The sequence below is a fragment of the Streptomyces sp. NPDC096046 genome, assembly GCF_040303285.1.
GTDB lineage: Bacteria > Actinomycetota > Actinomycetes > Streptomycetales > Streptomycetaceae > Streptomyces.
The window spans coordinates 54750-159548 of record NZ_JBEOSZ010000013.1 but is presented as its reverse complement, the minus strand read 5'-3'; the positions used below and the strand labels follow the sequence as shown (position 1 = coordinate 159548).

Here is a 104799-nt window from a genome sequence, read left to right as displayed (position 1 = left end):
CGCCCGGTTACATTCCGAACCCGGAAGCTAAGCCTTACAGCGCCGATGGTACTGCAGGGGGGACCCTGTGGGAGAGTAGGACGCCGCCGAACAATTCTTGTGAAAACCCCCGCATCTTCGGATGCGGGGGTTTTCTGCGTTGAGGGCCCCTTTCAGGACGGCTGCACCAGCTTGGTGTCGTACGCCAAAATCACTGCCTGAATGCGATCGCGCGAACCCGTCTTCGCAAGGATGCGGCCCACGTGCGTCTTCACCGTCGACTCCGCCAGGTGCAGGCGTGTGGCAATCTCCGTGTTCGTCCAGCCCTGGCCGATGACCGTGAGGATTTCGCGCTCCCGGTCGGTGAGGGAGGCCAGGCGGGAATCGTTGCCTGTGACGTCCTTCGCGCCGGGGCCGGCCGGGAGATGGTGGACGTAGGCGTCCAGGAGGCGGCGGGTCAGGCTGGGGGCGACCACCGCGTCGCCCGAGGCGACCGCGCGAATGCCGGCGAGGAGTTCCTCGGGCTGCGCATCCTTCACGAGGAAGCCGGAGGCACCCGCGCGCAGGCCGGCGTAGGCGTACTCGTCCAGATCGAAGGTGGTGACGATCAGGATGCGGGTGCGATCCCCGGCGGCGGTGATGCGGCGGGTCGCCTCGATGCCGTCGAGGCCGGGCATGCGGATGTCCATGAGGACGACGTCGGGATGGAGCTCGGCCGCCATGCGGACCGCTTCGCTGCCGTTCGCCGCCTCACCCACGACCGTCATGTCGTCCTGGCTTTCCAGCAGCATGCGGGAGCCGAAGCGCTGAAGCGGCTGGTCGTCGACGATGAGGACGGTGGTCACTGCGGGGATTCCTCCGGGAGGTGTAGGCGGACGCGCCACCCCCGCTCCGGGTGGGGGCGAGGGCCGGCCTCAAGTGTGCCGCCGTACAGGGCGGTTCGCTCGCGCATTCCGGGTAGTCCGCGGCCGTCCCGGGAAGTGCCGGTGGTGTGGCTGCCGTGGCCTGTGTCGGTGATCGTGACGGTGACGGCGGCCTTCTCCTCGTACGACAGGGCTATGTCCGCGGTGGTGCCGGAGCCCGTGTGTTTCAAGGTGTTGGTGAGGGCTTCCTGGACGACCCGATAGACGGTGAGCTGGCGCCCCGGGGGGAGGGTGGGGTTGCCGTGGGTGGTGACGCTGACGGGGAGGCCTGCGGCGCGTACGCCGTCGAGGAGCCGGTCGAGATCGGTGAGACCCGGCTGGGGAGTCAGATCCGCCTGCTGTTTCTCTTCCTCGCGCAGGACGTCGAGGAGGCGGCGGAGTTCGGTGAGGGCCTGGCGGCTGGTGGTGGCGATGGCGTCGAGGGCCTGGGCGGCCCGTTCGGGCGATTTGGCGGCCGCGTACCGGCCGCCGTCGGCCAGGCCCGTGATGACGGAGAGGTTGTGGCCGATGATGTCGTGCATCTCGCGGGCGATGCGGGCCCGTTCGGCGGCGGTGGCGAGCTGGGCCTGCTGGTCGCGTTCGGTCTCCAGACGGCGGGCTCGGTCCTCCAGGGCCGCGGTGTAGTTGCGGCGGGTGCGGACCGTGACGCCGATGAGGGCGGCCACCGCGGTGGACATCAGATGCGAGCCGATCTGCTGGTCCCAGCTGCCCTCCCCGTGGCGGAGGACCGAGACGAGGACGGGGATGATCACCGCGGCCGTCGCCCACCACAGGCCGCGCAGGGGGCGGCGCAGGGCGAGATGGTAGACGAGGACCAGTTGGAGCAGGGCCGCCTGGAGGGCGGCGCCGGTCCAGGCGTCGACGAGGGCGAAGGGGACCATGACGGCCAGAGCCGCGGCGGGCCGGGTACGGCGCCACAGCAGCGGGACCGAGAGGCCGAGGCTCAGGGTGAGGAGCAGCCAGCCGGGCACGTCGAGCTGGTGGGCGTTGTGGCGCCAGCCGCCGCCGACGTAGTCGATCAAGGCGGCGGTCACCCAGAAGCCGGTGAAGTGGAGGTCCCACAGCAACGGGCGGCGTCGGTCGAAGGCGCGCACCTTGTGGACGAGGCGCTGGGCGTACTCGGTGAGGGGCTCCGGCGCCCGGTCTTCCGTCACGGGGTCCATCGTGAGGGATCCGGTGCCGGGCGTCATACGTCTCGGCGGCGCAGGACCAGCGCGGCCGACGCGAGGACCGTCGCCGTCCACAGGACCATGGCCGCCAGGGCGGCGCCCGGGGAGGCCGCTCCGGGCAGGGGGGCGGCCGTGGTGAGGGCTTCCAGGGCCTTGCCGGGGAAGTGGCGGACGGCGTCGTCGACGACGGCGTACGGGAGCATGGCCACGATCTCCGGGAGGATCATGACGAGGCCGATGAAGGCGCCGATGGCCATGGGGACCGAGCGGAGCAGGGCGCCGATGCCCAGGGCCAGGACGGCGAGGAGGGTGAGACCGGCCGCGTTGCCGGCGAGGGCGCGCAGGACGCCCGGGTCGCCGAGGGAGGCCGCCTGGTCGGTGCCGGAGAGGAAGGACTGGGCCAGGGGGAAGGTGAGGAGGTTCGTCGCCAGGGTGAGGGGGAGGGCGATCGCGGCCAGGACGGCGGCCTTGGACCAGAGGACGGGCAGGCGGCGTGGAACGGCTGTCATGGTGGCGCGGATCTGGCCCGTGGAGTACTCGCCGGCCGTGGCCAGGATGCCCAGCACCCCCAGGTTGATCTGGGCGAACTGGGTGCCGAGGAGGACGAAGACGACCGTGTCCATGCCTCCTTCGCCCGTGCCGTCGTAGGCGGCGCCGAGGCCCGTGCCCATGGCGGCGGTCAGGGCGCTCGTCACGGCGAGGGTGATCCATGTGGAGCGCAGGGTCCAGAACTTGTGCCACTCGGAGCGCAGGACGCGGGCCGGGGTCACGCGGTGGGGATGGGCCGCCGTGGTCATGCCGCTGCTCCTTGCGGGGTCGCCGGGTACTCCACCGCGTCCCGGGTGAGGTCCATGAAGGCCTCCTCCAAGGACGCGGTGGCGGGGGTCAGTTCGTAGAGGCGGATGCCGTGGGCGGCTGCCGTGGTGCCGATGTGCCGGGCGTCCGTGCCGCGGATGTGGAGGGTGCCGGGGGCGTCTGCGGTGATCTCCACGCCGGGGGCGGTGAGGAGGTCCACGAGGGCGGTGGCCTCCGGGGTGACGACCTTGGTGGTGCCGGCGCCGCAGTGGCGTACGAAGTCGGTGACGGTGGTGTCGGCGAGGAGGCGGCCGCGGCCCATGATGACGAGGTGTTCTGCGGTGAGGGCCATCTCGCTCATCAGATGGGAGGAGACGAAGACGGTGCGGCCCTCCGCGGCGAGGGACTTGAGCAGGTTGCGGATCCAGCGGACGCCTTCCGGGTCGAGGCCGTTGACGGGCTCGTCGAGGAGGAGTGTGGCCGGGTCGCCGAGGAGGGCGGCGGCGATGCCGAGCCGCTGTCCCATGCCCAGGGAGAAACCCTTGACGCGGCGGTGGGCCACGTCGGTCAGGCCCGTGAGGCCGAGGACCTGCTCGACCCGGGAGCGGGGGATGCCGTGGGTGTGGGCGAGGGCGCGCAGGTGGTGGTGGGCGGTGCGGCCGGGGTGGACCGAGCGGGCCTCCAGCAGGGCGCCGACCTCGGTGAGGGGTGCGGGGTGGTCGGCGTAGGAGCGGCCGCCCACGGTGGCGTGGCCGCGGGTGGGGGCGTCGAGGCCGAGGAGCATGCGCATGGTCGTGGACTTGCCGGCGCCGTTCGGGCCGAGGAAGCCCGTGACGGTGCCGGGGCGGACGGTGAAGGACAGGTCGGTGACGACCGTCCGGTCGCCGTAGCGTTTGGTCAGTTCGTGTGCCGTCAGCATGCTTCGATGCTCGTGGGCACGAGGGCCGCGGGCGTCGGACCGGCGGGGGTAATCGGGGTGAGGGGCGTCGTACCCGGGTACTACCGTGTCCGCATGAGCTATGTGATCCGGTCGGTCCGTGCCGGCGAGTGGCCCGCGGCGAAGGAGCTGCGGCTCGCGGCGCTGCGGGATCCGGTGGCACACCTGGCGTTCCTGGAGACGTACGAGGAGGCCGCGGCCCGGCCGGACTCGTTCTGGCGGGAGCGGACGGCCGGGGCCGCCGAGGGAGCGGACAAGGCGCAGCAGATCATCGCCGAGGGGCCGGACGGGCGGTGGGTGGGGACCCTGACCGTGCTCGTGGAGGAACCGGGGACGACCGACTGGGCCGGGTTTCCGGTGGAGCGGAAGCAGGGGCATGTGGTCGCTGTGTTCGTGCGGCCCGAGGAGCGCGGGAGCGGGCTGACCGAGGTGCTGTTCGACGCGGCGCTGGAGTGGGCGTGGGGGCGCGGCCTTGAGCGGGTGCGGCTCATCGTGCACGAGGAGAACGGGCGGGCGCAGCGGTTCTACCGGCGGGTGGGGTTCCTGCCGAGCGGGGTGACGGTGCCGCTGGGGGACGCCGGGGAACGGGAGTTGGAGTTCGTCCTCGAGCGCGGCGCTGTGGGAACGCCCTTCTCAGACCGGTAGTTCGTCGTGCGGCCAGCGGGCGCGGCCCTGTTCGCGGGACCGGAGCAGGGCCAGGGTCGGCATGCCCCGGTCCGCTCCGGTGGCCAGCAGCTCCGGGAGCTGGGGCAGCGGGGCCACGGCCGCGACGTCGTCCAGGACGAGCGTCATTGGTGGGTCGAGGCGACCGGCCGATGACCGTTCGGCCATGTGCCGGCCGCGCTCGACCACGCTCGAGACGAGGGCCGTCAGGAGGGGCATGGCGCCAGGGTTCGTCCTGGGGTCCTCGATGGATTCCCCCACCACATAAAGCGTGCCCCCTTCGTGGACGAAGGAATCCAAGGCGAGGGCATCAGTTCGGTTGGGAGTGCAGGCTTCGCGGATGTTGACCGTGGAGAGGGCCGTGAGGGCGCGGGTGGTCAACTGCTGGGCCATATCGCGTCGTTCGGGGTGTGCCGTGAGGGCGCCTTCGAGTTCACCGGCGGAACCGGCGGCGGCCTTGGGGCTGGTGCGCAGGATGCGTACGGCGTCCTGGATCTGGGTGCCCTGGGACCAGCGGTGGACGTGGCGGATGGTGCGGCCGTCGATCGCGGCGGCGTGCAGGTAGCTCCGCAGCAAAGTGGCGGCCGTGTCGCTGACCGCCTGGTCGAGTTTGGCGGTGGGGCGGACGGGGGTGAGGAGGGCGGTGGCCCTTCGCGTCGCCGTGTCCCGGTCCTCGCAGCCGGCGGTGGGGGACCAGTGGAGGCGGGACGGGGTGTCGCAGAGGTGGGTGGGGTCGTAGAGGTGGGTGGGGCCGAGCTTGGCTCTGGCGTCCTTGGTGTCCTGCCAGACGGTGGGGTTCGAGGTGACGACGAGAGCGGGGCCCTCGGCGTCGCGTACCGCCTGGGTCGCGGTCGCCTGGCGGGTCTCCCTCGGGGCCACGAGGATTCTTTCCCGTTCGCCCACCTGCTCCTGCGCGAAGAGGGACGCCGGGGTGGTGGGGATGGCCGTCGCGGGTGGGGTTGTCTGCGGGGCGGGCGTGGCCGCCGGGTGCGGGGCGCCGCCGGGCGCGGGTGTGGGTTCCAGGACGTCGGTGGGCTCGAGGGCCGCACGGCGGGGGGTGGGAACCTCGTGCGGTGTGGTCGTCGTCGGGGCGTCGTGCCGCGCCGGTGGCGGGGCGTCGTGCTGGGCCGGTCCCTGTACGTCCTGCTGCGCGGGTCCCGGGGCGTCGTGCTGTGCCGGCGGTCCCGCTGCGGACGCCGCCTTCTCCGCCCGGCGCCACGCCCGGACCGCTCGCCACCGGGCCAGCGTGCCCATCACGAACACCGTGAGGACGACCAGGATCAGCAGCTGGCCGATGAACAGGCCCCAGAACAGGCCGTAGCCGGAGAGTTCGCCGGGGGGTGTGCCGGGCCAGGCGCCCGGGATGTCGTGGGGCTCGGCGATGAGGCCGCGCATCGCCGGCGGGGTGCGGGTGAAGGTGACGCCGGACGGCCAGGAGCCGTGGGCGAACAGGGCGGCGAGACCCGTGGCCGTCCACACCAGCACGGTCATGCCGAGGAGGAACGCGAGTACGCCGACCAGCAGGCCGTCGGGGATGCCCCCCTGGGTGCCGCGCCGGGTGTGGCGGTCGTCCGGTCTCACGCGTCCTCCCCTTGCGCCTACGCCACCGTCGATTCGGAGTCGCCCAGGTGGTGTTCCACGAAGGCCGCGGCCCGTTCCTCCGCCTCGATCTCGGCGGCGCGCAGGGCGTCGTCCGCGAGGTCGGCGGAGGACTGGGTCATCGCGCGGTCGGTGAACACCAGGGGGCGTTCGGTCTCCGTGACCAGGTGTTTGACGACCTGGACATTGCCGTTGACGTCCCAGACGGCGATGCCGGGGGTGAGCGTCGGGATGATCTCCACCGCCCACCTGGGCAGCCCCAGCACCCGTCCCGTCGCCCTCGCCTCGTCGGCCTTCTGGGCGTAGATCGTCCTCGTCGACGCCATCTTCAGGATCGCCGCCGCCTCCTTGGCCGCCGCGCCGTCGACGACGTCCGAGAGGTGGTGGACGACCGCTACGAAGGACAGGCCCAGGCGGCGGCCGAACTTCAGCAGGCGCTGGAAGAGCTGGGCGACGAAGGGGCTGTTGATGATGTGCCAGGCCTCCTCGACGAGGAAGATGCGCTTCTTCCGGTCGGGGCGGATCCAGGTGTGCTCCAGCCACACGCCGACGATGGCCATGAGGATGGGCATGGCGATGGAGTTGCGGTCGATGTGGGACAGGTCGAAGACGATGAGCGGGGCGTCCAGGTCGATGCCGACCGTGGTGGGGCCGTCGAACATGCCGCGCAGGTCACCGTCGACCAGGCGGTCCAGGACCAGGGCGACGTCCAGGCCCCAGGCCCGTACGTCGTCTATGGCGACGTTCATCGCCTCGGCCGACTCGGGCTCGGGGTGGCGCAGTTGCTCGACGATGTCGGTCAGGACCGGCTGGCGGTCGACGATCGTCTCGCTGACGTAGGCGTGCGCGACCTTGAGGGCGAAGCCGGAGCGCTCGTCCAGGCCGTGGCCCATCGCGACCTCGATGATCGTCCGGAGCAGGGCCAGCTGGCCCGTGGTGGTGATCGCGGGGTCGAGCGGGTTGAGGCGGATGCCCATGTCCAGGGCCGCCATCGGGTCCAGCCGGATGGGGGTTATGCCCAGCTCCTGCGCGACGAGGTTCCACTCGCCGACGCCGTCCTCGCCCTGGGCGTCCAGGACGACGACCTGGCGGTCGCGGAAGCGGAGCTGGCGCAGGACGTACGTCTTCTCCAGCGCCGACTTGCCGTTGCCGGACTCCCCGAGGACCAGCCAGTGGGGGGCGGGCAGTTGCTGGCCGTAGAGCTGGAAGGGGTCGTAGATGTAGCCCTTTCCGGAGTACACCTCGCGGCCGATGATGACGCCGGAGTCGCCGAGGCCCGGGGCGGCGGTCGGGAGGTAGACCGCCTGGGCCTGGCCCGTGGACGTGCGCACCGGGAGCCTGGTCGTCTCCACCTTCCCGAACAGGAAGGAGGTGAAGGCGTCGGTGAGGACGGACAGCGGATCCCGCATCAGGTCCTACCTCCGAATGCCGGTGGCGAAGGGAAGGGTGTTCACGAAGGCGCGGTGGTGCTCGCGGTCGCACCACTCCAGCTTCAGGTACGACTTTCCCGCCGAGGCCCTTATCGTCCGCTTGTCGCGGGCGAGGGCGTCGGGGGAGCGCGAGGAGACGGTGATGTAGCCGACGAGGTTCACCCCGGCGGCGCCGCTGGCGAGGTCCTCGCCGCGCTGGTCGAGCCGGGAGTTCGCGGCCACGTCGCGCGGGTCGACGGTGCGGTTCATCTTGGCGGCGCGGGAGGCCTCGGCCTCGTCGTTGGTCTTCTCCGTCAGCATGCGCTCGATGGCGACCTCGGTGGGTTCGAGGTCCATCGTGACGGCGACCGTGCGGATGACGTCCGGGGTGTGCACGAGGAGCGGGGCGAGGAAGTTGACGCCGACGGGGGTCATCGGCCACTCCTTCACCCAGGCGGTGGCGTGGCACCAGGGGGCGCGGGTGGAGGACTCGCGGGTCTTGGCCTGGAGGTAGGTGGGCTCCATGGCGTCCAGCTCGGCCGGCCAGGCGTTGCGTTTCGTCATCGCCTGGATGTGGTCGATGGGGTGGTCCGGGTCGTACATGGAGTGGATCAGCGAGGACAGCCGTCCTTGGCCCAGGGGCTGCCGGACGCGGATGTCGGCCTCCTGCAGGCGCGAGCAGATGTCGGTGAGCTCGCGGGCCATGACGACGGCGAGTCCGGCGTCCCGGTCGACCTTGCCGCCGTGGGCGCGGGCGGCGCGGGCCATGGCGTTGGCCTCGGCGGCGAGATCGCGGGTGTAGTGCATGCAGGCGACGAGGTAGGCGCGGTGCTGCTCGCTGCTGGTGGACACCATCGACTGGAGCTGGTCGTAGGACTCCTGGAGCCACGGCAGGGCCTTGTCGTCGCCGCGGACGGCGACGTCCTTGGCGTGGGCGTCCGGGTCGGCCGGGAGGGTGCGGGCCAGCATCTGGATGCGGGTGACGAAGCCGTCGCCGTTGGCCACGTGCTTGAGCAGGGTGCCGAAGCGGTCGACGAGGGCCTCTTGGTCCTCGCTGTCGCGCAGGCCGACGCCCGGGCCCTCGATCTCGATGGCGGCGGTGACGGTCTTGCGGTCGGCGTGCAGGAGCACGGCGATCTCGTCGGGGCCGAAGGGGGCGGCCAGCCAGGTGATGCGGCCGATGCCGGGGGGCGGGCCGACCTCCACCTCGCGGCCGTCCAGCCGGGTGCCGGCCTCGATGACGGCGGAGCGGTAGGTGGTGCCCCGCTTGAGGGTCCGCTTGTAGCTGCGGTTGATCTCGAACCACTTGTAGAAGGTGCGGTGCTTGTAGGGCACGTACACCGCGGCCAGGGCCAGCATCGGGAACCCTGCGAGCAGCACGATGCGCAGGGACAGCACCGGGACGAGGAGCCCGCACATCATGCCGAGGAACGCGCCCACGACGATCAGGGCGATCTCGCCGGTCTCGCGGTTGCGGCCGATGATCGCGTTCGGCCGGGCGCGGCCGATCAGATACGTCCGGCGGGGCGTGACCGGATGGGACACGTGGGACTCGGTCGTCAACGCCCTTCACCTCCCGTGCGGTTGGTACTGCTGTTGCGGGTGTTGCTGGCGTGGGGAGTGTTGACGGGGCTGCTCGAACGGGGGGCGGGGGCGGCGGAGGGGACAGATCCGCCGCCGTTCGAGGTGCGCGCACTGTGCGCGGCGACTCCGCCGGAGGCGGGGTTGCTGGGGCGGGGGGCGGAGGACTGGCTGCCTCCGCCGTTGTGGTCGGCGCGGGAGCTGTGGGTCTTGATGCCCTGCGCGACCAGGGACGCCGGGGAGCTGATGACGGCCGCGGCCTTGCCCTCGGCGCCCCGCATGATGCGGTTGTTGCGGGAGCCGGCGATCTCGTCGCCGAAGCCGGGTACGAAGCGGTAGATCATCGCGCTGGCGAAGATGGCGAGCAGGATGATGGCGAGGCCGGAGACGACGGCGGAGAAGGCGTCGGGGCCGTCGTCGGCGGAGAGCGCGCCGGCGAGGCCGAGGACGATGACGATGACCGGCTTGATGAGGATGACCGCGATCATGATGCCGGCCCAGCGGCGGACGTGGCCCCACAGGTTCTTGTCGACGAGGCCGGCGTAGACGACGGTGCCGAGGAGGGCGCCGACGTAGAGCAGGGCGGCCCTGATGACGAGCTCCAGCCAGAGGACGCCGGCGGCGAGGATGCTGACCAGGGAGACGACGATCAGCATGATCGGGCCGCCGCCGATGTCCTCGCCCTTCTTGAGGGCCTCGGAGAAGGTGCCGAAGAACGCGTCGGTCTGGTCGCCGGTGGCTTTGGCGAGGACCTCGGTGATGCCGTCGGTCGCGGAGACGACGGTGTAGAGGATCAGGGGGGTGAAGGCGGAGGCCAGCACCGTGAGCCACAGGAAGCCGATGGCTTCGGACAGGGCGGTGGCGAGGGGGACGCCGCGCACCGCCCGCTTGGCGACGGCCAGGAGCCAGAGCAGGAGCGTGAGGATCGTCGACGCGGCGAAGACGACGGCGTACTGCTGGAGGAACTTGGGGTTCGTGAAGTCGACGTTGGCGGTCTCCTTCACGGCGTCGCTGAGCTTGTCGACGGTCCAGGACGCGGCGTCGGCACAGCCCTTGGCGAGGGAGGAGAGGGGGTCGAGGGTGGAGGCGGGGTCGAACCGTGAGGTCCCGCTGCCGCTACCGCTGCCGGTGTCGCCCTCGCAGATTTCTCTGGCCTCGCCCCTGAGGAGGTCGCAAGCGTTGTTGCTGGGTGAGGGGCTGGGGGTGGGCGCGGCGAATGCACGGGTGGCCAGCAGCACCGCGGCCGTCTGCACCGCTGCGACCGCGGCGCCGAGTTTGAGTACGTGATGCCTACCGGGCATAGGTGAACCCTCCGTACCCCTCGACGGCCTTGCTCATGTCCTCAGCGGTGGAGGCCCTTTGGTCGCGCCCGACCGGGACCGGGCCGTCCTTCTGGGTGAAGCCGGTGACCTTCCAGTCACCGTCGACCCACTTCAGCTGGTAGGTCGTGGTGTACCAACTCTCCGTCACGGGGTTCTTGGAGTCCTCACCCGACAGGCCGAAGAGGGATGTGTACCAGAGCGCGACCGAGGCTGTGCTGTTGTTGTAGGAGGTGACCTTGGTACCGACCGGGACGACGCGCGAGACGAAGGTCTGGCCGTCGGGCGCGGTCCCGTCCTTGGTGAGGCCGAGCTTCTCGAGGAAGCTCTCCTGTGAGTAGACCCGGTCGAACTCGGGGAGTTGGGCGGCGGCGACATCGGGTGCGTACACGGTGTTGACGATCGCGTGCCGCTTTTCGAGTTGGTACATGTCGGCCGACCCGAGGGCGACGCCGTAGTTGGTGGCTGCGGACTGGGCGCCCTGCTCTGTATGGGCGTAGCCCGTGGCGATGTCGCCGGTCTTGGACGTGACCGGCTGCTGTCCCGTGGGCGCTGTCGCCGAGCTCTCCGCCTTGTCACTGCCGGAGCCACCGGCCTCGCTGTCGCCACCCCCCCGGTTCGCGAAGGCGATCGCCGCGATCAGGAGGACCACCACGCCCACCACCGTGACCAGGCTGCGGGACGAGCCGCGGCGGCGGGGGTCGCCGAAGGCGTCGCCGGAGTCGGGCAGGCGGGTGCGGGTCTGGCCCGTGCCGGCGTAGCCGCCGGAGGACCCGTGGTCGTCACCGAGACTCATGCCGCGTACGCCCCCTCGACGTCGTGCGGAAACGCTTCGTACCGGTCGTACTTCTCATACTCCTCGTACGACGGTAGCCGCGCTGGTTCCCGCGCGGGCGCGGTGTGGTGACTCGACATCAGGGAGACGCAACCTCAGCCGGTGGGCACGACGGGCGGGTGGGATGGAGAGGGAACCGGGTGTGCCCGGCGGGCGGACGGTGCCCGGGCTATACGGCCATGCCGTACACGATGGTGAACAGTGTCCCGAGTGAGCCGATGATGAAGACGCCCGTCAGGCCCGCGATGATGAGGCCCTTGCCCTGTTCCGCGCTGAAGGTGTCCCGCAGGGCGGTGGCTCCGATGCGCTGTTTGGCGGCGCCCCAGATGGCGATGCCGAGGCAGAGCAGGATGGCCACCGCCATCACGACCTCGATCATCACCTTCGCCTCGTTGCCCAGGTTGCCGAAGGGGCCCCAGTCCGGAGCGATCCCGCCGATGATGGTGTTGATGTCTCCCTTGTCGGCCGCAAAGAGCACGTAAGTCACCGCCCCTGTTGGATAGTCCGCATCCTCTGCGGGCATGCAGAGGTCAGGCCTCATTCTCGCCGACAATGATGCTGTCGGATGTCGACTTGGCGTCATTGTTTGGCGGAATTCGTACGAACACCTTGCCACCGTTCCGTGCCGGGCCCTAGTGGGGGCGACGGGCGGTGTGCGAAGGATCGTATGGTCACTCTGTGTATCACGGCAGGTCACACCGGGCAATGAGGCCTGAGCGGAATCTGGTGTGCGGTTCCGTCGTTGTGCCCTCTTGCGGCCTTTTTCACCTTTGACGGCTGTTTCTGACGGCTGGTCGGGTGAGTGGTCGCGCCGGTGTTCCCCGGGTGAAGGCTACCTGGCAAGGGGAACGGGGCGCGGCGGGGTCGCCGTTGCCCGTTCGTTCCGCGGCGGCCCCGAGCCCCGACGGCTCCGGGTGGCGTCCCGAGGTGACGTTCCGTCACGGGCGGGGAGGTCAGCCGGTGAAGGCGCCAGGCCCTTTCTGGGCGGCCGCACCGGTCGGGCCGTCGTAGCCCGTCCGGGCGGTGCGGAGGCAGCCGGTGGCGCGGCTGCCGTTGCCGACGCTGGTGACGTCGCTCAGGGCGGTGGTGTTCGCGTAGGGGAACTTCGCCGGGTAGGAGCCGGTGGGGTACCCGCCACAGCCGCCGCTCCGGTGAAGCGCGTCCTGTCCATCGCCGTGGTCCTCGTCGCTCTCCTCACCGCGTCCACGGCGACCGCCGACGACGGGGCCGGGCCCTTCGGCGTGACCGTCACCGCGCGGGGCGCCCGGATCGGGGTCCTCGTCCCGCCGCACGGGCGGCCCGGCCGGCCGGCGGGCACTTCCGCACCGCGTCCGTGGTCGACGCACCGCACCGGAACCTGATCGTCACCGCCGCGCACTGCCTGGGCGGCGACGCGGGCTGGTCTTCGTGCCGGGCTACCGCGACGGGCGCGCGCCCTACGGGAACTGGACGGTGGTGCGGCGCTTCCTGCCGCGCGGGTGGGTCGAGGGACGGCACGAGGACAGCGACGTAGCGGTCGCCGCGCGAGGCGGTGCGGGGGTCGAGGACGTGGTCGGCGGCGGCGGGTTCGTGACGGGTACGGCCGCGGGGGCCACCGCGGTGACCGTCACCGGGTGCCCCGACACCCGCGAGACGCCCGTCCGCTGCACCGCCGAGCCGGCGGCCCACGGCCGCCGCGCCCAGCAGCGCATCGTGTGCCCCGGCTTCGGTGGGGACCAGCGGCAGCCCTTGGGTGAACGGCGACGGTCAGGTCGTCGGGGTCCTCCGCGGTCACGACCAGGGAGGCACGACCTCCGGTGTCTCCTGCACCGTGGTCCTCGGCGCGGCGGCGGAGCGGCTGTACCGGGAAGCGGCCGGAGAACCACCGTGACGCGCCGCGATCCCGTGCGCCTCCCGCCATCCGCCGTGCCCTCGCCGTGCTGCCCGTGCCGTGCCCCGTTCCTCCGTCCGCCCCCGACTCTCCTCCCCGTGATCATTCCCCGGCGTGGCGCCCGCCTCTACACTGACCCACGGACTCCTGGGCGGCGAGGGGCGGTTGACGGTGCGTAAGGCGTGGATCGTGGCGAGTGTTGCGATCAGCTCCGCCGTGGCCTTCGTGATGCTGCTCGTCGTCGGGGTCTACCTCGTCGCCGGGAACCTGGCCAGCGGCGTGGCCGGTGGGACGAAAGCGTTGGCCAAGGGGTCGGTGCCCGCCGCGTACGCGGCCACCGTGCAGAAGTGGGGCAACCTCTGCCCCGCCATCAGCCCGGCCCTGCTCGCCGCCCAGCTCTACCAGGAGAGCGGCTTCAATCCGAGGGCCCAGAGCCACGCCGCCGCGCAGGGCATAGCGCAGTTCATCCCCGGCACCTGGGCCAGTCACGGCATCGACGGTGACGGCGACGGCGACCGCGACGTGTGGGACCCGGCGGACGCGATTCCCTCCGCCGCCTCCTACGACTGCGAACTCGCCTCCTACGTGAAGAAGGTTGGCGGGAATCCGACCGAGAACATGCTGGCCGCCTACAACGCGGGGGCCTACGCGGTGATCAAGTACGGCGGTGTGCCGCCGTACAGCGAGACCCGGAACTACGTGAAGCGGATCACGGCCCTGTCGGAGAGCTTCGCCGCGCCCGCGGGGCGGGTCGACCCCTCCGAGCAGGCCGCCGGCGCGATCGAGTACGCGCAGAAGAAGCTCGGCACCCTCTACCTCTGGGGCGGCACCGGTACCGCTGAGCAGGGCGGACGCTTCGACTGCTCGGGACTGACCCAGGCCGCCTACGCGCGCGTGGGCATCAAGCTGCCGCGCGTCGCCAACGACCAGTACAACGCCGGTCCGCACCCCTCGCGGGACGAACTGCTCCCCGGCGACCTCGTGTTCTTCTCGGACGACCTCACCAATTCCCGCGCCATCCGGCATGTCGGCATTTACGTCGGAGGTGGGTACATGATCGACGCGCCCCGGACCGGCGCCGTCATCCGATTCGACCCGATCGACACGCCTGACTACTTCGGAGCCACCCGTGTCACCGAAGATGGCGCGAAAGCACTGCCCACCACGGTGTGAACCGTGTGTTAACCAACCCCCTGAGCTGCGAAGACGTGTCTCTCTTCGATAACGTCTGCGTGATCATTCGGTGGAGTGTGGAACGTATCGGCGGGGACCATGCGTTCCTGTTGACGTAGCCGAGCAGACGTTCATCGGCACGTGTCCCGCACACGTGCGGCGGAAGCGGATCTACAACCACGGGGGTGGCGGGAGCGGCGCACGCACAGTGCGCCGGGAGAGACGACGAAGGGGCCGCAGCACCATGGCTGGACTCGCCGATTCCGGGTCGAACCCCGACGTCGACCTGCTGTACGACATCAATGGCCTGGCCAAGGACGCGCCGCCGTGGTTCGACCGCGTCATGGAGTTCGTCGGTGAGTACGGGCTGCTGCTCGCCATCGTCCTGCTCGTGCTGGGGTGCTGGTGGACCGTCAGGCGGCGCGGGGACGAGGACGCCGCGTCCACCGTCGCGGCGCTGGTCTGGGCGCCGCTGGCGGCGGGCATCGCCGTACTGGTGAACGTGCCGATACGGGGATTCGTGGAGCGGCCCCGCCCGTTCCTCGACCACCAGGGCCTCGAGGTGCTCGTCAAGGGCAAGACCGACTACTCGTTCGTCAGCGACCACGCGACGATCGTCATGGCGCTGGCGGTCGGCCTGTTCGTCGCCAACCGCAGGTTCGGGCTGGCCGGGCTGGTGCTCGCGCTGTTCGGCGGGTTCATCCGCGTCTACATGGGCGTGCACTATCCGACGGACGTCGTCGGCGGGTTCGCGCTGGGGACGGCTGTGGCGCTGCTGCTGTCGCCGCTTGCCATGGCCCTGCTGACGCCCGTGGTGCGGGCCGTCGAGCGGTCGCCCCGGGCGGGGTGGCTGGTGCGCGCCAGAGGGCGGGCCGGCGGAGAGGACACCGTGATTCCCGAGGCTCACAGTGAGCGAGCCTCGGAGAGGGACCTCGCCGCCTGACGCGGAGGCGCGAGCGGCTCACAGCGCCTGGGGAAAGGTGAAGAAGCGGTCGGGGTCGTACCGGTTCTTCAGTGTGGTCAGGCGGGTCGCCGCGTCTCCGTAGTACGCCTTGCGCCAGTCCCTCAGGGTCGGGTCGGTGTAGTTCTGGTAGGCCGCGCCCGAGGCGTGGGGCCGCATGGCCTGGTGGGCGGAGGCCAGCCAGGCGCGGGCCGTCGCACCGCCCGTCCCGGCTCGCCAGGCGGCGATGTACTGGGCCAGCATCCGCGAACGCCGGTGGACGAAGGCCGTGGACGTGGGGGAGACGCGGTTGACCGCTCCGCCGAGGGCGGTCAGCGCGATGCTGCCCGTGCCGCCGCGCACCGAGCCGATCTGCGACAGCAGGGCGCGGATGCCGGCCGTGGACAGCGAGCGGTCGAAGAAGTCCGAGGCGGCGGCGTACGTCTCGCGGCCGAGCGCGCCCTTCGGGGAGCGGCCCGGGGTGGAGCCGGGCAGATGGCACTGCGCGTCCGTCGGGAACGAGGAGCAGCCCGCGTACACCTCCATCGACTCCTCGTACGAGCGGCGCTTCAGGGAGACGCTGCGGGCCGGGGCGCCGACGCGGTCGGCCAGGCGGTCGACGGCGTTCTTCAGCTCGCCGTGGGTGCCGAGGGAGAAGGCCGCGACCGAGACGGTCGGGGTGCCGCCCGCGGCATTGGCGAGGTGGAGCGACGACCAGATCTCGTCGGGCTGTGACGGCCCCCACTCCTGCCAGGCCTTCACCACCGCCGCCGCCTTCGGCCAGGGCCAGGACAGGTACGCCGAGACGCCCTGCGGCGCCGGATGCGTTCGGAAGCGCAGCTCCGTGACGACACCGAAGTTGCCGTTGCCGGCGCCGCGCAGGGCCCAGAAGAGGTCCTTGTTCTCGCGGGAGTCGGCGGTGAGCCGTGTGCCGTCGGCGGTGATCAGGGTGGCCTGGGTGAGGCTGTCGCAGGTCAGGCCGTAGGCGCGGGAGACCACGCCGTGGCCGCCGCCGAGGGTGAGGCCGGAGACGCCGACGGTGGGGCAGGAGCCGGCGGGGATCGTGACGCCCTTCGCGGCGAGGGCCCGGTAGACGTCGATGAGTTTGGCGCCGGCGCCGACCACGGCGGTGGTGCCGGAGGCCCGGACGCGGTTGAGCTTCGAGACGTCGATGATCAGACGGCCGTCGCCGGAGGACCATCCGGCGTAGGAGTGGCCGCCGTTGCGGATCGCCACCCGCAGGGCGTGGGCGCGGGCGTAGGCCAGGGCCGTGCGGATGTCGTCCGGATGGGACACGTACGCGACCGCGGCGGGCTTCAGGCTGTCGAAGCGGGTGTTGTAGAGCTGCCTGGCCGCGGGCCAGTCGGCGTCGCCGGGGCGGATCAGGGGGCCGTCGAGGTCCCGCGCCAGGGCGGCCCAGTTCGCGGCGGTGGACCGTGAGGTGGTGGCGGTGCGCACGGCGTCGGTGGCGGTGGCCGTGGCCCCGGAGCGGGTGCCCGACGGGGTGCAGGCGGTGGTGAAGGGGGTCGCGGCCATGGCGATGGCCGCCGTGCCGGCGGTGAGGATCGTGCGCCGTTCCATGAGGCCTCCCGGTGGTTCCGTCCTGGGAGACGGGGTGATGGGGGGTGCGGGTTCCATGGTCCGGGCGCCTGCCCGCGGCGGCGTCCACCGCGGGCGTCAACCCGTCGCGTGCTTCTCCGCGTCCGTGCGCGCCTGGCTTCTCGCTCTTCTCGCCGGGCCGCGCCACCCGCAGATGCAGTGAGCCACGCAGAAATGACCCTTCTCCATGGTCGTCGTGCGGTGTTCGGGGAGGTTGGGGGGAGGTTCCAGCCCGTCCTGCTGCGCCACGACGGCAACGTTACCCATCACAGGTGAACGGTGGGTGCGGCGGTCGGGGCGGACTGGCGTGACGGGGGCACACACCCGTCGTTAACCGGAACAACGAGGGGGCCCGTGACGGACGTACCGGCTGGGGGTAGGCAGGCGATGACTGGGCGGCAGCGGGAACGGCGGCACAGGCGGACGGGTGCGGCGTTCGTCGCGGCCGGGGTCCTGGCCGGGGCGGGGCTGGGCACCGCGGGGTGCGCGGGCGGCGACGCGGTCGCCGGGGACTCCCGGGGCGGGGACGCGGTCGTCGCGCTGCGGCAGGCCGCCGACCGGCTCACCGACGCGGGGAGCTCCAAGGCCCGTACGTCGATGGAGATGGCCGCCGGCGGGACGCGGGTCACCATCCGGGGCGCGGGGGTGTACGACTACCGCGAGCGGAGGGGGCGGCTCAAGGTGCTGCTGCCGCAGGATCCCGCGGGGGCCGCCGAGCGCCGGCCGATCACCGAGCTGCTCGCACCGGGCGCGCTGTTCATGAAGAACCGGGGCGCCGGAGTGCCCGCGGACAAATGGGTGCGGGTGGACACGCGGACCCTGTCCGACGGCAACCTCGTCACCGGCGGGGCCACCGATCCGTTCACGGCGGCCGAGGTGCTGCTCGGGACGCGGACGGCGACGTATGTGGGCCGGACGGAGGTCGCGGGGACCGGGGTGCGGCACTACCGGGGGACGGCGGACCTCTCCGACGCGGCCCGGCGTGCGTCCAAGGGGAACAAGGGGTCCCTGAAAGCGGCGGCCAAGGGGTTCGCCACCGCGGACGTGCCCTTCGACGCCTACCTCGACGACGAGGGGCGCATCCGCAAGGTCAGGCACCGGTTCAGCTTCCTCAACGGGCAGCAGAAGAGCCCCGTGGCCGTCGCCTCCACCACCCTGCTCTACGATTTCGGGGCCTCGGTGCGCGTACGGTTGCCGCACGCGGACGACATCTACGCGGGCGAGATCGCCGAGGAGTGACCGGCGTGAACTAGCCCGTCCGTGCCATGCGCGGTGTGTAGGCCGCTCCCTACTCTAGGAAGCCGGTGACGGCAGAGACGAGGTGACGCACGTGGCTCCGGTCGGCGGTACGGCAGTTCAGGACCACGTGGCCCTCGCCGAGATCGAGCTGTGCGGGGAGCTGATCATCGCGGCCTCGGCGGCCCAGGAGCGGCTCAGCCTGGAGAGCATCGACGAGGTGCTGAAGGTGGCCGAGGAGCGGGAGTCCGCACGGCGCTGAATCCGGGCGTCTCGCGAGCCCGGGCCCGGGTCAGGTCCGCAGCATGCGGGCGATCGCCTGGGTCGCCTCCTTCACCTTGGCGTCGATCTCGTCACCGCCCTTGAGGGCGGCGTCGGCGACGCAGTGCCGCAGATGCTCCTCCAGCAGTTGCAGGGCGAAGGACTGCAGGGCCTTGGTGGAGGCGGAGACCTGCGTGAGTATGTCGATGCAGTAGACGTCCTCGTCGACCATGCGCTGCAGGCCGCGGATCTGGCCCTCGATACGGCGCAGGCGCTTGAGGTGCTCGTCCTTCTGCTGGTGGTACCCGTGCACACCGTGGTCGTGATCGGGCGTCGCGTCCGCACCGGCGGTGCCGGGGGTGACTCGAGCGACATCTGTGGTGTCGGTCACGTCCGTCATCGCTTCCTCCTGGTGGGCAGGGAGCCGACATATACCCCTGGTAGGTATATGGTACCGAACTTTGCTGGGTATACGGCCCTGGAACCGCCCCCGTGCTCACCACGGTGCCCCATGGGCGACACTGGTGGGCGGCCGATAGCCGTGGCCGGATGTTGCGCCTAGCATCTGCCTGACCGAAACCGAAGCACCCCGAGGACCCCACGTGCGCTTTCGTCTGACCCCCAGGGAGACGAGCTTCTACGACATGTTCGCCGCCTCCGCGGACAACATCGTCACGGGCTCGAAGCTCCTCATGGAACTGCTCGGGGCGGACACACCCGCCCGGGCCGAGATCGCAGAGCGTATGCGGGCAGCGGAACACGCAGGTGACGATGCCACGCACGCGATCTTCCACCAGCTGAACTCCTCGTTCATCACGCCGTTCGACCGCGAGGACATCTACACCCTCGCCTCGTCCCTCGACGACATCATGGACTTCATGGAGGAGGCCGTCGACCTGGTCGTCCTCTACAACGTCGAGGAACTGCCCAAGGGCGTCGAGCAGCAGATCGAGGTCCTGGCGCGCGCCGCCGAGCTGACCGCCGAAGCGATGCCGCACCTGCGCACCATGGAGAACCTCACCGAGTACTGGATCGAGGTCAACCGGCTGGAGAACCAGGCCGACCAGATCCACCGCAAGCTCCTGGCGCACCTCTTCAACGGCAAGTACGACGCGATGGACGTCCTCAAGCTGAAGCAGATCGTGGACGTGCTGGAGGAAGCGGCGGACGCCTTCGAGCACGTGGCGAACACGGTGGAGACCATCGCCGTCAAGGAGTCCTGAACCTTTCATGGACAACCTTGCTCTGGTCGTGACCATCGGGGTCGCGCTCTTCTTCACGTACACCAACGGCTTCCACGACTCGGCGAACGCGATCGCCACGTCCGTCTCGACCCGTGCGCTGACGCCGAGGGCCGCGCTGGCCATGGCCGCGGTGATGAACCTCGCCGGTGCGTTCATGGGCTCCGGTGTCGCCAAGACGGTCAGTGAGGGCCTGATCCAGACACCGACGGGGTCGAAGGGGATGGGGATCCTCTTCGCCGCGCTGGTGGGCGCGATCGTCTGGAACCTCATCACCTGGTACTTCGGGCTGCCCTCGTCCTCCTCGCACGCGCTGTTCGGCGGGATGGTCGGTGCCGCGCTGGCCGGCGGGACGACGGTCTACTGGCAGGGGGTGCTGGAGAAGGTCGTCCTCCCCATGTTCATCTCCCCGGTGGTCGGTCTGCTGGCCGGCTATCTGGTGATGACCGCCATCATGTGGCTCTTCCGGAACGCCAACCCGCACAAGACCAAGAGGGGTTTCCGGATAGCGCAGACCGTCTCGGCGGCCGGCATGGCGCTCGGGCACGGTCTGCAGGACGCGCAGAAGACCATGGGCATCGTGGTGATGGCGCTCGTCATCGCCGATGTCGAGGACTACGGCGATCCGATTCCCGTGTGGGTCAAGGTCGCCTGTGCGGTGATGCTGTCGCTGGGAACGTACGCCGGTGGATGGCGGATCATGCGGACCCTGGGGCGGAAGATCATCGAGCTGGACCCGCCGCAGGGCTTCGCGGCGGAGGCGACGGGCGCGACGATCATGTTCACCTCGGCGTTCCTGTTCAGGGCGCCGATCTCCACGACCCATGTGATCACCTCCGCGATCATGGGCGTCGGGGCCACGAAGCGGGTGAACGCCGTGCGCTGGGGCGTCGCCAAGAACATCATCCTGGGGTGGTTCATCACGATGCCGGCGGCCGCACTGGTGGCCGCGGCGTCCTACGGGATCGTGCAGCTGGTCTTCCTGTAACCGGCCGGTACCGCCGCGGACGCGAAAAGGCCCGCCCCCGGGAGCCGGGGGCGGGCCCTTTTCGGCCTCGCGGTGGCACCGCCATGCAGCACCGCGAGGAGACTCGGCGGGCCGGATCAGCCGAAGCGGCCGGAGATGTAGTCCTCCGTCGCCTGGATCGACGGGTTGGAGAAGATGCGCTCCGTGTCGTCGATCTCGATGAGCTTGCCGGGCTGGCCGACCGCCGACAGGTTGAAGAACGCGGTGCGGTCGGAGACGCGCGCCGCCTGCTGCATGTTGTGCGTCACGATGACGATCGTGAAGCGCTCCTTCAGCTCGCCGATCAGGTCCTCGATCGCCAGGGTGGAGATCGGGTCCAGGGCCGAGCAGGGCTCGTCCATGAGCAGGACGTTCGGCTCCACCGCGATCGCCCGCGCGATGCACAGGCGCTGCTGCTGGCCGCCCGACAGGCCCGAGCCGGGCTTGTTCAGGCGGTCCTTGACCTCGTTCCAGAGGTTCGCGCCCTTGAGGGACCGCTCGACGATGTCCGACAGCTCGTTCTTCTTGTAGTTGCCGTTCAGCCGCAGGCCCGCCGCCACGTTGTCGAAGATCGACATCGTGGGGAACGGGTTCGGCCGCTGGAACACCATGCCGACCTCACGGCGCACGGACACCGGGTCGATGCCCGATCCGTAGAGGTCCTCGTCGTCGAGGAGCACCTTGCCCTCGACCCGGCCGCCCGAGGTGACCTCGTGCATCCGGTTCAGCGTGCGCAGGAACGTCGACTTGCCGCAGCCGGACGGGCCGATGAACGCCGTCACCGAGCGCGGCTCGACGGTCATCGAGATGTCCTCGATCGCCTTGTGGGAGCCGTAGTAGGCGGTCAGTCCGCTTACGTCGATTCGCTTGGCCATGACTACTTCACTTCCAGACTCAGTCAGTCGCTGTATGGCCGCTTCAGCGACCGGTCTTCGGGGCCTTCCAGCGGGCGATGCCGCGGGCCGCCAGGTTCAGGACCATGATGAACGCGATGAGCGTCAGCGCCGCCGCCCAGGCCCGGTCGTAGGCCGCGCCGGAGCCACCGCTGTTGGCGTACTGCAGGTAGATGTACATCGGCAGCGAGGCCTGCGGGTCCTTGAAGGGGTTGGCGTTGATGAAGTTCGTACCCCAGACCAGCAGCAGCACGGGAGCGGTCTCCCCGGTGATGCGCGCGATCGCGAGCATCACGCCGGTGGTGATGCCGCCCAGGGACGTCGGAATGACGACCTTCAGGATGGTGCGCCACTTCGGCACGCCCAGCGCCAGCGACGCCTCGCGCAGCTCGTTGGGGACGAGCTTGAGCATCTCCTCCGTGGAGCGGACGACCACCGGGATCATCAGGATGCACAGGGCCAGCGAACCGGCGAAGCCGGTGGGACCGAGGTCGAGCATCAGGACGATGCTGAGGATGAACAGACCCGCGACGATCGACGGGATGCCCGTCATGACGTCGACGAAGAAGGTGACGGCCTGCGCGAGCCTGCCGCGCCCGTACTCGACGAGGTAGACCGCGGTCAGCACGCCCACCGGCACGGAGATCAGGGTGGCGATGCCCACCTGCTCCAGCGTGCCGAGGATGGCGTGGTAGATACCGCCGCCGGGCTCGCTGTCGGCGACCACACCCATGGAGTGGGTGAGGAAGTACAGGTCGAAGACCTTGACACCGCGCTTCACGGTCTCCCAGATCAGGGAGATCAGCGGGATGACGGCGAGGAGGAACGCGACCCACACCAAGCTGGTCGCCGTCCGGTCCTTGGCCTGCCGCTTGCCCTCGACGCGCGCGGAGATGGCGTACGACCCGAGGACGAACAGGCCTGCGGCGATCAAAGCCCACTGGATGTCGCTGTGCAGCCCGGCCGCTGCGCTGACGCCGAGACCGAGGGCGATCGAGCCGGCGGCCACCGCCCAGGCGAACCACTTGGGCAGGGTCGCGCCGCGCAGGGCGCTCGGCTGCTTGCCGGAGAGGGTTGCGTTGCTCATGCGTTGGCCCCCGAGTACTCCTTGCGGCGGGCGATGATCAGGCGGGCCGCGCCGTTGACCAGCAGGGTGATGACGAAGAGCACGAGACCGGACGCGATCAGCGCGTCCCGGCCCAGCTCGGTGGCCTCGTTGAACTTGCTGGCGATGTTCTGGGCGAAGGTGCCACCGCCCGGGTTGAGCAGGCTGGTGGTGATGTCGAAGGTCGGCGAGAGCACCATGGCGACGGCCATGGTCTCGCCGAGCGCGCGGCCGAGGCCGAGCATCGAGGCGGAGATGACGCCGGAGCGGCCGAAGGGCAGGACGGACATGCGGATGACCTCCCAGCGCGTCGCGCCGAGGGCGAGGGCCGCCTCTTCGATCATCTGCGGGGCCTGGCGGAAGACCTCGCGGCTCACGTTGGTGATGATCGGGAGGATCATGATCGCGAGCACGATGCCGACGGTGAACAGCGAGCGGGCGGCGCCGCCGTTCCACTGGAAGAGGCCGGTCCAGCCGAGGTAGTCGTCCAGCCAGCCGTAGAGCCCGTCCAGGTGCGGCACGAGCACGAGGGCGCCCCACAGCCCGTAGACGATGGACGGCACCGCGGCGAGCAGGTCGATCACGTACGCGATGGGGCCGCCGAGCTTGCGCGGGGCGTAGTGCGTGATGAACAGGGCGATGCCGACCGCGATCGGCACGGCGATGACCATGGCGATGATCGACGAGACGATGGTGCCGAAGGCCAGGACCGCGATGCCGAAGACCGGCGGCGTGCCGCTGGGGCTCCACTCGAAGGTGGTGAAGAAGTTGGCCTCGTCCTTGCTGATCGCGAGGGCGGCGCGATAGGTCAGGAAGGCCGCGATGGCGGCCATGATCACCAGCACGAGGATGCCGGACCCGCGGGAGAGGCCGAGGAAGATCCGGTCTCCGGGACGGGTGGCGCCGCGCGCGGCGCGCTTCTGCTCGGCCTCGGACGGCTTGGGTGGTGCGCTGGGATTCTGTGTCGTTATGTCCATCGGGTTCTCCGGTCTGCGGAGCCGTCCCGTGTGCGGGAGGGCTCCTGGCGGCGGTGCACCGGACGATGCGGCCCGGTCCCGGTCGGGACCGGGCCGCACACTCAGGTCAGCTCAGGCCGTTGACGGTCTCGCGGACCTTGGTGATGACCTCTTCGGGCATCGGGGCGTAGGCGGCGTCCTTCAGCAGGCCCTGGCCGTCCTCGGAGGCCATGTAGCCGAGGAAGGACTTGACCGCGGGGAGCGTGTCGGCCTTGTTGCCCTTGTCGCAGACGATCTCGTAGGTCACCAGCGTGATCGGGTAGGCGCCCTCGGCCTTGGTCGCGTAGTCGAGCTCGAGGGAGAGGTCCTTGCCGGTGCCGACCTGCTTGGCCGCGGCGATGGCCTGGGTGGCGTTGTCCAGGGTGGCCTCGACCGGCTTGGAGGCGCCCGTGTCGATGCTGACCGTCTTCATGCCGTCCTTGGCGTAGGAGAGCTCGAAGTACGAGATCGCGCCCGAGGTCTGCTTCACCTGCTGGGCCAGGCCGGAGGAGCCCTGCGCGGACTGGCCGCCCTTGGCCTCCCAGGCCTTGCCCGGCTCGTACTTCCAGTCCTTCGGCGCGGCGGCCTTCAGGTACTTGGTGAAGTTGTCCGTCGTACCGGACTCGTCCGAGCGGTGGAAGGCCTGGATCTTGAGGTCCGGCAGCGTGGCGTCGGGGTTGAGCTTCTCGATCGACGGGTCGTTCCACTTGGTGATCTTGCTGTCGAAGATCTTGGCGAGGGTGGGCGCGTCCAGGACGAGGTTGTCGACGCCCTCCACGTTGTAACCGACGGCGACCGGGCCGCCGACCATCGGGATGTCGATGGCCTGGCCGCCGGTGCAGACCTTCTTGGACTGCTCGACCTCTTCGGGCTTCAGCGCGGAGTCCGAGCCGGCGAACGCGGTCTGGCCCTGCAGGAACGCGGTGATGCCCGCGCCCGAGCCGGTCGGGTTGTAGTTGACCTGCACGCTCTTGCAGGCCGCGGTGTACTGCTTGACCCACGCGTCGATCGCGTTCTTCTGCGCGGAGGAGCCCGACGCCTGCAGCTGGCCCTTGGCGTCGTCGCACTTGATGTTGCTCTGGGCGGCGGCGTTGGAGGAGCCTTCGCCCGGGTTGCCGGTGTCGTCGGAGCCGCACGCCGTGAGGGCCAGGGCGCCGGAGACGGCGAGAGCACCGAGAGCGAGGGCCCGCCGGTTCATGCGCTGAAGCTTCACTTGAGTTCCTTCCAGGAGCCGCCGTCCTGAATCGGCGGCGTGCGAAGTCTGAGTGACGCTGACGCGGTCGCACTCAGCAGGCGCGGCTCGCGTCGGTAAGGCCGAAATTAGGCAGATCAGGTGAAGGCGCCGATGGCCGCACATGAACGAGGGGTGAACCCCTGCCTAAGGCCTGGTGAGGTCACGGAATGCTTACGGGGAGAGCGCGACGGCATCGCGCTTTCGCGGACGAAACGGGACCGTCCGGTCAGCCGGCGGTCCGGGGCGGACGCAGAACGGCCAGCAGTTCGTCGACCAGGGGCCGGTCGTCCGGCCGGGTGAGACGGGCACGCGCGGTGGCGGGCGCCAGCCACAGGACCCGGTCCACCTCGTCCGTCGGGGAGAACGCACAGGACAGAGCCTCGGCCGCCCAGTAGCGGACGTGCTTGGGACGGCCGTCGGCCAGATAGCGCTGGTCGGACAGCTCGGCGCCCGGCTCGGCCCGGCAGCCCGTCTCCTCCGCCACCTCGCGCAGGGCACCCGCGAGTGCCTCCTCGCCGGGCTTCAGCTTGCCCTTCGGCCAGGACCAGTCGTCGTATTTCGGCCGGTGGACCAGGCACAGCCGCAACTCGCCGGTGGCGGTGCGGCGCCACAGGACGCAGCCGGCCGCCCGGACGGTGGTGCCGGGGACATCCGGGCTCATCCGGGGCTCACCACCTCTGTCTGCCAGCACTGCTGGAACGCGAAGCGCGCCGCCTCCACCTCGTGCCGCTGGTCGGCGTGGAGCACGCCCAGGGCGTACGCCGTGGCGGGAGCGATCCGGGGGGTGCGGGCCGCCTGGGCCGCCGCCGCACCCGCCTCCGAGGCGTCACGGTGCCGGTTCAGAGCCTGTCCGGCGGAGAGCAGGCGCAGGTCGACCACCGCGTTGCCCTGGGGGCCGCTGACGGCCTCGCGGGCGTAGCGGTGCAGGCGCAGCAGCAGACGGACCTGGTGCCACGGCGCGTCCTGCGGATGCGGGACCGTGTCCGGGGACAGGCCGTGGACGAGGGCCGCGGCGTTGTACGGGTTCCCGGCGGTGACGAGGGGGAGGGCGGCCACGGCGTCGGCGAGGCGGTCCTGGGCGGCGGTGGCGAGGGGGCGCAGGTCGGTGCCGCCGGCGGTCCTGGTGAGGGGGACCTCGCTGGCCAGGACGGCGACCTTGTCCGCGACGGCGTGGAAGCGGCTGCTGCCCAGGGCTTGCAGGGCCGTGGAATGGGCCCGGGTGCGGGCGAGGGTCAGCTGCCGGTCGAGCAGGGCGCCCGCCTTGGCGGCGCCCACGGTGAGATCGCCGCGTTCCTGGGCGGGGGCACCGGCCTCGGCGGGTGCCGTCGCGCCCGCCCGCGCACCCGTCTGCGCCGGACGGGCCGTGGAACCCGACAGGCGGTGCAGCGCCGTCAGCAGGCGCTCCAGCCGGGCCGTGTACGCGTGCTCCATGGCCAGCGTCCCCGACACCCAGGCGAGTTCGGGGCGCATCGCCTCGCACCAGTCGGTGTCGAGGAGGGACTGGAAGGTGTGCAGGCCGGCGCTGACGCGGCGGGCCGAGCGGCGCAGGGCGCGGGCCGCCTCGGCGGACCCCTCCGAGCCGTTCGCCCCCGCCCCCGTCTCCCGGTGCAGGCGCAGCGCTCGGAGGAACTCCGTGGCCTGGGCCCGCAGATAGCCCGCGAGGGTGTCTCCGGTGGGGGCGGGCCCGGCCAGGGGGCTCGTCGGGTCAAGGTGTCGCTGTGCCACGCCGGCGCCTCCGGGCGTCTATGAGCATCTCCTGGACGTTGCGCAGGGGCTGTCCGTCCGCGTCGGTCGCATGCCGGGTCCAGTCGCCGTCCGGGCCGAGGTGCCAGGAGGCGGTGGAGTCGGACATGCCGGTCTCCAGCAGCCGGTTCAGGGCTGCCCGGTGGGCCGGGTCGGTGACCCGGACCAGGGCCTCTATCCGGCGGTCGAGGTTGCGGTGCATCATGTCGGCGCTGCCGAACCACACCTCGGGCTCGCCGCCGTTGCCGAAGGCGAACACCCGGGAGTGCTCCAGGAAGCGGCCGAGGATCGAGCGGACCCGGATGTTCTCCGACAGGCCCGCCACGCCCGGGCGCACCGCGCAGATGCCGCGCACCCAGATGTCCACCGGCACGCCCGCCTGGGCGGCGCGGTAGCAGGCGTCGATGACGGCCTCGTCGACCATCGAGTTGACCTTGATGCGGACGTACGCGGGGCGCCCCGCACGGTGGTGCTGGACTTCCTTGGTGATCCGCGAGACCAGGCCGTCGCGCAGCGACTTGGGCGCCACGAGCAGCCGGCGGTAGGTCTCCCGGCGCGAGTAGCCGGACAGGCGGTTGAAGAGGTCCGAGAGGTCCGCGCCGACCTGGGGGTCGGCCGTGAGCAGCCCGAGGTCCTCGTAGAGGCGGGCCGTCTTCGGGTGGTAGTTGCCGGTGCCGACGTGGCTGTAGCGGCGCAGCGTCTCGCCCTCCTGGCGGACCACCAGCGACAGCTTGCAGTGGGTCTTCAGGCCGACCAGGCCGTAGACCACGTGGCAGCCGGCCTCCTCCAGCTTGCGCGCCCACTTGATGTTGGCGTGCTCGTCGAAGCGGGCCTTGATCTCGACCAGCACCAGGACCTGCTTGCCGGTCTCGGCGGCCTCGATGAGCGCGTCGACTATCGGGGAGTCGCCGGAGGTGCGGTACAGGGTCTGCTTGATCGCGAGGACGTCCGGGTCGCCGGCCGCCTGCTCCAGGAAGGCCTGGACGGAGGTGGAGAAGGAGTCGTACGGGTGGTGCAGCAGCACGTCCCGCTCGCGCAGCGCGGCGAAGATGTCCGGCGGGGACGCCGACTCGACCTCGGCGAGATCGCGGTGGGTGCCGGCGACGAACTTGCGGTACTTCAGCTCGGGCCGGTCCAGTGAGGCGATGCGGAACAGGCCGGTGAGGTCCAGCGGGCCGGGCAGCGGGTAGACCTCGGCCTCGCCGATCTTCAGCTCGCGCACCAGCAGGTCCAGGACCTCGCGGTCGATGGACTCCTCGACCTCCAGGCGCACCGGCGGCCCGAAGCGGCGCCGCATGAGCTCCTTCTCCAGGGCCTGGAGGAGGTTCTCGGCGTCGTCCTCCTCGACCTCCAGGTCCTCGTTGCGGGTGAGGCGGAAGGCGTGGTGCTCCAGGACCTCCATGCCCGGGAACAGCTCCTCCAGGTGGGCGGCGATGACGTCCTCGATGGGGACGTAGCGGCCCGGGGAGCTCTCCAGGAAGCGGGACAGCAGCGGCGGCACCTTCACGCGGGCGAAGTGCTTGTGGCCCGTGACCGGGTTCCGTACGACGACGGCCAGGTTGAGGGACAGGCCGGAGATGTACGGGAAGGGGTGCGCCGGGTCGACCGCCAGCGGGGTCAGCACGGGGAAGATCTGGTGCCGGAACAGGGTGAACAGGCGGGCCTGCTCCTTCTCCTGCAGTTCGTTCCAGCGGACCAGGTGGATGCCCTCCTCGGCGAGCGCGGGGGCGACGTCCTCGTGGTAGCAGGCGGCGTGCCGGGCCATGAGCTCGCGCGAGCGGGCCCAGATCATCTCCAGCACCTCGCGCGGCTGGAGGCCGGAGGCGGAGCGGGTGGCCACGCCGGTGGCGATACGGCGCTTCAGTCCGGCCACCCGGACCATGAAGAACTCGTCCAGGTTGCTGGCGAAGATCGCGAGGAAGTTGGCCCGCTCCAGCAGGGGCGTGTTCGGGTCCTCGGCGAGTTCGAGGACCCGCTCGTTGAACGCGAGCCAGCTGCGCTCCCGGTCCAGGAACCGCCCCTGCGGCAGCTGGGGCCCGTCGTACGGCGATTCCTCGTACGCGTCGAGGTCGGCGTCGATGTCCGGTTCCAGATCGGAGACCGCCGCCGACACCGTGTGGGGGCGGTGGGCTGCTATGGAGCCCACGGAGGGCTGCGCGTGCTGGACCTGTGCCTGGGTCTTCGGCTGGCTCATGGACCCATTCTTCCGCGCCGCGAGCATCACGGGCGCGTCGGACAGCGCGGGCGGGAGCGGGGGTGTCACATGAGTGCTCCCGTTTCCCTCGGGACCCTCGCGGGGCGGGGGAGGCTCGGGCACGGCGGGATTCATTGGCCGAGCTTCGCAAGCTCGTCTGAATCGACGGTTACGGGGACATGACGTGCGGGATAGCGGGGGGCGGCTCGCGGGGGTCCGCGGGGCCGGGTGAGGGGGCCGGGCGGCTGTCCACAGGCTGTGGACGGCATTCGGGGGCGCCGCACGTCCGGGAGTGTCCCGGAGGGGCGGGCCGCGCGTCCATCACTCCGTGGAGCGCGGGCCCTGCCCGCCGCCGGCACGGCCCTCGCCGCTACAGGACGAGGGCCGCACGGTGGGTCCGCGGCACCGCCCGCAGCGGGCCGCCCCGGTGGAGGGCGGGGCGGGCCGCTGCGGTCATACGGCGGTTCCCGTGCGGCGGCGCAGCACGGCGAAGGCGATTCCGGTGGCCAGGGCGGCGACGGCGAGGAGGATGCCGGTCTCCACCAGCTGGAGGGGCCAGAAGTGGGAGGCCGGGTGGTGGTCGGCGTAGTAGTGGGTGATGCCGTGCTCGGCGTCGCAAGCGGGTTCGCCCGTGCACGCCGGGTACGTGACGCGGGCACCGGTGGCGGTCAGGGCACCGTCCTCGACGATCATGCCGCCGGAGCCGGGAGTCGTGTCCGGGGCCGTCACGACGGTCTCCACCGGCCACAGGTGTGGGCGCAGGTCGTCGAGGAGGCTGCTGAGCGAGAAGACGGCCAGGACCGCTACGCCGAGGGCGGGCAGCGTCCGGCGCACCAGCAGGCCCACCAGGACGCCGACGGCCAGCGCGGCGAGGGCCTGGGCGGCGGCGATGGTGCCGTTGACCTCGAAGACGCCGTCGTCGTGCCACGCGCGCCAGCCCATGGCGCCGATCAGGGAACGGTTCGACGACCACAGCACGCGGTGCAGCAGCGTCAGCGTGAACGTGCCCGCCAGCAGCAGCAGGGCCGGGACAGCGAGCTTGGCGGCCAGCCAGCGGGCCGGGGAGACCGACTGGGTCCAGGCCAGTCGGGCGGTGCCGCTCTCCAGCTCGCGGCCGATGAGCGCCCCGCCCGCCCACGCGCCGGTGAGCAGGGGGAGGAGCCCGAGGAGGCCGGTGCCGACTGCCACGGCCGTCTGGTAGCGGACGTTCGCGGGCCCCGGGGAGTCGCAGCCCAGGTTCGGGCGGGGCCCGCCGCAGCCCAGGTCGGTGTACTCGGCCCAGGCGGCGTCCGCTCCCGGCCCGATGGCCCACAGCAGTGCCCCGCCGGCCACCGCCACCAGCCCGAGCCAGAAGTACAGCGCCGTGCGGTGCAGCCGAAGCATGGCCAGGAGCAGGCCGCGCGACTGCGGGGAGCGCCGGGCGGTGGTCGCGGGTGCCCGCTCGGTCATGGCGGTCATACGGCGGCCTCCCGCGCGTCGAGTTGGAGCGGTGGGGTGTCGGGTGAGCGCAGGTGGGCCAGAACGACCTCCTCCAAGGAGGGGCGGTCGCCCCGTAGCCCGTCGCCGAGGGGGCCGGCGGGCCGGACCAGGGCGGTCAGCTGGCGGCCGGTGGTGCGGGACTCGACCACGGTGTGCGGGGCCAGGGCGTCGCCCGTCCGGCCCGTGACCAGGGTGTGCGCGGAGAGCAGGTCGTCCAGCGGCCCGGCGAGCCGGACGCGGCCCGAGCCGAGCAGCAGCAGGTGGTCGCAGGAGCCCTCCAGCTCCGCGACGACGTGCGAGGACATGACAATCGTGGTGCCACGGTCGGCGGCGTCGGCCATGAGCGTGGCGGTGAGCTGGTGCCGGGCGAGGGGGTCGAGGTCGGCCATCGGCTCGTCCAGGAGCAGCAGTTCGGGGCGTTTGCCGAGGGCGAGGGCGAGCGCGACGCGGGTGCGCTGGCCTCCGGAGAGCGCACGGATCTTCGTGTCCGGGTCGAGGCCGCCCTCCGCGACGATCCGCTCGGCGGTCCGGGCGTCCCAGCGGCGGGGGTTGAGGTCCCGGCCGAGCCGCAGGGTGCCGGCGATGGTGAGATGGGGGTACAGGGGCTTGTCCTGCGCGACGTAGGCGAGGCGCTCGCGGGCCGCCGCCGGGCTCTGGCCGAGGACGGTGATGGTGCCCTCGGTGGGGCGGATCAGGCCGGCCGCCAGGGCGAGCAGGGTGGACTTGCCGGCGCCGTTCGGGCCGGTGACGGCGCAGACGCCGCCCGCGGGAAGCTGGAAGGCGCAGCCTTCCAGCGCGGCCCCGCGGCGTCGCCCGAACCTCCTGCCCAGCGCCGCCGCCTCGATGGCGGTGTCGGTCATACGTCCCCCTTGAAGTCTGCGAACTGCGCGTCGAGTACGGAAGTGAAGAGGGCGGCCACGTCCTCGCGCTCCAGGCCGGCCTCGCGCGCCCGGGCCGCCCAGGCGTCCAGCTCCCCGCGGAGCGGGGAGTCGGCGGGGGCGGTGCTCAGGGACTTGCGGACGAAGGTGCCCAGTCCGCGGCGGGCCTCCACCAGGCCCTCGCGCTCCAGCTCCCGGTAGGCCTTGAGGACCGTGTTCGGATTGATGGCGGTGGCCTCCACGACCTCGCGGGCCGTGGGGAGCTTGTCACCAGGCTCCAGCAGGCCCAGGCGCAGGGCCTGTTTGGTCTGCTGGACGATCTGGACGTAGGTGGCCACGCCGCTGCGCCGGTCGATGCGGTACTCGACCACCGGAACCACCCTTTCACTAATTGAGTAGTGAAAGGGTGGTGGAAGGAGGGCCGGAAAGTCAAGCGTGCTTTCGTGAACCGTTCGACCCGGGCCGTCCGATGAGGAGACGTGAGCGATACGAGAAGCGACGGGGAGCTGCTGCGGGCCATGGCCGCGGAGGCGACCGGCGTGCCTTCGAGGAGCAGTACCGGCGTTACGCGCCGTGGCTCCGGGCCCGGCCGCGGGGGCGGTGCGCCGACCTCGGCGTCGTCGACGGCGTCGTGTCGCGGGCGGGCTGTTGACCACGGCCGTTCTGGCCATGCTGTTCTGACCCGGCCGCTGGGCGCTGTTCGCGCCGGTGCGGGACGTGCGGTGGGCGGCCGCGCACGGCCGGTGGGCGGTCGGGCCGGCGGCGGCGGTGCCGCTGGGCGCGCTCCGCGCGCTGGAGCCCCTGGGGTGCCGGGTCCTGGGCCGGCTGGTCCTCCGGTAGGAGAGATCGCACGCCGGGTGGTTGTGCACACGGGGGAGAGAGCGCAGGGAGGTCGGGTTCTTCCCACCCTTCCGACAACCACCCGTTGTGCCGCTAGGCTGCCCTTGTGGATCTGAAAGCCGTACGCGCCTTCGTCGCCATCGCCGACTCCGGGCAGTTCCAGAAGGCCGCCGTGGACCTGGCCCTCACCCAGCAGGCCGTGTCCAAGCGGATCGCCGCGCTGGAGAAGGACCTCGGGGTGCGGCTGCTGGTCCGTACGCCGCGAGGGGCGGAGCTCACCATCGACGGGCAGGCCCTGCTGCCGCACGCCCGGGTCGTGCTCCAGGCGGAGGAGCGGGCGATGGCCGCCGTACGGCCCGGGGACCGGGTGCTGCGGGTGGACGTCGTGGGACGCCGGGCCGCCACCGGCGGGCTGGTGCAGCACTTCCACCGGGCGCACCCGGACACCGCGTTGGACGTCGTCACGCTGTTCGACGGGGAGACGGCCGTGACCGCCGTGCGGGACGGGGCCGTCGACGCCACCTTCCGCGCCGTCACCATGCCCGGGCAACGGCTCCCCGACGGCATCACGGCCACCCCGGTCCTCGACGAGCCGCTCCAGCTGTGCGTCGGCCCCGGCCACGCGTTCGCCCGGGCCGACCGGGTGACACCCGCGCAGCTGGCCGGGCACCGGATCTGGATGCCGGGCAACGTGCCCGGGACCGAGTGGCACGCCTACTACGAGGAATTCGCCGCGGCCTTCGGGCCGGCCATCGACACCATCGGGCCCAACTTCGGCCTGGAGGCGCTCCTCGACACGGTCGCCGGCTCCCCGACCGTGGCGACCATCCTCAGCGAACGGACCCCGCACGTCTGGCCGGTCGCGCACGACCTGCGGCTCGTGCCGCTGCGGGACCCGGTCCCCGTCTACCCGCACTCCCTGCTCTGGCGCACGGACAACCCGCATCCGGGCTTGAGCGCCCTGCGTGACTACCTGACGGCGACCCGTCCGCTGCCCCCGCGGGGCGAGACCTGGCGTCCGGCGTGGGCGCGACACCCGCCTACCCGAGGCGCTTCTCCATCAGCGTGAAGGACTTGGGCGCCCCGCCCGGCTGCGGTTTGCCCTCCTTGCGTCCCACCACCCGGTAACCGGCCTCGCGGTAGTACGCGTTGAGCGGGGCGTTCGTCGCCAGGCAGTCCAGGCGCACCGCCGTGCGCCCCGCCGCGGCCACCCGGCCCTCCGCGGCGGCGAGCAGCAGCCGCCCCGTCCCGGGCGCCGCGGCGGTCCGGTCCACCATCAGCCGGTGCACGTATCCGGCCACCGGTGGCCGCGGTCCCCAGGCGTCCTCGTCCTGCCACCACAACTCCCAGGCGCCCGCGAGACGTCCGCCGGACTCCGCGAGCCAGACCTCGCCGCCGGCCATGACCCGGCGGAAGTGGTCCTCGTCCAACTCGCCGGGACGCCACTGCCCGGTGATGCCACGGGCCGACATCCAGCGGGCCGCGTCGTCCCGGAGAGCGACGAGCACGGGCAGGTCGGAGCCGGTGGCGGGCCGGACGTGGAGCGCACGCGTCCGCGGCACGGCTCAGGTCTCCGTCCGGTACATCAGGTCCACCTCGTGCGTGACGAACCCCAGCCGCTCGTACACCGACACCGCCGCCTTGTTGTCGGCGTCGACGTAGAGCATCGCCGTCGGCAGGCCCTGCCCCGCCAGATGCCGCAGCCCGATCGTGGTCAGGGACTTGCCGAGGCCGCCGCCCTGCGCGCCGGGGCCGACGCCGAGGACGTAGACCTCGCCGAGACCCTCCTCGGCGTGCACCTTGGTCCAGTGGAAGCCGACCAGTTCGTCGCCGCGGAAGGCGAGGAGGAACCCGGCGGGGTCGAACCACGGCTCGGCCTTGCGGTCGTCGAGGTCGCGCTGGGTGAGGGAGCCCTGCTCGGGGTGGTGGGCGAAGGCGGCGGCGTTCACCGCGAGCCAGGCCGCGTCGTCCTGCCCGGGGACGAAGGTGCGCACGGTGACACCCTCGGGGAGCACCGGGTCGGGCGCGTCGAAGCCGGTCAACGGCCGTCGCATCTGACGCAGTTCACGGAAGAGCGTCAGGCCGAGGACCTGGGCGAGGTGCCGGGCCGCGGAGTGCCCGCCGTGCGCCCACACCCGCAGCCGCTTGCCCGACGCGGCCAGCAGCGCGGACCCGAGCGCCCGGCCGTGCCCGTGTCCGCGATGCCCGGGATGCACCACCAGCTCGGCGGCCGGCGGCTCCACCGGGTCGGTGTCCTCCAACTGGGCGTAGCCGACGAGTTCCCCGCCGGCGGTGAGCAGGAGATGGGACACGCCCTCCCGCTCCCCGCCCGCCCGTCTCCCACCACCACCCTCAACGGAGTCGCTTCGCGACGCCCTGAAGTGCTGCAACTGCAACCGGCCCTGTTCGGACACCGCCTGCTGCCCGTCGGTCCGGGCCGCCTCGTCGAGCAGTCCGAGCACGGCCTCGGTCTGCTCGCCGGAGAGCGCGGCAAGGGTCTCGATCGAGCGGGGTCGTCCGGGCCGTACGGTGTCGTCGCTGGTCATGCGTACGAGGGTACGGCGCGCCACCGGCAAAACGGCGGCAAAGAAGCAACCAGGTCGTAACCACGAAACACCTGTCGCGCTACGCGCGTTGACTCTAGGCTGCGCCGGACGGCATCACCGTCCGAGCAAAACCGACAGCAGACCCTCAGGGGGGCGCATGCCAACCACTTCCCCGGCGCATCCGGAGCGCCGGAGACGCCGTACGAACCGTTTCGTCGCTCTCGCCGCCGGTGTGGTCACCGTCGGCGCGCTGGCCGCCGCGGCCTTGCCGGGTTCGGCGACCGCCGGGGAGGGCCACCGCAAGGGCGGGCACTGGCCCGGCCGCTACCAGGACGTGCAGTTGCTGTCCTTCAACGACCTGCACGGCAACCTGGAGCCGCCGGCGGGCTCGTCCGGCCGCGTCACCGAGCACCAGCACGACGGCACCACGAAGACCATCGACGCCGGTGGTGTCGAGTACCTCGCCACGCATCTGCGGCAGGCCCGCAAGGGCGAGAAGTACTCCATCACGGCCGCCGGCGGTGACATGGTCGGCGCCTCCCCGCTGATCTCCGGGCTGTTCCACGACGAGCCGACCATCGAGGCGCTGAACAAGCTCGACCTCGACGTCACCTCCGTCGGCAACCACGAGTTCGACGAGGGCGCCAGGGAACTGGCCCGTCTGCAGAACGGCGGCTGCCACCCGAAGGACGGCTGCTACACGGACGAGAAGTTCACGGGCGCCGACTTCCCCTACCTCGCGGCCAACGTCCTCGACGAGAAGACGAAGAAGCCGATCCTCAAGCCCTACTGGGTGTGGAAGAAGAGCGGCGTCAAGGTCGGCTTCATCGGCGTGACCCTGGAGGGCACTCCGGACATCGTCTCCGCCGAGGGCGTCAAGGGCCTGTCCTTCAAGGACGAGGTCGAGACGATCAACAAGTACGCCAAGGTGCTCCAGCGGCAGGGCGTGAAGTCGATCGTCGCCCTCATCCACGAGGGCGGCTTCCCGGCGTCGACGTCGTACAACTACGACTGTGACGCCCCGGGCGCGGGCGACGGCATCTCCGGCCCGATCGTCGACATCGCCAAGAACGTCACGCCGCAGGTGGACGCGCTGGTCACCGGCCACACCCACAGCGCGTACGTGTGCAGCATCACCGACCCGGCGGGCAAGCCCCGCATGGTCACCTCGGCCGCGTCCTTCGGCCGTCTCTACACGGACACCACGCTGACGTACGACCGCAGGACCGGCGACATCGCCCGTACGGCGGTGAAGTCCGCGAACCGCGTGGTCACCCGGGACGTCCCCAAGGCGCCCGACATGACCGAGCTGATCAGCAAGTGGAACACCCTGGCCGCACCCATCGGCAGCAAGCCGATCGGCTACATCTCCGGCGACATCGGCAACACCGGCACCGAGTCCCCGCTCGGCGACCTCATCGCCGACGCGCAGCTCGCCCACGGCAAGCAGCTCGACCCGGAGACCGACCTGGCGCTGATGAACCCGGGCGGAATCCGGGCGCCCCTGACGTACGCGGCCAAGGCCGGTGAGGGCGACGGAGTCGTCACCTACGCCGAGGGCTTCACGGTCCAGCCGTTCGCCAACACCGTCAACCTCCAGGACTTCACGGGCGCGCAGCTGATCCAGGTGCTCAAGGAGCAGGTGACCGGCCCGAACGCGGCGGCCCCGAAGGTGCTCCAGGTCTCGTCGGGCCTGACCTACACGCTGGACCTCACCAAGTCCGGCGCCGACCGGGTGGTCACGGACAGCATCAGGCTGAACGGCTCGGCCATCGACCCGGCGGCCACCTACCGCGTCGCGACGAACAGCTTCCTCGCGGGCGGCGGCGACGGCTTCCCGACCCTCGGCCAGGGCACGAACGACGTCGTCGGCAGCGACGACCTGAGCGCCTTGGAGCAGTACCTGACGGCGAACTCCTCGGCGTCGAACCCGATCGCCCCGCCGACGGCGGACCGCATCATGATCGTGAAGTAAGTCGCATACCCGGGGTTCGAGTTGCGGGTGGGGGAGGTGCGCATGATCGGATGGATCGATGCGTACCCCCCACCACGTAGCTGCGCATCCCCGTCCGAACCCGTACGAGGAGCTCGCCGCCCTCGATGACGGACCTCTGGAGGAGACCCCTGCGGAGGAGTTCCTCGCGAAGGAACCGGACGCGGGCGCCGAGGACGCCTGGACTCCGCCGGACCACCGCCGTGGCGGCAGGCGGCGCAGGAAGAATCGTTTCGCTGGCCTGCCGCTCGCGGTGAAGGCGGTGGTCGGCCTGGCCGTCCTCGCCGCCTTCACCACCCTCGCCGACCGCTGGACCGTGCTGTACGCCGAGCACCGCGCCGCGGACACCCTGAAGGACCGCCTCGATCTGGCCGCGGCGCCCGAGGTGGAGATCGGCGGCTTCCCTTTCCTCACCCAGCTCGCCGGCAAGCGGCTGGAGTCGGTGAAGGTGACCGTCCCGGACGTCGCCGCCGACCGGGTCTCCCTGGCGAAGGTGTCGGCCACGGCCCACGACGTACGCCTGGACGCCGACGGCCTCACCTCCGTGCGCGGCGCCCACGTCCCCCGCTTCGAGGGCGAGGTCCAACTGGCCTTCGCCGACCTCAACCGCGAACTCGGCGCCTCCCAGGTGACGTTCACCGACGCGGGCCGTGACCGGGTCCGGGCGACCGGCACCCTGCCCGTCGCCGGCCACGACCTGCGACTGCGGGCCGAGGCCCGGATCCGGCGGCAGGGCGAGCGGGGCATCTCCACCGAGATCGGCAACATGCGCCTGGACATCGGCGACCTGGCCACCTACCGCCCCGGCACCCGCGCCTCGGAGGGCCTGCACCTCACGCCCAAGGGCACCGCCGACCTCGCCCGGCAGACCCGCAAGGCCAAGGCGCTGCTGTCGGTCCCGGCCATCGTGCAGCGGATGGGCGTGCCCGAGGCGACCGTGCGCGAGGCGCTGGCCGACGACGGCAAGCTCGCCGAGCTGACCGGCTCCCCGCGCTTCGCCCGCCAGGCCGCCCGCCTCAACCTCATCGACCTGGCCCTGGACAACCCCGGCGTCATGCGCCGTCTGGGCCTCGACCCCGCACTGCTCGACTCCCTGGCGGGTCTGACCCGCCCGGTGCTGGCCGACCGGCTGTCCCTGGCGTTCGAACTTCCCGAGCCGGAGCAGGGGAACGTGCGACTGCGGGACGTGCGCGTCCAGAAGGACGGCATCCGGGTGCGGGTGTCGGGCTCGGGGCTGAACGTCGGCTCCGGCTCGGGTTCTTGATGAAATGTGGTGTGCAGATGTGTTGACCTCTGTTTGAGTCCTCTTCTAGTTTGCGGGAGCCAACGAGCCGCCGATCTGTACTCGAGGTTCGCTCGAACGTACCGCTCAGAAGGGGACGTCGTGTCACGAAAGACCCATCGGGGGACAGCCGGGCTGGGGGCGCTGCTCGCCTGCGTCACGGCATTCGGCGGGGCCCTGGCCCCTCCCGCAGCCGCCTCACCTGCCCACCGTCCCGCCACCCCGCCGCCCGTGAGCGACTTCAAGGGCGTCAACTGGGCCGACCCGCGCGACAACTTCGCCCACGACGCGGTGGTGCCCTCGGGCCTGTCCGCGTCCGACGGCTACGCCACCACCTACGCCAAGTCCAAGGCGATCATCAGCGGGTTCTCCGAGCTCGGCGCCAACACCGTCCGCCTCCCGGTCAACCCGGCCTCGGTGAACGGGCCGTTCTGGAAGTCCTACCGGGGTGCGATCGACGCCGCCACCGCCCAGGGCTTCAAGGTCATCCTGGGCTACTGGGAGGCCGACGACGCCAAGGACGGCAAGATCGACGACCGGGCGTCATGGGACCGGATGTGGGCGCGCATCACCTCCGCCTACGCCGGCAACTCCCAGGTGTACTTCGAGCCGATGAACGAGCCGTTCGGCTACACCGCACAGGAGTGGACGGACATCGCGGCGAAGTGGGTGAGCACCCACCGCTTCATACCCCGCGACCGGATCCTGATCGGCGGGTACAAGTACAGCGAGGACGTCAAGCCGGTCTGCGCCGACCCGCGCCTGAAGGGCACGCGCCTGGCCTTGCACAATTACGGCTTCTGGCACACCGACTGGACCAGCGTCGACCAGTGGAAGGCCGACTTCAAGAACCGCATCGGCGACTGCGCCTCCCGCACGATCCTCGACGAGTTCGGTGCCTCCATGACCACCGGCCTGGACTACAACGGCCCGGTGGGCACCTCCAACGAGATCGCCTACATCCAGGCCGCGACCGACACCATCCGGGAGTTGGGCCTGGGCTCGGTCTACTGGCCCGGCCTGCGCAGCGGTGACACCTACTCCCTCACCACGCTCCAGGGCACGGGCACGAACCTCAGCCTGACGGTGAACAACCAGAGCGGTCTGGACCGGCTGCACTACGCCTGGAAGCAGCAGTAGGCACCCGGAAGGTGGTGGCCCTTCCGGGCCCGGCGCCGCTCGTCAGCCGGACCCGGAAGGGAGCCGTTCAGGACGCCGAAGGCGTCCAGCCCTGGAGCCAGTCCGCGACCTCCTGGTTCGCGGCCTGCGCGTCGGTCAGATGAGGACGGTTGATGCCGGCCGGGCCCGCACCGGGGCCGCGGTTGCCGTATTCGGCGAACCGGTCGTCCTTCCACGAGAAGCCGCTCATGTCGGTCCACGGCGTGGACTTGATCGCGGCGCTGAGGTTGGTGTTGCGGACCGTGGTCTGCGGATCGAGGGAAGCGTCCCCGCCCGCGTGCCAGGGCCGGCCGAGGTAGAAGGTCCCGGCCGAGACATCGCCGTTCACCGTGGAGTTGGCGATCAGGAAGCCCTTGCGGTTCGCGGCGGTGCTCGGCGCGGTGACGTACCCGGCCGAGGTGCCGTTCCAGCGCTTCTTCAGCGTGATGACGGACCTGTCGACGACGGCCGTGGCCCGGCCGAAGATGAAGTCGACGTTGCCGATGACGTAGGAGTTGGCGACGTACACCCGACCCAGCCGGTCCTTCGACGCGGTGTCGAGCAGCAGCGTGTCCTGGTCGCCGCTGACGATGATCCCGTCGAGGAACACCTTGTCGGCGGCGGTCCGCAGGGCGACGGCCTGCTGGTCCTTGATGACGTTCTGGTTGGCCTTCTCGTCGAAGTCGTTGGAGATGGTCAGGTTGCGCGCCTGGAAGTCGTCGGCCTCGACGGCGACGGTCGCGCTGCCGCCGGTGCCGTAGGTCCCGCCGCCGGGCTTCGGCGTGCCCGAGGCGTTGTTGTAGACGATCGTGGTGTCCTTGCGGCTGCCGCCGGTGCCCTGGATGGTGACGTGCGGCTTGTTGGAGGGCACCTTCACCAGTTCCCGGTACGTCCCCGGCTTCACGGCGATCACCACCCGCGACGGGTTGTTCGCCGGTACGGCGTTCACCGCGGCCTGCACGGTGCGGTACTGGCCGCTGCCGTCCTGGGCGACGGTGAGGGTCGTGGCCGCCGCGGCCTTGGTGGAGGCGGCGGTGGCGGTGGTGCCGATCGAACCCCGAGGCCCGGCCTGGGACTTCAGGAGTGCGGGAAGGGCGTCGGCCTTGTCGAGGGTGTACGGGTAGTACGCCTTCGGATCGAAGGCGCTCCCGCCGGACTCGTTGCGCCCGCTGGTGCCGGAGAAGAGGTTGCCGCGCTGCACGATCGCGGCGCCGCTGTCCTTGATGACGGGGTTCCTGACGCCCTGGAAGAGGGAGTTCTCCAGCACCATCTTGGTGCCGCCGCGCGCGTAGTTCCCGTACGACGACTTGATGGCGGTGCCCGGGGCGTCCTCCAGGAAGTTGTTGTAGAGGTGGGCGTGGGCGGCGTTGTCGGTGGAGGGGTTGCGCTGCTCGGTCTCACGGATCCAGTTGTGGTGGATCGTGATGTCGGTCTTGACGTTCTCGGTCCAGCCGATGCCGAAGGTCTTGTTGTTGTCGCTCAGTCTGTTCCAGGAGACGGTGACGTTCGTGCTGTCCTTGCGGACGTCGATGAGCCCGTCGGCCATGTGCCGCAGATCGTTGTGGTCGATCCACACGTGATGGGCGCCGTCCATCTGGATCGCGTCGAAGTCGTGGTCCTTGTCGTTCCAGATGCCCTGGTACGCGTCCCGGATGGTCAGGTTCCGGATGATCACGTTGTGCACGCCCTGGCCGAGGAAGAACCCGCCGCCGACGATGTGCCCCGAGGTCCCCTGCCCCACGATGGTCTTGTCGGACTTGACCTTGATCTCCTTGCCGACCGGGTTCATGGTGATGGTCCCGGCGACGACGATGACGTAGGGCTCGGTCGCGGTGGCGTACTTCTCCAGCTCGGCGAGCGTCTTGACGGTGACGGTCTTCCCGCCCCGGCCGCCGTACGTCCCGTTCTGCCCGAGGGAGTTGACGGAGGCGAACCCGTCGGCGGTGGCGGCGGACCAGGCGGGGGCGGCGGCGGAGGCCTGCCGGACACCGCCGCCGAGGACACCGAGGTCGGGGCCGTAGGCGAAGGCACCGGCGGCGGTCAGGGCCAGGGGGACCCCTACCGCCAGGGCGGTACGGCTTCTGCGACGGCGGTGCTGGGCCTTGCTGCGCGGCTCACTCATGCGGCGATCCGTTCCGTGTGGGGGAATGACCGCTGACCAGTCGCCGCCCCACACGGAAAGGTTGCCGGTGTCCGCGCCCTACTTCACGCAGGACTCGGGGTCGAGCCTCTCCTCGATCTTGTCCTCGCGTCCGTCGGGCTGACCGTTCGGCAGGAGCTTGTCGGAGATGCCGTCGATGTAGTACCCGTACGAGTAGATCGTCTGATAGCCCCGGTCACGCCAGCTGTGCACGGTCCGGTCGCCGTCGCCCTTGTTCCACTGGTAGTCCTCGACGTGGAAGACCGGGTTCACGCGCACCACGCGCTGGTACGGCGTCCAGGTCACGGCGACCTGCCGGCAGGGCGGAATCGTCTTCTCGCTCCGGGTCTCGAACCGGGACTCCTTCTCCCAGCCCCACTCGTACCCGGCGCTGCCGCCCACGGTTCCGCTGAAGATGCTCTTGGCGAGGGAGAGGCTGATGCTGCCGCCGACGCTCTTCTTCGCGAACGTCTTGGTGCTGTAGCTGCTGACGAAGGTCTCCTTGTCGTCGGCGGACCCCTTGTTCCCGATCCACCGGGACGTGCGGACGGTGTCGCCCTTGATCGACCAGGTCGAGGCCTCGGCGTAACCGCACCAGCCGCGGAACAGCTCCCACGGTCCGGCCGGCTTCCACAGCCCGAAGACGTCCCGCAGGTACTCGTCCCGGGTCTTGAATTCACCGGTGTCGACGTTGAGGGCGCCGTAGACGCCGGTCAGGCTCGTCTCCTGACCGCACAGCCGCTCGATCATCCGGTCGGTGTCCCCGGGGTCGACACCCCGGATGTTGGTCGCCCCGGCGGGCCCGGCCGAGGCGGTCCCCGCGCCGGCCAGCAGACCGGATACGGCGAGGGCGGTGGAGGCGGCGATTACGCCGCATTTCTTGAGAGTTGATGTGCGAATGAGACGCATGTGGGGGGCTCACTCCTGCTTGCGGATGTGTGACGGCGACGAAGATGTCAGAACAGGAGCAGGAGTTCGCGCTACTGATGGGTATGACAGGACATCGACAGGTGCGCGGGGTGTATGTCCTGCCTTATCGGGTGTCGCCGCCGCGACTGACAGCGATCCGCAGCACGTCGCCCAGCGACTCCACGGCCCGGGTCAACGCGAACCGCACGGCGCGTTCACCGGACTTGTCGTCGTGCAGGACGGCTCTGGCACCGGCGAGCACGGTTTCGGCGGACGCGAGCTGAGCGGCCTCGACGTCGTCGGCGAGCCGTGAGAGGAGGCTGTCGGGGTCGTCGGTGCTGAGGTAGCAGGGTCTGCCGTCGGTGCCGGTCCAGGGGAGAAGCCTCATGCGGAGACCTCCAGGGCGCGGAGGTACGGCCGTACGAGGGGGGTGTCCATCACGAGGGGCTCCATGTGGAGGGGGCGGCGGGTGTGTGGCGGGGAGTGCGGGACGGCCGGGGCTCGCCGCACCGCCGTGCGGGCTCGGTGACGCCCTCGGGCGGGGAGCAGGAGCCGTACGAGGAGGAGCAGGGCCGACTCGCCGGGTTCGGCGATGCGCAGGCGCACGGAAGTGTCCCTTCTCGGGGGAGGGGAGGGGGTTGACGAGCGGTGATTACCGTTCGTGCCCTCATCGTCACTGGTGACCCGTACGCTGCGGAAGGGGCCAGGTGTTGCCTGGCGCTCCAGGCAACGGTGAGGGGTGACGTGGAGCAAGTGGTTGACGGCGAGGAGGAGTCGGGCCGTGCAGTCCTGGGGCGGACGCTCAAGTTTCTGCGAGAGCATGCGGGTAAGACACTGGGGCAGCTGGCTGACGAGACTGGCTACGACAAGAGCTACTTGAGCCGCCTGGAGTCAGGCGAACGGCTGTCCAAGCTGGCTGTCATGGAGGATCTGGACAGCTACTACGGGTGTGGGGACCTGCTGGTCAGCCACTGGAAGATCGCTCGGTACGACGCCTTCAAGGACAAGTACAAGAGGTACATGGCGCTGGAGGCGATGGCACGCCAGCTGCGGGTGTACACGCCCAGCGTGCCCGGCTTGTTGCAGACCGAGGAGTTCGCCAGGGAGGTGTTGTCTGGCCCTCAGACAACGGCTGGCAGCACCGAAGAAGTCGAGGAGCAGGTGGCGGCCCGCATGGGACGGCAACTTCTGCTTCGCAAGGAGCCGTCGCCCAATGCCCGCTTCATCATCGACGAGTCGGCGTTGCGACGTCCCTCGGCCAGCGCGGAGACCTGGAACGGGCAACTGCAGCGTCTAGAAGCTGTCGCGCAGTGGCCGAACGTCATCGTCCAGGTGCTCCCTTTCTCCGCTGGAGTCCACCACCTCATGGGCAAAGGATCTCTGACTCTGCTGTGGCAGCGGGACGGAAGTGCTGTGGCCTATACGGAAGGCCATAGCTTGGGCCTGTTGATGGACGATCCGGAGGACGTCATGCACCACCACTTGTCCTACGATCGATTGAGGGATCTGGCGCTGTCCCCGTCGGACTCGCTGACGTTCATCCGGGACGTACTGGAGGAGCACAGAACATGAAGCCCACCCTCGGTCTGGCCACCGCCGTCTGGCGCAAGTCGAGTTACAGCGACGGGGGAGCCAACAACTGCCTTGAAGTCGCCGACAACTGCCCGGACGCAGTTCCCGTCCGCGACAGCAAGCAGTCGGACGGCCCGATACTCGTGTTCGGCGCCGGCCCCTGGGCGTCGTTCCTCTCGTACGTCACGAAGTAAGAGGATCCTCCGGCGGAGGCACCGCCGCCCCCGGCAGCCGTACCGTCGCCACCGCGCCGCCGTCCTCCGCCGGGGAGAGGGACACCTCGCCGCCCGCCTGCTGCACCGTACGGGCCACGATCGACAGACCCAGCCCCGAGCCCGGCAGGGCGCGCGCGCTCGGCGAGCGCCAGAAGCGGTCGAAGACGTGGGGGAGTTCGTCGGCGGGGATGCCCGGGCCGTGATCGCGGACGGTTAGCACGCCCTCGGCCAGGCGGACGTCGATCGTGCCGCCCTCCGGACTGAACTTCACCGCGTTGTCGAGGATGTTGACCATCGCCCGTTCGAGGGCGGAGGGCTCCGCGCGGACGAACCAGGGCTGGACGTCCGCCGTGATCGTGAGCTCAGGGCCGCGCAGCCGGGCCCGCCGCAGCGCCGAGTCCACCGTGTCGTGCCAGGCCACGATCTGGGTGCGGCCCGAGTTCTGACCCGTGTCCGGGCGGGACAGCTCCTGGAGGTCGCCGATGAGCGCGGCCAGTTCCGTCATCTGAGCCTTCACCGACGCGAGCAGTGCCTTGCGGTCCGCCTCGGGGAGGGGGCGGCCCGTCTCCTCGCTGCGGCTGAGAAGCTCGATGTTGGTGCGCAGGGAGGTGAGCGGGGTGCGCAGCTCGTGCCCCGCGTCCGCGATGAGCTGCTGCTGGAGTTCGCGTGAGCTGGTCAGGGCCGAGGTCATGGAGTTGAAGGAGCGGGACAGGCGGGCGATCTCGTCCTCGCTGTCGTCCTCCACGGGGATCCGGATGTTCAGATCCTCCGTACGGGCCACGTGCTCGACGGCCTCGGTCAGCTTGTCGACGGGCCGCAGCCCGGCCCGGGCGACGGCCAGACCGGCGGCTCCGGCGCCGAGCACCCCCACGCCGGAGACCAGGAGGAGGATCAGGGCCAGCTCGTTGAGGGTGGACTGCGTTCCCTTGAGCGGGAGGGCGATGACGAGGGAGTAGTCGGCGGCCAGGCCCTGCCTCATGTCCTCGTCCTTGATGACGACCGCCGTGGTCAGGACGCGCAGCTTGTTCCCGTCGGTGTCGGTGCCGTCGCGGAAGTGGTACCGGCTCGGGTCGGGGTCCCTGGCCACGGCCTTGTCGCCGCTGCTGACCTGCACCTGTGCCGTGGAACTCGAGAAGAGGCACACCGTGCCGTCGGCCCGGACCAGCTGGCCGTAGCTCTTGGGCCGCGATCCCATGCCCAGCGAGTCGGCAGGGGTCTGGCGGCAGCTGTTCGTGAGTCCCTGGAAATCCTCCGGATGCAGCGGTCCGACCGACGACCTCAGGTCGTTGTCGATCTCGTCGTACAACTTCCCCTGTACGAGGAACCAGCACGTCACCGACACCGCCGCCACGGCGAACGCCACCGCAGCCGCCACCAGCAGCGCCAGTCGGGAGCGGATCGGCAGCGAGCGGAACCGGCGTACGAGCTTGGTCACTCCGCGCCGCCCTGCCGCAGTACGTAGCCCACGCCCCGCACCGTGTGGACGAGCCGGGGCTCGCCGCCCGCCTCGGTCTTGCGGCGCAGGTACATGACGTAGACGTCGAGGGAGTTGGACGACGGCTCGAAGTCGAAGCCCCACACGGCCTTGAGGATCTGCTCCCGGGTGAGGACCTGGCGCGGATGGGCCATGAACATCTCCAGAAGCGTGAACTCCGTGCGGGTGAGCTCCACTTGCCGCCCGGCCCTGGTGACCTCGCGCGTCGCGAGGTCCATGCGCAGGTCGGCGAAGGTGAGCGCGTCCTCGTCGGCCGGGTCGGACGCGCCCACGGCCGCCGCGTAGGAGCTGCGGCGCAGCAGGGCGCGGATCCGGGCGAAGAGTTCGTCGAGTTCGAAGGGCTTGACCAGGTAGTCGTCGGCGCCCGCGTCGAGGCCGGTGACGCGGTCGCCGACCGTGTCGCGGGCGGTGAGCATGAGGATCGGTGTCGTGTCTCCCGTGGCACGGATGCGGCGTGCCGCCGTCAGGCCGTCCATGCGGGGCATCTGGATGTCCAGCACGACCAGGTCGGGACGGTACGCCGCGGCCTTCTCCAGCGCGTCCGCGCCGTCGACGGCGACCTCCGTGCCGTACCCCTCGAAGGCGAGGCTGCGCTGGAGCGCTTCGCGTACCGCCGGCTCGTCGTCGACGATCAGGATGCGCTGGGTGTCACGGTCGCCGTCTGCGGAGCTCATGCGTCGGGATCCTCGGGGGTGAAGGGGCGGACGGGGTGCTCTGACGCTCTCAGCCTCCCATGTCGCGGAAGCGGGCCGGGAGGAGCGCCGGTCCCCGTACGGTGCGGCCACCGGCCGGGAGAAGCATCAGCTCGTCCGCTCCCGCCGAGCGTGGAAGGCTGACGCTCGACCGGGCCACCCGCTCCGGTCGCCGCACGGGTACCGGTCAGCGTGCTGCCGGGGGAGACGTCGGCCCCGTACCGCGGTGCCGGGCCGGTGCCGGACGGCTCCCGCGCCCGGCCGTCCCGACCGGCGCCTCCGGCGCCCGGCCGCTCGGCGCGTGCGGCGCGGACGCCACCGTCGGCGCCAGTCCGGTCCCCGCCGGGTCCGCGCCCGGCTCCCTGTGCGCGATCCGCTGGATCATCGTCGTGCTCCTCGCTCGGTGGGACCGGTGTGTGGAGCTCAGTCGGTCGAACCGGCCCGCAGCTTCGCGAGGTCGGCCTTGACGGTGTCGATCGGGATGGCGAAGCCCAGGCCGACGCTGCCCGCGTCGGAGGACGAGGAGGCCTGGCTCGTGGGCGAGTACATCGCGGAGTTGATCCCGATGATGTTGCCGTTCATGTCGATCAGCGCCCCGCCGGAGTTGCCCGGGTTGAGCGACGCGTCGGTCTGGAGCGCCTTGTACGTCGTCGTGCTGGACCCGGTGTCGCCGTTGAACTGGCGTCCGCCGAACTCGAACGGCCACTGGTCGCCCTGCCCCTGGTCCTGCCCCCACTGCCGGCCCTGGTCCTGATCCTGCTCGGTCGGGACGGTGACGTCACGGTCGAGGGCCGAGATGATGCCGCTGGTGACGGTGCCGGACAGCCCCTCGGGGGAGCCGATCGCCACGACCTGGTCGCCTACCTGGAGCCCGGCCGAGTCGCCGAGCGTGGCGGCCTTCAGACCGGAGGCGTTCTCCAGCTTGATCAGCGCCAGGTCCTTCTTGCTGTCGGTGCCGACGATCTTCGCGGTGTAGGTCTTGCCGTCGCTGGTCGTCGCCTTGATCTGCGAGGCGCCGGCGACGACGTGGTTGTTGGTGACGATCTCGCCGTCGCTCGTGATGATCACGCCGGAGCCGGTGGAGGACCCGGCGTTGGAGTCGGCGCTGATCTCGACGATGCTCGGGCTGACCGCCTTCGCGACCCCGGCGACCGTGCCCTTCTGGCTGGAGGGGACCACGTTGGTGCTCGTGGAGCTGGAGGCGACGGTGTCGTTGCCGGTCAGTTCCTGGATGCCGTAGGCGGTGCCGCCGCCTATCGCCGCCGCCACGATCGCCACGGCGGCGATCAGGGCGAGGGGGCCACGGCCGCGCTTCCTCGGATGCGGAGCGTGTGCCGGGGCGTACGCCGGCGGGGGCGGCCACTCGGGGTTCACCGGGGCCTGCTGCTGACCCTCGTAAGGGTTCTCGTACTCGCCACTGCGGTGGAAGCTCTCGGTCATGGCACCGAGCTTGTCGCCCGACCATGAGAGGTTCCTGAGTGCTCTCTGAGAAGCCCGACAGAACCTCGTATGCCCGATATAAGGAGGCGGCCCGGGGCTCGGCCGCCGGAGGCTACGCGCAGCCGCAGGAGTGCCGGGTCACCAGTCGCGAGGGGAACACCTTCAGCCGCTCCCGCCGGGCCCCCGCGACCCGCAGCCCGTCGTCGAGGACGAGGTCCACCGCCGCCCGGGCCATCGCCGAACGGTCGGACGCGATCGTCGTCAGGGGCGGGTCGGTGAGCGCCGCCTCCTTGATGTCGTCGAAGCCGGCCACCGCCAGCTCGCCGGGCACGTCGATGCGCAGCTCGCGCGCCGCGCGCAGCAGGCCGATCGCCTGGTCGTCGGTGGAGCAGAAGATCGCCGGCGGGCGCTCGGGACCCGAGAGGATCTTCAATGCGGCCTGGTAGGCGTCGTAGCGGTTGTAGAGGGCCTCGAAGAGGCGGCCCTCCGTGGAGATCCCGGCGTCGTCCATCGCGCGGCGCCAGCCCTCGACGTGGTCGGAGACCGGGTCGCCGACCGCGGGCGTCTCGGCTATGCCGCCCATACAGGCGACGTACTCGTAGCCGTGCTCCAGCAGATGGCGGACGGCGAGCTCGGCGCCGCCCAGGTCGTCCGTGACGACGGCGACGTCGTCGATGGCCTCGGGCCGTTCGTGCAGCAGCACGACCCGGGCGTCCCAGGCCTCGATCTCGGCGGCGGCCAGGTCGTTGAGCGCGTGGCTGACGAGGATCAGGCCGGAGACGCGCATCCCCAGGAAGGCCCGCAGGTAGTGGACCTCGCGCTCGCCCACGTAGTCCGTGTTGCCGACCAGGACCATCTTCCCGCGCTCGGAGGCGGCCTGTTCGACCGCGTGCGCCATCTCCCCGAAGAAGGGCTGGCGGGCGTCCGGGATGATCAGGCCTATGAGGTCCGTGCGCCGGGACGCCATCGCCTGGGCCACCCGGTCGGGCCGGTACCCCAGTTCCTTGATCGCGGCGAGGACACGCTCGCGCGTGGCCGGGGCGACCGGCCGGGGTCCGTTGTTGATGACATAGCTGACCACGGCAGTGGAAGTCCCTGCCAGCCGCGCCACATCATCCCGAGTCACCTTGGCCACGCGCGGAGTCTACGCGGATATACCCGCTCTGGGCAGGGCGTAAAGGAGGTTCCGTACGATATCCCGACCGCCGTCCGGGGCGCCCCGTGGGGGAAGCGATGCCCAGGTCGGCGGCGCGATACGCCTCCTCACGCCTCGGCGCGGACCTCGACGGCGTCCAGGGCGGCTGACTCGTCCGACTTGTCCGTCTTTGCCCGGGCCGCCTTGGCCTTCGCCTCCTCGGCGGCGCGCTCCACCTTCTCGGGCGTAACGAATCGATAACCGACGTTCCGGACGGTGCCGATCAGCGACTCGTGCTCGGGGCCGAGCTTGGCGCGCAGCCTTCGTACGTGCACGTCGACCGTGCGCGTACCGCCGAAGTAGTCGTAGCCCCAGACCTCCTGGAGCAACTGGGCGCGGGTGAAGACGCGGCCGGGGTGCTGCGCGAGGTACTTCAGGAGCTCGAACTCCTTGAAGGTGAGGTCGAGGACGCGGCCCTTGAGCTTGGCCGAGTAGGTCGCCTCGTCGACCGACAGGTCGCCGTTGCGGATCTCCATCGGGGAGTCGTCGCTGACGATCTGCTGCCGGCCCATGGCCAGGCGCAGCCGCGCCTCGACCTCCGCGGGGCCGGCGGTGTCGAGCAGGACGTCGTCGATGCCCCAGTCTGCGGTGACGGCGGCGAGGCCGCCCTCGGTGACGACGAGGACGAGCGGGCAGCCCGGCCCGGTGGAGCGCAGCAGCTGGCAGAGGCTGCGGACCTGTGGCAGATCGCGCCGGCCGTCGACGAGGATGACGTCGGCGCCGGGGGTGTCGACGAGGGCGGGGCCCTCCGCGGGGGCCACACGCACGTTGTGCAGGAGCAGGCCGAGGGCGGGGAGCACCTCCGTCGACGGCTGGAGGGCGTTGGTCAGGAGCAGCAGAGAACTCATATGTCTGGTTCCTCCTCGGTCCCTGCGAGGACGTTTGTTGGCACAGCACCGCTCTGCGATCCCGAAGGCCCCGTACACCCGCGGTTTCCCGCGTCGTATACAACGCTTCCGAAAGCACAAAAGGACCCGGGGGCTACGCTGCCCGAGTCCTCTGCCCAGCAGAATAGCCCACATGAGCTCTGGTCCGGCAGGTCATGTGGCGCGTTCCACCGATCGTCCGCACTCCGAGACGGCTGCTGGAACGCCTGTTCGCACGTCGTCGAGGACGTTTCTGCGCACGTCCGACGGCGTGACGATCGACGCCGTGTACGACCCGGGTCCCGCTGTGTACGACGCCTCCGGGAGACCTTCCGGTCACCCCGTGTTCGTCGTCGCCCACGGTTTCACCGGGGCCGTGGACCGGCCGCACGTGCGACGGGTGGCACAGGCCTTCGCCCGGTACGGGGCGGTCGTCACGTTCTCCTTCCGGGGCCACGGGGCCTCCGGCGGGCGGTCCACGGTCGGGGACCGGGAGGTGCTCGACCTGGCGGTGGCGGTGCGGTGGGCGCGGGAGCTGGGGCACGCGCGCGTGGGCACGGTCGGGTTCTCGATGGGCGGCTCGGTGGTGCTCCGGCACGCGGCGCTGCACCGGGAGCAGACCGACGCGGTGGTCTCGGTCAGCGCACCGGCCCGCTGGTACTACCGGGGGACCGCCCCCATGCGGCGGCTGCACTGGATGGTGACGCGGCCCGAGGGGCGGGTGGTCGGCCGGTACGGCTTCGGGACGCGCATCCACCACCGGGCCTGGGACCCGGTCCCGCTCTCCCCGGTCGAGGCGGTGCCGAGGATCGCTCCCACCCCGTTGCTGATCGTGCACGGCGAGGCCGACGGCTACTTCCCCGTCGACCACCCGCGGATGCTGGCCGCCGCAGCGGGTGACCAGGGCGAACTGTGGCTGGAGCCGGAGATGGGACATGCCGAGCACGCGGCCGGCGACGAACTGCTGGCCCGGATCGGGGAGTGGGTCGCGGGCCGGGCGGGCTAGCCTGACGGGGTTCACCGTCGGGTGAGCCCGTGGTGAGACCGGTGTGAGTCCACCGCGACGTGCGATTGAGGAAGCAGATGCCAAAGGTCACGGTCCGCTACTGGGCCGCCGCCAAGGCCGCGGCCGGGGTGGCCGAGGAGCCGTACGAGGCGGCCACGCTCGCCGAGGCGCTCGACGCGGTGCGCGAGCGGCACCCCGGTGAACTCGAACGCGTCCTGCGGCGGTGCTCGTTCCTCGTGGACGGCGACCCCGTGGGCACCCGCGGACATGAGACGGTACGGCTGGCCGACGGCGGCACGGTCGAGGTGCTCCCGCCGTTCGCAGGAGGATGAGCGATGACCAACCAGCCGAACGACGGTTACGGCCCCTACGACCCCTACGACCCGTACCGGTCCCACGGGCAGCGGCAACAGCCGCAACAGCCGGAGCAGCAGCATCCGCGGCAGTACCCGCAGCAGCCCCAGCAGCCGCAGGCGTGGCCCGGACAGGGCCACCAGGGCTACGACGACCCGCACGCGGCTCAGCAGTACACGCAGCAGTGGCAGGGCCAGACCTGGGAGACACAGACGCACCAGCCGGTGTCCGCGCCGGTGACGGCGGAGGAGACGGCGTACCTGCGAGCCCAGGCCCCCCAGGCCCCGCAGCCGTCCCAGGTTCCGCAGGGGTACGCGGCCCCGGCTGACGACGGCGCCCCCGCCACCGCCGGCTACGGCCCGGCCACCGTCGGCGGGAACACGCGCATGACGGACGCCCAGCGGGCCCGGGCGGAGGGCCGCTCCCCGATCATCGAGCCCGGGATGCAGCCGGCCGCGCTGACGGCGCTGCTCGGGCTGCTGCTGGCCGGTGCCGCGGTGGTCGGGACGTACGCGCTGCTCGTGCCGCTGGTGATCCTCCAGGCCGTCACCGCCGCGGGCTGGTTCCGGCTGAACGGGATGTGGCCGGCCCGGCAGGGCATCGCGGTGGGCTTCGCGGGCGCGCTGGCCGCGGACGCGGCGCTGCTGGCCTCGGGCCGCTCCCCGTCGGCGATCCTCGGCACGCTCGGGGTGTGGGTGCTGCTCGCGCTGGTCCTGCAGCTGCGGTCGCACGCCGACCCGGACGAGCGGATGTACGGACTGATGGCGACGGTCGCCGCCTCGGCGCTGGCGATCGTGGCGGGTGGCTACCTCGCGGCCGCCGCGGACGCGGTGACGGTGGGCGCGGTGGCCGTGGCGGTGGCCGTCCCGGCCCGCGCGCTGCCGCTGCCCACGCCCGCCTCGGTGGTGGTGTCCCTGCTCGCGGCGGCGGGTGCGGGCATCGCGGCCGGGTCCTTCACGGACCTCGGGGCCTCCGGGGCCCTCCTCGGCACGGGCGCCGCCGTCTGCGCCCTGATCGGCCACCGGGTCGCGAGCTACGACTACCCGTCCCGCTTCGTCCACTTCACGGCGGGCGTGGCCCTGCCGCTGGCCGCGGCGGCACCGGCGGTGTACGTCCTGGGCAGGGCGCTGACGTAGATCCGCCCTCACCGAGTTCCGGGCCTCGGCCGGGATCACCCAGCGGTGGGGCGAGCAACTCGCCGCCGTCCTCGGCGACGGCGGCGGCCGCGACCGGACGCCGGGCGCCCGCCCTGTCACAGACGATCAACAATCCTCCGGTTCCTCTTCCCCGCAGGGTTACCCTCGCGCCAGGGACGGCCGTCCGGTCGTCGGAGACCGCCGTCTAACCGTGGGTGGGGAAACACCGCAATGCGAGCACTGCGCATACTGCTGATCTTCGTCGTGATCCTGGGCGGGCTCTTCGTGATCGCCGACCGGGTCGCGGTCGGCTTCGCCGAGGACGAGGCCGCCGACCGGCTGAGGACGACGGAGAACCTGTCGGAGACCCCCGATGTGTCGATCAAGGGCTTCCCGTTCCTCACCCAGGTCGTCGGCGGTTCTCTGGACCACATCGAGGTCGGCATGAAGAACTACGAGGCCGCCGCGGGCGACGGCGGCCAGAAGATACGGATCGACGACCTCCAGGCCGACATGAAGGGCGTCGAGTTCTCCGGGGACTACAGCTCCGCCACCGCCTCCACCGCCACCGGCACCGCGACCATCGGCTACGACGAGCTGCTGAAGACGGCGAAGTCCGAGCCGACCCAGGTCGCCCCGGGCGTCACCGCCGAGGTCGTCGGGCTCTCCGACGGCGGCAACGGCAAGATCAAGGTCACCGTCGAGGCCACGGTCCTCGGCACCAGGCTGCCGGAGCCGGTCTCCGTGCTGAGCACGGTGAAGGTCGTGGACGGCACGGTCCGCGTGCACGCCGACGGGCTGCCCAAGTTCGGCGGTGTGGACATCGCCGAGAACCGCGTCCGGGCGATCACCGACTTCCAGCAGAAGGTCGACGGCCTGCCCGGCGGCATCGAGCTGGACACGGTCCAGGCGGCTCCCGACGGCGTCGAGATCACGGTGAAGGGTTCGGACGTCCGACTGGCCGGGTAGGAAGGCGCACGGCGGACCGACCAGCACTGTCCGGTGGGCGAGACGGCGATGTCCGCAGCGTAGCCGCGGCGGGGGCGCGGTCGGCCGGACGCTGTGCGGGGAGCGCCCCGCCAGCCCCACCCATCCCAAATGGCGGATTGTCTCGTCTCAGCATGCGACACGCCGGTGACACGCCCGCCCGACCGTCCCTACGATCGACGTTATGAAGCGACAGGCGGACCTCACGAAGCGGCGGGCAGTAGACCTGTGCCGCGTCGCCGCCATGCTCTGTCGCACCTTCTGAGCGATCGCGTCGGCAGTCGCGCCGGCGCGCGCATCCCCGCAGCCCTGCATCCAGGGCACCCGTGCGCCGCCCTGCCTCAAGGGCGCGCCCCGCAGATCTCGCACGCCCCGCCGTAACTGCCCCGGAGGAGAAGAAGCATGAGCCGCAACGACGTCCTGGTCGACGCCGACTGGCTCCAGGAGCACCTGGACGACCCGACCATCGCCATCGTCGAGGTGGACGAGGACACGTCCGCCTACGAGAAGAACCACATCAAGAACGCCATCCGGATCGACTGGACCCAGGACCTTCAGGACCCGGTCCGCCGTGACTTCGTCGACCAGGCGGGCTTCGAGAAGCTCCTGTCCGACAAGGGCATCGGCAACGACCACACCGTCGTCCTCTACGGCGGCAACAACAACTGGTTCGCCTCCTACGCCTACTGGTACTTCAAGCTGTACGGCCACGAGAGCGTCAAGCTCCTCGACGGCGGCCGCAAGAAGTGGGAGCTCGACGCCCGCGAGCTGGTCGCCGGCGACGAGGTGCCGGAGCGTCCGAAGACGGACTACCGGGCCAAGCCCCAGGACACGTCCATCCGCGCCTTCCGCGACGACGTCGTGGCCGCCATCGGTTCGCAGAACCTCGTCGACGTGCGCTCGCCCGACGAGTTCTCCGGCAAGCTGCTCGCCCCGGCCCACCTGCCGCAGGAGCAGTCGCAGCGCCCGGGCCACGTCCCGTCCGCCCGCAACATCCCGTGGTCCAAGAACGCCAACGACGACGGCACCTTCAAGTCGGACGAGGAGCTCAAGGAGCTCTACGCCGAGGAGAGCGTCGACCTGGCCAAGGACACCATCGCCTACTGCCGCATCGGTGAGCGCTCCGCGCTGACCTGGTTCGTGCTGCACGAGCTCCTCGGTGTGGAGAACGTCAAGAACTACGACGGCTCCTGGACCGAGTACGGCTCCCTGGTGGGCGTGCCGATCGAGCTCGGCGCCAACAAGTAAGCAACCCCGACCGACCTTTCCAGACTTCAGGAGTACGACATGTGCGGTGCGAAGGCCGGCGGCCCCGACGCCTCGACGATCAAGCCCGGTGAGACCACCATCCAGGGTCAGGTGACCAAGGACGGCGAGCCCGTGGTGGGTTACGTCCGTCTGCTGGACTCGACCGGCGAGTTCACGGCCGAGGTGCCGACCTCGGCGACCGGACAGTTCCGCTTCTACGCGGCCGAGGGCACCTGGACCGTCCGCGCCCTCGTGCCCGGCGCCACCGCCGACCGCACGGTCGTCGCCCAGCAGGGCGGCCTGGCGGAGGTCGCGATCGCCGTCTGACGGCGCTCGGTCCCGCAAGGGCCGCACCCCTCGGGTTGGACGCCTGGGGTGCGGCCCTTCGGCCTGCCCGGACCTACGCTGGACATATGTACGCACGGCGGCGTCACACGTACTTCGCGATGATGGGCCTCTGCATCGGCCTCTTCGTCCTGGCCTGGGGCGTCGTCCGCCTGTGGTCCGTACCCGTCGCCGTCGGGATGTGCGTCGTCGCCATGGTCATCCCGCCCGTGGCGGCCATGGTCGCGAACCGGCGCGGGCCGGAGGACCGGTGGTGGGACGACCCCTCCGGCGACCCCGAGTCCGACGAGTGGTGGGACGAGCTGGACGGCAAGAAGCGCCGGTACTGAACCGGCCCGGGGGGAAGGCCATGCGCCTGGCGGGGCGACTCTCGACGCACCGGACGCCCGTGAGCCGGCGGCCCTCTGTCTGCGGCTGCTGCCCGGCTGGAGCGTCCGGCCGGCGAGGACGGCCGGGGCCGGGTGCACATCCGGCCGCCCGACGGCGGCACGGGGCTGTCCTTCCAGACCGAACCCGCGTAGGGCCGCCCGTCTGGCCGAGCGGTCCGGACCGGCAGCAGATGATGATCCAACCTCGACATCGAGGTCGACGACCTGGGGAAGGAGACGGCGCGGGCCGTCGCCGCCGGGGCCCGTCTCGCCGCCTTCCAGCCGCAGGACGACGTCCGGGTGCCGCTGGAACCGGCCGGTCACCCGTTCTGCCTCTCCACGGAAGCGTCTCAGTATACGAGCGCCTGCGTCCCGTCCGCCATCGCCTCCTGGACGAAGACCTGCGCCCCCGCGATGCGGACCCCCTTGATCACGTCCTGCTCCGTGATCTCGCGGCGGGCCGCGCACTGCGTGCACAGGGTGACGCGGCCGGCGGTGAGGAGGGAGTCCAGCAGGTCGGGCAGGGGCGCCGCGTGCGGCAGCTCGAACTCGGCGGCCCGGCCGGGCAGGGCGAACCAGGCGGACTCCCCGGTCAGCCACAGGGAGACGTCGACTCCACTGGCCACGGCGACCGCCGCCACCGTGAAGGCCTGAGAGCACCGCTCGGGGGCGTCGGCCCCCGCCGTCACCTTGATCACCAGCTTCTTCGCCATAGCCGGAATCGTAGTGCCGAAAGGGCCCGCGTAAGCTGGGCTCGGCCCTGTGCACCCATTCGCACCCCGCTCAAGGAGCACCCCGTGGAGATCTTCTTCGAAATCCTGTTGGTCCTGGTCGCCGTCGGCGTCCTCGCCTTCGCCGGACTGACCGTGAAGAAGCTGTACCAGGGCCAGCGCTGACCCCCGTCTAGGAAGTTCCCATGATCGAGATCCCGTCCGACCTCCACAAGGACCTCGTCCCGCTCGCCTTCCTGCTGGGCGACTGGGCGGGCGCCGGTGTGCACGACTTCCCCGGCTCCGAGAAGTGCAACTTCGGCCAGGAGGTCGCCTTCACCCACGACGGCCGGGACTTCCTGGAGTACCGGTCCCACAGCTGGGTGCTGGACCAGGACGGCAACAAGGTCCGCCCCCTGGAGTCCGAGCACGGCTACTGGCGGATCGACGCCGGCCGCAAGGTCGAGGTGACGATGACCCGCGACGACGGCGTCATCGAGATCTGGTACGGCGAGCTGGCCGACAAGAAGCCGCAGATCGACCTCGTGACGGACGCGGTGGCCCGCACGGCCGCCTCCCAGCCCTACACCGGCGGCAAGCGGCTGTACGGCTACGTCAAGAGCGACCTGATGTGGGTCGGCGAGAAGCAGACCCCCGAGGTCGAGCTGCGCCCCTACATGTCCGCCCACCTGAAGAAGGTCGTCACCCCGGAGGAGGTCGAGCGCTGGGCGAAGGCCCTGCCCGACGACATGCCGGACGACGGCATCGCTTTCTTCAAGTAGTCCTAGACTCAGGGGTGTGGTGAGCACCGATTGGAAGAGCGATCTGCGGCAGCGCGGTTACCGGCTGACCCCGCAGCGGCAACTCGTGCTCGAAGCCGTGGACACCCTGGAGCACGCGACCCCCGACGACATCCTCGTGGAAGTGAGGAAGACGGCGTCGGGGGTCAACATTTCCACGGTGTACCGGACGCTGGAACTCCTGGAGGAGCTCGGTCTGGTCAGCCACGCGCATCTGGGGCACGGCGCGCCGACGTACCACCTCGCGGACCGGCACCATCATCTCCACCTGGTCTGCCGCGACTGCCAGAACGTGATCGAGGCGGACGTCTCGGTGGCCGCCGAGTTCACCGACAAGCTGCGGCAGACGTTCGGCTTCGACACCGACATGAAGCACTTCGCGATCTTCGGCCGCTGCCGGGACTGCACCCTCAAGGCTTCAACTACCGAGTCGTAGGCTTACGGATATGAAGAGCCCCCTGCTGACCCTGCCCGGCGCCGTCCCCGCCGAGGGCGTGGACGAAGCCGTCGCCGCCCACTACGGCGACCTGTTCCGTGAGCAGCGTGCCCTCGCCGACGGCACCGGATTCGTGGACCTCTCGCACCGGGGGGTCGTCGCCGTCACCGGCGAGGACCGGCTCGCCTGGCTGCACCTGCTGCTCACCCAGCACGTCAGCGACCTCCCGCCGGGCCGGGCCACCGAAGCGCTGATCCTCTCCGCGAACGGCCACATCGAGCACGCGCTGTACCTGGTGGACGACGGCGGGACGGTCTGGGCCCATGTGGAGCCGGGCACCCAGGGGGCGCTGATCGCGTACCTGGAGTCGATGAAGTTCTTCTACAGGGTCGAGGTCGCCGACCGCACGGACGACATCGCGATCGTCCACCTCCCGGCCGGTTCCATCGCCGAGGTCCCCGAGGGCGTCGCCGTACGGGAGACGCCGCACGGGCGGGACCTGTTCCTGCCCCGTGCCGACCTGGAGTCCTACGCGGCGCAGGCCGGGCCGCCCGCCGGGATCCTCGCCCACGAGGCGCTGCGCGTGGAGCAGCACCGGCCCCGCCTCGGTTTCGAGACCGACCACCGCACCATCCCGCACGAGCTGGGCTGGATCGGCTCGGCGGTGCACCTGCAGAAGGGCTGCTACCGGGGTCAGGAGACGGTCGCCCGGGTGCAGAACCTCGGCAAGCCGCCGCGCCGGCTGGTCTTCCTGCACCTCGACGGCAGCGAGGTCCATCTGCCCGCTGCCGGGACGGAACTCCGGCTCGCCGAGGACGGGCCCGAGGGTCGCAGGATCGGCTTCGTCACGACGTCCGCCCGCCACCACGAACTCGGCCCGATCGCCCTCGCCCTGGTGAAGCGGAACGTGCCGGTGGACGCGCCCCTGATGGCCGGTGACACGGCGGCGGCCCAGGAGGTCGTCGTCGAGCCGTAGGACCCTCCTGGTGGATCTTCGGCCCGGACGCCTGTCATTCTTTCGGGTCAGATGTCGAGCTGCACGGTGAACGGGCCGTCGTTCGTCAGTGATACGCGCATGGCCGCTCCGAAGCGGCCCGTGGCCACCGTCGCGCCCAGGGAGCGCAGCTGGGCGACGACCTCGTCGACGAGGGGCTCGGCCACCTCGCCGGGGGCGGCGGCGTTCCAGGTGGGGCGGCGGCCCTTGCGGGCGTCGCCGTAGAGCGTGAACTGGCTGATCACCAGGAGCGGGGCGTCGATGTCGCCGCACGACTTCTCGTCGTGCAGCATGCGGATCGACCAGAGCTTGCGGGCCAGCTGGGCCGCCTTCTCCTTGGTGTCGTCGTGGGTGACGCCGACCAGGACGCACAGTCCCTCGCCTTCGATCGCCCCCACGGTCTCGCCGTCCACGACGACGCTCGCGCCGTCCACCCTCTGCACCACTGCTCGCATACGTCCATCATGCAGGGCGGTGACATCGGAGCCGCAGGTGGTCGGTCCGTGGCCCGAAAGGGTGGTTTGCGCGGGGCGTCAACAGCCCCTGCACGGACGTATTTTGCTGCTTAACCGTCCATCTGGGGTCTATCGGGGGCACTCGTTCCCATAGCGGCCACTCAGGGTGGCACGATGCTTGCACGCACCGGTCGAGGGGACGGTTGAGGCACATGAGCACATCAAGCACCGGACAGCAGCAGGCGGCTGTCTGGTCGACATACCCGGGGAGGGGCGCGTCGGAGTACCACCGGCCGCCCACACAGCGCACCGACAGCCCGCCGCTGCCTTCGGACAGCCCCGAAAGCCGGCTGCCCGCGCTGAGCCTGCCCGAACTGCGCTCGCTGCGCCGCGAGGCCCAGCGCGACGAGGCCGACCTCAGCTATCTGCGGCGGCTGCTTCAGGGGCGGATCGACATCCTGCGCGCGGAGGTGGCCCGGCGCGTCCCGGCGGGCGCTGCCTCCACCGCCGTGCCCGAGGAGGCGTCGGTGGTGGAGCGCCTGGCGGACATCCTGCGGGACGCCCCGGCCCGGCACCGCTCCTCGGCCCGTCATCTGACCCTGGGCACCCCGCAGGGCGAGGAGTTCCGGCGACTGGCCGCGGAGATGCTCGCCGAGGTCGAGCTGTCCGACCTGGACGCGCGCACGGACCTGGAGCTGAACACGGCGATGGGACGGCTCGAACGCCACGAGCAGCAGGTCTCCCGGCGTCGGCAGCGGCTGCAGCGCACGGCCGACGAGTGCAGCGCGGAGATCGCGCGCCGGTACCGCGAGGGGGAGGCGCAGGTCGAGGACCTGCTGGTGTGAGCCGTTTCCGGGCCCGGGGAGGGTCGGTGGTCGGAGCTTCACGCGATGGTCGTTTCCGGGCCCGGGGAGGGTCGGTGGTCGGAGCTTCACGCGATGGCCGTTTCCGGGCCCGGGGAGGGGAAGCGGTCTGGGCGGCGCACGTGGTGGCCGTAGGGCCCGGGGAGGGTCGGTGGTCGGAGCTTCATGCGATGGTCGTTTCCGGGCCCGGGGAGGGGAAGCGGTCTGGGTGGCGCACGTGGTGGCCGTAGGGCCCGGGGAGGGTCGGTGGTCGGAGCTTCACGCGATGGCCGTTTCCGGGCCCGGGGAGGGGCAGCGGTCTGGGTGGCGCACGTGGTGGCCGTAGGGCCCGGGGAGGGGCGGTGGTCGGAGCTTCATGCGATGGCCGTTTCCGGGCCCGGGGAGGGGCAGCGGTCGGGTCGCGCACGTGGTGGCCGTAGGGCCCGGGGAGGGGCGGTGGTCGGAGCTTCACGCGACGGCCGTACCCGGGCCCGGGAGGGCCGGTGGTCGGGAATTCGCGCGACACCGACCGGCCCTCCGCCTAGCGTGACGCCATGACCTCCATGTCCCGCGCCGATGACATCGACGTACGCCCGATCGCCGAAGCCGAGTTCGCCGACTGGCTGCGGGCCGTGAACACCGGCTTCCTGCGGGCGTCCGCCCTCACCGAGGAGGAGATCGAGGGCCGGCGCGGACAGTTCGTCCCGGGCCGCTACCTCGGGGCCTTCGACGGCGGCCGGTGCGTGGCGACCTTCCGGTCCTTCGACCAGGGACTCACGGTCGTCGGCGGGGCGAGCGTCCGGGCCGACGCGATCTCGGGCGTCACCGTCACCGCCACCCACCGCCGCCGCGGGCTGCTCAGCCGCATGATGGCGCGGGACCTGACGGCGGCCAAGGACCGCGGGGACGTCGTCGCGACGCTGATCGCCGCCGAGTACCCGATCTACGGCCGGTACGGCTTCGGTCCGGCGGCCTGGACGTCCGAGTGGACGATCGACGTGCCGCGCGCCGGCCTCGACGCCCGCTGGGCGGGCCCGGCGGGCGGCGGGCGGATCGACCTGGTGGACGGCGAGGACGTCCGCAAGCTCGGCCCCGAGCTGCACGAGCGGCTGCGCCGCGGCCGGCCCGGCGTCATCACCCGCGACGAGACCTGGTGGAAGGTCAATACCGGTGCCCTGCGCTTCGACCCGTCGTGGAAACCGCCGTTCTTCGCCGTCTACCGCTCGGCGTCCGGCGAGGTCGAGGGCATGGCCGCGTACGAGGTGGACGACACCTGGGGGGACGCCAAGCAGCCTCTGAACACGGCGACCGTGAAGTGGCTGCTCGGGGTGACCCCGGGCGCGGAACGCGCGCTGTGGGAGTACCTCTGCTCCATCGACTGGGTCGTGAAGGTGAAGAGCGGCTGGCGGGCGCCCGACGACCTGCTCCCGCACCTCCTGCCCGACCCGCGGGCGGCCGCGATCACCTCGCTGGCGGACTGGCTGTGGGTGCGGATCCTGGACATCGCGCGGGCGCTGGAGGCGCGGACGTACGAGGGCCGGGGGACGCTGGTGCTGGAGATCGCCGGGGTGGACGGGCTGACCGGCGGGCGCTACCGGCTGGAGGCCTCACCCGAGGGGGCGTCCTGCACACCGACCACCGAGAGCGCCGAACTCGAACTCGGACTGGGCGAATTGGGGGCGCTGTGGCTCGGGGACGAGTCGGCGGTGCGGCTGGCGGAGCTGGGGCGGGTGCGCGAAGAACGAGCGGGCGCCGCCCGGAAGGCCGACGCCCTGCTGCGTACGTCCAGGCGGCCTTGGTGCCCGGACATGTTCTGAGCCGCTCCCTTCTGCCGGCGTGCTGGGACCCGCATCCGTAGCGAGCTGTTCAGTTGTGGTTGTGGTGCGCTGGTGCCGATCCGGCGGGACTCCCGGCTCCCCTCCGGAAGGGAGTCCCCTGGCGGGTGGCCAACCTCCTGAAGGTCTGACCATGTTCCCGAAGTTGGTGACCAACTTCACTGTACTTATCTCCGCTTGGAACCGGCTCATAACCACCTTCCCCTGAACTGCCGCAAGATGGCGGGAAGTTGTACCGTTCAGGTGTGGACCCGGAACACGACTCCGTCACTGGGCGGAAGAGGTCGCAACGGCCACAGAGAACACATCACGAGGTGGCCGACGAGCTGCGCGCCCGGATCAGGTCAGGGGCGCTGCGGCCGGGTGCACGCATGCCCACCCAGGCTCAGCTGGCCCACGAGTTCGGTGTCGAGCGCGGTGCCGTGCGCCAGGCGCTGCGCATCCTGCAGTCCGAGCGGTTGCTCACCAACGTGTCCAAGGGCAGCCCGGCGACCGTCGCTCCCGACCCCGTCGGCGCGCTGACCGGCCCGGAGGCCCCGCCGCTGCCCACCACGGTGGCCCTCGCGCCCCGGATAGCGACGGCGTTCGCCGCGGAGCACGTCGAGATCGACGCCGTGTGCCTCACGTCCATCTCCCTCACGCTCGCCATCGGTGAGCCGCTGCGACAGATCCACGCCGGACGGCTGAAACCGGCCAAGGTCGACGTCCGGGTGCTGCTGCCGAGCCGGGACATCGACCTGGCCTTCCCGGTGCCGGTCGAGGGCCGCGGCGGCGACCGGGTGCACGAGCGGTGGCTGGCGATGCGCAACGCCCAGGGGCAGGTCCTCCAGCACAACCTGCTGGCCCTGCGCGCCACCCATGGCATCGATGTCCGGGTCACGTTCCGCGCGCTGCCCTTCACCCCGCCGGTGAAGCTGTACCTGCTCAACGGCGCGGAGGCGCTGTTCGCGTACTACACGCTGACGCGCCGGGAGGCCGAGGCGGAGCGGGAGCAGCCGGCGATGTACGACGCCCAGGGCACCCAGTCCATGCTGTTCGCCTTCCGGCAGGGCGCCGGGCTGCGCGACACCACGTTCGTGGAGCAGTCGCATCTGTGGTTCAACGCACTGTGGGAGACGATCAGTTCGGAGCTGACGCTCACGGGCTGACGTCTCCCACGGGTCGTGGCGGGGTGGCGCAGTGACTCATCGGGCGGGCCCCGTCATCAGCAGCGCGAGCACGACGGCTCCCGCGGAGCTGACGGCCGGGCTCTTGGCCTTGACGCCGACGGTGAGAAGGATCAGGCCGACGATGCCGGCCGGACCGTACCTCCACTGGACGAGCTGTTCGAAGGCGACGACGAAGGCGGCGGAGAGGAGAGCGAGGGTGGGCATCGGTGTTCCCCCTTCGGAAGTCCGGAAGCAAAACTTCCGCCAACTCCGAGAAGTTGGCAACCAACTCTGATTAAGTTGTCCCCACTTGGCCCCTAGTCATAAACAACTTTCAAACAACTCCCGCCAGATGGATCAGAGTTGTAGCGTTTGGTCGTGGCCCAGGAGAGCGTGGCGGAGAACGTGGCAGTCAACGGCAGCAGAAGGTCCTCGCCCCAGGAGATCGCCGACAACCTGCGGGAACGTATTCGCGCCGGTGAGCTCAAGCCGGGGGACCGCCTGCCCACGCAGGCCGAACTCGCCGAGGAGTTCGGCGTGGAGCGCGGCGCCGTCCGCCAGGCCCTGCGCGTCCTCCAGGAGGACGGTCTCCTCACCAACGTCAGCAAGGGCAGCCCGCCGCGGATCGCCGCCCCGGCCCCCGCCCGCGGCGAACCCCAGCCGACCATGGTGGGACTGGCCCCGCGCCTGGCGCAGGCGTTCTCCGCCCCACACGTGCGCATCGACGTGGTCTGCCACACCGCGGAGACGCTCATGGTCGCCATCGGCGAGCCGCTGCGGCTCATCCACGAGGGCCGCATCCGCCCCGAGTCGATCGACGTCCGCATCCTGGTCCCCTCCCGGGACATCGAACTGGCCTTCCCGGTCCCGGTCGAGGCCCACGGCGACGACAACCCGGTCCACCAGCGCTGGCTGGCCATGCGCAACGCCCAGGGGCAGGTCCTCCAGCACAATCTGCGGGCGCTGCGTTCCACGCACGGGATCGACGTCCACGTCAGGTTCCGGGCGCTGCCCTTCACCCCGCCGGTGAAGCTGTACCTCCTCAACGAGGAGGAGGCCCTGATCGGCTACTACATGCTGACCAGGCGCGAGGAGGAGTGGGGGAGCCGGACCCTGGACATGTACGACGTCCTCGGCTCCCAGTCCCTCCTCTTCTCCTTCGCGCAGCGCACGGGCCGGCGGGACGCGTCGTTCGTGAAGGAATCCCAGAAGTGGTTCAACGCCCTCTGGGAAACCATCACGACGGACCTGACACTCTCCTAGTGACTTCTGATGCGACCCAGACCGGTGCGGTGCCTTTCGAGACCGGGAACGATCCGAACCAGCTCCGCGATCTGATCAGACGTGCCCGTGTCGTGCTGTGGGACTTCGACGGGCCCATCTGCCGCCTGTTCGCCGGGCACTCCGCGGAGCGGGTGGCGAGCGACCTGGTGTCCTGGCTGGAGGGCCGCGGTCTGCACGGCCTGCTCACCGACGGCGAGCGCGAGTCCCTCGACCCGCACGTGGTCCTGCGCGCCGTGGACCGCCGCCACCCCGGCAGCGACCTCGTCGCCGAGCTGGAGGAACGTCTCACCCAGGAGGAGCTGCGGGCCGCGTCCTCGGCGTGGCCGACCGCGTACGCGGACCCGCTGATCCGCACCTGGACGGCGGTGGGCTCCCGCCTGGCGATCACCACGAACAACTCACCCCGGGTGGCCCGCACCTACCTCGAGGGCCGCGGCCTCGCCGGCTGTTTCGCCCCGCACATCTACGGGCGCACCCAGGACCTCCACCGGCTGAAGCCCGATCCGCACTGCCTCAACCGGGCGCTGCGGGCCATGGGGGCCGCCCCCGGTGACGCCCTGATGATCGGTGACACCCCCTCCGACCACGAGGCGGCGGGCCGTGCGGGGGTGCCGTTCCTGGGCTACGCGCGCAACGAACGCAAGGCCAAGATCCTGAGGGACGCCGGTGCCGACCGGGTCCTCGTGTCCCTGGCGCCGCTCTTGGACCTGCTGCGCGCGTGAGCGGACGGCCGGGAAGCCAGGGGCCCGGGTGTAGCATTCCGGCACCGCGCAAGGAATTGAGTCGAACGCTCACCCCCGCTCGTATGTGACGAGGCCGACCGGCCCCCACTCGAACGAGTTCACGCAGCCTCATGCCGATGGGTGGCAAGCACCCGTAATGGCTCTCTCCGCCATGCGCGTCGTCGGCCGCGAACCTACCGTTTGCCATACCGTCCTCCCTTCTCGCACTTCCGGAGCGGCCCGTGGGCGCACCTCCTCGTCCCCGCCCTCTTCCCGGGGAGCGCGCCTCGCACGACGCCACGTTCCGGGCCTTCGTGAAACTCGCCGCCGAGCGGGGGCGGGAGAGCGGCGGCCACCACCACCGGAACTACGTCCTCCCGCTGACGGAGGGCATGGCCCGGATGGTCGGCGGTGAGGCGGGGACGTCCGTGACCGTGCGGATGCGGCGCCCGGACGCCCTGCGTGTGGTGATCCGGACCTGGCAGGACGAGGCCGGCCTGCTCGCCGCCGTCCGGGGGGCCCTGCCGCACGCGCCGCGATGTCTCGTGAAGCGGGGTGACGTCGCGATCCACAGCTTTGCCGAAGGCGTGCCGCTGTCCGGCGTCTGCGACCACGGCAAGCCCGTCGACACCCCGATGGTCAGGGCGCTGGCCGGTCTGCTGGCCCGGACGGCACAGGTGCGGCGCGGCGCGCTGCCCGCCCTGCCGGCCGTCTGGCCCCGCAACGACACCGACAGCCATGGGTTCCTGCGGACCCTGGCCCACCTCGCGGACCAGCAGATCAGACGGCCCAACCGGGACGGCTTCGGCGGGCTGTTCGCGGCACTGGGCATCCCCGAGGACGCCCTCGCCCAACTGGCCGGGCGGGTGCCCGCCATGGCCCGGCGGCCGTACAGCCTGCTCCACGCCGATCTGCACCGCGACAACGTGATCGTGTCGTACGCGGGCGACCCGCCCCTCGTCTGTGTCGACTGGGAGCTGGCGACCTACGGCGACCCGCTGCACGATCTCGCGACCCACCTCGTGCGGATGCGGTACCCGGCCCACCAGTGGGCCGAGGTGGTCGACGCCTGGGCCGAGGCCATGCGGGAGGTCCGTCCCGCGGCGGTCAACGGCCTGGCCAAGGATCTGCGGCACTACCTGGCGTTCGAGCGGGCGCAGTCCGTCTTCCCGGACGTGATGCGGGCCGCCCGGTCCCTGGAGGAATCGTTCACGCGGACGAGGGAGGAATCGTTCACGCAGACGAGCCTGGACGAGGCGACGGCCGAGGTGCGGCGGGCCCTCGACGCGGCGGCGGAGCCGCTGCGGCTCGTCGGCGTGCCGGGGGAGGGCGAGATCCGTCGGGCCCTGTTCCGCTGGCTGGTGTCGCGGACGAACGGGGGCATCAGGGACCGTGCGTGGATCGCGAAGGCGTCCGAGTGGCGGCCCGACCGGCGGATGCCGGAGCGCCCCGACTTCCCTCCCGCCGCGGTCCGGGAGGCCCTGCTGGCGGAGGGAGCCGCGCCCGCGGGCCGGGTGTTCAAGGGCACCGCGCATCTGAACACCGTGGTGTCGGTGCCCGGCTTCGACGCTCCCGTGGTCGTCCGGCGGAAGCTGGCCGAGGTGTGCCGGCGGGAGCGTGGCTTCCTCAGCGAGCACGCCGTGCTGCGCGCGATCGAGGAGTCGTCCGTCGGGGTGGCGGCGCCGCGGGTGCTCGCCCTGGGCGAGACCTACCAGAGCGACACCATCGCCCTCCACACCTACGTCGGACCGCGGGACGTCGACCGGCCCCCCAACCACCCGGTGCACGGCCTGCTGCCGCACGAGGCGGACGGTCTGGTGGACCAGTTGTGCGCCCTGACCCGCGTCCGGTACAAGCAGGTCGACCCGGCCGCCGGCGAGGGCGCGTTCCACCGCTGGCTCCGGGAGCAGCTGATCTCCCTGGTGCGGGACCTGCCGAAGGAGTCGCAGCAGCTCGCCCGGCACCTCGGGCTGCCCGACGCGGACCGGTTGCGGCTGATCCTCTCGCGGTACGAGGTGAGCCACCGGGAGCCCGCCCTCCTGCACGGTGACCTGAACCCCTGGAACCTCGTACGCCGCGACGACCGGCTGGCGCTGACCCTCATCGACTGGGAGATGGCCGTCGTCGGCGACCCCCTCTACGACCTCGTACGGCACATGCACCTCACGCCGACCCGGCCGGAGATCAGGGACCGTATGTTCCGCCGCTGGGAACGCCGGCTGCCCGCCGAGTACACCCGCGACTGGCGCGAGGACTGGCGGGTGTACCGCCGGCTGGAGATCGTGCGGTCCGCCTATGTCGACCTGGACCGCATCGTGACCGGCGCGAGCATGGACGCCCCGAACGTCCGGCGGGCGGTGGACTCCTACGCGGTGACGCTGGCCGTCGCCACGGGCTCGCTCGGCCTGCCGGTGCGCTCCACGGCGAACCCGTGTCTGGCCCGCGCTCTGGCCTGATCCCGCTTCTGCGTAGGCTCTCCGTATGAGCACCCCCGGCCTGCGTGAGCGCAAGAAGCGGCGGATGTACGAGACCGTGTCGGACATCGCCGTGCGGCTCTTCATGGAGAAGGGGTTCGAGGCGGTGTCCGTCGCGGAGGTGGCGGCGGCGGCCGAGATCTCGAAGCCGACGCTGTTCCGGTACTTCCCCGTCAAGGAGGATCTGGTGCTGTACCGGATCGCCGACCACGAGGGGGAGGCGGCCCGGGTGGTGGCGGCGGCGGAGGGCCCGGCCGTGGAGGCGTTGCGGCGGCATTTCCTCGAAGGGCTCGACCGGGGGGACCCGGTGACCGGGCTCAACGACCACCCCGACGTGCTCGCCTTCCACGCCCTGCTCTACGGGACGCCCTCGTTGGTCGCCCGGGCGCACACGCACCAGGAGCGGTCGGAGGCCGCGCTCGCCGAGGTGCTCGGAGGTGATCTGGACGCGCGGCTGGCGGCCGGGCAGATCATGGCCGTGCTGCGGGTGCTCGCCCTGGAGAACTGGCGGCGGATCGCGGCGGGGGAGCGGGTGGCGGACCTGCGGCCGGACGCGGTGGCGGCGGCGGAGCGGGCGTTCGGGTGGCTCGCGGCCGGACTGCCGCCTCGCCTCCAGTTTGACGCTCGGTAAATTATTTAACTCGGTCACGTTTTAGCGTACGCTCGGTGGAATGACCTCGACCGAGCCCGCCCTTCAGCACGTCCTCGCACAGGAACGCGCCCACCACGAACGCTGCCGGACCGCCCTCGCCTCGATGGTCGAGGGCGCCGGTGAACAGGTCGCCATCGGGGAGGACGTCGCCGCGTCCGGGGCCGATGCCGAAGTGCTCGGGCACCGGCTGCGCAGCCGGGCGAAGGCGCTGCGGGAACCGCCCGAGGGGCCGTTGTTCTTCGGGGCCCTCCAGGGCGGGGACGGGCCGTTGCACATCGGGCGGCTGCGCATCTCGGAGCACCCGGGCGAACCGCCCCTCGTCGTCGACTGGCGCGCTCCCGTCTCGCGCGCCTTCTACCAGGCCTCGGCGCGGGACCCGCAGGGCGTGGTGGTGCGCAGGCGCTTCGGATGGGCGCCCGGCAGCCGGGGCGACTCCGGCGATCTCACCGGCCTGGAGGACGAGCACCTCGAGCGGGGCGAGACGCGCGACAGCGAGATCGTCGCCCGGGAGATCGAACGGCCCCGGGTCGGGCCCATGCGGGACATCGCCGCCACGATCCAGCCCGAGCAGGACGACCTCGTACGGGGGGACCTGGCCCTGTCGGTGTGCGTGCAGGGCGCGCCGGGCACCGGCAAGACCGCCGTCGGGCTGCACCGGGCCGCGTATCTGCTCTACACGCACCCGCGGCGCATCGGGCGCGGCGGTCTGCTGATCCTCGGACCTCACCGCACCTTCCTGTCGTACATCGCCGAGGTGCTGCCCGCCCTCGGTGAGACGGGGGTGCGGCAGTCGACCCTCGGGGAGGAGATCGCACGGTGGCCGGTCAGCGGCGCCGACGACGAGCCGGCCGCCGTCCTCAAGCACGCCGCCCGGATGGCGGAGGTGCTGCGCAGGGCGCTGTACGCGAGGGTGCGCGCCGAGGGGGCCGGTCCGCTCGCCGTGCCGGACGGGTCGTACCGGTGGCGGGTGCCGGAGGGGGAACTGGCGCGGATCGTGGCCGGGGTGCGGGAGGAGGAACCGCCGTACGGGGTCGGACGGGAGCGGGTACGGGCGCGGATCGTCGGGTGTCTGCGCGAGCAGGCGGAGCGGCGGGCGGGGCCGCCCCCCGACTCCTGGGTGCGGCGGATCGAGCGGTCGCGGCCGGTGTCGGCGTACGTCGACACCGTCTGGCCGCGGGCGCGGCCCGAGGAGGTCGTCGCCGAACTGCTCGGTGACCAGGAGGCGTTGGCGTCGGCCGCCGAGGGTCTCCTCGATGCCGGTGAGCAGCGGGCGCTGCTGTGGGGGCGGGCACCCCGGTCGTGGAAGTCGGCGCGCTGGTCGGCCGCCGATCTGGTGCTGCTCGACGAGGTGGCCGGGCTGATCGGGCACCCGGAGGGCTACGGGCATGTCGTCGTCGACGAGGCGCAGGACCTGTCCCCGATGGAGTGCCGGGCCATCGCCCGCCGGGCCCGCTTCGGTTCGCTGACGGTGCTGGGCGATCTGGCGCAGGGCACGACGCCGTGGGCGGCGCGGTCGTGGCGCACGGTCCTGGCGCACCTGGGGAAACCGGACGCGACCGTGGTCGCCCTGACCACGGGGTTCCGCGTGCCCAAGGCGGTCGTGGGGCTCGCCAACCGGCTGCTGGAGCGGCTGGACGTGGACGTGCCGGCGGCCCGTTCGCTGCGCGGTGACGGGGAGTTGCGGGAGCGCGCGACCACCGTCGAGGAGGTGCCCGGCGCGGTCGTCCAGGCCGTGCGGGACGTGCGGCGGCGGGAGGGCTCGGTCGGGATCGTCGCGGCGGACGCGGACGTTCCGCGGGTGCGGGCGGCCCTGGACGCGGCCGGCATCGAGGCGGCGGGCCCGGACGACGTCGGGGCGCCGGTCTCCCTGGTGCCGGCGAGCCTGGTCAAAGGCCTCGAGTACGACCATGTCGTGGCCGTCGAACCGGCGGCGATCGCCGAGGCGGAGGAACGGGGGCTGCACCGGCTGTACGTGGTGCTGACCCGGGCGGTGTCCCGGCTGGAGGTCGTGCGGGGGAGGCCACTGCCCTTCTAGGGAAGGGCGGTTGGGCAGTGTGGTCGGGTCGGGGAAGGGTGGTTGGGGTCAACGCCATGGCTGATGCCGACGCGTTCACGGACATACCCACGACCGAGATCCTCGCGGAGCAGGGGTTCGAGGCCTGACCGGCACCGGCCGGACATCGCTCCGGCGCGGCGGTCCGGCCGTTCATGCTTGTGTCGAGAAGGGCCCTCCCCCGGTGAACGCCAGCCGGTGGAAGCGTTCGCCGATGTGCCGGTGGGTCGCCGCGTCCGGGTGGACGTGGTCGGGGAGGGGGAGGGCGGTGGCGTCCGCCGCGCCGTAGAGGTCGAGGCCGTCGAGGTAGTGCAGGTTCGGGTCGTCGGCGGCGCGCTGCCGGACGATGCGGGACAGTTCCGCGCGGATCACGGTGAGGGTGAGCTTGCCCATGGCCGTCTCCGCCGGGTCGCCCATGGCGGCGAAGAGGAGGCGGCCCTCGCCGAGTGCCTGGCCGTCGGGGGCGGTCGGGCCCGGCGTGTCCTCGTGAAGGGCGCAGTGGATGGGCGACACGAGCAGCAGCGGGGTCTCGGGGTGTCCCTCGCGGATCGTGTCGAGGAAGCCGTGCACGGCCGGACCGAAGGCGCGCAGCCGCATCGCGTCCTGGTTGACGATGTTGATGCCCATCTTGACGCTGATCAGGTCGGCCGGAGTGTCCCGCATGGCGCGCGCGGTGAACGGGTCGAGCATCGCGCTGCCGCCCAGTCCGAGGTTGATCAGTTCCACCCCGCCGCGCCGCGCGGCGATCGCGGGCCAGACGGCCGTCGGGCTCGCGGCGTCGGAGCCGTGGCTGATCGAGCTGCCGTGGTGCAGCCACACCCGGCGGCCCCGGTCCGGCACGGGCAGGACCGGGGCGTCCGTGCGCAGGGCGACCAGCTCGGTGGTCTCGTTGTGCGGCAGCCAGATCTCGACCTCCTTGTCGCCCTCGGGCAGGTCGGTGAAGCGGACGGTGCCGACCGGGCCCGGCGTGAGCTCGCCCTCCCAGGTGGTCAGGTCGACGGTCAGGACGTTGCCGCCGGTGCCCGAGGCCTGCCCGGCCGGGCGGCCGTCGACGAGCAGGTCGTACAGCCCGTCCGGGCGCGGCGGGAAGCCGGTGTACTCGCGTTTGGTGCGCAGCGTGTCCAGTTCGACGACGCTCGCGGCGCTGCGGAAGGCCAGGCGTACGCCGGAGGGCTGGGCCTCGGCCATCGCCAGCTGGGCGTTGGTGTTCTGCGCGCGGGCCCGGGCCGGGAGGCGGTGGGGGAGCAGGCCGTGCTCGGTGCGCTCCACGTCGAGGGCGCCGCGCAGCAGGTCCGCCGTGAGGGGCGTGGTGATCCAGTCGTGCTCGGTGTGCATGGGTGTCAGCCTCGGAGATCGGTAGGGGCCGCGGGCCGGTTCCGCAGCAGCGTGTCGAGGGCGTCGAGGATCCGGGCCCAGGAGTCTCGGTGTCCGGCGTCGCGCGGCTGAAACCGCCACCGGGCCACGCGGGCCGGGCGATCAGAGGGACTGGGCGCCCGGCGGGCGGGCCGGCTGAGTTTCGGGTCCCTGTCCACATCGACCACCGTGCCGCGCGGGAGCGGCGGGGCCGTCTTGCGCCGGGAGTACACCGGGGTACTGGCGTCCGAGTATGGGCGGGTGTCACTGCGGTGGTGTCGCGGTGCGGGCGTGTGTCACTGCCGTCGTCTAGGTTCACGGCATGACCGAGCCCTCCCACCTCACCGCGGTCCGCGAGTCCTACGACACCGTCGCCGCCGACTACGCCCGGCGCGTCAAGGAACCGGCTGAGCTCGACCCGGTGTCGCGCGCGATGCTCGCGGCCTTCGCCGAACTCGCAGCCCCCCTCGGGCCGGTCGCGGACCTGGGCTGCGGCCCCGGCAAGGTCACGGCACACCTGGCCGCTCTGGGAGTGCCGGTGTTCGGCGTGGACGTGTCGCCGCGGATGATCGAGCTGGCCCGGGCGGCGCACCCCGGGCTCCGCTTCACCGTCGGCTCGATGACCGCCCTGGACATCGGCGACGGCGAACTCGGCGGCGTCCTCGCGTACTACGCCACCCACCACACCCCGCCGCGGTGGCTCCCGGCCGTCTTCTCCGAGTTCCACCGCACCCTCGCCCCCGGTGGCCGCCTGATGCTGGCCGGCCATGCCGGCGACGGCGAGCACCTCCGCCCGACCCACGCCTACGGCGGCCACCCGGTGTCCTACGAGTCGTACCTCCTCCCACCCGACCGCATCACCGAACTGCTCCAACGGGCCGGGCTGGTGGTCACGACCCGGGTGGTGCAGGAACCGGAGGGCGCCTCGAAGAGGCGGGCGGGCACGTTCTTGGCGTACAAGCCGGAGTGACAGCCGCAGGGGGACGAGGGGTTCAGGTGCCCGGCTCGCCCTCCTCGGGCGCCTCGCCGGTCGACTCCGGCAGCCCGATGACGTACGTGCCCTTCGCGGGCAGGGTGGCGACGAGGCCTCGTCTGCGGAGCTCGACGACGGCGCGGCGCACGGTGCCGATGCTCACGCTGTACAGACCGGTCATGGTCCGCTCGCCCGGCAGTGCGGCGCCCTGCGGCAGCTTGCCGGACGCGATGTCCGCAGCGATGGCGTCGGCGAGTTTCACGTACTCGTAGCGCGGAAGCTCCATCATTTCTCCACCGTGCCGCAGCCCTACGCATGCCGCAGGAGCGGGACGCGTCCCACCGCGGCGGGATGTAGGGGGGTGCAGGGGGACGCGGTTACCGGTAGGGTCGACATGACGAGACCCCGGCGAGGTGAGCTAGACCTCCCGGGGCATGGCCAACGCTTACAAGGAGCGTCGACATGCATGACCTTATCCCCCGCGCCCTCCGATGGCTGCGCCTCCTCTTCGCCCCCGGCTACGGGGAACGGCGTCGGTGCCGCCCCCGCCGTCACGTCTTCGCCCAGGCGCATCCCACCCTCGTGCGTTGCCCCGCCGTCCCCCGGGGACCGGAGCTTCCCCGTCACCGCTCCCCGTACGGCCTGCACAGCCCTCTCGACGGCACGGCCTCCGCCCTTGTCCGCCCCTACCTCGCCGCCGAGATCGGTAGCGATCCCGGCCGGCATGTGATCGGCGCGCGGAAGGCGGCCGCCTGATGGAACGCCCCGCCGGTCAGACGCACGTCACGCCCCCAGCCCGGCTCCTGCCCTGGCTGTCACCCGACGGCAACCCCTGCTACCTGGTGACCGACGACAACGGCAGCCGCCTCTCTCGTCTCGCCGACGACATGGAGGCCGTCCAGCTCGCCACCGGCACCGATGTGCTCGGCCTCGCCCGCAAGGTGCTGGCCGACCCGGCCTCGCCGTACACGGAGGTGCGTTTCGCCGGCCTCCGTCTCGCGGAGTGCCTGACCGACGCCCTGCGTGTCGCCGAGTCCCGGGGGATGCGCGTGCCGGTACCGGACAGCGAAGACGCAGGGGAGATCTGACGTCGGTCACGCGGAAGAGGTCGGCCTCCGCGTGGCGTGGCGCACTATTGCAAGCGGGTGCTTGCAATAGTTAGCGGGGTGTTGCACTGTGGGCGCATGGCATCGCTCAACGTCGGCAATCTCGGTGACTACCTGCGCGAGCAGCGGCGCACGGCGCAGCTGTCGCTCAGGCAGCTCGCCGATGCCGCCGGGGTGTCCAATCCGTATCTGAGCCAGATCGAGCGCGGGCTGCGCAAGCCGAGCGCGGAGGTGCTGCAGCAGGTCGCCAAGGCGCTGCGGATCTCCGCCGAGACGCTGTACGTCCGGGCCGGGATCCTCGACGCCGAGCGGGACCGGGACGAGGTGGAGACGCGGGCCGTCATCCTCGCCGACCCGACGCTCAACGAGCGGCAGAAACAGGTGCTGTTGCAGATCTACGAGTCCTTCCGCAAGGAGAACGGATTCGGGACCGGCGACGGCTCGGACGCCTCGGACGCCCCGGACGGCTCGGGCGTCACGGGTGTCGTCGGCGTCGTCACCGGGGACGGTGCGGTGAGTGTCGACGGGGACGCTCCCGACGCCGGTACCGGGATACCGAGGACCGGCCCGGCCGACGGCGATCAGCCCGCCCGGCGCCGCAGCCGCAAGAGCACCGGCAGGAACGCCGGCAAGAACGACGGCGGTACGACCGCCACCCGCCGTACCCGCGAGGGCGAAGGCGGCAGCGACACCGATCCGCAGCAGACGGCCGGCTGAGCCGGACCAGGGCACCGGCCGTACCGCCGCGGATCACACCAACCCTCAGCCGAACCCTCAAACGAGACAGAATCCGGGAGGACCATCACCATGGCCATCACCGACGACCTGCGCAAGACCTTCAGCGACCCGACCCCGCTCTACTTCGCCGCAGGCACCGCCGACCTCGCCCTTCAGCAGGCCAAGAAGGTGCCGGCCCTGGTGGAGCAGCTGCGTTCCGAGGCCCCTGCGCGGATCGACGCCGTACGCAACACCGACCCCAAGGCCGTCCAGGAGAAGGCGTCCGCCCGGGCCAAGGAGGCCTCCGCCCGCGTCAAGGAGACGCAGGAGACCCTCCAGACCAAGGTCACGACGTTCATCGGCTCCCTCGACGCCGACGTCAAGAAGCTCGGCAGCAACCTCGACGCGGACCTGAAGAAGTTCGGCGAGAACGCCCAGGACTTCGCCCTGCGCGGCGTCGGCGTGGCCGCCGAGTACGCGGTCAAGGCCCGTGAGACCTACGAGAAGGTCGCCGAGCACGGCGAGCAGGCCGTTCGCACCTGGCGCGGCGAGGCCGCCGACAGCATCGAGGACGTCGCCGAGGGCGTCGAGGAGCTGGCCATCGCCGTCGAGCCGAAGAGCCAGCCGGTCGAGGTCAAGGAGGAGCCGGTGAAGCCCGCCGGTGCCGCCGTCCCCGCCCCGGCCAAGAAGGCGCCCGCCGCGAAGAAGGCCCCGGCGCGCAAGACCACCACCGCCAAGAAGCCCACCCCGCCGGTGAAGTAGGACGGCGGAGCGATCACACACGGACGGGCCGGGCACCCTGGGGGTGTCCGGCCCGTTGTGCGGGTACGGTGACCGCGTAGGGACGAGCCGAGTCAGGTGGTGGGCGTTGTGCTGATGCAGGGCTTCGCAGGGTTGATGTGGCTTCTGAACATGGCCCTGGTCGTTTTCAGCGGCTTCGCGCTGTTCGACGCCGCGGTGCGGCGGGAGGACGCCTATCGCGCGGCCGGCAAGAAGACCAAGCCCTTCTGGCTGATCATCCTGGGGCTCGCCTTGGTGGTGAACCTGCTCTTCTCGATCCTGTCGTTCCTGCCGATCATCGGCCTCATCGCGACGATCGTGTACATGGTCGACGTGCGGCCCGCGATCCGCGCGCTCCCGGGCGGCGGCCGCAGCCGGCGCGGCTCCAGCAGCGACGGCCCCTACGGCCCGTACAACGGGGGCCGGTAAGCACCCGCGGCGGCCGGTAAGCACCCCGCGGCGGCGCGAGCGCCCGGTCCGGTGCGCGGGCGTCCGGCTCGGTGCGGGGGCGTCCGGCTCGGTGCCGAGGGCGTCGGCCCGGTGCCTACGGCACCCGGTCCAGCAGCAGGACCGCCACGTCGTCCGTCAGCTCGCCGCCGTTGAGCTCACGGACCTCGTTCACCGCCGCCCGCAGCAGCTGCTCGCCCCGCAGGCCCTCGGCGAACTGGCGGCGGACCATCTCCGTCATGCCGTCCTGACCGAGCCGCTCCCGGCCCTGGCCGATGTGGCCCTCGATCAGACCGTCGGTGTAGAGCATCAGGCTCCACTCGGCACCCAGCTCCACCTGCATCCGCGGCCAGCGGGCGCCGGGCAGGAGGCCCAGGGCCGGTCCGTTGTTGTCGTACGGCAGCAGGCGGGCCGGTTTGCCCGGGCGGGCCAGCAGCGGCGACGGGTGACCCGCCAGGCACAGGCCCGCGCGGCGCCCGTCCGGCGCGATGTCCACCGTGCACAGGGTCGCGAAGATCTCGTCGTCGGCCCGCTCGTGCTCCAGTACCTGCTGGAGTGTGCCCAGCAGCTGGTCGCCGCACAGACCCGCCAGCGTCAGCGCGCGCCACGCGATCCGCAGCTCCACCCCGAGGGCGGCCTCATCCGGGCCGTGCCCGCAGACGTCGCCGATCATGGCGTGCACGGTGCCGTCCGGCGTCCGCACGACGTCGTAGAAGTCACCGCCGAGCAGGGCGCGCGAGCGGCCCGGGCGGTAGCGGGCGGCGAACCGCAGCGAAGAGCCCTCCAGCAGTGGCGTCGGCAGCAGGCCGCGCTCCAGGCGACGGTTCTCCTGCGCCCGCAGCCGGCCCTCGGCGAGCCTGCGCTCGGCCGACTCGGAACGCTTGCGCTCCACCGCGTAGCGGATCGCGCGGCTCAGCAGCCTGCTGTCCAGCTCGTCGCGGAAGAGGTAGTCCTGGGCGCCCACCCGCACCGCCTCGGCGCCGCGCTCGGCGTCGCCCGACGCGGTCAGCGCCAGGACGGCATGCCGGGGAGCGAGCTCCAGCACGTGCTTGAGCACGGCGAGCTCGTCCTCGCAGTCGCTGTGGCCCGGCGCGGGCAGCGCCAGGTCCAGCAGGATGCAGTGGACGTCGTCGGTCAGCAGCCGTCCGGCCTCGGTCAGATTGCGGGCCGTGCGGACGCGGATCGGCTTGCCTGCCTGGTCGAGCATGTCCGGCACGATCGGCGAACCGGCCGGGTCGTCCTCGATCAGCAGCAGCGTCAGGTTGGTGTGGGCGGTGTGGTTCTCCACCTTGTCCGTGGTGTTCCCGGCGGCGTCCGGCGTGCGGCCCTCCGGCGAGGTGTCCTTCATGGGCTCCTCGGCGGATCCGGCGCGCGGGGACGCGGCCTGCGCCTGACCACTCTCCGCGGCCGGGATCGCTCTCTGCCGCGGTATGGGTACGGGCATCGTCTTGGGTTCCTTCCCTCCCCCCGAGGGCATGGCGGGGGCGAGGGACCTCGACCCACCGACGGGGACCATAGCGGGTGTCGGCGCCGCATAGGAATGGTGTGAGCCACGCCGCTGCGCCACCGGCCAGTGTCATATGCCGCGATATGCCCCGCAGTTGGACAGCTCGGAGATGCTGCGGGGATGACGAACGTCACGTCGGCGCGCGGGGCGCGCGCCGGGGGGCGTGCGGTGGGTCACGTGGGCCAGGTCACCGAGGGTGTCCGGTATCCGGTGTGTCTCGTCCGGCCGCCGTCCGCGATCAGTTGGCGTCGGCGTCCGGCCGCACCACTCCCAGGATGGGCATGGTCCCGGCCCCCGCGATCGTCACGGTCCGCCCGGGCCGCGGCGCGTGCACGATCGCCCCGTCACCGATGTACATCGCGACGTGGCTGGCGTCACCGAAGTAGATGACGAGGTCGCCGGGCCGCATGTCCTGGACGTCGATGTGCCGCAGCTGCTTCCACTGCTCCTGCGAGGTGCGCGGGATGCCGCGGCCGGCCGATATCCAGGCCTGTGACGTCAGCCCCGAGCAGTCGTACGTCTCCGGGCCCTCGGCGCCCCACCGGTACGGCTTGCCGATCTGCGCCGTGGCGTACTCCACGGCCTTCTTGCCCTGCTCGGAGGCCTTCCCGTCGATCTCGTCGAGGATGCCGGAGTCGAGCCAGGCGGTCTGCGCCTTGTTCGCGGCCTCCTTCTCCAGCTCGGCGAGACGCTCCTGCTCCTCCTTCCGGAGGGCGGATTCGAGCTTCTCCGCCTGCGCGATCTGCTTCTCGATCTTCTTCTGCGCGGCGGCCTTGGCCTTGCGGCCCGCCTCCAGCTTCTTCCACTGCGCGGAGGCGTCCTTGGCGTACTGCTCCAAATCCTCCTGCGTCCGGGTCACTTCGCCGAGCAGGCCCTTGGTCGCGTGGTGGCCCTGGCGGACCCGGCCCGCGCCGTCGAGGAAATCCTGCGGATCGTCGCTCAGCGCCAGATGGGCCTCGGGCGGCAGCCCGCCGCCGCGGTACTGGGCGGCGGCCGCGGCTCCCGCGCGGTTCTTCAGCTTCCGCAGCTTCTCCTGGCCCTTGACCATCTTCTCGGCCAGTTGCACGACCTCGGCGGACTGCTTGTCCGCCTTCTCCTCGGCGGCGTTGTACTCCTCGGTGGCGCGGCCGGCGGCGCGGTACAGCTTGTCGAGCTTCCTGCGCACGGCTTCCAGGTCCTTGCCGGGCGTGAGTGCCGGGCCCGCGCTCGGGGCGGGTGAGGGAGTGGGGCTCGCGAATGCCGTGCCGGGTGCCGCCAGCACCGTGACCGCGCAGACCACGGCCACCGCCGTCGCGATCAGGCCACGCTTGCCCGTTCCCATACCTCGTCCCCCAAACTGATTAACCGTCAGTAACGTGCGGTTCGCCTGGGGATGCTGTCATGTCGGCCCGGAAAGCGACAGAGGTAGTACTTCCCGCCATCCGCTCGCCGGTATGCCCCGGCATGAAGATCTTCCACATCCCCCCGCCTGTGTGACGAAGGACTCAGAGAGATCGTTCCAGCCGGACCCGCCCCGTCCACGGGCTGCGGAGTCAGGCGCCGGGCCGCGGGAGTCAGGCCCCCGGGGCGAAGGGGTCAACCGCAGGAGTCAGGCCTCGGGTCGCAGGAGTCAGGCCTCGGGCGGAAGGAGTCAGGCGCCGGGCCGAAGGAGTCAGGCGCCGGGCCGCAGGAGCCAGGCCTCGGGCGGAAGGAGTCAGGCGCCGGGCCGCAGGAGTCAGGCGCCGGGCCGAAGGAGTCAGGCCTCGGGCGGAAGGAGTCAGGCGCCGGGCCGAAGGAGTCAGGCCTCGGGCGGAAGGAGTCAGGCGCCGGGCGGAAGGAGTCAGGCGCCGGGCCGTTGAAGTCAGGCGTGTGGGGCCAAGGCCTCCCACCGCACCGTCACTTCTCCCTGGCGCCACCGCGCCGGCCCGTCCGTCACCGGCCAGTCGGCCGTCAGGTCCCGCACCGTCCGGATCCAGCGCTGCCGGGCGCCGTAGGAGGCGTAGGGTGCGGCGGCCGCCCAGGCGCGGTCGAAGTCGCGCAGGAAGGCGTGTACCGGCTCGCCGGGGACATTGCGGTGGATGAGTGCCTTCGGCAGGCGTTCCGCGAGGTCCGAGGGGCGGTCCAGGGAGCCCAGCCGGGTCGCGAAGGTGACCGTGCGGGGTCCCTCCGGGCCGAGCGCGACCCACACGTGCCGGCGTCCGATCTCGTCGCAGGTCCCCTCGACCAGCAACCCGCCCTGCGAGCCGGTCGCCGGGTCGGCCGCCGCGAGCCGCCCGCACAGCCGCTGCCACACGGCCGCGACCTCGTCCTCCTCGTACTGCCGCAGTACGTTCGCCGCGCGGACGAGCAGGGGCCGCTGCGGGATGGGGATCTCGAAGCCGCCGTGCCGGAAGACCAGCCCCGTCCGCTCGTAGGGCAGCGCCGCCGCGACCCGGGCCGGTTCGATCTCGACGCCCACCACGCGCGCCCGTGGCGCGACCGTACGCAGGCGGTGCAGCAACTCGACGGCCGTCCAGGGGGCGGCGCCGTACCCGAGGTCGACCGCCACCGGGTCGGCGACGCGGCGCAGCTCGGCGCCGTGCGTGGCCGCGATCCAGCGGTCCATGCGGCGCAGCCGATTGGGATTGGTCGTCCCGCGCGTGACCGTGCCCAGGGGTCGGGTCGCCGCGCGGGATGTCATACGTACGAGGTTAAGGGCCCTCGGCTCCGGTTATGGGGCCGAGGTGCCGCCGCCGGCAGGCGGGACGCCCGGAGAGAGGACGGTCACTCAGCCCTGGCGGACGACGTCGCGGCCCGGGCCGCCGGAGAGCGTGTCCCGGCCAGGGCGAGCGGAGCGGCCAGGGCGAGCGGAGCGGCCGGCGTGAGCGGAGCTGCCAGGGCTGTGCCGAGTACCGGGGCCAGGACCGATGCGCGTAACGGGCGGTGGCGTCGGGCGGAGCCGGCGGTCATGGGAATCCTCCGTGAGGCGGTCGAGGCAATCGAGGCGGTCGTGGATCCTTCCGTGGGGGTGACAGGCGCGGCGGGCGCCCGGTTGTCCGCTCCACCGGAGTCGTCGGACGGAATTCACCTTCTGGTCGCGCACCCGGAGCCGACGGGCCCACGCCCTCTCGCCCTCGAACGGTTGAGCGACCGGCGGTAATGTTTCGGTAAAACTCCCGAATCAGGAAATGGAGTTCCTCCTTCCGGTGTTGGACCCCGTCGGAGGGCGCCGTGCGCTCTGCGACAGGCATGCCCCGAGCGAGGAGGAACGCCACGTGAGCCAGTACATCGGCAGGCTCGGCCGGCGCTCCGCGTCGTCCCCCGCGCGCCTGCGGCTGCACCGCAGGCCACGCCGCGTCGCGATGCTCTCCGTGCACACCTCCCCGCTTCACCAGCCGGGCACCGGCGACGCCGGTGGCATGAACGTCTACATCGTGGAGCTCGCGCAGCGACTGGCCGCGCAGGGCGTCGAGGTCGAGATCTTCACGCGCGCGACCGCCGCCGCCCTCCCCCCGACCGTCGAGCTGGCCCCCGGCGTCCTCGTGCGGCACGTCGACGCCGGGCCCTACGAGGGCCTCAACAAGGAGGACCTCCCCGCCCAGCTGTGCGCCTTCACCCACGGCGTGATGCAGGCCTGGGCCCATCACCGCCCCGGCCACTACGACCTGGTCCACTCCCATTACTGGCTCTCCGGCCACGTCGGCTGGCTCGCCGCCCAGCGCTGGGGCGTCCCGCTGGTCCACGCCATGCACACCATGGCCAAGGTCAAGAACGCCAACCTGGCCGACGGCGACACCCCCGAACCGGCGGCCCGTGTCATCGGCGAGACCCAGATCGTCTCCGCCGCCGACCGCCTCATCGCCAACACCACCGAAGAGGCCGACGAACTGGTCCGGCACTACGCGGCCGAGACCGACAAGGTCGCCGTGGTCCATCCCGGCGTGAACCTCAGTCGCTTCTCGCCCGCCGACGGCCGCGCCGCCGCCCGGTCCCGGCTCGGCCTGCCCCAGGACGCGCTGATCCCGCTCTTCGCGGGCCGTATACAGCCCCTCAAGGCCCCCGACGTGCTGCTGCGGGCCGTCGCCGTCCTCCTCGACGAGCGCCCCGAACTGCGTTCGCGCGTCCTCGTGCCCGTCGTCGGCGGACCCTCCGGCAGCGGCCTCGCCAAGCCCGAGGGCCTGCAGAAGCTGGCCGCGCGCCTGGGCATCGCGGACGTCGTACGGTTCCGCCCGCCGGTCGGTCAGGAGCAGCTGGCGGACTGGTTCCGCGCCGCTTCCGTGCTGGTCATGCCCTCCTACAGCGAGTCCTTCGGACTGGTCGCCATAGAGGCGCAGGCGGCGGGCACCCCGGTGCTCGCGGCGTCGGTCGGCGGTCTGCCGGTCGCCGTGCGCGACGGGCACACCGGCTTCCTCGTCCGCGGGCACGATCCGGCCGACTACGCGCGCGTGCTCGGCGCTTTCGCCGACGACCCGGAGCTGACCACCCGGCTGGGCGGGCAGGCCGCCCGGCACGCCCAGTCCTTCGGCTGGGACACGGCCGCCGCCGCGACGGCCGACGTCTACACGGCCGCGATGCAGGCGCACCGCCGTCGCGTACGCTCGCTGTATGGGTGAAACCGATCAGGAGCAGCGTGCGGCCCAGGTCGTCGAAGGAGTGCTGAAGGACGCCGAACTGGAGTGGGAGAGCCCCCAGCCCGGCACCTACGTCGCGCAGCTTCCGGGCAGCCGCAAGCTCAAGACCACGGTCTCCCTGATCGTCGGCCGCCACTCGCTGTCCCTGAACGCCTTCGTCATCCGCCACCCCGACGAGAACGAGCAGGGCTTCCACCGCTGGCTCCTTGAGCGCAACCTCAAGCTCTACGGCGTGAGTTACGCCGTCGACCAGCACGGCGACGTCTACCTCACCGGCCGCCTCTCCCTGTCCGCCGTCACCGCCGACGAGCTCGACCGTCTGCTCGGCCAGGTCCTGGAGGCCTCCGACGGCGCCTTCAACACCCTTCTGGAGCTGGGCTTCGCCTCGGCGATCCGCAAGGAGTACGAGTGGCGGGTGTCGCGGGGGGAGTCCACGCGCAACCTGGACGCGTTCGCCCACCTCACGCAGCGCCCCGAGCGCTAACCGGCCCGGTAACGCCCCGGCGGCACACCCACCAGCCTGCGGAAGTGCCGCGTGAGGTGCGACTGGTCGTAGAACCCGGCCGCCACCGCCACCTCGCCCGGTGAGCGCCCCTCCGGGAGCAGCCGCCGGGCGCGCCCGACCCGCAGGGACGTGAGGTACTGGTGCGGGGCGATGCCGTAGGCCGTGCTGAACGCCCGTACGAGATGGGAGGGATGGGCGCCGAGCAGCCCGGCGGCCTCCCGCAGTGCGACGCCCTCGACGATCCGCTCGTCCAGCAACTCGCGCAGCCGCCGCGCGAGAACGGGGTCGGCCGGCCGGGGGGAGACGGGATCGCCCCGCAGATGGCCGCACAACCGCTCCCCGACGAACAACAGCCTGCTCTCCGCCTCCAGTTCCTCACCGGGCCGCGCCAGCGCGCCGTGCAACTGCCCCACCCGCCGCCGCAGCAGCGGATCGCGCACATCGGGCCGGTCGACGGCGGCCCCGATGAACTCGTCCCCGAGATGCGTCCCGTCGAGGTACAGCACCCGCTTGCGGAAGCCCTCCGCGGTGACGGGGGAGCCGTTGTGCGGCACGTGCGGCGGCAGCAGCGACACGGTGTCGTGCGGGGTGCCGTGCTCGTGCCGGTCGAGTTCGTACCGCACGGCGCCGGCGTCCACGATCAGCAGCGTCCAGGCGTCGTGGACGTGCATCGGATAGGCGTACTCGGTGAACCGCGCGTGGAAGACCTCGACGACACCCTGGACGGCGGGCCGCCAGGCGGAGACGGTCCGCTGCCGGTCCGGCACGTTCGTGCGCGGGGACTTCGGTGTCGGTGCCCTGGGCGGGGAGACCATGCAAAAAACGTACAAGACCCCGGCAGGGGCCGCCGGGCACGCTCGGACCATGGACACGATCACCGAACCCCTGCGGCCGGAGCCGATCCGATTCGACACGAAGATCGCCGTGCTGCTGCGCGCGGACCTGGAGCCCTGGCAGCGCCTCAACGCAACATCGTTCCTGGTCAGCGGCTTGGGAACGCAGCTTCCCGAGGTGATCGGCGAACCGTACGAGGACGCGGACGGCGTGCCCTACCTCCCCATGTTCCGCCAGCCCGTCATGGTCTTCGAGGCCCCGAAGGAAACCCTGACCACCGCCCACGCCCGTGCCCTCTCCCGCGCCCTGCCCCGCGCGCTCTTCACCTCCGACCTCTTCTCCACGGGCAACGACCGCGACAACCGAGCCGCCGTACGGGCCGTGCCGACCGCGGAACTGGACCTCGTGGGACTCGCGGTCCACGGCCCGAAGAACGCCGTGGACAAGGTGGTGAAGGGGGCGCGGATGCACCCGTGAGCACCGGGCGCGGGGCGCGGGGACGACCAAAGTCGCGGACGCGTAGACCAACGGCCGACGACAGGGCGGTGGTCTCCCGCGGAGACTCGTGCCATGGAGGAAGCCAGGAACGCTCCCACGGTCCTGCTCGCCCCGGACGGCCTCGAACGCGCGCGGGAGCGCTGCGGCCTGAACCGGCGGCGCCTCACGGACGCCCTCACCGCACACGGCTACGCCTGGGAGGAACAGGACCCGTACCACGCCGAGTTCCGCCGCTGGGTGCCCGGCACCCCCGGCCTGCCCGCGGGCGCGGACGCTCTGCTGCGGGCCCGCGCCCAGGCCCGCGAGGACGAGCAGGCCGGCGAGGCCCGGGAGTTGCGCGGGGAACTGCTGCGGCTGGGTGTGGTCGTGCGGGACGAGGAGAGGCGGCAGTACGTCCGGGTCGTGACCGGGAGCCGTGCGGCCTGAACGGGCGGCTCCTCAGGGCGTACAGGCCGCGGCGATCGACACGCTGTTCTCGTACAGGTGGTGGCGGGTGATCCGTCCGCCCTCGACGGTGAGCCGTAGCGCGAAGGGCCCCGAGAAGGACTTGCCGGTCGCTCGGACGGTCCCGGAGAGGTGCCCCATCAGCACGGCGTCCGTCCCGTCGACCAGGAAGGTGTCGACGGACGCGCGGGCGTCCTCGGGGACGGTGTACCGGGCCAGCTCATCGGCCTGCGCCGCACATTCCGCGGCGGTGGACCGGGGCCGGATCCAGGGGACGGCGGGGTTCTCGGCGAGCATCCAGTCGACTTTGTCGGCGAAGAGCGCGGTGAGGCCCTCGGTGTCTCCGGCGAGGCGGAGTTCGAGGAACGTCCGGACGGTGGAGCGGGTGGCTTCCGCGATGTCGGCAGGCGTCATGGAACCCAGCCTGCCGGGGCGCCCGGGGCGCGTCGATTACCCGCGAGGTAAGCAGGGCCACGGCCACTGCCACTGCTGCTGGTGGGTTGGGGGGTTGCGTTCGGCGTGGAACCGGGGCGGGCCCGGGGATGGGTCCGGGGATGGGCCCGGAGCGGATCCAGGGCGGGCCGGGGTGAGCCCGGGGATGGGTCTGGTCGATGGGTCTAGGGAGGCCGGGGAGGTACCCGGAAGGGTCTGGGGAGGTCCCGGGAAGAGTCTGGATAGGGCCCCGGACGGGCTGGGGGAGGCCGGGGGTGGGCTCGGGGGGACGCCGAACCTAGAATCGAACGTATGAACGACCCAGAGTCGCGGCTCGCGCTGCTCCGCTTCCTGGAGCGCGTGCAGGAACGCGACCTGGCACGCACCCGTCGGTGGATCGCGGACGAGGAACGCCGCCAGGCCGAACGTCGACGCGGCCTCCCGGCCCGCCCTCCCGCGCCGGACTGGCTGATCGAGCGCGGCCTGTCCGGGCAGGAAGCCGTGTACGTCCACGTAGGGGGCTGCTGGAACGTGGGCGGGCGCAGCAAGGGCGTCGACCGTGACCGTGCCCGGCGGGCCCTCGCCGACGGGGTCAAGGCCTGCCCGCAGTGCCGTCCGGACACGGAACTCGGCTTCGTGGACGGCTAGAGCGGCCGTAGCGGAGCGGCCTGCGTCATCTCGGGGCGGAAGACCGGAACTTTCCGGCTCACCCCGCACCGACCTCCGGTTGCGGCCGCGCCCCCACCGACGGCTCGACCGCCTTGTCCTCCCCGGGCACCTGCCGCATGAGCACGGCGTACCCCGCCCCGGCCGCCGTCCCCACCACCGCGCACAGCCCCCACAGCCACTCCGCCCCGAACCGGTCGATGACGAACCCGGACAGCAGCGGGGCGACGAGGGCGGCCACGGACCAGGACATCGTGTACATGCCCTGGTAGCGCCCGCGCCCCCGCACCGGCGACAGCCGTACGACGAGACCCGTCTGCGTCGGCGCGTTGACGATCTCGGCCAGTGTCCACACGCACACCGTCAGCGCGATGACCGCCACCGACCCCGCGAAGGCGGTGAGCGCGAAGCCGTACCCCGCGAGGACGGACGAGACGACCAGCAGCCGGCGGGGATCCCGGTGTTCGATGAAGCGGGTGACCGGGATCTGGAGGACGACGATCAGCACGCCGTTCACGGCGATCGCCAGGCCGTACTCGGCCGGAGTGAAACCGGCCTCACCCATCGCCACCGGCAGCCCCACCGACCCTTGCTGGAAGATCAGCGCGACGAGGAAGGACAGCCCGACGACGCACATGAACCGCCCGTCGCGCAGTACGGTGCGCAGGCTCACGGAGTCGCCCCGGACACCCGCCGTCACCGGCGTCTCGACGGGCTTGGACTCCGGCAGCCGCAGGAAGACGAGGATCGCGCAGAGCATCGTCATCCCCGCCTCGATCAGGAACCCGGCGCGGTAGCTGACCTCGGCGATGAATCCGGCGGCCATTGAGGACACGGCGAAGCCGAGGTTGATGGCCCAGTAGTTGAGGGAGAAGGCCCGGATACGGTCCTCGGGCCGGACGATGTCGGCCATCATCGCCTGCACGGCGGGCCGCGAGGCATTGCTCGCCATGCCGACGAGGAAGGCGACCCCGGCGATCGTGACCGGGTCGCGCACGAAGCCCAGCAGCGCGACGGACGCGGCGGTCGAGGCCTGCGCGATCAGCAGGGTCGGCCGCCGGCCCAGCCGGTCGGTCATCACCCCGCCGCCCAGCGAGGAGATCACCCCGCCCAGCCCGTGCAGGGAGGCGACCAGACCGGCGTACGTGGCGGAGTAGCCGCGGTCGACCGTCAGATACAGCGCCATGAAGGTGGCGACGAAGGCGCCGAGCCGGTTGACCAGCGTGCTGGTCCACAGCCACCAGAACTCGCGCGGGAGACCGGAGACCGTCTCCCGGACGGCACGGCGGGCACGCAGGGCGTACGGCATGGATCCCCCCAGAGACAACTGGTGACGGCGTCGCTCGTGAGCAGCGCTCGCGGGCAGCGCGTGCAAGCCCCGCTTGTAAGCGGCGCTGTAGCCATGCGCAAATTACAAGCTCTCCATCGCCGCAGGCCACTCAATTAACAGATCCAGTCAAACGTCCGCCTGCCGGGCAGCCACGCGAACGGGCGAAAGCGTGGATTACGCTCTGAGGCATGGCCGACGCACCGTACAAGCTGATCCTCCTCCGCCACGGCGAGAGCGAGTGGAACGCGAAGAACCTGTTCACCGGCTGGGTGGACGTCAATCTCAACGAGAAGGGCGAGAAGGAGGCAGTCCGCGGTGGCGAGCTCCTGAAGGACGCCGATCTCCTCCCCGACGTGGTCCACACCTCCCTCCAGAAGCGCGCGATCCGCACGGCCCAGCTGGCCCTGGAGGCCGCGGACCGCCTCTGGATCCCGGTCCACCGCTCGTGGCGCCTGAACGAGCGCCACTACGGCGCCCTCCAGGGCAAGGACAAGGCGCAGACCCTCGCCGAGTTCGGCGAGGAGCAGTTCATGCTGTGGCGCCGGTCCTACGACACCCCGCCCCCGCCGCTGGACATCGACGCCGAGTACTCGCAGTTCTCCGACCCGCGCTACGCGACCCTCCCGCCGGAGCTGCGCCCGCGCACGGAGTGCCTGAAGGACGTCGTCGTCCGCATGCTCCCGTACTGGTTCGACGCGATCGTCCCCGACCTGCTGACCGGCCGCACGGTCCTGGTCGCGGCCCACGGCAACTCGCTCCGCGCCCTGGTCAAGCACCTGGACGGCATCTCCGACGCGGACATCGCGGGCCTCAACATCCCCACGGGCATCCCGCTCTCCTACGAACTCGACGCCGAGTTCAAGCCCCTGAACCCGGGCGGCACCTACCTGGACCCGGACGCGGCAGCGGCCGCCATCGAGGCGGTCAAGAACCAGGGCAAGAAGAAGTAAGCAGCACCGAAGAAGCCCCCTGCCTGCGGGTTGTCCGCTGGTAGGGGGCTTGTTGCTGTGCTTGGGCTGTCCCGTGAGTGCTGTTCAGCTCCAGCGGGAGCAACGACACATCGTAGTTCGCAAGCCCTCGGGCGCACTCACCAGTCAGGCAGGGGAGCTGCCGCCCTCGCCGGAACGCGGACCGTCTTGGCCGAGGCGATACTCGTTCCGGTCGCGCCGGCGTTTCCCGTCCCAGGTGATGAGTTGCACCGTGTCGACCTCGCACCACAGCGGCAGCAGTGGTGCGAGGCCGGACTGCAATGTGTCGTAGGCCGCGTCCTGGGTCGCCGGCCCTCGTGGTTCGCGATCGTCAGGTGGGGGTCGAGGCCGGGGCCGAAGATCCCCCGGTAGGGCACCAGTTCGGGCCGGCGCCGGGTGAGATCCGTGGTGAGGGCCTTGACCGGGGCGTGAGGGTGCGGGTCGAGGTAGAGGACACCGGGGTAACGGCCGAAGCCGGCGAACGTCAGGGCGAACGGAGGGTGCCGGGCGAGGATGCCGGTCCGTTCGCGGTGGACCGGGTCGTCCGGACGGCTTTCGTGCACGAACGGATAGAGCACCGTCACATGGGCCGGGAATCCGGCCCGGACCAGCGGATCGGCCTCCGGAATCCTGATCGTGAGCGCTGTGTCGCCCGGTATGTCCGGCCACCCGTCCGACGCCCGCTCGCTCCGCGCCCGCTCTCCTCCGCGATCACCACGCTTCTCATGATCACAGGAGTGTTGTCGGGGGGCTTCCGCGCCCCAGGAAGAAGCCCAGCCCCCAACCCCCGCCCTGTCCTCCCCCTCCCACGGTGATTCTCCGGGAGGGCCACGTCGGCATCGCGAGACGCGGACCCTTGACGGACATGGGCTGACGGTCGAGGCCGCGCAGGGCGGCTGACTGCCCGGAGTCGGGCAGGTGGGCTGCTCCCCCAGGGGTTTGCAGGTCGCCGACGGCCCGGAGGCGGGCAGGTCCCGGCCGGGTCCCGATATTCGGTGGCGGCCCCGCCCCGCCCGGTCCACCCTGCCCGCATGGCCTCAGGCGAGCACACCGGCGAAGCAGTGGCGTCAGCAGCCTCGGATCCGACTCGGTGGACACGGGCGACCGTCTACCCGGACATGTGGGTCGACCCCGACGACGACCCTCGTGAGACCGACGCCCAGCCCGTCGACGAACGCGGCATCCTCCTCGACTACCTGCGCAGCTACCGCCTCACCCTCGAGATGAAGTGCGCGGGCCTGGACGCCGAGCAGATGGCCCGGCGATCCGTCCCGCCCTCCACGATGTCCCTGCTGGGGCTGGTGCGGCACCTGACCGAGGACGAACGGCACCTTCGCCGGGTGATGGCCGGAGAGGACGCGCCGAAGCTCTACCGCACGGAAGAGGACCGGGACGGTGACTTCAACGGTGCCGTCGCCGACCCGGCGGTCGTGGACGAGGCCTGGCGGCAGTGGCGCAGCGAGGTCGAGCGCACCGACCGCTACCTGGCCGGCGTCACCGACCTCGCCACCCGCAACGCCGGCTACTCCGACTACGGTCCCGAGCCAGGCGGACAACTCCAGCTCCGTGACCTCCTGGTCGCGCAGATCGCGGAGTACGCCCGGCACTGCGGTCACGCCGACCTCCTGCGCGAACGGATCGACGGCCGCGTCGGGCAGTGAGCCCCCGCCAGAAAAAAACTTCGGCGGCGATGTCGAGAACCCGCGCCCGGCTCCGTCCCCGGGGTGAAGGCGGCCAAGATGGGTCGCACCAGCACCGAGGAGAACCACGATGGCCAAGTACCTGCTTCTGAAGCACTACCGCGGCGCCCCGGCGGCGGTCAACGACGTACCCATGGACCGGTGGACGCCGGAGGAGATCTCGGCCCACGTGCAGTACATGCAGGACTTCGCGGCCCGGCTGGAGAAGACCGGAGAGTTCGTCGACGGCCAGGCGCTCGCCCCCGAGGGTGCGTGGGTCCGGTACGACGGTGAGGGGCGTCCGCCGGTCACCGACGGCCCGTTCGCCGAGACCAAGGACCTCATCGCCGGCTGGATGATCATCGACGTGGACGGCTACGACCGTGCCGTCGAGCTGGCCGGCGAGCTGTCGGCGGCACCCGGGGCGGGCGGCAAGCCGATCCACGAGTGGCTCGAGGTGCGCCCCTTCCTCACCACGCCCCCCACCATCACGGAGTGACCCCACCCATGGACGAGGCACTGCTGCGCAGCCTCACACCCGGCGTGCTCACGATCCTCGTCCGCCGCGGAGCCGACTTCGCGGCGGCCGAGGACGCCGTGCAGGAGGCGCTGATCGAGGCGCTGCGCGTCTGGCCCGCCGATCAGCCGCGCGACGCCAAGGGCTGGCTGATCACCGTGGCCTGGCGGAAGTTCCTCGATCAGACGCGGGCCGACAGCGCCCGCCGCCGCCGTGAGGACCTCGTCGAGGAGGAACCGGCGCCCGGGCCCACGCCCGACGTGGACGACACGCTCCAGCTCTACTTCCTGTGCGCCCACCCCTCGCTGACGTCGTCGTCGGCGGTCGCGCTCACCCTGCGCGCCGTCGGCGGTCTCACCACACGGCAGATCGCCCAGGCCTACCTGGTTCCCGAGGCGACGATGGCGCAGCGCATCAGCCGCGCCAAGCGCACCGTCTCCGGCGTGCGGTTCGACCAGCCCGGCGATGTCGCCACCGTGCTGCGTGTCCTCTACCTGGTCTTCAACGAGGGCTACTCCGGCGACGTCGACCTCGCCGCCGAGGCCATCCGGCTCACCCGGCAGCTCGCGGCCCGCATCGACCACCCCGAGGTGGCCGGGCTGCTGGCCCTCATGCTGCTCCACCACGCCCGGCGCGCCGCCCGTACCGCACCCGACGGCAGCCTGGTGCCGCTCGCCGAGCAGGACCGCGGCCGGTGGAACACGCGTCTGATCGCCGAGGGCGTCACGATCCTCCAGGCGGCCCTGGCCCGCGACCGGCTGGGCGAGTTCCAGGCGCAGGCCGCCATCGCGGCCCTCCACGCGGACGCGCCGACCGCCGAGGAGACCGACTGGGTGCAGATCGTCGAGTGGTACGACGAACTCGCGCGTCTGACCGACAGCCCTGTGGTGCGGCTCAACCGGGCGGTGGCCGTCGGCGAGGCCGACGGCCCGCGGGCCGGCCTCGCGGCGCTCGCGGCCCTGGCCGACTCGCTGCCCCGCCACACCGCGGTGGCGGCATACCTCCACGAACGGGACGGCGACCTGGACGCGGCGGCCCGGCTGTACGCCGAGGCGGCGCACAAGGCGCCTCACCTCGCCGAACGCGACTACCTGACCCGCCAGGCGGCGCGCCTCAACGCCGGCCGGCGCCGCTGACGGGCCGCACGCGGTGGGTCACCGCACCGTCAGCGGCACGGGGTGCACCTCGTCCGCCTTGTGCCCGGCGCGCTCGTGAATGCGCTGGACCGCTTCGGCCGAGGGGGCCTCGGAGAGGCAGTAGACATGGCCGGACTCCGGGTCTGCCCAGGCCATCTCGAAGTGGACCTGCTCGTCCTTCTCTATCGCGAGGTCCGCGTTGTGGGCTTCACGCAGCTGTTCCTCCGTGATGCCCTTCATGCCGCGGTGGACATCCATGAACTTGGGCATGTCTCGCGCCTCCTTCCCGGCAGCGGCGCCGGCCCGCGCCGCGTTGCCTCCCTCCCATGCTCCGCCCGTACAGCTGCCCGGGCGACCCCGGGCTCCGCGCCGCAGGGTCCCGGCGACACGCCGGGGCCCTGAAGGACGTACGGACGACACTGCGTCGGCGTCAGCCGCACTGGCAGGGGCTGCCCGACTGGCAGCCGCAGCCGCAGCCCGATCCGCAGCCGCACGCGGCGATCAGGGGCAGGCTCGTGATCTCGGCGGGCTGATCGGTGTCGCGCTGCCGGGCGGGGTCGGGCGTCGTGCTGGGGGATTCGGCCATGGGTCCCTCCTCGAGGCTGGTGCCTGTGCCCATTGGATGCCCATGACGCTGGGCGCATCAACGGCGCATTGAGGCGCCCGCGCGCCCGGCCCCGACCCCTGGGCACGACCCCTGGCCCCGACTCCCGGGCACGACCTCCGGCCCCGACCCCGGGCACGACCCGTCAGGCGCTCTCCGCCCCCGGGACCGCCTGGATCTCCGGCTGCGCGTCCGCCTGGAGCTCGTCGGCGTGCTCGCCCGTCACCAGGTACACCACGCGCTTGGCGACCGACACCGCGTGGTCGGCGAACCGCTCGTAGTAGCGGCCCAGCAGCGTCACGTCCACGGCCGTCTCGATGCCGTGCTTCCAGCGGTCGTCCATCAGGTGCTGGAACAGGGTGCGGTGCAGCAGGTCCATCTCGTCGTCGTCCTGCTCCAGCTGGAGCGCCAGGTCGACGTCCTTGGTGATGATCACCTCGGCGGCCTTCGCCATCAGGCGCTGCGCGAGCTGGCCCATCTCCAGGATCGTGGCGTGCAGGTCGCTCGGGACGGCGCGGTTCGGGTAGCGCAGGCGCGCGAGCTTCGCCACGTGCTGGGCGAGGTCGCCCGAGCGCTCCAGGTCGGCCGACATCCGCAGCGACGTGACGACGATGCGCAGATCCGTCGCCACCGGCTGCTGACGGGCCAGCAGGGCTATGGCCCGGGCCTCCAGGTCGTGCTGGATCTCGTCGACCTTCTGGTCGGCCTCGATGACGTTCTCGGCCAGCTTCAGATCGGAGTCGAGCATGGCGGTCGTGGCGCGTCCGATCGCCGACCCGACCAGCCGGGCCATCTCCACCAGACCGTCGCCGATCGAGTCCAGTTCCTCGTGGTACGCGTCCCGCATCAGGCTTTCCCTCTCGTGCGTCTCAGTCAGGGGTCCAAGGGCCGGGGCCACCGGTCAAACGGCGGTACGACCGTCGCACTACCAACGGTCCGAACCCCACGCTCCCACGTTCCGGCCCGTACGCGTCCGTTTCCGTCATCCCAAATGAACCAATACTGGCTCCAAGGTGAACTCTGGGCGACGAGTGTTCGAGCTCGCACCCCGACGGCTGTGGAGGGCGCCCGAGCCATGCCTAACCTGGGTGCATGGACGTGAACGCGGCGGTCGCCGCAGCGGCAGCGATCGCCGGGGTGCTCACCGGCGTCATCGCCATGCTCGCGTTCCGCTGGAGTGAGCGCGAGCAGAGCCGCCCCACCCGTAGCTCCCTGCACACCGACGCGGTCCTTCCGCCGGGCGTGGACACGGTCCTGTCGGTCCTCAGGTCGTCGGCCGTCGTTCTCGACGAGGCGGACGCCGTGGTCAAGGCCAGCTCGGCGGCGTACGCCCTCGGCCTGGTCCGCGGCGGCAAGCTCGCTGTCGAGCCGATGCTGCGGATGGCCCGGGACACCAGGCGGGACGGCGAGATACGCCAGGTCGAGCTGGATCTGCCACGGCGCGGCACCGGACGCGGAGAGGCCCTGGCCGTGTCCGCGCGGGTCGCGCCGCTCGGCTCCCGGCTGGTGCTGCTGCTCGTGGAGGACCTGACCGAGGCCCGCCGCATCGAGGCGGTCCGGCGCGACTTCGTCGCCAACGTCAGTCACGAGCTGAAGACGCCCGTCGGTGCCCTCTCGCTGCTCTCCGAGGCCGTGATGGACGCCTCCGAGGACCCCGAGGCGGTCGAGCGGTTCGCCGGGCGCATGCAGATCGAGGCCACCCGGCTCACGAACCTGGTGCAGGAGCTCATCGACCTGTCCCGGGTGCAGAACGACGACCCGCTGGAGGACGCCGAGCCGGTGCGCGTCGACGAGCTGGTCGCCGAGGCCGTCGACCGCTGCCGGCACCAGGCCGGCGCCAAGCAGATCACCATGGCCGCGGGAGGCGCCGCCGACCTGAACGTATGGGGAAACCGCGGTCAGCTCGCCGCCGCCCTCGGGAACCTCGTCGAGAACGCGGTCAACTACTCGCCCGCCCGCACCCGCGTCGGCATAGCGGCCCGCAGGGTGCACGCGCCCGGCGGGGAATACATCGAGATCGCCGTCACCGACCAGGGCATCGGCATCTCCGACAAGGACAAGGAGCGCATCTTCGAGCGCTTCTACCGCGTCGACCCGGCCCGCTCCCGTGCCACCGGTGGTACGGGACTGGGGCTGGCGATCGTGAAGCACGTGGCCGCCTCGCACGGCGGGGAGGTCACGGTGTGGAGCGCCGAAGGCCAGGGCTCCACCTTCACCCTGCGGCTGCCGGAGGCCGGTGCGGCCCGCGACCGCGCACATCAGCAGCCCGCCCGAGAGATACGCGCAGGAGGCGCGGGCCTCGAAGAGGAGGCCGGGCGGTCCACCCTCACATCCCCCGAATCAACCGCGTACGAAACGCTTCCCGCCCCGGAGGTCCTTCCGTGACCCGTGTGCTCGTCGTCGAGGACGAGGAGTCCTTCTCCGACGCCCTGTCGTACATGCTCCGCAAAGAGGGCTTCGAGGTCGCCGTCGCGACCACCGGGCCCGACGGACTCGACGAGTTCGAGCGCAACGGCGCCGACCTCGTCCTCCTCGATCTGATGCTGCCCGGCCTGCCGGGCACCGAGGTGTGCCGTCAGCTGCGCGGTCGTTCCAACGTTCCCGTGATCATGGTGACCGCCAAGGACAGTGAGATCGACAAGGTCGTCGGTCTGGAGATAGGTGCCGACGACTACGTCACCAAGCCGTTCTCCTCGCGCGAGCTGGTCGCTCGCATCCGTGCCGTACTGCGCCGCCGCGGCGAACCCGAGGAGGTCACTCCGGCGGCCCTGGAGGCCGGACCGGTCCGCATGGACGTCGACCGGCACGTGGTCACCGTCGGCGGCACCAAGATCGACCTGCCGCTGAAGGAGTTCGACCTGCTGGAGATGCTGCTGCGCAACGCCGGTCGGGTGCTCACCCGCATGCAGCTCATCGACCGGGTCTGGGGTGCCGACTACGTCGGTGACACCAAGACCCTCGACGTCCATGTCAAGCGCCTGCGCGCCAAGATCGAGCCGGACCCGGGCGCCCCGCGCTACCTGGTGACGGTCCGCGGTCTCGGTTACAAGTTCGAGCCGTAGACCGGCCGCGTACGACGGACGCACGAAGGGCGGGACCTCTCTCCGGAGAGAGGTCCCGCCCTTCGTGCGTCTGCTCAGTGCCCGGCGCTCGCGCTCGCCGAGGCCGCGTCGGTCGGCGTGCCGGACGCCCCGGGGCCACCCGGCGTCTGGCCGGCGGCGGGGCTCTCCGGCGCGCCCGACTCGCCCTCGGCGGGAGAACCGGACGGGGACGCGGAGGCGCCCGGCGCGGCCGGCACCTCGGTCGGGCCCCACTCCTTGAAGTAGTGCTCGGCGGGGACGACGAACGCGCGCAGGCTCACGGCACCCGTCTCGCTGAAGGTGAAGGTGACCTTCTGGGCGTTGCCGTCCTGCACGGCCTCACCGCTGTTCGGCACGATCGCCGTCGCGTTGTCCTTGCCGCCCAGGACCAGGGAGCCGCCGGGCGGGATGCGGAGGCTGCCGCCCTCGGCGGGCTTGAGCTCGGCGGTCTTGCCGGTGCCGGGGAGGGTGATGGACTCCAGCGTCTCGGCGCTCTCGCCGGAGTTGAAGAAGGTCGCGGAGATCGCGGCCGGGCCGGTCGACTCGGGGTCGGGCTGCGTGATCACGACGGCGTTCTGGATCTTGATGTCACCGACGCTCGTGGCCGCGTTGTCCGGCTGGATCTGCAGGGTCTGGGCGTTGTTGCCGGCGCCGCATGCGGCGAGCGAGGCGATCGAGAACGCGGTGACGGCGGCGGCGAGGGCACCGCGTCGAAGGCTGCGGCTCACGGCGGAGGCAACTCCTTGACTCGAGCGGAGCGGCCGGTAAAGCCGCCCTAAGTGTCTGTCAGCGGGCCTTAGGTTACCGAGCCGCCCCTGCCGCGCCGCACCCGACCCCCCGGCACCACTGATCCGCCCCCGAGTCGGGGATGACTCCTGCGTCACATTGGGGCGGTGCTCGTCCGGCATTCGCATAAGAGTCCGGGGCAGTGCCGCAGATTTCCGTGAAGGAATGCGGGGCCACCTGGGAATTGATCACCGGTGGTCCGTCCGGGCGGCTCGTGATCAATTCTGGATTCGACCGGAACCCGGCTCGGACCTCCGAACGGAGTAGCGGAAGTCGATCACATGGAACCGGACATATGTGGATGTTCGGCCGTCTGGAGGATGCTCCGGATGCGTGTAACGTACGCGTTTCCCTCACCCCGGAGAGCCGCTCCCACCTGCGAATACCTTCTTCCACTCCCTGTCCGAAGCACGTTCCTGTCGGAGTTGTCAAGCCCCGAGATACGCCCTGACCTGCGAAAACGCCATTCAGAACCCGGGATTTCCGTGTTACCCTGGATAGCCACGGAAGGGGTACCTGTCACATGACGTTCAAGGTTGGCGACACCGTGGTCTATCCCCATCACGGGGCCGCGCTGATCGAGGCTATCGAAACTCGCCAGATCAAAGGCGTGGACAAGACCTACTTGGTGCTGAAGGTCGCCCAGGGCGACCTGACGGTACGTGTGCCAGCGGACAATGCGGAGTTCGTCGGCGTGCGTGATGTGGTCGGTCAGGATGGGCTGGACCGGGTCTTCGAGGTGCTGCGCGCGCCGTACGCCGAGGAGCCCACGAACTGGTCCCGCCGCTACAAGGCAAACCTGGAGAAGCTCGCCTCGGGCGATGTCATCAAGGTCGCGGAAGTCGTGCGTGACCTGTGGCGTCGTGAGCGCGAGCGTGGACTCTCCGCCGGTGAGAAGCGCATGCTCGCCAAGGCCCGCCAGATCCTGGTGAGCGAACTCGCCCTCGCGGAGAACACCAACGAGGACAAGGCCGAGGCCCTGCTCGACGAGGTGCTCGCCTCCTGAGGTGAAGCCCGTCGCTCAGCGCTCTGCTGATCAAGCGCGCGCCTGCACATCGAAATGCCGCGGTGCCCGATGACGAATTCCCGTCGCCGGGCGCTGCGGCATGTTCGCACTCCGACGCCGATGCGCCGCCACCCCGGGTTGTGTTATCACTCACGCCCCGATGCTTGGTGTGCCGGGCCCGGGCAGCCGGCTCGACCAGCGTCACGGAAGGGTCCGGTCGAGCGCGTCGCGCCCGGCACTCCTCCAGGCCATACCCACGCCAGGCCAGCACACAAACCTGACAGGAACCGATGTCTGACGATTCGCGTCCCTCGCCGTCCGCCGCCCCCTCCAGGGCCCGCACGGCGGCCGTGATCCCGGCCGCCGGCCGGGGTGTACGACTCGGCCCGGGCGCCCCCAAGGCGCTCCGCGCGCTGGGCGGCACCCCCATGCTGATCCACGCGGTCCGCGCGATGGCCGCCTCCCGCGCCGTCTCCCTGGTCGTCGTCGTGGCCCCGCCCGACGGCGCCGCCGAGGTCAAGTCACTGCTCGACGCGCACGCCCTGCCCGAGCGGACGGACTTCCTCGTCGTCCCGGGCGGGCAGACCCGCCAGCAGTCCGTGAAGCTCGGCCTCGACGCGCTGCCGCCCGGCCACGACATCGTGCTGGTCCACGACGCGGCCAGGCCCCTGGTCCCGGTGGACACCGTCGACGCCGTGATCGAGGCCGTACGGGACGGCGCCCCGGCCGTGGTCCCGGCGCTGCCGCTGGCCGACACCGTCAAGCAGGTCGACCCCGCCGGCACCCCCGGCGAGCCGGAGCCGGTCGTCGCCACGCCCGAGCGGGCGCGGCTGCGGGCCGTGCAGACCCCGCAGGGCTTCGACCGGGCCACGCTGGTCCGGGCGCACGAGACGGTCACCGGCGAGGTCACCGACGACGCGGGCATGGTCGAGCAGCTCGGCCTCACGGTCGTGGCCGTCCCCGGTCACGAGGAGGCCTTCAAGGTCACCCGTCCCCTGGACCTGGTCCTCGCGGAGGCGGTCCTGGCCCGCAGGAGGCTCAACGATGGCTTCTGACCAGCCCGTGCTTCCCCAGGTCGGCATCGGCACCGACATCCACGCCTTCGAGGAGGGCCGTGAGCTGTGGTGCGCCGGCCTGAAGTGGGAGGGCGAGGGCCCGGGCCTGGCCGGTCACTCCGACGCCGACGTCGTCGCCCACGCCGCCTGCAACGCCCTCTTCTCCGCCGCCGGCCTCGGCGACCTCGGGCAGCACTTCGGCACGGGCCGCCCCGAGTGGTCGGGCGCCTCCGGAGTCACCCTCCTGACGGAGGCCGCGCGCATCGTGCGCGAGGCGGGCTTCCGGATCGGCAACATCGCCGTACAGGTGGTGGGCCCCCGTCCGAAGATCGGCAGGCGCCGGGACGAGGCGCAGAAACTCCTGTCGGAGGCGGCCGGAGCCTCCGTGTCGGTGTCGGGTGCGACGACGGACGGGCTGGGCTTCCCCGGCCGGGAGGAAGGGCTGATGGCGGTGGCCACGGCCCTGGTCGTGCGCGTCGGCTGAGGGCGAGGCGCCCGGGAGGCCGATGGCCAATGTCACGAATACGCGCACCCCGAGGGGAAGGTCCTGAGGCACCCCCCGGGGCCCACTACCCTGGAGTGGTGACTATTCGCCTGTACGACACCAGCGCCCGGCAGATTCGTGACTTCTCCCCGCTCCGGCCGGGTTGCGTCTCGATCTACCTGTGCGGTGCCACCGTGCAGGCCGCCCCGCACATCGGGCACATCCGTTCCGGGCTGAACTTCGACATCATGCGCCGCTGGTTCGCCTACCGCGGCCACGACGTCGTGTTCGTGCGGAACGTGACCGACATCGACGACAAGATCATCGCCAAGTCGGCCGACCAGAACCGCCCCTGGTGGGCCATCGGCTACGAGAACGAGCGCGCGTTCAACGACGGCTACCACGCCCTCGGCTGCCTGCCCCCGACCTACGAACCGCGTGCCACCGGCCACATCACCGAGATGGTCGAGATGATGCGCGGCCTCATCGAGCGGGGGCACGCCTACGAGGCCGACGGCAACGTCTACTTCGACGTGCGCTCCTTCCCGGAGTACCTGGCGCTGTCCAACCAGGAGCTGGACAACCTCCAGCAGCCCTCCGGCGCCGGTGAGACCGGCAAGCGCGACCCGCGGGACTTCGCCATGTGGAAGGCGGCGAAGCCGGGGGAGCCCAGCTGGGAGACACCGTGGGGCCGCGGCCGTCCCGGCTGGCACCTGGAGTGCTCGGCGATGGCGCACAAGTACCTCGGTACCGCCTTCGACATCCACGGCGGCGGCCTCGACCTGGTCTTCCCGCACCATGAGAACGAGATCGCCCAGGCCAAGGCCTACGGCGACGAGTTCGCCCGGTACTGGGTGCACAACGCCTGGGTCACCATGAGCGGCGAGAAGATGTCCAAGTCGCTCGGCAACTCGGTCCTGGTCAGCGAGATGGTCAAGCGCTGGCGCCCCATCGTGCTGCGCTACTACCTCGGCACCCCGCACTACCGCTCGATGATCGAGTACAGCGAGGCGGCCCTGGGCGAGGCCGAGTCGGCGTTCGCGCGGATCGAGGGCTTCGTGCAGCGCGTGGTCGAGAAGGCCGGCCCGGTCGAGCCCGCCGCCGAGGTGCCGCTGACCTTCGCCGAGGCCATGGACGACGACCTGGGCGTGCCGCAGGCGCTCGCCGTGGTGCACACCACCGTCCGGCAGGGCAACAGCGCGCTCGCCGCCGACGACAAGGAAGCGGCCGTGGCCCGGCTCGCCGAGGTCCGCGCCATGCTCGGCGTTCTCGGCCTCGACCCGCTCGACCCGCACTGGGCCGGCGAGGGCGACCGCGGCGAGACCGGGCTCAACAAGAGCGTGCACGGCGTGGTCGACACCCTCGTCCGCATGGTCCTCGACCAGCGCGAGGCCGCCCGGGCCCGCAAGGACTGGTCCACCGCGGACGCCATCCGCGACCAGCTGAGCCAGTCCGGCCTGGTCATCGAGGACAGCCCGCAGGGGCCGCGTTGGAGTCTCGGCCCGCGCTGAGACCGGCCCCACGGCTGATCGACTGTGCCTCACGGGCCTCCGGGCGGCACACTGCAGAGACGGAACAGACGTACACAGACGTACGTACGAACACTTCACGGAGACGGGTAGCTCATGGCCGCGAACAACCGCCGCATGTCCGGCAAGAAGGGCGCGCAGGTCGGCAGTGGCGGCCAGCGACGCCGGGGCCTGGAGGGCAAGGGCCCCACCCCGCCCGCCGAGATGCGCAAGGGACACAAGAAGAACCGCGTCGCCAGCGCCAAGGCGAAGCAGTCCGTGCGCCGGCCCGTGGCCCGTGGCCGCGGCGGCAAGGGCACGTCCGAGCTGGTCGTCGGACGCAACCCGGTCCTGGAGGCGCTGCGCGAGGGCGTCCCGGCCTCCACGCTCTACGTCCAGCAGTTCATCGACAACGACGAGCGGGTGCGCGAGGCCCTCCAGGTCGCCGCCGAGCGCGGCGGTATCAACCTCATGGAGGCGCCGCGCCCGGAGCTGGACCGGATGACCAACGGTCTCAACCACCAGGGCCTGGTCCTCCAGGTCCCGCCGTACGAGTACGCCCACCCGGAGGACCTGGCGGCCGCCGCCTACGACGACGGTGTGGACCCGCTGATCGTCGCGCTCGACGGCGTCACCGACCCGCGCAACCTCGGCGCCGTCGTCCGCTCCGTCTCCGCCTTCGGCGGGCACGGCGTCGTCGTCCCCGAGCGCCGTGCGGCCGGTATGACGGCCGGTGCCTGGAAGACGTCCGCCGGTACGGCGGCCCGTACCCCGGTTGCCCGCGCCACCAACCTCACCCGGGCGCTGGAGGCCTACAAGAAGGCGGGCATCACGGTCGTCGGTCTGGCCGCCGACGGCGAGGCCGAGCTGGGTGACCTGGCGGCTCTGGACGGCCCCGTCGTCATCGTCGTCGGCAGCGAGGGCAAGGGGCTGTCCCGGCTGGTCGGCGAGACCTGCGACCACCGGGTGCGCATCCCGATGCCGGGCGGCGCCGAGTCGCTCAACGCCGGCGTGGCGGCCGGGATCGTGCTGTACGAGGCGGCCCGTCGCCGACGCTGAACACGCGTCCGGAACTTCACCCGTACGGGGTAATTCCGGTGTCATCGGGGCGATGAGGACAAGCTTGACGGGGTCCGGACAGATCCGGCGGGTCAAAGCAGTGTCCTAACCCGACGTCACTCGGTTAGATGAGTGTGGACACCAGAACACCCCGCACACCCACGGGGGACCGCTCGTCGGGACTCGACGACGCTCCCGCGCTGAGCATGGTGAAGGTGCCGAGCGACCCGGCGCAGGTCATCGTCAACCACGCGAGCTTTCGCGTGCAGTTGGGCGTTTCGACGCGTCGCGTCCAGTCCCCCCGGGTCGCACGGCATCTGACCGCCACCGAGGACACCGCCCGCGTCCCCCTCGTGGGGGGCGGGGCGGACGGGGCCACCGCCCGACGCCGGCCCGTCGTCTGGAGCGGCAGATCCGCGCCGGACGACACCGGCGCGCACCGGCTCCTTCAGGCCGTGCGGCACGAGAGTGTCCGCCACGCCGACGAGTCCGCCGCCGCCTCCGACACCGGAGCCACCCAGGTCATCGCCCGCGTGGGCCCGGGCTACGACGATCCCGGATACCGGGGCGCCGGCCGCAGCGGCGACGGCTACGAGGGCGACGACTACGCGGGTGACGGCTACGAGCGCGAGCTCGCCCAGACCGTCGAGACCCCGGTCGTCGGCCCCCAGCGCACCCGCGAGCCCGCCGACGGCACCCGGCTGCTGCCGCCCATGCGCACCGTCGGCAGCGCCTACGACGAACCGGCGCGCGACGACGGCGACTTCGAGGAGTCCGCCACCGGCGCGGACACCGCCGGGCGCCGGGCCAAGCGGCACGGCGACGACCCGGCCCGGCACGCCTACTACCCGGGCCGCCGGATGAACCTCGGCGTCGTCCTGCTCCCGCTGCGCGTCTTCCTCGGCTTCATCTCCATCTACGCCGGCATGGGCAAGCTGTGCGACCCCGTCTACTTCGAAGGCGGCAAGCGCGGCTCGATGGTCAAGTGGCTCAACACCCTGCATCCGTGGGAAGTCGCCGAGCCGCTGCGCCAGTTCGCCCTCGAGCACCCGGTCGGCGCCGGCCTGGTGATCGCCTTCGCACAGGTCATCGTCGGCGTCCTGACGGTGCTGGGCTGCTGGCAGCGCGTCGCCGCCTGTCTGGGCGCCCTGCTGTCGGCCGCGCTGCTGGTCACGGTCAGCTGGAAGAGCGTCCCCGTCTACCAGACGCCCGACATCATCTACCTCGCCGCCTGGTCCCCGCTGATCATCGCCGGCGCTCCCGTCTACTCCGTCGACGGCCGACTGGCCGGCAGCGCCTGGCGCCGCCTCGGCCCCCGCGCCGACATCTGGGGCCTGCGCCGCTACGTGCTGCGCCGCGGCGCCCTCGTCACCGCCATCGCCACCGGCGTCACCCTGCTCGTCGGCTCGCTGCTCGGCGGTGCCGTCCGCGACGCCGACCGGGTCGTCGTCCCGGGCCCCGGCGAGGCCCCGCGCAACGAACTGCCCGGCTCCCCACTCCCGGGCGAGCCCGTCAAGCGGAAGGAGAAGCGGACCCCGTCGGTCTCCTCCTCGCCCACCCAGGGCGCCACGGCCGGCTCGGCCAGCCCCAGCGCGGGTACCACGACCAGCCCCGGCGCCACCCGCGACACCGGCACCGGCACCGGCGCCGGCGCCGGCACCGTCACCGGCGGCTCGCCGAGCCAGACCCAGGGCACCGCGGGCCAGGCCCCGCCCCAACAGTCCACCCCGGTCGACCAGGCCCCGAGCACGACGACCGGCCCCACCTCCGGCGGCGGTACGGCAACGGGCGGCACGGGCTCGACCGGCGGCACGGACGGCGGCGACTCCTCCACGGGCCGCCCGGGCTTGGTGGGCAGGTTGTTGGGCTGACACCCGACCAGAACGCCGGAAGGCCCGAAGGCCCCGCATCACGCAGATGCGGGGCCTTCTCGCGCGTAGGGGGACAAGGGCCTCAAGGGCGCGGGGAACCGCGCGACAAGCCACGACGAGACGAGCGGTCAGCCGCCGACGGGGAGCAACCGGCCGAGCTACTCAGCGCGCCGGCGTCCTTGACGGCAGTCGGGCTTCTTGCGGACCGGTGCGAGCGGTGGAGCCGCAGTGACCGGGGTCGCCGGTTTGTTGGCGGGGTTCGTGAGGTTCCTCGTGGACCGGTGCGAGCGGTGGAGCCTCAGTGCCCCGGCGTGGCCGGCTTCTTGATCGGATTTGTCAGGTTCCTCGTGGACCGGTGCGAGCGGTGGAGCTGTCAGTGCCCCGGGGTCGCCGGTTTGTTGGCGGGGTTCGTGAGGTTCCTCGTGGACCGGTGCGAGCGGTGGAGCTCTCAGTGCCCCGGGGGCGTCGATTTGTTGGCGGGATCCGTGAGTCCTTCGCGGACCGGTGCGACCGGCGGAGCTCTCAGCGTCCCAGCGTCGCAAGCTCCTTGGCCGCCTCGGTCAGGTCCTTCGCCGTGTCGATGGCCCGCCAGTACGACCCCTGGGGGATCGTGAACCCGGCCAGCCGTCGCTCACGGGCGAGATGAGGGAACGTCGTCCGCTCATGGTCGCCCCGGTGCGGCAACAGCCCGGCGAACTCGGGGGAGAAGACGTACACGCCGGCGTTGATCTCGAAGGTCGACGGCGGCGCCTCGATGAAGTCGGTGATACGGCCGAAGCCGTCGGTCCGCACCGCGCCCCACGGCAGCCGGGGCCGGGCCAGCGCCAGGGTCGCGAGGGCGTCCCGCTCGGCGTGGAAATCGGCCATGTCCCGCAGCGAGAACCGCGTCCAGATGTCCCCGTTCGTCGCGTACCAGGGCTGGTCGGGGTGGGGCAGATGCGCCGCGGCGTACTTGAGGCCGCCGCCGCGTCCGAGCGGCTCGGGCTCGACGACCGTCGTGACGGAGACGGGCAACTCGGCCGTCTCCAGCCACTTCTGCAGCACCTCGGCGAGATGGCCGCACGAGACGACGACGTCCGTCACCCCCTCGTCGGCGAGCCAGGACAGCTGATGGCCGATGATCGGCGTCCCCGTCCCGGGGATCTCGACCATCGGCTTGGGCCGGTCGTCGGTGTACGGACGCAGCCGGGAGCCCTGGCCACCGGCCAGAACGACGGCTTGAACGGGGCGGGACGCGGCGCTCGGATCGCTCATGGACACGAACTGTACGTGGCGTCCCGCCCGGGACTGCGACCGACGACGATTCCCGTCGGCCGTGACGGACTTCCCACCCGGTGGCAGGGCGGTGGGCTCAGCTGTGCGCGGCGGCGACGCCGGTGGCGAAGGCGGTGTCGCAGACCGGGCGGGCGTAGGACTGGGCGCGGGTCGGGCCGTAGACCCGGACGGCGGCCTGGCCGAGGGCGCGGGCGATGGAGGCGCAGTGTTTCGCCAGCGACGGGCGGCCGTTGACGGCCTGCTGGAGGTGGGTGAGGGCGACGCCCGGGTTCTCCTCCTGCAGTTCGGTCAGCAGCTTGTCGCGCAGGACGTCCTGGGGGGCGCGCTTGGCGGCCCGTGGGGTGCCCACGGAGGTGTCCGCGGCGGTGAGCACCGGGTCGGTGGAGTTCCCCGACCAGTCGACTCGGGTGACCGCGAGGGTCCCGGAGAGCACCAGGACGACGGGCAGGACGAAAGCGAGGGTGCGGCCGATCCGGCGGGCGTGGCCCCGGCCGCGTCGCGTCTGTTGGTTCATGGAGTGCTTCACGCGTGTGAGGGTAGCGCCCGGTAATGGTTTGTAGACATTTAGTCACCGGTATGGGGGATGAGAGAGTGCCACTTTCCGGGTAAGGCGTTGACGCACACTGCTCGAAATGTCCGGTCTGCCGGGGTATTTGTCGACAACGAAGAGGGCCCGGCAGCGCGCTGCCGGGCCCTCTTCGTCAACCTGGGTGATTCACCCGGGACTTGTGCGATGCCGGTTGATCAGTCGGACAGCCGCGCACCGGTCGACGTCGCGAACACGTGGGCCTCGCCGGCGCGGGGCACGACGTGCAGCTGGCTGCCCTTCTCCGGGACGTCACGGCCGTTGACGCGGACGACGAGGTCCTTGGACTCGTCGCCGACCTTCGCGGTGCCGTAGACGTACGCGTCGGCGCCGAGCTCCTCGACGACGTTGACGGTGACGGCGAGGCCCTGCTCGATGTCCGACACCTCGAAGTGCTCGGGGCGGACGCCCACGGTGACGGTCTTGTCGGTGGCGGCGGCGATCGCGTCACGCTGCACCGGGACGACCGACTTGCCGAACTTCACGCCGCCGTCGGTGATCGGCACCTCGACGAGGTTCATCGCCGGGGAGCCGATGAAGCCGGCCACGAAGAGGTTGGCGGGCTTGTCGTACATGTTGCGCGGGGTGTCGATCTGCTGGAGCAGACCGTCCTTGAGGACCGCCACGCGGTCGCCCATCGTCATGGCCTCGACCTGGTCGTGGGTGACGTAGACGGTGGTGATGCCCAGGCGGCGCTGGAGCGAGGCGATCTGCGTACGCGTGGACACACGGAGCTTGGCGTCCAGGTTGGACAGCGGCTCGTCCATGAGGAACACCTGGGGCTCACGCACGATGGCGCGGCCCATGGCGACACGCTGGCGCTGACCGCCGGAGAGGGCCTTCGGCTTGCGGTCCAGGTACTCGGTGAGGTCGAGGATCTTCGCGGCCTCCTCGACCTTCTGCCGGATCTCCGCCTTGTTGACGCCGGCGATCTTGAGCGCGAAGCCCATGTTGTCGGCGACGGTCATGTGCGGGTAGAGCGCGTAGTTCTGGAACACCATGGCGATGTCCCGGTCCTTGGGCGGCAGGTGCGTGACGTCGCGGTCGCCGATGCGGATGGCGCCGCCGTTGACGTCCTCGAGCCCCGCGAGCATGCGGAGCGAGGTGGACTTGCCGCAGCCGGAGGGGCCGACGAGGACGAGGAACTCGCCGTCCTCGATGTCGATCTCCAGCGCGTCGACGGCGGGCTTGGTGGAACCCGGGTAGATCCGGGTCGCCTTGTCGAACGAGACAGTGGCCATGGTGAATGAACCCCTTCTACCGGCAGGAACGTGCCGGACGATCCGAGTAGGAAGGCGGTGCCACGACGGTCATTCCGTTGTGGTGTAGTCCACGCGTGTGAACTGGCTCAGGACGGTACCCGGCGTTCACACGTATGTCAGTAGTTCCGGGCGTGTGAACTTCGCGGAAACTTTCGAAGCGGCGTCTCAGGGCTGTCCGTAACGGTCCGCGAGCACCGAGACCGCCCGGGCGACGGCCTGCCGGAGGGCGGGCGGGCCGAGCACCTCCGCCTCGGTGCCGAGCCGGAGCAGGTCGCCCACGGCCACCGCCTCCGACTCCACGGTCAGCTCCACCTCGACCCAGCCGTCTCCGTCGGGCGGGCCCGCGCTCTCCAGGGCCCGTACGCCCGCCGCGCCGAACCACATCGGCAGCAGCCGCCGCGCGCGGGGTGAGATCCGCAGCCGCGCGGTGTCCTGCTGGAGTGCGGCCTCCAGACGCCGGGAGGAGTCGGCCCAGTGGGCGGCCAGGTCGAACC

Annotated in this window: 109 protein-coding genes, 1 rRNA gene and 3 pseudogenes (1 of these 113 cut by a window edge); 59 read left to right on the top strand and 54 right to left on the bottom strand. The window is 71.4% G+C overall.

Annotated elements, in window-relative coordinates; all coding sequences use genetic code 11:
• A 5S ribosomal RNA gene (rrf, locus tag ABTX62_RS14810) occupies positions 1–92 on the top strand; the annotation flags it as partial.
• A 60-nt stretch (positions 93–152) separates the two neighbouring features.
• Here rrf and ABTX62_RS14805 read toward each other — a convergent pair.
• From ABTX62_RS14805 to ABTX62_RS14790, 4 genes are read right to left on the bottom strand one after another with little or no spacing between them, the layout of a single operon-like run.
• Positions 153–824: a response regulator gene (locus tag ABTX62_RS14805; RefSeq protein WP_352116516.1), complete on the bottom strand. Its 672-nt coding sequence runs from the start codon at positions 822–824 to the stop codon at positions 153–155.
• Entirely contained in the window at positions 821–2065 is a 1245-nt protein-coding gene (locus ABTX62_RS14800; protein ID WP_352116515.1) for a sensor histidine kinase, read from the bottom strand. Before ABTX62_RS14800 ends, ABTX62_RS14805 begins: the two co-directional genes overlap by 4 nt.
• A gap of 23 nt (positions 2066–2088) precedes the next feature.
• On the bottom strand, positions 2089–2868 hold the full coding sequence (locus ABTX62_RS14795; protein ID WP_352116514.1) for an ABC-2 transporter permease: 780 nt from the start codon (positions 2866–2868) through the stop codon (positions 2089–2091).
• Entirely contained in the window at positions 2865–3785 is a 921-nt protein-coding gene (locus ABTX62_RS14790) for an ABC transporter ATP-binding protein (protein WP_352116513.1), read from the bottom strand. Before ABTX62_RS14790 ends, ABTX62_RS14795 begins: the two co-directional genes overlap by 4 nt.
• A 93-nt stretch (positions 3786–3878) precedes the next feature.
• Here ABTX62_RS14790 and ABTX62_RS14785 point away from each other — a divergent pair, with 93 nt between their 5' ends.
• Entirely contained in the window at positions 3879–4448 is a 570-nt protein-coding gene (locus ABTX62_RS14785) for a GNAT family N-acetyltransferase (protein ID WP_352116512.1), read from the top strand.
• Here ABTX62_RS14785 and ABTX62_RS14780 read toward each other — a convergent pair.
• From ABTX62_RS14780 to ABTX62_RS14755, 6 genes are all read right to left on the bottom strand, one after another.
• Complete coding sequence (locus tag ABTX62_RS14780; RefSeq protein WP_352116511.1) at positions 4437–6047, bottom strand: type IV secretory system conjugative DNA transfer family protein; 1611 nt, start codon at positions 6045–6047, stop codon at positions 4437–4439. The genes ABTX62_RS14785 and ABTX62_RS14780 overlap by 12 nt on opposite strands.
• A 17-nt stretch (positions 6048–6064) precedes the next feature.
• Complete coding sequence (locus tag ABTX62_RS14775; RefSeq protein WP_352116510.1) at positions 6065–7474, bottom strand: ATP-binding protein; 1410 nt, start codon at positions 7472–7474, stop codon at positions 6065–6067.
• A 6-nt stretch (positions 7475–7480) separates the two neighbouring features.
• Complete coding sequence (locus ABTX62_RS14770) at positions 7481–9037, bottom strand: SCO6880 family protein (protein ID WP_352116509.1); 1557 nt, start codon at positions 9035–9037, stop codon at positions 7481–7483.
• Entirely contained in the window at positions 9034–10356 is a 1323-nt protein-coding gene (locus tag ABTX62_RS14765; RefSeq protein ID WP_352116508.1) for a hypothetical protein, read from the bottom strand. Before ABTX62_RS14765 ends, ABTX62_RS14770 begins: the two co-directional genes overlap by 4 nt.
• Positions 10346–11170 (bottom strand): DUF8175 domain-containg protein, encoded by an 825-nt coding sequence (locus tag ABTX62_RS14760; RefSeq protein WP_352116507.1) that lies wholly within the window; start codon positions 11168–11170, stop codon positions 10346–10348. Before ABTX62_RS14760 ends, ABTX62_RS14765 begins: the two co-directional genes overlap by 11 nt.
• A gap of 208 nt (positions 11171–11378) precedes the next feature.
• Positions 11379–11687, bottom strand: a complete 309-nt coding sequence (locus ABTX62_RS14755) for a DUF8827 family protein (RefSeq protein ID WP_102913377.1) — start codon at positions 11685–11687, stop codon at positions 11379–11381.
• 673 nt (positions 11688–12360) lie between these two features.
• On the opposite strand from ABTX62_RS14755, the pseudogene ABTX62_RS14750 reads away from it, so the two are divergent.
• From ABTX62_RS14750 to ABTX62_RS14740, 3 genes and pseudogenes are all read left to right on the top strand, one after another.
• A pseudogene (locus ABTX62_RS14750) lies at positions 12361–13079 on the top strand (trypsin-like serine peptidase).
• Positions 13080–13307: 228 nt separating this feature from the next.
• Positions 13308–14252, top strand: a complete 945-nt coding sequence (locus ABTX62_RS14745) for an NlpC/P60 family protein (RefSeq protein ID WP_502997950.1) — start codon at positions 13308–13310, stop codon at positions 14250–14252.
• Between the two features lie 244 nt (positions 14253–14496).
• Entirely contained in the window at positions 14497–15195 is a 699-nt protein-coding gene (locus ABTX62_RS14740) for a phosphatase PAP2 family protein (protein WP_352116506.1), read from the top strand.
• Between the two features lie 18 nt (positions 15196–15213).
• On the opposite strand, the gene ABTX62_RS14735 is transcribed toward ABTX62_RS14740, so the two are convergent.
• Both ABTX62_RS14735 and ABTX62_RS37905 read right to left on the bottom strand, forming a co-directional pair.
• A complete protein-coding gene (locus tag ABTX62_RS14735) occupies positions 15214–16773 on the bottom strand; it encodes an FAD-binding oxidoreductase (RefSeq protein ID WP_352116505.1) in 1560 nt (519 codons plus the stop codon).
• Between the two features lie 96 nt (positions 16774–16869).
• Positions 16870–17058, bottom strand: a complete 189-nt coding sequence (locus tag ABTX62_RS37905; RefSeq protein WP_502997949.1) for a hypothetical protein — start codon at positions 17056–17058, stop codon at positions 16870–16872.
• 120 nt (positions 17059–17178) lie between these two features.
• Between ABTX62_RS37905 and ABTX62_RS14730 the strand changes: the two genes are divergently transcribed.
• A complete protein-coding gene (locus tag ABTX62_RS14730) occupies positions 17179–18030 on the top strand; it encodes an SCO4651 family lipoprotein (protein ID WP_352116504.1) in 852 nt (283 codons plus the stop codon).
• Between the two features lie 91 nt (positions 18031–18121).
• On the top strand, positions 18122–18289 hold the full coding sequence (locus ABTX62_RS14725; RefSeq protein WP_283973499.1) for a hypothetical protein: 168 nt from the start codon (positions 18122–18124) through the stop codon (positions 18287–18289).
• Positions 18290–18319: 30 nt separating this feature from the next.
• On the opposite strand, the gene ABTX62_RS14720 is transcribed toward ABTX62_RS14725, so the two are convergent.
• Positions 18320–18688, bottom strand: coding sequence for a metal-sensitive transcriptional regulator (locus tag ABTX62_RS14720; protein ID WP_352116503.1), 369 nt, complete (start codon positions 18686–18688; stop codon positions 18320–18322).
• Positions 18689–18890: 202 nt separating this feature from the next.
• Between ABTX62_RS14720 and ABTX62_RS14715 the strand changes: the two genes are divergently transcribed.
• A complete protein-coding gene (locus tag ABTX62_RS14715; RefSeq protein ID WP_283973399.1) occupies positions 18891–19511 on the top strand; it encodes a DUF47 domain-containing protein in 621 nt (206 codons plus the stop codon).
• Positions 19512–19518: 7 nt separating this feature from the next.
• A complete protein-coding gene (locus tag ABTX62_RS14710; protein ID WP_352116502.1) occupies positions 19519–20517 on the top strand; it encodes an inorganic phosphate transporter in 999 nt (332 codons plus the stop codon).
• A gap of 116 nt (positions 20518–20633) precedes the next feature.
• Here ABTX62_RS14710 and pstB read toward each other — a convergent pair whose 3' ends face one another.
• From pstB to ABTX62_RS14660, 10 genes are all read right to left on the bottom strand, one after another.
• On the bottom strand, positions 20634–21410 hold the full coding sequence (gene pstB / locus ABTX62_RS14705; protein ID WP_150481732.1) for a phosphate ABC transporter ATP-binding protein PstB: 777 nt from the start codon (positions 21408–21410) through the stop codon (positions 20634–20636).
• A gap of 43 nt (positions 21411–21453) precedes the next feature.
• Positions 21454–22515, bottom strand: a complete 1062-nt coding sequence (pstA, locus tag ABTX62_RS14700; protein WP_352116501.1) for a phosphate ABC transporter permease PstA — start codon at positions 22513–22515, stop codon at positions 21454–21456.
• The gene (pstC, locus tag ABTX62_RS14695; RefSeq protein ID WP_352116500.1) at positions 22512–23510 is read right to left on the bottom strand and encodes a phosphate ABC transporter permease subunit PstC; all 999 of its coding nucleotides are present in this window, start codon (positions 23508–23510) and stop codon (positions 22512–22514) included. Before pstC ends, pstA begins: the two co-directional genes overlap by 4 nt.
• A gap of 106 nt (positions 23511–23616) precedes the next feature.
• Entirely contained in the window at positions 23617–24741 is a 1125-nt protein-coding gene (gene pstS / locus ABTX62_RS14690) for a phosphate ABC transporter substrate-binding protein PstS (RefSeq protein WP_352116499.1), read from the bottom strand.
• 247 nt (positions 24742–24988) lie between these two features.
• Complete coding sequence (locus ABTX62_RS14685) at positions 24989–25423, bottom strand: NUDIX hydrolase (protein WP_352116498.1); 435 nt, start codon at positions 25421–25423, stop codon at positions 24989–24991.
• Positions 25420–26487 carry a CHAD domain-containing protein gene (locus ABTX62_RS14680; protein ID WP_352116497.1) on the bottom strand — a complete coding sequence of 356 codons (1068 nt, stop codon included), beginning with the start codon at positions 26485–26487 and terminating at the stop codon, positions 25420–25422. Before ABTX62_RS14680 ends, ABTX62_RS14685 begins: the two co-directional genes overlap by 4 nt.
• Positions 26468–28699 (bottom strand): RNA degradosome polyphosphate kinase, encoded by a 2232-nt coding sequence (locus ABTX62_RS14675; protein WP_352116496.1) that lies wholly within the window; start codon positions 28697–28699, stop codon positions 26468–26470. Before ABTX62_RS14675 ends, ABTX62_RS14680 begins: the two co-directional genes overlap by 20 nt.
• Positions 28700–29152: 453 nt before the next feature.
• A complete protein-coding gene (locus tag ABTX62_RS14670; protein WP_352116495.1) occupies positions 29153–30157 on the bottom strand; it encodes an ABC-2 membrane transporter-related protein in 1005 nt (334 codons plus the stop codon).
• On the bottom strand, positions 30154–31038 hold the full coding sequence (locus ABTX62_RS14665; RefSeq protein WP_352116494.1) for an ABC transporter ATP-binding protein: 885 nt from the start codon (positions 31036–31038) through the stop codon (positions 30154–30156). Before ABTX62_RS14665 ends, ABTX62_RS14670 begins: the two co-directional genes overlap by 4 nt.
• Positions 31035–31427, bottom strand: a complete 393-nt coding sequence (locus ABTX62_RS14660) for a GntR family transcriptional regulator (RefSeq protein ID WP_352116493.1) — start codon at positions 31425–31427, stop codon at positions 31035–31037. Before ABTX62_RS14660 ends, ABTX62_RS14665 begins: the two co-directional genes overlap by 4 nt.
• Positions 31428–31535: 108 nt before the next feature.
• Here ABTX62_RS14660 and ABTX62_RS14655 point away from each other — a divergent pair.
• Positions 31536–31690, top strand: a pseudogene (locus ABTX62_RS14655) (RNA polymerase subunit sigma-24); the annotation flags it as partial.
• Positions 31691–32002: 312 nt separating this feature from the next.
• Entirely contained in the window at positions 32003–32965 is a 963-nt protein-coding gene (locus ABTX62_RS14650) for a LysR family transcriptional regulator (protein WP_352116492.1), read from the top strand.
• Here the strand turns inward: ABTX62_RS14650 and ABTX62_RS14645 are convergent.
• Positions 32937–33458, bottom strand: a complete 522-nt coding sequence (locus ABTX62_RS14645) for a GNAT family N-acetyltransferase (protein ID WP_352116491.1) — start codon at positions 33456–33458, stop codon at positions 32937–32939. The genes ABTX62_RS14650 and ABTX62_RS14645 overlap by 29 nt on opposite strands.
• A 3-nt stretch (positions 33459–33461) precedes the next feature.
• Positions 33462–34442: a mycothiol synthase gene (gene mshD, locus ABTX62_RS14640; RefSeq protein ID WP_352116490.1), complete on the bottom strand. Its 981-nt coding sequence runs from the start codon at positions 34440–34442 to the stop codon at positions 33462–33464.
• A 157-nt stretch (positions 34443–34599) separates the two neighbouring features.
• Here mshD and ABTX62_RS14635 point away from each other — a divergent pair, with 157 nt between their 5' ends.
• The 3 genes from ABTX62_RS14635 to ABTX62_RS14625 all read left to right on the top strand — a co-directional run bounded on the left by ABTX62_RS14635 (position 34600) and on the right by ABTX62_RS14625 (position 38857).
• The gene (locus ABTX62_RS14635; protein WP_352116489.1) at positions 34600–36417 is read left to right on the top strand and encodes a bifunctional metallophosphatase/5'-nucleotidase; all 1818 of its coding nucleotides are present in this window, start codon (positions 34600–34602) and stop codon (positions 36415–36417) included.
• Positions 36418–36475: 58 nt separating this feature from the next.
• Positions 36476–37699 (top strand): LmeA family phospholipid-binding protein, encoded by a 1224-nt coding sequence (locus tag ABTX62_RS14630; protein ID WP_352116488.1) that lies wholly within the window; start codon positions 36476–36478, stop codon positions 37697–37699.
• Between the two features lie 120 nt (positions 37700–37819).
• Positions 37820–38857: a glycoside hydrolase family 5 protein gene (locus ABTX62_RS14625; RefSeq protein WP_352116487.1), complete on the top strand. Its 1038-nt coding sequence runs from the start codon at positions 37820–37822 to the stop codon at positions 38855–38857.
• Between the two features lie 67 nt (positions 38858–38924).
• Here ABTX62_RS14625 and ABTX62_RS14620 read toward each other — a convergent pair whose 3' ends face one another.
• The 4 genes from ABTX62_RS14620 to ABTX62_RS14605 all read right to left on the bottom strand — a co-directional run bounded on the left by ABTX62_RS14620 (position 38925) and on the right by ABTX62_RS14605 (position 42530).
• Positions 38925–40997 carry a pectinesterase family protein gene (locus ABTX62_RS14620; protein ID WP_352116486.1) on the bottom strand — a complete coding sequence of 691 codons (2073 nt, stop codon included), beginning with the start codon at positions 40995–40997 and terminating at the stop codon, positions 38925–38927.
• Between the two features lie 78 nt (positions 40998–41075).
• Positions 41076–41924, bottom strand: a complete 849-nt coding sequence (locus ABTX62_RS14615) for a hypothetical protein (RefSeq protein ID WP_352116485.1) — start codon at positions 41922–41924, stop codon at positions 41076–41078.
• A 124-nt stretch (positions 41925–42048) separates the two neighbouring features.
• Positions 42049–42312, bottom strand: coding sequence for a hypothetical protein (locus ABTX62_RS14610; protein ID WP_352116484.1), 264 nt, complete (start codon positions 42310–42312; stop codon positions 42049–42051).
• On the bottom strand, positions 42309–42530 hold the full coding sequence (locus ABTX62_RS14605) for a hypothetical protein (RefSeq protein ID WP_352116483.1): 222 nt from the start codon (positions 42528–42530) through the stop codon (positions 42309–42311). The genes ABTX62_RS14610 and ABTX62_RS14605 overlap by 4 nt, the downstream gene beginning before the upstream one ends.
• Before the next feature lie 138 nt (positions 42531–42668).
• Here ABTX62_RS14605 and ABTX62_RS14600 point away from each other — a divergent pair, with 138 nt between their 5' ends.
• Together ABTX62_RS14600 and ABTX62_RS14595 are read left to right on the top strand one after the other, a co-directional pair.
• Positions 42669–43496 carry a helix-turn-helix domain-containing protein gene (locus ABTX62_RS14600; RefSeq protein ID WP_352116524.1) on the top strand — a complete coding sequence of 276 codons (828 nt, stop codon included), beginning with the start codon at positions 42669–42671 and terminating at the stop codon, positions 43494–43496.
• Positions 43493–43690: a DUF397 domain-containing protein gene (locus ABTX62_RS14595; RefSeq protein WP_352116482.1), complete on the top strand. Its 198-nt coding sequence runs from the start codon at positions 43493–43495 to the stop codon at positions 43688–43690. The genes ABTX62_RS14600 and ABTX62_RS14595 overlap by 4 nt, the downstream gene beginning before the upstream one ends.
• Here the strand turns inward: ABTX62_RS14595 and ABTX62_RS14590 are convergent.
• The 5 genes from ABTX62_RS14590 to ABTX62_RS14570 form a co-directional block, all read right to left on the bottom strand.
• Positions 43680–45146 (bottom strand): sensor histidine kinase, encoded by a 1467-nt coding sequence (locus ABTX62_RS14590; protein WP_352116481.1) that lies wholly within the window; start codon positions 45144–45146, stop codon positions 43680–43682. The two genes, ABTX62_RS14595 and ABTX62_RS14590, sit on opposite strands and share 11 nt — an antisense overlap.
• Entirely contained in the window at positions 45143–45880 is a 738-nt protein-coding gene (locus ABTX62_RS14585; RefSeq protein WP_352116480.1) for a response regulator transcription factor, read from the bottom strand. The genes ABTX62_RS14590 and ABTX62_RS14585 overlap by 4 nt, the downstream gene beginning before the upstream one ends.
• A 441-nt stretch (positions 45881–46321) precedes the next feature.
• Positions 46322–47338, bottom strand: a complete 1017-nt coding sequence (locus ABTX62_RS14580; protein WP_352116479.1) for a S1C family serine protease — start codon at positions 47336–47338, stop codon at positions 46322–46324.
• A 112-nt stretch (positions 47339–47450) separates the two neighbouring features.
• A complete protein-coding gene (locus ABTX62_RS14575; RefSeq protein WP_352116478.1) occupies positions 47451–48473 on the bottom strand; it encodes a LacI family DNA-binding transcriptional regulator in 1023 nt (340 codons plus the stop codon).
• A gap of 128 nt (positions 48474–48601) precedes the next feature.
• Positions 48602–49381, bottom strand: a complete 780-nt coding sequence (locus ABTX62_RS14570; RefSeq protein WP_352116477.1) for a winged helix-turn-helix transcriptional regulator — start codon at positions 49379–49381, stop codon at positions 48602–48604.
• 172 nt (positions 49382–49553) lie between these two features.
• Between ABTX62_RS14570 and ABTX62_RS14565 the strand changes: the two genes are divergently transcribed.
• The 9 genes and pseudogenes from ABTX62_RS14565 to ABTX62_RS37900 all read left to right on the top strand — a co-directional run.
• Positions 49554–50405 carry an alpha/beta hydrolase gene (locus ABTX62_RS14565; protein ID WP_352116476.1) on the top strand — a complete coding sequence of 284 codons (852 nt, stop codon included), beginning with the start codon at positions 49554–49556 and terminating at the stop codon, positions 50403–50405.
• Between the two features lie 77 nt (positions 50406–50482).
• On the top strand, positions 50483–50737 hold the full coding sequence (locus ABTX62_RS14560; RefSeq protein WP_283973425.1) for a MoaD/ThiS family protein: 255 nt from the start codon (positions 50483–50485) through the stop codon (positions 50735–50737).
• Positions 50738–50740: 3 nt separating this feature from the next.
• On the top strand, positions 50741–51895 hold the full coding sequence (locus ABTX62_RS14555) for a hypothetical protein (RefSeq protein WP_352116475.1): 1155 nt from the start codon (positions 50741–50743) through the stop codon (positions 51893–51895).
• A gap of 231 nt (positions 51896–52126) precedes the next feature.
• A complete protein-coding gene (locus ABTX62_RS14550) occupies positions 52127–52864 on the top strand; it encodes an LmeA family phospholipid-binding protein (RefSeq protein ID WP_352116474.1) in 738 nt (245 codons plus the stop codon).
• A gap of 202 nt (positions 52865–53066) precedes the next feature.
• Complete coding sequence (locus tag ABTX62_RS14545) at positions 53067–53147, top strand: putative leader peptide (protein WP_350310325.1); 81 nt, start codon at positions 53067–53069, stop codon at positions 53145–53147.
• A gap of 137 nt (positions 53148–53284) precedes the next feature.
• A complete protein-coding gene (locus ABTX62_RS14540; protein WP_352116473.1) occupies positions 53285–54130 on the top strand; it encodes a sulfurtransferase in 846 nt (281 codons plus the stop codon).
• Between the two features lie 39 nt (positions 54131–54169).
• Positions 54170–54457: a DUF1416 domain-containing protein gene (locus tag ABTX62_RS14535; RefSeq protein WP_003991226.1), complete on the top strand. Its 288-nt coding sequence runs from the start codon at positions 54170–54172 to the stop codon at positions 54455–54457.
• Between the two features lie 86 nt (positions 54458–54543).
• Positions 54544–54804, top strand: a complete 261-nt coding sequence (locus tag ABTX62_RS14530; protein ID WP_283973429.1) for a DUF3099 domain-containing protein — start codon at positions 54544–54546, stop codon at positions 54802–54804.
• A 249-nt stretch (positions 54805–55053) separates the two neighbouring features.
• Positions 55054–55119, top strand: a pseudogene (locus ABTX62_RS37900) (VOC family protein); the annotation flags it as partial.
• Between the two features lie 74 nt (positions 55120–55193).
• Here the strand turns inward: ABTX62_RS37900 and ABTX62_RS14520 are convergent.
• Entirely contained in the window at positions 55194–55556 is a 363-nt protein-coding gene (locus ABTX62_RS14520) for a DsrE family protein (protein WP_175433350.1), read from the bottom strand.
• A gap of 203 nt (positions 55557–55759) precedes the next feature.
• Between ABTX62_RS14520 and ABTX62_RS14515 the strand changes: the two genes are divergently transcribed.
• Genes ABTX62_RS14515 through ygfZ form a run of 3 tightly spaced genes read left to right on the top strand, consistent with a single transcriptional unit; the run spans position 55760 to position 57765 of the window.
• Positions 55760–56335: a heme-binding beta-barrel domain-containing protein gene (locus ABTX62_RS14515; protein ID WP_283973433.1), complete on the top strand. Its 576-nt coding sequence runs from the start codon at positions 55760–55762 to the stop codon at positions 56333–56335.
• Positions 56336–56351: 16 nt separating this feature from the next.
• Positions 56352–56789 carry a Fur family transcriptional regulator gene (locus ABTX62_RS14510; RefSeq protein WP_352116472.1) on the top strand — a complete coding sequence of 146 codons (438 nt, stop codon included), beginning with the start codon at positions 56352–56354 and terminating at the stop codon, positions 56787–56789.
• Between the two features lie 10 nt (positions 56790–56799).
• Positions 56800–57765, top strand: coding sequence for a CAF17-like 4Fe-4S cluster assembly/insertion protein YgfZ (ygfZ, locus tag ABTX62_RS14505; RefSeq protein WP_352116471.1), 966 nt, complete (start codon positions 56800–56802; stop codon positions 57763–57765).
• A gap of 47 nt (positions 57766–57812) precedes the next feature.
• Here ygfZ and dtd read toward each other — a convergent pair whose 3' ends face one another.
• The gene (dtd, locus tag ABTX62_RS14500) at positions 57813–58238 is read right to left on the bottom strand and encodes a D-aminoacyl-tRNA deacylase (protein WP_283973435.1); all 426 of its coding nucleotides are present in this window, start codon (positions 58236–58238) and stop codon (positions 57813–57815) included.
• 212 nt (positions 58239–58450) lie between these two features.
• Here dtd and ABTX62_RS14495 point away from each other — a divergent pair, with 212 nt between their 5' ends.
• The 3 genes from ABTX62_RS14495 to ABTX62_RS14485 all read left to right on the top strand — a co-directional run bounded on the left by ABTX62_RS14495 (position 58451) and on the right by ABTX62_RS14485 (position 62063).
• On the top strand, positions 58451–59083 hold the full coding sequence (locus ABTX62_RS14495) for an RsiG family protein (RefSeq protein WP_352116470.1): 633 nt from the start codon (positions 58451–58453) through the stop codon (positions 59081–59083).
• Between the two features lie 560 nt (positions 59084–59643).
• Complete coding sequence (locus ABTX62_RS14490; protein ID WP_352116523.1) at positions 59644–60897, top strand: GNAT family N-acetyltransferase; 1254 nt, start codon at positions 59644–59646, stop codon at positions 60895–60897.
• Positions 60898–61145: 248 nt separating this feature from the next.
• Positions 61146–62063, top strand: a complete 918-nt coding sequence (locus ABTX62_RS14485; protein WP_352116469.1) for a FadR/GntR family transcriptional regulator — start codon at positions 61146–61148, stop codon at positions 62061–62063.
• 36 nt (positions 62064–62099) lie between these two features.
• Here ABTX62_RS14485 and ABTX62_RS14480 read toward each other — a convergent pair whose 3' ends face one another.
• Positions 62100–62288 carry a hypothetical protein gene (locus ABTX62_RS14480; protein WP_283973438.1) on the bottom strand — a complete coding sequence of 63 codons (189 nt, stop codon included), beginning with the start codon at positions 62286–62288 and terminating at the stop codon, positions 62100–62102.
• Between the two features lie 147 nt (positions 62289–62435).
• Here ABTX62_RS14480 and ABTX62_RS14475 point away from each other — a divergent pair, with 147 nt between their 5' ends.
• The 5 genes from ABTX62_RS14475 to ABTX62_RS14455 all read left to right on the top strand — a co-directional run bounded on the left by ABTX62_RS14475 (position 62436) and on the right by ABTX62_RS14455 (position 69230).
• Positions 62436–63326, top strand: a complete 891-nt coding sequence (locus ABTX62_RS14475; RefSeq protein ID WP_352116468.1) for a winged helix-turn-helix domain-containing protein — start codon at positions 62436–62438, stop codon at positions 63324–63326.
• Complete coding sequence (locus ABTX62_RS14470) at positions 63326–64069, top strand: HAD family hydrolase (RefSeq protein WP_352116467.1); 744 nt, start codon at positions 63326–63328, stop codon at positions 64067–64069. The genes ABTX62_RS14475 and ABTX62_RS14470 overlap by 1 nt, the downstream gene beginning before the upstream one ends.
• 242 nt (positions 64070–64311) lie before the next feature.
• The gene (locus ABTX62_RS14465; RefSeq protein ID WP_352116466.1) at positions 64312–66525 is read left to right on the top strand and encodes a phosphotransferase; all 2214 of its coding nucleotides are present in this window, start codon (positions 64312–64314) and stop codon (positions 66523–66525) included.
• A gap of 25 nt (positions 66526–66550) precedes the next feature.
• On the top strand, positions 66551–67174 hold the full coding sequence (locus tag ABTX62_RS14460) for a TetR family transcriptional regulator (protein ID WP_352116465.1): 624 nt from the start codon (positions 66551–66553) through the stop codon (positions 67172–67174).
• Between the two features lie 40 nt (positions 67175–67214).
• Complete coding sequence (locus ABTX62_RS14455) at positions 67215–69230, top strand: HelD family protein (RefSeq protein ID WP_352116464.1); 2016 nt, start codon at positions 67215–67217, stop codon at positions 69228–69230.
• Positions 69231–69401: 171 nt separating this feature from the next.
• Here ABTX62_RS14455 and ABTX62_RS14450 read toward each other — a convergent pair whose 3' ends face one another.
• Positions 69402–70583, bottom strand: a complete 1182-nt coding sequence (locus tag ABTX62_RS14450) for an SGNH/GDSL hydrolase family protein (RefSeq protein WP_352116463.1) — start codon at positions 70581–70583, stop codon at positions 69402–69404.
• A 340-nt stretch (positions 70584–70923) separates the two neighbouring features.
• Here ABTX62_RS14450 and ABTX62_RS14445 point away from each other — a divergent pair, with 340 nt between their 5' ends.
• On the top strand, positions 70924–71571 hold the full coding sequence (locus tag ABTX62_RS14445) for a class I SAM-dependent methyltransferase (protein WP_352116462.1): 648 nt from the start codon (positions 70924–70926) through the stop codon (positions 71569–71571).
• 22 nt (positions 71572–71593) lie between these two features.
• Here the strand turns inward: ABTX62_RS14445 and ABTX62_RS14440 are convergent, their stop codons facing one another.
• Positions 71594–71863, bottom strand: a complete 270-nt coding sequence (locus tag ABTX62_RS14440) for a GntR family transcriptional regulator (RefSeq protein ID WP_352116461.1) — start codon at positions 71861–71863, stop codon at positions 71594–71596.
• A 173-nt stretch (positions 71864–72036) separates the two neighbouring features.
• Between ABTX62_RS14440 and ABTX62_RS14435 the strand changes: the two genes are divergently transcribed.
• The 5 genes from ABTX62_RS14435 (at position 72037) to ABTX62_RS14415 (ending at position 74606) form a co-directional block, all read left to right on the top strand.
• Positions 72037–72330: a hypothetical protein gene (locus tag ABTX62_RS14435; RefSeq protein WP_352116460.1), complete on the top strand. Its 294-nt coding sequence runs from the start codon at positions 72037–72039 to the stop codon at positions 72328–72330.
• Complete coding sequence (locus ABTX62_RS14430) at positions 72330–72662, top strand: hypothetical protein (protein ID WP_352116459.1); 333 nt, start codon at positions 72330–72332, stop codon at positions 72660–72662. The genes ABTX62_RS14435 and ABTX62_RS14430 overlap by 1 nt, the downstream gene beginning before the upstream one ends.
• 96 nt (positions 72663–72758) lie before the next feature.
• Positions 72759–73397, top strand: coding sequence for a helix-turn-helix domain-containing protein (locus ABTX62_RS14425; RefSeq protein WP_352116458.1), 639 nt, complete (start codon positions 72759–72761; stop codon positions 73395–73397).
• A 90-nt stretch (positions 73398–73487) separates the two neighbouring features.
• Entirely contained in the window at positions 73488–74159 is a 672-nt protein-coding gene (locus ABTX62_RS14420) for a hypothetical protein (protein WP_352116457.1), read from the top strand.
• Positions 74160–74273: 114 nt separating this feature from the next.
• Entirely contained in the window at positions 74274–74606 is a 333-nt protein-coding gene (locus ABTX62_RS14415) for a DUF2516 family protein (RefSeq protein ID WP_352116522.1), read from the top strand.
• A gap of 115 nt (positions 74607–74721) precedes the next feature.
• Here ABTX62_RS14415 and ABTX62_RS14410 read toward each other — a convergent pair whose 3' ends face one another.
• The 3 genes from ABTX62_RS14410 to ABTX62_RS14400 form a co-directional block, all read right to left on the bottom strand.
• Complete coding sequence (locus ABTX62_RS14410; RefSeq protein ID WP_352116456.1) at positions 74722–76068, bottom strand: PP2C family protein-serine/threonine phosphatase; 1347 nt, start codon at positions 76066–76068, stop codon at positions 74722–74724.
• 301 nt (positions 76069–76369) lie between these two features.
• The gene (locus ABTX62_RS14405; RefSeq protein ID WP_352116455.1) at positions 76370–77452 is read right to left on the bottom strand and encodes a C40 family peptidase; all 1083 of its coding nucleotides are present in this window, start codon (positions 77450–77452) and stop codon (positions 76370–76372) included.
• A gap of 519 nt (positions 77453–77971) precedes the next feature.
• Positions 77972–78790 (bottom strand): class I SAM-dependent methyltransferase, encoded by an 819-nt coding sequence (locus tag ABTX62_RS14400; RefSeq protein WP_352116454.1) that lies wholly within the window; start codon positions 78788–78790, stop codon positions 77972–77974.
• Positions 78791–79364: 574 nt separating this feature from the next.
• On the opposite strand from ABTX62_RS14400, the gene mshA reads away from it, so the two are divergent.
• Together mshA and ABTX62_RS14390 are read left to right on the top strand one after the other, a co-directional pair.
• Positions 79365–80702 carry a D-inositol-3-phosphate glycosyltransferase gene (gene mshA / locus ABTX62_RS14395; protein ID WP_352116453.1) on the top strand — a complete coding sequence of 446 codons (1338 nt, stop codon included), beginning with the start codon at positions 79365–79367 and terminating at the stop codon, positions 80700–80702.
• Positions 80695–81204, top strand: a complete 510-nt coding sequence (locus ABTX62_RS14390) for a type III secretion system chaperone family protein (RefSeq protein ID WP_283973463.1) — start codon at positions 80695–80697, stop codon at positions 81202–81204. The genes mshA and ABTX62_RS14390 overlap by 8 nt, the downstream gene beginning before the upstream one ends.
• On the opposite strand, the gene ABTX62_RS14385 is transcribed toward ABTX62_RS14390, so the two are convergent.
• The gene (locus tag ABTX62_RS14385; RefSeq protein ID WP_352116452.1) at positions 81201–82040 is read right to left on the bottom strand and encodes a helix-turn-helix transcriptional regulator; all 840 of its coding nucleotides are present in this window, start codon (positions 82038–82040) and stop codon (positions 81201–81203) included. The genes ABTX62_RS14390 and ABTX62_RS14385 overlap by 4 nt on opposite strands.
• Positions 82041–82089: 49 nt before the next feature.
• Here ABTX62_RS14385 and ABTX62_RS14380 point away from each other — a divergent pair, with 49 nt between their 5' ends.
• Entirely contained in the window at positions 82090–82536 is a 447-nt protein-coding gene (locus ABTX62_RS14380; protein ID WP_352116451.1) for a DUF2000 family protein, read from the top strand.
• Positions 82537–82629: 93 nt separating this feature from the next.
• Positions 82630–82983 carry a CysS/YqeB C-terminal domain-containing protein gene (locus tag ABTX62_RS14375; protein ID WP_352116450.1) on the top strand — a complete coding sequence of 118 codons (354 nt, stop codon included), beginning with the start codon at positions 82630–82632 and terminating at the stop codon, positions 82981–82983.
• A gap of 12 nt (positions 82984–82995) precedes the next feature.
• Here ABTX62_RS14375 and ABTX62_RS14370 read toward each other — a convergent pair whose 3' ends face one another.
• A complete protein-coding gene (locus ABTX62_RS14370) occupies positions 82996–83415 on the bottom strand; it encodes a nuclear transport factor 2 family protein (protein WP_352116449.1) in 420 nt (139 codons plus the stop codon).
• A gap of 330 nt (positions 83416–83745) precedes the next feature.
• Between ABTX62_RS14370 and ABTX62_RS14365 the strand changes: the two genes are divergently transcribed.
• Positions 83746–84081 (top strand): DUF6233 domain-containing protein, encoded by a 336-nt coding sequence (locus ABTX62_RS14365; protein WP_352116448.1) that lies wholly within the window; start codon positions 83746–83748, stop codon positions 84079–84081.
• 58 nt (positions 84082–84139) lie between these two features.
• On the opposite strand, the gene ABTX62_RS14360 is transcribed toward ABTX62_RS14365, so the two are convergent.
• Positions 84140–85408, bottom strand: coding sequence for an MDR family MFS transporter (locus tag ABTX62_RS14360; protein ID WP_352116447.1), 1269 nt, complete (start codon positions 85406–85408; stop codon positions 84140–84142).
• 209 nt (positions 85409–85617) lie between these two features.
• On the opposite strand from ABTX62_RS14360, the gene ABTX62_RS14355 reads away from it, so the two are divergent.
• Positions 85618–86379, top strand: coding sequence for a phosphoglyceromutase (locus ABTX62_RS14355; protein WP_283973470.1), 762 nt, complete (start codon positions 85618–85620; stop codon positions 86377–86379).
• 137 nt (positions 86380–86516) lie between these two features.
• Here the strand turns inward: ABTX62_RS14355 and ABTX62_RS14350 are convergent, their stop codons facing one another.
• Positions 86517–86960, bottom strand: coding sequence for a 2'-5' RNA ligase family protein (locus ABTX62_RS14350; RefSeq protein WP_352116446.1), 444 nt, complete (start codon positions 86958–86960; stop codon positions 86517–86519).
• Positions 86961–87428: 468 nt separating this feature from the next.
• Here ABTX62_RS14350 and ABTX62_RS14345 point away from each other — a divergent pair, with 468 nt between their 5' ends.
• The 3 genes from ABTX62_RS14345 (at position 87429) to ABTX62_RS14335 (ending at position 89729) form a co-directional block, all read left to right on the top strand.
• Positions 87429–88058, top strand: a complete 630-nt coding sequence (locus tag ABTX62_RS14345) for a DinB family protein (protein ID WP_352116445.1) — start codon at positions 87429–87431, stop codon at positions 88056–88058.
• Positions 88059–88167: 109 nt separating this feature from the next.
• The gene (locus tag ABTX62_RS14340; protein WP_283973473.1) at positions 88168–88575 is read left to right on the top strand and encodes a YciI family protein; all 408 of its coding nucleotides are present in this window, start codon (positions 88168–88170) and stop codon (positions 88573–88575) included.
• A gap of 8 nt (positions 88576–88583) precedes the next feature.
• Complete coding sequence (locus tag ABTX62_RS14335; protein WP_352116521.1) at positions 88584–89729, top strand: RNA polymerase sigma factor; 1146 nt, start codon at positions 88584–88586, stop codon at positions 89727–89729.
• An 18-nt stretch (positions 89730–89747) separates the two neighbouring features.
• Here ABTX62_RS14335 and ABTX62_RS14330 read toward each other — a convergent pair whose 3' ends face one another.
• The 3 genes from ABTX62_RS14330 to phoU form a co-directional block, all read right to left on the bottom strand.
• The gene (locus ABTX62_RS14330; RefSeq protein WP_033312302.1) at positions 89748–89999 is read right to left on the bottom strand and encodes an SCO4226 family nickel-binding protein; all 252 of its coding nucleotides are present in this window, start codon (positions 89997–89999) and stop codon (positions 89748–89750) included.
• Between the two features lie 160 nt (positions 90000–90159).
• Positions 90160–90315: a hypothetical protein gene (locus ABTX62_RS14325; RefSeq protein WP_352116444.1), complete on the bottom strand. Its 156-nt coding sequence runs from the start codon at positions 90313–90315 to the stop codon at positions 90160–90162.
• A 163-nt stretch (positions 90316–90478) separates the two neighbouring features.
• Positions 90479–91180, bottom strand: coding sequence for a phosphate signaling complex protein PhoU (gene phoU, locus ABTX62_RS14320; RefSeq protein ID WP_352116443.1), 702 nt, complete (start codon positions 91178–91180; stop codon positions 90479–90481).
• A 245-nt stretch (positions 91181–91425) separates the two neighbouring features.
• Between phoU and phoR the strand changes: the two genes are divergently transcribed.
• Complete coding sequence (gene phoR, locus ABTX62_RS14315; RefSeq protein WP_352116442.1) at positions 91426–92718, top strand: two-component system sensor histidine kinase PhoR; 1293 nt, start codon at positions 91426–91428, stop codon at positions 92716–92718.
• 5 nt (positions 92719–92723) lie between these two features.
• A complete protein-coding gene (gene phoP / locus ABTX62_RS14310) occupies positions 92724–93395 on the top strand; it encodes a two-component system response regulator PhoP (RefSeq protein WP_020271862.1) in 672 nt (223 codons plus the stop codon).
• Between the two features lie 74 nt (positions 93396–93469).
• Here the strand turns inward: phoP and ABTX62_RS14305 are convergent, their stop codons facing one another.
• Positions 93470–94141 (bottom strand): copper chaperone PCu(A)C domain-containing protein, encoded by a 672-nt coding sequence (locus tag ABTX62_RS14305; protein WP_352116441.1) that lies wholly within the window; start codon positions 94139–94141, stop codon positions 93470–93472.
• A 581-nt stretch (positions 94142–94722) separates the two neighbouring features.
• Here ABTX62_RS14305 and ABTX62_RS14300 point away from each other — a divergent pair.
• The 6 genes from ABTX62_RS14300 to ABTX62_RS14275 all read left to right on the top strand — a co-directional run bounded on the left by ABTX62_RS14300 (position 94723) and on the right by ABTX62_RS14275 (position 101182).
• Positions 94723–95205, top strand: a complete 483-nt coding sequence (locus tag ABTX62_RS14300) for a CarD family transcriptional regulator (protein ID WP_003953493.1) — start codon at positions 94723–94725, stop codon at positions 95203–95205.
• A 290-nt stretch (positions 95206–95495) separates the two neighbouring features.
• On the top strand, positions 95496–96260 hold the full coding sequence (gene ispD / locus ABTX62_RS14295) for a 2-C-methyl-D-erythritol 4-phosphate cytidylyltransferase (RefSeq protein WP_352116440.1): 765 nt from the start codon (positions 95496–95498) through the stop codon (positions 96258–96260).
• A complete protein-coding gene (gene ispF / locus ABTX62_RS14290; RefSeq protein WP_352116439.1) occupies positions 96250–96744 on the top strand; it encodes a 2-C-methyl-D-erythritol 2,4-cyclodiphosphate synthase in 495 nt (164 codons plus the stop codon). The genes ispD and ispF overlap by 11 nt, the downstream gene beginning before the upstream one ends.
• Positions 96745–96842: 98 nt before the next feature.
• Positions 96843–98255, top strand: coding sequence for a cysteine--tRNA ligase (cysS, locus tag ABTX62_RS14285; protein WP_352116438.1), 1413 nt, complete (start codon positions 96843–96845; stop codon positions 98253–98255).
• A gap of 114 nt (positions 98256–98369) precedes the next feature.
• Positions 98370–99311, top strand: coding sequence for a 23S rRNA (guanosine(2251)-2'-O)-methyltransferase RlmB (gene rlmB, locus ABTX62_RS14280; RefSeq protein ID WP_352116437.1), 942 nt, complete (start codon positions 98370–98372; stop codon positions 99309–99311).
• A 128-nt stretch (positions 99312–99439) separates the two neighbouring features.
• Entirely contained in the window at positions 99440–101182 is a 1743-nt protein-coding gene (locus ABTX62_RS14275) for a DoxX family protein (protein WP_352116436.1), read from the top strand.
• A 522-nt stretch (positions 101183–101704) separates the two neighbouring features.
• Here ABTX62_RS14275 and ABTX62_RS14270 read toward each other — a convergent pair.
• From ABTX62_RS14270 to ABTX62_RS14255, 4 genes are all read right to left on the bottom strand, one after another.
• Complete coding sequence (locus ABTX62_RS14270; RefSeq protein WP_352116435.1) at positions 101705–102436, bottom strand: nucleotidyltransferase family protein; 732 nt, start codon at positions 102434–102436, stop codon at positions 101705–101707.
• Positions 102437–102533: 97 nt separating this feature from the next.
• On the bottom strand, positions 102534–102983 hold the full coding sequence (locus ABTX62_RS14265) for a hypothetical protein (RefSeq protein WP_352116434.1): 450 nt from the start codon (positions 102981–102983) through the stop codon (positions 102534–102536).
• A 218-nt stretch (positions 102984–103201) separates the two neighbouring features.
• Complete coding sequence (locus tag ABTX62_RS14260; protein ID WP_352116433.1) at positions 103202–104284, bottom strand: ABC transporter ATP-binding protein; 1083 nt, start codon at positions 104282–104284, stop codon at positions 103202–103204.
• A gap of 186 nt (positions 104285–104470) precedes the next feature.
• Positions 104471–104799: the 3' end of a helix-turn-helix transcriptional regulator gene (locus ABTX62_RS14255; protein ID WP_352116432.1), read on the bottom strand. It continues 640 nt past the right edge of the window; only the last 329 of its 969 coding nucleotides appear in the window; the start codon falls outside the window, past its right edge — the gene reads right to left on this strand; it ends in the stop codon at positions 104471–104473.

What these genes read in the sequence shown, in the direction of transcription:
- ABTX62_RS14800 (WP_352116515.1), bottom strand. Translation starts at nt 2,065, where the DNA reads ATGGACCCCGTGACGGAAGACCGGGCGCCGGAGCCCCTCACCGAGTAC.
- ABTX62_RS14795 (WP_352116514.1), bottom strand. Translation starts at nt 2,868, where the DNA reads ATGACCACGGCGGCCCATCCCCACCGCGTGACCCCGGCCCGCGTCCTG.
- ABTX62_RS14790 (WP_352116513.1), bottom strand. Translation starts at nt 3,785, where the DNA reads ATGCTGACGGCACACGAACTGACCAAACGCTACGGCGACCGGACGGTC.
- ABTX62_RS14785 (WP_352116512.1), top strand. Translation starts at nt 3,879, where the DNA reads ATGAGCTATGTGATCCGGTCGGTCCGTGCCGGCGAGTGGCCCGCGGCG.
- ABTX62_RS14775 (WP_352116510.1), bottom strand. Translation starts at nt 7,474, where the DNA reads ATGCGGGATCCGCTGTCCGTCCTCACCGACGCCTTCACCTCCTTCCTG.
- ABTX62_RS14765 (WP_352116508.1), bottom strand. Translation starts at nt 10,356, where the DNA reads ATGCCCGGTAGGCATCACGTACTCAAACTCGGCGCCGCGGTCGCAGCG.
- ABTX62_RS14760 (WP_352116507.1), bottom strand. Translation starts at nt 11,170, where the DNA reads ATGAGTCTCGGTGACGACCACGGGTCCTCCGGCGGCTACGCCGGCACG.
- ABTX62_RS14745 (WP_502997950.1), top strand. Translation starts at nt 13,308, where the DNA reads ATGCTGCTCGTCGTCGGGGTCTACCTCGTCGCCGGGAACCTGGCCAGC.
- ABTX62_RS14740 (WP_352116506.1), top strand. Translation starts at nt 14,497, where the DNA reads ATGGCTGGACTCGCCGATTCCGGGTCGAACCCCGACGTCGACCTGCTG.
- ABTX62_RS14735 (WP_352116505.1), bottom strand. Translation starts at nt 16,773, where the DNA reads ATGGAACGGCGCACGATCCTCACCGCCGGCACGGCGGCCATCGCCATG.
- ABTX62_RS37905 (WP_502997949.1), bottom strand. Translation starts at nt 17,058, where the DNA reads ATGGGTAACGTTGCCGTCGTGGCGCAGCAGGACGGGCTGGAACCTCCC.
- ABTX62_RS14730 (WP_352116504.1), top strand. Translation starts at nt 17,179, where the DNA reads ATGACTGGGCGGCAGCGGGAACGGCGGCACAGGCGGACGGGTGCGGCG.
- ABTX62_RS14720 (WP_352116503.1), bottom strand. Translation starts at nt 18,688, where the DNA reads ATGACGGACGTGACCGACACCACAGATGTCGCTCGAGTCACCCCCGGC.
- ABTX62_RS14710 (WP_352116502.1), top strand. Translation starts at nt 19,519, where the DNA reads ATGGACAACCTTGCTCTGGTCGTGACCATCGGGGTCGCGCTCTTCTTC.
- pstB (WP_150481732.1), bottom strand. Translation starts at nt 21,410, where the DNA reads ATGGCCAAGCGAATCGACGTAAGCGGACTGACCGCCTACTACGGCTCC.
- pstA (WP_352116501.1), bottom strand. Translation starts at nt 22,515, where the DNA reads ATGAGCAACGCAACCCTCTCCGGCAAGCAGCCGAGCGCCCTGCGCGGC.
- pstC (WP_352116500.1), bottom strand. Translation starts at nt 23,510, where the DNA reads ATGGACATAACGACACAGAATCCCAGCGCACCACCCAAGCCGTCCGAG.
- ABTX62_RS14685 (WP_352116498.1), bottom strand. Translation starts at nt 25,423, where the DNA reads ATGAGCCCGGATGTCCCCGGCACCACCGTCCGGGCGGCCGGCTGCGTC.
- ABTX62_RS14675 (WP_352116496.1), bottom strand. Translation starts at nt 28,699, where the DNA reads ATGAGCCAGCCGAAGACCCAGGCACAGGTCCAGCACGCGCAGCCCTCC.
- ABTX62_RS14670 (WP_352116495.1), bottom strand. Translation starts at nt 30,157, where the DNA reads ATGACCGCCATGACCGAGCGGGCACCCGCGACCACCGCCCGGCGCTCC.
- ABTX62_RS14665 (WP_352116494.1), bottom strand. Translation starts at nt 31,038, where the DNA reads ATGACCGACACCGCCATCGAGGCGGCGGCGCTGGGCAGGAGGTTCGGG.
- mshD (WP_352116490.1), bottom strand. Translation starts at nt 34,442, where the DNA reads ATGACCAGCGACGACACCGTACGGCCCGGACGACCCCGCTCGATCGAG.
- ABTX62_RS14635 (WP_352116489.1), top strand. Translation starts at nt 34,600, where the DNA reads ATGCCAACCACTTCCCCGGCGCATCCGGAGCGCCGGAGACGCCGTACG.
- ABTX62_RS14630 (WP_352116488.1), top strand. Translation starts at nt 36,476, where the DNA reads ATGCGTACCCCCCACCACGTAGCTGCGCATCCCCGTCCGAACCCGTAC.
- ABTX62_RS14620 (WP_352116486.1), bottom strand. Translation starts at nt 40,997, where the DNA reads ATGAGTGAGCCGCGCAGCAAGGCCCAGCACCGCCGTCGCAGAAGCCGT.
- ABTX62_RS14615 (WP_352116485.1), bottom strand. Translation starts at nt 41,924, where the DNA reads ATGCGTCTCATTCGCACATCAACTCTCAAGAAATGCGGCGTAATCGCC.
- ABTX62_RS14610 (WP_352116484.1), bottom strand. Translation starts at nt 42,312, where the DNA reads ATGAGGCTTCTCCCCTGGACCGGCACCGACGGCAGACCCTGCTACCTC.
- ABTX62_RS14595 (WP_352116482.1), top strand. Translation starts at nt 43,493, where the DNA reads ATGAAGCCCACCCTCGGTCTGGCCACCGCCGTCTGGCGCAAGTCGAGT.
- ABTX62_RS14585 (WP_352116480.1), bottom strand. Translation starts at nt 45,880, where the DNA reads ATGAGCTCCGCAGACGGCGACCGTGACACCCAGCGCATCCTGATCGTC.
- ABTX62_RS14580 (WP_352116479.1), bottom strand. Translation starts at nt 47,338, where the DNA reads ATGACCGAGAGCTTCCACCGCAGTGGCGAGTACGAGAACCCTTACGAG.
- ABTX62_RS14570 (WP_352116477.1), bottom strand. Translation starts at nt 49,381, where the DNA reads ATGAGTTCTCTGCTGCTCCTGACCAACGCCCTCCAGCCGTCGACGGAG.
- ABTX62_RS14565 (WP_352116476.1), top strand. Translation starts at nt 49,554, where the DNA reads ATGAGCTCTGGTCCGGCAGGTCATGTGGCGCGTTCCACCGATCGTCCG.
- ABTX62_RS14560 (WP_283973425.1), top strand. Translation starts at nt 50,483, where the DNA reads ATGCCAAAGGTCACGGTCCGCTACTGGGCCGCCGCCAAGGCCGCGGCC.
- ABTX62_RS14555 (WP_352116475.1), top strand. Translation starts at nt 50,741, where the DNA reads ATGACCAACCAGCCGAACGACGGTTACGGCCCCTACGACCCCTACGAC.
- ABTX62_RS14550 (WP_352116474.1), top strand. Translation starts at nt 52,127, where the DNA reads ATGCGAGCACTGCGCATACTGCTGATCTTCGTCGTGATCCTGGGCGGG.
- ABTX62_RS14545 (WP_350310325.1), top strand. Translation starts at nt 53,067, where the DNA reads ATGAAGCGACAGGCGGACCTCACGAAGCGGCGGGCAGTAGACCTGTGC.
- ABTX62_RS14540 (WP_352116473.1), top strand. Translation starts at nt 53,285, where the DNA reads ATGAGCCGCAACGACGTCCTGGTCGACGCCGACTGGCTCCAGGAGCAC.
- ABTX62_RS14535 (WP_003991226.1), top strand. Translation starts at nt 54,170, where the DNA reads ATGTGCGGTGCGAAGGCCGGCGGCCCCGACGCCTCGACGATCAAGCCC.
- ABTX62_RS14530 (WP_283973429.1), top strand. Translation starts at nt 54,544, where the DNA reads ATGTACGCACGGCGGCGTCACACGTACTTCGCGATGATGGGCCTCTGC.
- ABTX62_RS14520 (WP_175433350.1), bottom strand. Translation starts at nt 55,556, where the DNA reads ATGGCGAAGAAGCTGGTGATCAAGGTGACGGCGGGGGCCGACGCCCCC.
- ABTX62_RS14515 (WP_283973433.1), top strand. Translation starts at nt 55,760, where the DNA reads ATGATCGAGATCCCGTCCGACCTCCACAAGGACCTCGTCCCGCTCGCC.
- ygfZ (WP_352116471.1), top strand. Translation starts at nt 56,800, where the DNA reads ATGAAGAGCCCCCTGCTGACCCTGCCCGGCGCCGTCCCCGCCGAGGGC.
- dtd (WP_283973435.1), bottom strand. Translation starts at nt 58,238, where the DNA reads ATGCGAGCAGTGGTGCAGAGGGTGGACGGCGCGAGCGTCGTCGTGGAC.
- ABTX62_RS14495 (WP_352116470.1), top strand. Translation starts at nt 58,451, where the DNA reads ATGAGCACATCAAGCACCGGACAGCAGCAGGCGGCTGTCTGGTCGACA.
- ABTX62_RS14490 (WP_352116523.1), top strand. Translation starts at nt 59,644, where the DNA reads ATGTCCCGCGCCGATGACATCGACGTACGCCCGATCGCCGAAGCCGAG.
- ABTX62_RS14480 (WP_283973438.1), bottom strand. Translation starts at nt 62,288, where the DNA reads ATGCCCACCCTCGCTCTCCTCTCCGCCGCCTTCGTCGTCGCCTTCGAA.
- ABTX62_RS14460 (WP_352116465.1), top strand. Translation starts at nt 66,551, where the DNA reads ATGAGCACCCCCGGCCTGCGTGAGCGCAAGAAGCGGCGGATGTACGAG.
- ABTX62_RS14455 (WP_352116464.1), top strand. Translation starts at nt 67,215, where the DNA reads ATGACCTCGACCGAGCCCGCCCTTCAGCACGTCCTCGCACAGGAACGC.
- ABTX62_RS14450 (WP_352116463.1), bottom strand. Translation starts at nt 70,583, where the DNA reads ATGCACACCGAGCACGACTGGATCACCACGCCCCTCACGGCGGACCTG.
- ABTX62_RS14445 (WP_352116462.1), top strand. Translation starts at nt 70,924, where the DNA reads ATGACCGAGCCCTCCCACCTCACCGCGGTCCGCGAGTCCTACGACACC.
- ABTX62_RS14440 (WP_352116461.1), bottom strand. Translation starts at nt 71,863, where the DNA reads ATGATGGAGCTTCCGCGCTACGAGTACGTGAAACTCGCCGACGCCATC.
- ABTX62_RS14435 (WP_352116460.1), top strand. Translation starts at nt 72,037, where the DNA reads ATGCATGACCTTATCCCCCGCGCCCTCCGATGGCTGCGCCTCCTCTTC.
- ABTX62_RS14430 (WP_352116459.1), top strand. Translation starts at nt 72,330, where the DNA reads ATGGAACGCCCCGCCGGTCAGACGCACGTCACGCCCCCAGCCCGGCTC.
- ABTX62_RS14425 (WP_352116458.1), top strand. Translation starts at nt 72,759, where the DNA reads ATGGCATCGCTCAACGTCGGCAATCTCGGTGACTACCTGCGCGAGCAG.
- ABTX62_RS14420 (WP_352116457.1), top strand. Translation starts at nt 73,488, where the DNA reads ATGGCCATCACCGACGACCTGCGCAAGACCTTCAGCGACCCGACCCCG.
- ABTX62_RS14415 (WP_352116522.1), top strand. Translation starts at nt 74,274, where the DNA reads ATGCAGGGCTTCGCAGGGTTGATGTGGCTTCTGAACATGGCCCTGGTC.
- ABTX62_RS14410 (WP_352116456.1), bottom strand. Translation starts at nt 76,068, where the DNA reads ATGCCCGTACCCATACCGCGGCAGAGAGCGATCCCGGCCGCGGAGAGT.
- ABTX62_RS14405 (WP_352116455.1), bottom strand. Translation starts at nt 77,452, where the DNA reads ATGGGAACGGGCAAGCGTGGCCTGATCGCGACGGCGGTGGCCGTGGTC.
- ABTX62_RS14400 (WP_352116454.1), bottom strand. Translation starts at nt 78,790, where the DNA reads ATGACATCCCGCGCGGCGACCCGACCCCTGGGCACGGTCACGCGCGGG.
- ABTX62_RS14390 (WP_283973463.1), top strand. Translation starts at nt 80,695, where the DNA reads ATGGGTGAAACCGATCAGGAGCAGCGTGCGGCCCAGGTCGTCGAAGGA.
- ABTX62_RS14385 (WP_352116452.1), bottom strand. Translation starts at nt 82,040, where the DNA reads ATGGTCTCCCCGCCCAGGGCACCGACACCGAAGTCCCCGCGCACGAAC.
- ABTX62_RS14380 (WP_352116451.1), top strand. Translation starts at nt 82,090, where the DNA reads ATGGACACGATCACCGAACCCCTGCGGCCGGAGCCGATCCGATTCGAC.
- ABTX62_RS14375 (WP_352116450.1), top strand. Translation starts at nt 82,630, where the DNA reads ATGGAGGAAGCCAGGAACGCTCCCACGGTCCTGCTCGCCCCGGACGGC.
- ABTX62_RS14370 (WP_352116449.1), bottom strand. Translation starts at nt 83,415, where the DNA reads ATGACGCCTGCCGACATCGCGGAAGCCACCCGCTCCACCGTCCGGACG.
- ABTX62_RS14365 (WP_352116448.1), top strand. Translation starts at nt 83,746, where the DNA reads ATGAACGACCCAGAGTCGCGGCTCGCGCTGCTCCGCTTCCTGGAGCGC.
- ABTX62_RS14360 (WP_352116447.1), bottom strand. Translation starts at nt 85,408, where the DNA reads ATGCCGTACGCCCTGCGTGCCCGCCGTGCCGTCCGGGAGACGGTCTCC.
- ABTX62_RS14355 (WP_283973470.1), top strand. Translation starts at nt 85,618, where the DNA reads ATGGCCGACGCACCGTACAAGCTGATCCTCCTCCGCCACGGCGAGAGC.
- ABTX62_RS14345 (WP_352116445.1), top strand. Translation starts at nt 87,429, where the DNA reads ATGGCCTCAGGCGAGCACACCGGCGAAGCAGTGGCGTCAGCAGCCTCG.
- ABTX62_RS14340 (WP_283973473.1), top strand. Translation starts at nt 88,168, where the DNA reads ATGGCCAAGTACCTGCTTCTGAAGCACTACCGCGGCGCCCCGGCGGCG.
- ABTX62_RS14335 (WP_352116521.1), top strand. Translation starts at nt 88,584, where the DNA reads ATGGACGAGGCACTGCTGCGCAGCCTCACACCCGGCGTGCTCACGATC.
- ABTX62_RS14330 (WP_033312302.1), bottom strand. Translation starts at nt 89,999, where the DNA reads ATGCCCAAGTTCATGGATGTCCACCGCGGCATGAAGGGCATCACGGAG.
- ABTX62_RS14325 (WP_352116444.1), bottom strand. Translation starts at nt 90,315, where the DNA reads ATGGCCGAATCCCCCAGCACGACGCCCGACCCCGCCCGGCAGCGCGAC.
- phoU (WP_352116443.1), bottom strand. Translation starts at nt 91,180, where the DNA reads ATGCGGGACGCGTACCACGAGGAACTGGACTCGATCGGCGACGGTCTG.
- phoR (WP_352116442.1), top strand. Translation starts at nt 91,426, where the DNA reads ATGGACGTGAACGCGGCGGTCGCCGCAGCGGCAGCGATCGCCGGGGTG.
- ABTX62_RS14300 (WP_003953493.1), top strand. Translation starts at nt 94,723, where the DNA reads ATGACGTTCAAGGTTGGCGACACCGTGGTCTATCCCCATCACGGGGCC.
- ispD (WP_352116440.1), top strand. Translation starts at nt 95,496, where the DNA reads ATGTCTGACGATTCGCGTCCCTCGCCGTCCGCCGCCCCCTCCAGGGCC.
- ispF (WP_352116439.1), top strand. Translation starts at nt 96,250, where the DNA reads ATGGCTTCTGACCAGCCCGTGCTTCCCCAGGTCGGCATCGGCACCGAC.
- rlmB (WP_352116437.1), top strand. Translation starts at nt 98,370, where the DNA reads ATGGCCGCGAACAACCGCCGCATGTCCGGCAAGAAGGGCGCGCAGGTC.
- ABTX62_RS14275 (WP_352116436.1), top strand. Translation starts at nt 99,440, where the DNA reads ATGAGTGTGGACACCAGAACACCCCGCACACCCACGGGGGACCGCTCG.
- ABTX62_RS14270 (WP_352116435.1), bottom strand. Translation starts at nt 102,436, where the DNA reads ATGAGCGATCCGAGCGCCGCGTCCCGCCCCGTTCAAGCCGTCGTTCTG.
- ABTX62_RS14260 (WP_352116433.1), bottom strand. Translation starts at nt 104,284, where the DNA reads ATGGCCACTGTCTCGTTCGACAAGGCGACCCGGATCTACCCGGGTTCC.